The 115,343-nt window shown below is 71.3% G+C and carries 101 protein-coding genes, 2 tRNA genes and 2 pseudogenes (1 of these 105 cut by a window edge); 30 read left to right on the top strand and 75 right to left on the bottom strand.

Annotation, left to right across the window (positions count from 1 at the left end; translation table 11 throughout):
* A protein-coding gene (locus tag ACIBO8_RS04490) for an adenosine deaminase (protein ID WP_396113650.1) crosses the window boundary here: on the bottom strand, positions 1–442 show its 5' portion. Its footprint begins 626 nt before the window's first position; 442 of the gene's 1,068 nt are visible here — the first part of the coding sequence; the start codon lies at positions 440–442; its stop codon lies beyond the left edge, outside the window.
* 26 nt (positions 443–468) lie between these two features.
* On the opposite strand from ACIBO8_RS04490, the gene ACIBO8_RS04485 reads away from it, so the two are divergent.
* Positions 469–1,272: a putative RNA methyltransferase gene (locus ACIBO8_RS04485; protein WP_396113649.1), complete on the top strand. Its 804-nt coding sequence runs from the start codon at positions 469–471 to the stop codon at positions 1,270–1,272.
* Here ACIBO8_RS04485 and ACIBO8_RS04480 read toward each other — a convergent pair.
* The 10 genes from ACIBO8_RS04480 to ACIBO8_RS04435 all read right to left on the bottom strand — a co-directional run bounded on the left by ACIBO8_RS04480 (position 1,269) and on the right by ACIBO8_RS04435 (position 11,218).
* Positions 1,269–1,946, bottom strand: a complete 678-nt coding sequence (locus ACIBO8_RS04480; protein WP_396113648.1) for a DUF4272 domain-containing protein — start codon at positions 1,944–1,946, stop codon at positions 1,269–1,271. The two genes, ACIBO8_RS04485 and ACIBO8_RS04480, sit on opposite strands and share 4 nt — an antisense overlap.
* 6 nt (positions 1,947–1,952) lie before the next feature.
* Positions 1,953–3,230: a thymidine phosphorylase gene (locus tag ACIBO8_RS04475; protein WP_396113647.1), complete on the bottom strand. Its 1,278-nt coding sequence runs from the start codon at positions 3,228–3,230 to the stop codon at positions 1,953–1,955.
* Positions 3,227–3,940: a cytidine deaminase gene (locus ACIBO8_RS04470; protein WP_396113646.1), complete on the bottom strand. Its 714-nt coding sequence runs from the start codon at positions 3,938–3,940 to the stop codon at positions 3,227–3,229. The genes ACIBO8_RS04475 and ACIBO8_RS04470 overlap by 4 nt, the downstream gene beginning before the upstream one ends.
* A 19-nt stretch (positions 3,941–3,959) precedes the next feature.
* On the bottom strand, positions 3,960–5,228 hold the full coding sequence (locus ACIBO8_RS04465) for an ABC transporter permease (RefSeq protein WP_396113893.1): 1,269 nt from the start codon (positions 5,226–5,228) through the stop codon (positions 3,960–3,962).
* A 5-nt stretch (positions 5,229–5,233) separates the two neighbouring features.
* On the bottom strand, positions 5,234–6,550 hold the full coding sequence (locus tag ACIBO8_RS04460) for an ABC transporter permease (RefSeq protein ID WP_396113645.1): 1,317 nt from the start codon (positions 6,548–6,550) through the stop codon (positions 5,234–5,236).
* Positions 6,547–8,022 (bottom strand): ABC transporter ATP-binding protein, encoded by a 1,476-nt coding sequence (locus ACIBO8_RS04455; RefSeq protein ID WP_396113644.1) that lies wholly within the window; start codon positions 8,020–8,022, stop codon positions 6,547–6,549. The genes ACIBO8_RS04460 and ACIBO8_RS04455 overlap by 4 nt, the downstream gene beginning before the upstream one ends.
* Positions 8,023–8,204: 182 nt before the next feature.
* Positions 8,205–9,299 carry a BMP family protein gene (locus ACIBO8_RS04450; RefSeq protein ID WP_396113643.1) on the bottom strand — a complete coding sequence of 365 codons (1,095 nt, stop codon included), beginning with the start codon at positions 9,297–9,299 and terminating at the stop codon, positions 8,205–8,207.
* A gap of 184 nt (positions 9,300–9,483) precedes the next feature.
* Positions 9,484–9,771, bottom strand: a complete 288-nt coding sequence (locus tag ACIBO8_RS04445; protein ID WP_396113892.1) for an SCO4848 family membrane protein — start codon at positions 9,769–9,771, stop codon at positions 9,484–9,486.
* A gap of 40 nt (positions 9,772–9,811) precedes the next feature.
* Positions 9,812–10,213 (bottom strand): hypothetical protein, encoded by a 402-nt coding sequence (locus ACIBO8_RS04440; RefSeq protein WP_396113642.1) that lies wholly within the window; start codon positions 10,211–10,213, stop codon positions 9,812–9,814.
* A gap of 6 nt (positions 10,214–10,219) precedes the next feature.
* The gene (locus ACIBO8_RS04435) at positions 10,220–11,218 is read right to left on the bottom strand and encodes a hypothetical protein (RefSeq protein WP_396113641.1); all 999 of its coding nucleotides are present in this window, start codon (positions 11,216–11,218) and stop codon (positions 10,220–10,222) included.
* A gap of 97 nt (positions 11,219–11,315) precedes the next feature.
* On the opposite strand from ACIBO8_RS04435, the gene ACIBO8_RS04430 reads away from it, so the two are divergent.
* Positions 11,316–11,903 carry a TetR/AcrR family transcriptional regulator gene (locus ACIBO8_RS04430; protein WP_396113640.1) on the top strand — a complete coding sequence of 196 codons (588 nt, stop codon included), beginning with the start codon at positions 11,316–11,318 and terminating at the stop codon, positions 11,901–11,903.
* Here ACIBO8_RS04430 and ACIBO8_RS04425 read toward each other — a convergent pair.
* From ACIBO8_RS04425 to trpS, 4 genes are read right to left on the bottom strand one after another with little or no spacing between them, the layout of a single operon-like run.
* Positions 11,892–12,296: a hypothetical protein gene (locus ACIBO8_RS04425; protein WP_396113639.1), complete on the bottom strand. Its 405-nt coding sequence runs from the start codon at positions 12,294–12,296 to the stop codon at positions 11,892–11,894. The genes ACIBO8_RS04430 and ACIBO8_RS04425 overlap by 12 nt on opposite strands.
* 7 nt (positions 12,297–12,303) lie before the next feature.
* On the bottom strand, positions 12,304–13,224 hold the full coding sequence (locus ACIBO8_RS04420; RefSeq protein ID WP_396113638.1) for a YihY/virulence factor BrkB family protein: 921 nt from the start codon (positions 13,222–13,224) through the stop codon (positions 12,304–12,306).
* Between the two features lie 30 nt (positions 13,225–13,254).
* A complete protein-coding gene (locus ACIBO8_RS04415; protein ID WP_396113891.1) occupies positions 13,255–13,818 on the bottom strand; it encodes a 2'-5' RNA ligase family protein in 564 nt (187 codons plus the stop codon).
* Positions 13,815–14,840: a tryptophan--tRNA ligase gene (gene trpS, locus ACIBO8_RS04410; RefSeq protein ID WP_396113637.1), complete on the bottom strand. Its 1,026-nt coding sequence runs from the start codon at positions 14,838–14,840 to the stop codon at positions 13,815–13,817. The genes ACIBO8_RS04415 and trpS overlap by 4 nt, the downstream gene beginning before the upstream one ends.
* Positions 14,841–14,976: 136 nt before the next feature.
* Here trpS and galE point away from each other — a divergent pair, with 136 nt between their 5' ends.
* The 3 genes from galE to ACIBO8_RS04395 are packed head-to-tail and all read left to right on the top strand — an operon-like array spanning position 14,977 to position 17,340.
* Positions 14,977–15,954, top strand: a complete 978-nt coding sequence (gene galE / locus ACIBO8_RS04405; RefSeq protein WP_396113636.1) for a UDP-glucose 4-epimerase GalE — start codon at positions 14,977–14,979, stop codon at positions 15,952–15,954.
* Positions 15,955–15,967: 13 nt separating this feature from the next.
* Positions 15,968–17,110 (top strand): galactokinase, encoded by a 1,143-nt coding sequence (gene galK / locus ACIBO8_RS04400; RefSeq protein ID WP_396113635.1) that lies wholly within the window; start codon positions 15,968–15,970, stop codon positions 17,108–17,110.
* Positions 17,111–17,148: 38 nt separating this feature from the next.
* Complete coding sequence (locus ACIBO8_RS04395; RefSeq protein ID WP_396113634.1) at positions 17,149–17,340, top strand: hypothetical protein; 192 nt, start codon at positions 17,149–17,151, stop codon at positions 17,338–17,340.
* On the opposite strand, the gene ACIBO8_RS04390 is transcribed toward ACIBO8_RS04395, so the two are convergent.
* From ACIBO8_RS04390 to ACIBO8_RS04365, 6 genes are read right to left on the bottom strand one after another with little or no spacing between them, the layout of a single operon-like run.
* Positions 17,337–18,323, bottom strand: coding sequence for a glycoside hydrolase family 43 protein (locus tag ACIBO8_RS04390; protein WP_396113633.1), 987 nt, complete (start codon positions 18,321–18,323; stop codon positions 17,337–17,339). The genes ACIBO8_RS04395 and ACIBO8_RS04390 overlap by 4 nt on opposite strands.
* Positions 18,317–19,978 (bottom strand): family 43 glycosylhydrolase, encoded by a 1,662-nt coding sequence (locus ACIBO8_RS04385; RefSeq protein WP_396113632.1) that lies wholly within the window; start codon positions 19,976–19,978, stop codon positions 18,317–18,319. The genes ACIBO8_RS04390 and ACIBO8_RS04385 overlap by 7 nt, the downstream gene beginning before the upstream one ends.
* A 3-nt stretch (positions 19,979–19,981) precedes the next feature.
* Positions 19,982–20,809, bottom strand: a complete 828-nt coding sequence (locus tag ACIBO8_RS04380) for a carbohydrate ABC transporter permease (RefSeq protein ID WP_396113631.1) — start codon at positions 20,807–20,809, stop codon at positions 19,982–19,984.
* Positions 20,810–20,812: 3 nt separating this feature from the next.
* A complete protein-coding gene (locus ACIBO8_RS04375) occupies positions 20,813–21,751 on the bottom strand; it encodes a carbohydrate ABC transporter permease (RefSeq protein ID WP_396113630.1) in 939 nt (312 codons plus the stop codon).
* A gap of 5 nt (positions 21,752–21,756) precedes the next feature.
* Positions 21,757–23,088, bottom strand: coding sequence for an ABC transporter substrate-binding protein (locus tag ACIBO8_RS04370; RefSeq protein ID WP_396113629.1), 1,332 nt, complete (start codon positions 23,086–23,088; stop codon positions 21,757–21,759).
* A complete protein-coding gene (locus tag ACIBO8_RS04365; RefSeq protein ID WP_396113628.1) occupies positions 23,085–24,587 on the bottom strand; it encodes an alpha-N-arabinofuranosidase in 1,503 nt (500 codons plus the stop codon). Before ACIBO8_RS04365 ends, ACIBO8_RS04370 begins: the two co-directional genes overlap by 4 nt.
* Before the next feature lie 1,012 nt (positions 24,588–25,599).
* Between ACIBO8_RS04365 and ACIBO8_RS04360 the strand changes: the two genes are divergently transcribed.
* Positions 25,600–25,893 (top strand): hypothetical protein, encoded by a 294-nt coding sequence (locus tag ACIBO8_RS04360; protein ID WP_396113627.1) that lies wholly within the window; start codon positions 25,600–25,602, stop codon positions 25,891–25,893.
* Between the two features lie 11 nt (positions 25,894–25,904).
* Positions 25,905–26,918, top strand: coding sequence for a hypothetical protein (locus ACIBO8_RS04355; RefSeq protein WP_396113626.1), 1,014 nt, complete (start codon positions 25,905–25,907; stop codon positions 26,916–26,918).
* An 81-nt stretch (positions 26,919–26,999) separates the two neighbouring features.
* Here the strand turns inward: ACIBO8_RS04355 and ACIBO8_RS04350 are convergent, their stop codons facing one another.
* The 20 genes from ACIBO8_RS04350 to ACIBO8_RS04255 form a co-directional block, all read right to left on the bottom strand.
* On the bottom strand, positions 27,000–28,067 hold the full coding sequence (locus ACIBO8_RS04350; protein ID WP_396113625.1) for a LacI family DNA-binding transcriptional regulator: 1,068 nt from the start codon (positions 28,065–28,067) through the stop codon (positions 27,000–27,002).
* A 110-nt stretch (positions 28,068–28,177) separates the two neighbouring features.
* Positions 28,178–29,476 (bottom strand): sulfate adenylyltransferase subunit CysN, encoded by a 1,299-nt coding sequence (gene cysN / locus ACIBO8_RS04345; protein WP_396113624.1) that lies wholly within the window; start codon positions 29,474–29,476, stop codon positions 28,178–28,180.
* Positions 29,476–30,387: a sulfate adenylyltransferase subunit CysD gene (gene cysD / locus ACIBO8_RS04340; RefSeq protein ID WP_396113623.1), complete on the bottom strand. Its 912-nt coding sequence runs from the start codon at positions 30,385–30,387 to the stop codon at positions 29,476–29,478. The genes cysN and cysD overlap by 1 nt, the downstream gene beginning before the upstream one ends.
* 38 nt (positions 30,388–30,425) lie before the next feature.
* Positions 30,426–31,316, bottom strand: a complete 891-nt coding sequence (locus ACIBO8_RS04335; protein ID WP_396113622.1) for a 3'(2'),5'-bisphosphate nucleotidase CysQ — start codon at positions 31,314–31,316, stop codon at positions 30,426–30,428.
* 17 nt (positions 31,317–31,333) lie between these two features.
* Positions 31,334–33,130, bottom strand: a complete 1,797-nt coding sequence (locus ACIBO8_RS04330; protein ID WP_396113621.1) for a sugar transferase — start codon at positions 33,128–33,130, stop codon at positions 31,334–31,336.
* A gap of 139 nt (positions 33,131–33,269) precedes the next feature.
* A complete protein-coding gene (gene pth / locus ACIBO8_RS04325; protein WP_396113620.1) occupies positions 33,270–33,857 on the bottom strand; it encodes an aminoacyl-tRNA hydrolase in 588 nt (195 codons plus the stop codon).
* A 68-nt stretch (positions 33,858–33,925) separates the two neighbouring features.
* The gene (locus tag ACIBO8_RS04320; protein ID WP_396113619.1) at positions 33,926–34,558 is read right to left on the bottom strand and encodes a 50S ribosomal protein L25/general stress protein Ctc; all 633 of its coding nucleotides are present in this window, start codon (positions 34,556–34,558) and stop codon (positions 33,926–33,928) included.
* Between the two features lie 988 nt (positions 34,559–35,546).
* Positions 35,547–36,527, bottom strand: a complete 981-nt coding sequence (locus ACIBO8_RS04315; protein WP_396113618.1) for a ribose-phosphate diphosphokinase — start codon at positions 36,525–36,527, stop codon at positions 35,547–35,549.
* Positions 36,528–36,719: 192 nt separating this feature from the next.
* On the bottom strand, positions 36,720–38,153 hold the full coding sequence (glmU, locus tag ACIBO8_RS04310) for a bifunctional UDP-N-acetylglucosamine diphosphorylase/glucosamine-1-phosphate N-acetyltransferase GlmU (protein ID WP_396113617.1): 1,434 nt from the start codon (positions 38,151–38,153) through the stop codon (positions 36,720–36,722).
* Between the two features lie 67 nt (positions 38,154–38,220).
* Positions 38,221–38,291, bottom strand: a tRNA-Gln gene (locus ACIBO8_RS04305).
* Positions 38,292–38,674: 383 nt separating this feature from the next.
* Positions 38,675–38,971: a hypothetical protein gene (locus ACIBO8_RS04300; protein WP_396113616.1), complete on the bottom strand. Its 297-nt coding sequence runs from the start codon at positions 38,969–38,971 to the stop codon at positions 38,675–38,677.
* A 93-nt stretch (positions 38,972–39,064) separates the two neighbouring features.
* Complete coding sequence (locus tag ACIBO8_RS04295; protein ID WP_396113615.1) at positions 39,065–40,072, bottom strand: alpha/beta hydrolase family esterase; 1,008 nt, start codon at positions 40,070–40,072, stop codon at positions 39,065–39,067.
* Positions 40,073–40,166: 94 nt separating this feature from the next.
* Entirely contained in the window at positions 40,167–41,870 is a 1,704-nt protein-coding gene (locus tag ACIBO8_RS04290) for a hypothetical protein (RefSeq protein WP_396113614.1), read from the bottom strand.
* 148 nt (positions 41,871–42,018) lie between these two features.
* Entirely contained in the window at positions 42,019–43,713 is a 1,695-nt protein-coding gene (locus ACIBO8_RS04285; protein ID WP_396113613.1) for a hypothetical protein, read from the bottom strand.
* A gap of 11 nt (positions 43,714–43,724) precedes the next feature.
* Positions 43,725–45,332: a hypothetical protein gene (locus ACIBO8_RS04280; RefSeq protein ID WP_396113612.1), complete on the bottom strand. Its 1,608-nt coding sequence runs from the start codon at positions 45,330–45,332 to the stop codon at positions 43,725–43,727.
* On the bottom strand, positions 45,329–46,270 hold the full coding sequence (locus tag ACIBO8_RS04275) for a hypothetical protein (protein ID WP_396113611.1): 942 nt from the start codon (positions 46,268–46,270) through the stop codon (positions 45,329–45,331). Before ACIBO8_RS04275 ends, ACIBO8_RS04280 begins: the two co-directional genes overlap by 4 nt.
* Positions 46,271–46,278: 8 nt before the next feature.
* Positions 46,279–47,049: an alpha/beta fold hydrolase gene (locus ACIBO8_RS04270; RefSeq protein WP_396113610.1), complete on the bottom strand. Its 771-nt coding sequence runs from the start codon at positions 47,047–47,049 to the stop codon at positions 46,279–46,281.
* Positions 47,046–47,342: an acyl carrier protein gene (locus ACIBO8_RS04265; protein WP_396113609.1), complete on the bottom strand. Its 297-nt coding sequence runs from the start codon at positions 47,340–47,342 to the stop codon at positions 47,046–47,048. Before ACIBO8_RS04265 ends, ACIBO8_RS04270 begins: the two co-directional genes overlap by 4 nt.
* A gap of 11 nt (positions 47,343–47,353) precedes the next feature.
* Entirely contained in the window at positions 47,354–51,961 is a 4,608-nt protein-coding gene (locus ACIBO8_RS04260) for a beta-ketoacyl synthase N-terminal-like domain-containing protein (protein ID WP_396113608.1), read from the bottom strand.
* 5 nt (positions 51,962–51,966) lie between these two features.
* A complete protein-coding gene (locus ACIBO8_RS04255) occupies positions 51,967–59,097 on the bottom strand; it encodes an SDR family NAD(P)-dependent oxidoreductase (protein WP_396113607.1) in 7,131 nt (2,376 codons plus the stop codon).
* Between the two features lie 467 nt (positions 59,098–59,564).
* Between ACIBO8_RS04255 and ACIBO8_RS04250 the strand changes: the two genes are divergently transcribed.
* Positions 59,565–60,167, top strand: a complete 603-nt coding sequence (locus ACIBO8_RS04250) for a TetR/AcrR family transcriptional regulator (RefSeq protein ID WP_396113890.1) — start codon at positions 59,565–59,567, stop codon at positions 60,165–60,167.
* 7 nt (positions 60,168–60,174) lie between these two features.
* Here ACIBO8_RS04250 and ACIBO8_RS04245 read toward each other — a convergent pair whose 3' ends face one another.
* From ACIBO8_RS04245 to rsmA, 5 genes are all read right to left on the bottom strand, one after another.
* Positions 60,175–60,633 carry a DUF4383 domain-containing protein gene (locus ACIBO8_RS04245; protein ID WP_396113606.1) on the bottom strand — a complete coding sequence of 153 codons (459 nt, stop codon included), beginning with the start codon at positions 60,631–60,633 and terminating at the stop codon, positions 60,175–60,177.
* Entirely contained in the window at positions 60,633–61,094 is a 462-nt protein-coding gene (locus ACIBO8_RS04240) for a DUF4383 domain-containing protein (RefSeq protein WP_396113605.1), read from the bottom strand. Before ACIBO8_RS04240 ends, ACIBO8_RS04245 begins: the two co-directional genes overlap by 1 nt.
* Before the next feature lie 78 nt (positions 61,095–61,172).
* On the bottom strand, positions 61,173–62,990 hold the full coding sequence (locus tag ACIBO8_RS04235; RefSeq protein ID WP_396113604.1) for an ABC-F family ATP-binding cassette domain-containing protein: 1,818 nt from the start codon (positions 62,988–62,990) through the stop codon (positions 61,173–61,175).
* Positions 62,991–63,041: 51 nt separating this feature from the next.
* Complete coding sequence (locus tag ACIBO8_RS04230) at positions 63,042–63,989, bottom strand: 4-(cytidine 5'-diphospho)-2-C-methyl-D-erythritol kinase (RefSeq protein WP_396113603.1); 948 nt, start codon at positions 63,987–63,989, stop codon at positions 63,042–63,044.
* A gap of 67 nt (positions 63,990–64,056) precedes the next feature.
* On the bottom strand, positions 64,057–64,956 hold the full coding sequence (gene rsmA, locus ACIBO8_RS04225; RefSeq protein WP_396113602.1) for a 16S rRNA (adenine(1518)-N(6)/adenine(1519)-N(6))-dimethyltransferase RsmA: 900 nt from the start codon (positions 64,954–64,956) through the stop codon (positions 64,057–64,059).
* A gap of 93 nt (positions 64,957–65,049) precedes the next feature.
* On the opposite strand from rsmA, the gene ACIBO8_RS04220 reads away from it, so the two are divergent.
* Complete coding sequence (locus tag ACIBO8_RS04220) at positions 65,050–65,472, top strand: hypothetical protein (RefSeq protein WP_396113601.1); 423 nt, start codon at positions 65,050–65,052, stop codon at positions 65,470–65,472.
* A 10-nt stretch (positions 65,473–65,482) separates the two neighbouring features.
* Here ACIBO8_RS04220 and ACIBO8_RS04215 read toward each other — a convergent pair whose 3' ends face one another.
* The gene (locus tag ACIBO8_RS04215; protein WP_396113600.1) at positions 65,483–66,373 is read right to left on the bottom strand and encodes a TatD family hydrolase; all 891 of its coding nucleotides are present in this window, start codon (positions 66,371–66,373) and stop codon (positions 65,483–65,485) included.
* A gap of 76 nt (positions 66,374–66,449) precedes the next feature.
* On the opposite strand from ACIBO8_RS04215, the gene ACIBO8_RS04210 reads away from it, so the two are divergent.
* Positions 66,450–67,484, top strand: coding sequence for a hypothetical protein (locus tag ACIBO8_RS04210; RefSeq protein ID WP_396113599.1), 1,035 nt, complete (start codon positions 66,450–66,452; stop codon positions 67,482–67,484).
* 57 nt (positions 67,485–67,541) lie between these two features.
* Here ACIBO8_RS04210 and ACIBO8_RS04205 read toward each other — a convergent pair whose 3' ends face one another.
* Entirely contained in the window at positions 67,542–68,879 is a 1,338-nt protein-coding gene (locus ACIBO8_RS04205) for a PKD domain-containing protein (RefSeq protein WP_396113598.1), read from the bottom strand.
* Positions 68,880–69,085: 206 nt separating this feature from the next.
* The gene (gene metG, locus ACIBO8_RS04200) at positions 69,086–70,867 is read right to left on the bottom strand and encodes a methionine--tRNA ligase (RefSeq protein ID WP_396113597.1); all 1,782 of its coding nucleotides are present in this window, start codon (positions 70,865–70,867) and stop codon (positions 69,086–69,088) included.
* Positions 70,868–71,515: 648 nt separating this feature from the next.
* Here metG and ACIBO8_RS04195 point away from each other — a divergent pair.
* On the top strand, positions 71,516–72,520 hold the full coding sequence (locus tag ACIBO8_RS04195; RefSeq protein WP_396113596.1) for a hypothetical protein: 1,005 nt from the start codon (positions 71,516–71,518) through the stop codon (positions 72,518–72,520).
* Here ACIBO8_RS04195 and rsmI read toward each other — a convergent pair.
* Entirely contained in the window at positions 72,514–73,365 is an 852-nt protein-coding gene (gene rsmI, locus ACIBO8_RS04190) for a 16S rRNA (cytidine(1402)-2'-O)-methyltransferase (protein WP_396113595.1), read from the bottom strand. The genes ACIBO8_RS04195 and rsmI overlap by 7 nt on opposite strands.
* A gap of 78 nt (positions 73,366–73,443) precedes the next feature.
* On the opposite strand from rsmI, the gene ACIBO8_RS04185 reads away from it, so the two are divergent.
* The 3 genes from ACIBO8_RS04185 (at position 73,444) to ACIBO8_RS04175 (ending at position 79,644) form a co-directional block, all read left to right on the top strand.
* A complete protein-coding gene (locus tag ACIBO8_RS04185; protein ID WP_396113594.1) occupies positions 73,444–75,033 on the top strand; it encodes a dolichyl-phosphate-mannose--protein mannosyltransferase in 1,590 nt (529 codons plus the stop codon).
* A 1,066-nt stretch (positions 75,034–76,099) separates the two neighbouring features.
* Positions 76,100–77,191, top strand: a complete 1,092-nt coding sequence (locus tag ACIBO8_RS04180) for a hypothetical protein (protein WP_396113593.1) — start codon at positions 76,100–76,102, stop codon at positions 77,189–77,191.
* On the top strand, positions 77,188–79,644 hold the full coding sequence (locus ACIBO8_RS04175) for a bifunctional polysaccharide deacetylase/glycosyltransferase family 2 protein (RefSeq protein WP_396113592.1): 2,457 nt from the start codon (positions 77,188–77,190) through the stop codon (positions 79,642–79,644). Before ACIBO8_RS04180 ends, ACIBO8_RS04175 begins: the two co-directional genes overlap by 4 nt.
* Positions 79,645–79,754: 110 nt before the next feature.
* Here ACIBO8_RS04175 and ACIBO8_RS04170 read toward each other — a convergent pair whose 3' ends face one another.
* The 4 genes from ACIBO8_RS04170 to ACIBO8_RS04155 form a co-directional block, all read right to left on the bottom strand.
* On the bottom strand, positions 79,755–80,984 hold the full coding sequence (locus tag ACIBO8_RS04170) for a GAF domain-containing protein (protein ID WP_396113591.1): 1,230 nt from the start codon (positions 80,982–80,984) through the stop codon (positions 79,755–79,757).
* Positions 80,985–81,105: 121 nt separating this feature from the next.
* On the bottom strand, positions 81,106–81,471 hold the full coding sequence (locus tag ACIBO8_RS04165; RefSeq protein WP_366155764.1) for a VOC family protein: 366 nt from the start codon (positions 81,469–81,471) through the stop codon (positions 81,106–81,108).
* Between the two features lie 78 nt (positions 81,472–81,549).
* Entirely contained in the window at positions 81,550–82,311 is a 762-nt protein-coding gene (locus tag ACIBO8_RS04160; RefSeq protein WP_396113590.1) for a phosphodiesterase, read from the bottom strand.
* A gap of 66 nt (positions 82,312–82,377) precedes the next feature.
* A complete protein-coding gene (locus tag ACIBO8_RS04155; RefSeq protein ID WP_396113589.1) occupies positions 82,378–82,770 on the bottom strand; it encodes a VOC family protein in 393 nt (130 codons plus the stop codon).
* Between the two features lie 143 nt (positions 82,771–82,913).
* Here ACIBO8_RS04155 and ACIBO8_RS04150 point away from each other — a divergent pair, with 143 nt between their 5' ends.
* Positions 82,914–83,306: a response regulator transcription factor gene (locus tag ACIBO8_RS04150; RefSeq protein ID WP_396113588.1), complete on the top strand. Its 393-nt coding sequence runs from the start codon at positions 82,914–82,916 to the stop codon at positions 83,304–83,306.
* Positions 83,307–83,354: 48 nt separating this feature from the next.
* Here the strand turns inward: ACIBO8_RS04150 and ACIBO8_RS04145 are convergent.
* The 6 genes and pseudogenes from ACIBO8_RS04145 to ACIBO8_RS04120 form a co-directional block, all read right to left on the bottom strand.
* Positions 83,355–83,428: transfer RNA gene (locus ACIBO8_RS04145), tRNA-Ala, on the bottom strand.
* Between the two features lie 75 nt (positions 83,429–83,503).
* Positions 83,504–84,331, bottom strand: coding sequence for a hypothetical protein (locus ACIBO8_RS04140; protein WP_396113587.1), 828 nt, complete (start codon positions 84,329–84,331; stop codon positions 83,504–83,506).
* A 135-nt stretch (positions 84,332–84,466) separates the two neighbouring features.
* Positions 84,467–85,111 (bottom strand): GNAT family N-acetyltransferase, encoded by a 645-nt coding sequence (locus ACIBO8_RS04135; protein ID WP_396113586.1) that lies wholly within the window; start codon positions 85,109–85,111, stop codon positions 84,467–84,469.
* The gene (glp, locus tag ACIBO8_RS04130; protein ID WP_396113585.1) at positions 85,108–86,418 is read right to left on the bottom strand and encodes a gephyrin-like molybdotransferase Glp; all 1,311 of its coding nucleotides are present in this window, start codon (positions 86,416–86,418) and stop codon (positions 85,108–85,110) included. Before glp ends, ACIBO8_RS04135 begins: the two co-directional genes overlap by 4 nt.
* Positions 86,415–87,341, bottom strand: coding sequence for a UTP--glucose-1-phosphate uridylyltransferase (locus ACIBO8_RS04125; protein WP_396113584.1), 927 nt, complete (start codon positions 87,339–87,341; stop codon positions 86,415–86,417). The genes glp and ACIBO8_RS04125 overlap by 4 nt, the downstream gene beginning before the upstream one ends.
* Positions 87,342–87,833: 492 nt before the next feature.
* Positions 87,834–90,041 (bottom strand): annotated as a pseudogene (locus tag ACIBO8_RS04120) (diguanylate cyclase); the annotation flags it as partial.
* 81 nt (positions 90,042–90,122) lie between these two features.
* On the opposite strand from ACIBO8_RS04120, the gene ACIBO8_RS04115 reads away from it, so the two are divergent.
* Positions 90,123–90,749, top strand: a complete 627-nt coding sequence (locus ACIBO8_RS04115; RefSeq protein ID WP_396113583.1) for a 5-formyltetrahydrofolate cyclo-ligase — start codon at positions 90,123–90,125, stop codon at positions 90,747–90,749.
* Between the two features lie 37 nt (positions 90,750–90,786).
* A pseudogene (locus ACIBO8_RS04110) lies at positions 90,787–90,912 on the top strand (FmdB family zinc ribbon protein); the annotation flags it as partial.
* Positions 90,913–90,974: 62 nt separating this feature from the next.
* Here ACIBO8_RS04110 and ACIBO8_RS04105 read toward each other — a convergent pair.
* From ACIBO8_RS04105 to ACIBO8_RS04095, 3 genes are all read right to left on the bottom strand, one after another.
* Positions 90,975–91,109: a hypothetical protein gene (locus ACIBO8_RS04105; RefSeq protein ID WP_396113905.1), complete on the bottom strand. Its 135-nt coding sequence runs from the start codon at positions 91,107–91,109 to the stop codon at positions 90,975–90,977.
* Positions 91,110–92,388: 1,279 nt separating this feature from the next.
* Entirely contained in the window at positions 92,389–93,636 is a 1,248-nt protein-coding gene (locus ACIBO8_RS04100; protein WP_396113582.1) for an LPXTG cell wall anchor domain-containing protein, read from the bottom strand.
* A 630-nt stretch (positions 93,637–94,266) separates the two neighbouring features.
* A complete protein-coding gene (locus tag ACIBO8_RS04095; RefSeq protein WP_396113581.1) occupies positions 94,267–94,452 on the bottom strand; it encodes a hypothetical protein in 186 nt (61 codons plus the stop codon).
* A gap of 56 nt (positions 94,453–94,508) precedes the next feature.
* On the opposite strand from ACIBO8_RS04095, the gene ACIBO8_RS04090 reads away from it, so the two are divergent.
* Positions 94,509–94,835, top strand: coding sequence for a translation initiation factor 2 (locus ACIBO8_RS04090; RefSeq protein ID WP_396113580.1), 327 nt, complete (start codon positions 94,509–94,511; stop codon positions 94,833–94,835).
* 160 nt (positions 94,836–94,995) lie between these two features.
* Here the strand turns inward: ACIBO8_RS04090 and ACIBO8_RS04085 are convergent, their stop codons facing one another.
* Positions 94,996–95,475: a DUF2231 domain-containing protein gene (locus ACIBO8_RS04085; RefSeq protein WP_396113579.1), complete on the bottom strand. Its 480-nt coding sequence runs from the start codon at positions 95,473–95,475 to the stop codon at positions 94,996–94,998.
* A 203-nt stretch (positions 95,476–95,678) separates the two neighbouring features.
* Here ACIBO8_RS04085 and ACIBO8_RS04080 point away from each other — a divergent pair, with 203 nt between their 5' ends.
* The gene (locus tag ACIBO8_RS04080; protein ID WP_396113578.1) at positions 95,679–96,113 is read left to right on the top strand and encodes a Fur family transcriptional regulator; all 435 of its coding nucleotides are present in this window, start codon (positions 95,679–95,681) and stop codon (positions 96,111–96,113) included.
* A gap of 76 nt (positions 96,114–96,189) precedes the next feature.
* Positions 96,190–97,050 (top strand): oxygenase MpaB family protein, encoded by an 861-nt coding sequence (locus ACIBO8_RS04075; protein WP_396113577.1) that lies wholly within the window; start codon positions 96,190–96,192, stop codon positions 97,048–97,050.
* Between the two features lie 245 nt (positions 97,051–97,295).
* Here ACIBO8_RS04075 and ACIBO8_RS04070 read toward each other — a convergent pair whose 3' ends face one another.
* From ACIBO8_RS04070 to ACIBO8_RS04040, 7 genes are all read right to left on the bottom strand, one after another.
* A complete protein-coding gene (locus ACIBO8_RS04070) occupies positions 97,296–98,111 on the bottom strand; it encodes a RecB family exonuclease (RefSeq protein WP_396113889.1) in 816 nt (271 codons plus the stop codon).
* Positions 98,112–98,211: 100 nt separating this feature from the next.
* Positions 98,212–98,826, bottom strand: coding sequence for a MarC family protein (locus ACIBO8_RS04065; RefSeq protein ID WP_396113576.1), 615 nt, complete (start codon positions 98,824–98,826; stop codon positions 98,212–98,214).
* 51 nt (positions 98,827–98,877) lie between these two features.
* Positions 98,878–99,729, bottom strand: coding sequence for a PHP domain-containing protein (locus tag ACIBO8_RS04060; RefSeq protein ID WP_396113575.1), 852 nt, complete (start codon positions 99,727–99,729; stop codon positions 98,878–98,880).
* A gap of 43 nt (positions 99,730–99,772) precedes the next feature.
* Positions 99,773–100,669 carry a PH domain-containing protein gene (locus ACIBO8_RS04055; protein ID WP_396113574.1) on the bottom strand — a complete coding sequence of 299 codons (897 nt, stop codon included), beginning with the start codon at positions 100,667–100,669 and terminating at the stop codon, positions 99,773–99,775.
* Between the two features lie 9 nt (positions 100,670–100,678).
* Entirely contained in the window at positions 100,679–100,837 is a 159-nt protein-coding gene (locus tag ACIBO8_RS04050; RefSeq protein ID WP_023562582.1) for a hypothetical protein, read from the bottom strand.
* Positions 100,838–100,965: 128 nt separating this feature from the next.
* The gene (locus ACIBO8_RS04045; protein ID WP_396113573.1) at positions 100,966–101,628 is read right to left on the bottom strand and encodes a DUF6758 family protein; all 663 of its coding nucleotides are present in this window, start codon (positions 101,626–101,628) and stop codon (positions 100,966–100,968) included.
* A 111-nt stretch (positions 101,629–101,739) separates the two neighbouring features.
* Complete coding sequence (locus ACIBO8_RS04040) at positions 101,740–102,375, bottom strand: TrmH family RNA methyltransferase (RefSeq protein ID WP_396113572.1); 636 nt, start codon at positions 102,373–102,375, stop codon at positions 101,740–101,742.
* Between the two features lie 483 nt (positions 102,376–102,858).
* On the opposite strand from ACIBO8_RS04040, the gene trxA reads away from it, so the two are divergent.
* The 4 genes from trxA (at position 102,859) to ACIBO8_RS04020 (ending at position 106,344) form a co-directional block, all read left to right on the top strand.
* Positions 102,859–103,221: a thioredoxin gene (gene trxA / locus ACIBO8_RS04035; protein WP_396113571.1), complete on the top strand. Its 363-nt coding sequence runs from the start codon at positions 102,859–102,861 to the stop codon at positions 103,219–103,221.
* A 104-nt stretch (positions 103,222–103,325) separates the two neighbouring features.
* Positions 103,326–105,245, top strand: coding sequence for an intein-containing Rv2578c family radical SAM protein (locus ACIBO8_RS04030; protein WP_396113570.1), 1,920 nt, complete (start codon positions 103,326–103,328; stop codon positions 105,243–105,245).
* A 49-nt stretch (positions 105,246–105,294) separates the two neighbouring features.
* Positions 105,295–105,702 carry a CoA-binding protein gene (locus ACIBO8_RS04025; protein ID WP_396113569.1) on the top strand — a complete coding sequence of 136 codons (408 nt, stop codon included), beginning with the start codon at positions 105,295–105,297 and terminating at the stop codon, positions 105,700–105,702.
* Positions 105,703–105,840: 138 nt separating this feature from the next.
* On the top strand, positions 105,841–106,344 hold the full coding sequence (locus ACIBO8_RS04020; protein WP_396113568.1) for a DUF4190 domain-containing protein: 504 nt from the start codon (positions 105,841–105,843) through the stop codon (positions 106,342–106,344).
* A gap of 72 nt (positions 106,345–106,416) precedes the next feature.
* On the opposite strand, the gene ACIBO8_RS04015 is transcribed toward ACIBO8_RS04020, so the two are convergent.
* Entirely contained in the window at positions 106,417–107,352 is a 936-nt protein-coding gene (locus ACIBO8_RS04015; RefSeq protein ID WP_396113567.1) for an SDR family NAD(P)-dependent oxidoreductase, read from the bottom strand.
* Positions 107,353–107,508: 156 nt separating this feature from the next.
* On the opposite strand from ACIBO8_RS04015, the gene ACIBO8_RS04010 reads away from it, so the two are divergent.
* Entirely contained in the window at positions 107,509–107,985 is a 477-nt protein-coding gene (locus ACIBO8_RS04010; RefSeq protein ID WP_396113566.1) for a DUF4190 domain-containing protein, read from the top strand.
* 22 nt (positions 107,986–108,007) lie between these two features.
* Here the strand turns inward: ACIBO8_RS04010 and ACIBO8_RS04005 are convergent, their stop codons facing one another.
* Entirely contained in the window at positions 108,008–108,643 is a 636-nt protein-coding gene (locus tag ACIBO8_RS04005; RefSeq protein WP_396113565.1) for a hypothetical protein, read from the bottom strand.
* A gap of 118 nt (positions 108,644–108,761) precedes the next feature.
* Entirely contained in the window at positions 108,762–109,688 is a 927-nt protein-coding gene (locus ACIBO8_RS04000; protein WP_396113564.1) for a DMT family transporter, read from the bottom strand.
* A gap of 126 nt (positions 109,689–109,814) precedes the next feature.
* Between ACIBO8_RS04000 and ACIBO8_RS03995 the strand changes: the two genes are divergently transcribed.
* Both ACIBO8_RS03995 and ACIBO8_RS03990 read left to right on the top strand, forming a co-directional pair.
* The gene (locus tag ACIBO8_RS03995; protein ID WP_396113563.1) at positions 109,815–110,513 is read left to right on the top strand and encodes an HAD family hydrolase; all 699 of its coding nucleotides are present in this window, start codon (positions 109,815–109,817) and stop codon (positions 110,511–110,513) included.
* Between the two features lie 30 nt (positions 110,514–110,543).
* Positions 110,544–111,041 (top strand): hypothetical protein, encoded by a 498-nt coding sequence (locus ACIBO8_RS03990; protein ID WP_396113562.1) that lies wholly within the window; start codon positions 110,544–110,546, stop codon positions 111,039–111,041.
* Here ACIBO8_RS03990 and ACIBO8_RS03985 read toward each other — a convergent pair.
* Positions 111,038–111,916 carry a PhzF family phenazine biosynthesis protein gene (locus ACIBO8_RS03985; protein ID WP_396113561.1) on the bottom strand — a complete coding sequence of 293 codons (879 nt, stop codon included), beginning with the start codon at positions 111,914–111,916 and terminating at the stop codon, positions 111,038–111,040. The two genes, ACIBO8_RS03990 and ACIBO8_RS03985, sit on opposite strands and share 4 nt — an antisense overlap.
* Positions 111,917–111,984: 68 nt before the next feature.
* On the opposite strand from ACIBO8_RS03985, the gene ACIBO8_RS03980 reads away from it, so the two are divergent.
* From ACIBO8_RS03980 to ACIBO8_RS03970, 3 genes are read left to right on the top strand one after another with little or no spacing between them, the layout of a single operon-like run.
* Positions 111,985–113,268 carry a magnesium transporter MgtE N-terminal domain-containing protein gene (locus ACIBO8_RS03980; protein ID WP_396113560.1) on the top strand — a complete coding sequence of 428 codons (1,284 nt, stop codon included), beginning with the start codon at positions 111,985–111,987 and terminating at the stop codon, positions 113,266–113,268.
* Positions 113,265–113,798 (top strand): DUF1003 domain-containing protein, encoded by a 534-nt coding sequence (locus tag ACIBO8_RS03975; RefSeq protein ID WP_396113559.1) that lies wholly within the window; start codon positions 113,265–113,267, stop codon positions 113,796–113,798. Before ACIBO8_RS03980 ends, ACIBO8_RS03975 begins: the two co-directional genes overlap by 4 nt.
* Positions 113,799–113,829: 31 nt before the next feature.
* Positions 113,830–114,978, top strand: coding sequence for an Mrp/NBP35 family ATP-binding protein (locus tag ACIBO8_RS03970; protein ID WP_396113558.1), 1,149 nt, complete (start codon positions 113,830–113,832; stop codon positions 114,976–114,978).
* The last annotated feature ends 365 nt before the right edge of the window (positions 114,979–115,343 follow it).

Raw genomic sequence — 115,343 nt, 5'->3', positions numbered from 1 at the left:
GCAGGGTGCCGATCCGGATGCGGGTGCCCCGGGCCGCCGCCTCGGCGCAGCCGTCCTCGAAGCCGGCGTGCACGGCGTCGACCACCTGGTCGAGGGTCAGCCCGCGCTCGAGGTGCTGCTCGGGCGCGTAGCGGATCTCGGCGTAGACGACGCCGTCGGCGGCCAGGTCCAGCGCGCACTCCTTGGCGACCCGGTGCAGGCCCTCCTCGGTCTGCATCACCGCCACCGTGTGCGCGAACGTCTCCAGGTAGCGTTCCAGCGACCCGGAGTCCGCCGCCTCGACGAACCACTCGCCCAGCCGCGCCGGATCGGTCTCCGGCAGCTCGTGCCCCACGGCAGCGGCCAGCTCGACGATCGTCGCGGGGCGCAGCCCGCCGTCGAGGTGATCGTGGAGAAGGGCTTTCGGGGCGGTCACGATGTCGGCGTGGGTGATGGCAACCATCAGCAGATGCTAGAGGGAAGCAGCGGATGATCGACGGAGCATTGCCGTACCTGCGGTGCCCGGTGTGTGGCGGAACACTCGCCGGGGCCGATGAACGGACAATTCGCTGCTCCCGCGGGCACTCCTTCGACGTCGCACGGCAGGGGTACGTGAACCTGACGGCGGGCCGTTCGCCCCATTCGGGCGACACCGCCGAGATGGTCGCCGACCGCGAAGCCTTCCTGGCCGAGGGCCACTACGACTTCATCGCGGAAACTCTGGCCGCGGCGGCCGGCGCGGGTGACGGCCTCGTCCTGGACGCCGGTACGGGCACCGGCCGCTACCTGGCGCGGGTGCTCGACGCGCACCCGGCCGCCGTGGGGCTCGGCATCGACGTCTCCAAGCCGGCGCTGCGCCGGGCGGCCCGCGCCCACCCGCGCGCCGGCGCGGCCCTCGCCGACCTGTGGCGCCCCTTGCCGGTGGCCGACGGGTCGGCCCGGGTGATCCTCGACGTGTTCGCCCCTCGCAACGGCCCGGAGTTCCGTCGCGTCCTGCGACCCGACGGCGTCCTGCTCGTCGTCACCCCGGCGGCGGATCACCTGGCGGAACTGATCGACGCCTTCGGGCTGCTGAAGGTCGACCCGGACAAGGCGGACCGGGTCGCCGACGCCCTGGGTACGGACTTCGACCAGGTGACCGCCACGACCGTCCGCCGCACCCTGCGCCTCACCGCCGCGGAGACCCGCACGCTGATCGGCATGACGCCGAGCGCCCATCACGTGGTGCCGCGGGCCGACGCCGGGCACGAGGTCACCGCCGCGGTCGAGGTGGCGGTCTACCGGCCGGCCTAGACCGACAGGTCGACCTCTTCCCATTCGGGCGGGGCGTCGTGGTACGGCCCCGAGAACAGCACCGCCCACTCCAGCGCCCACCGCCGCTGCCCGATCGCGTTGCTGTCGACCTCGCCGGGCGGCCGTACGCCGTTGCTCTCCGCCTCCTGGAACGCCCAGTCCAGGCAGTAGTACAGGTCGAGCAGCACGGCCGCCTCGGTCGCGTCCCGCGGGGCGACGAGCGAGCGCGACCGCCACTCGTTGAAGAGCTCGCCGCCGGGCAGGTCGGGCATCTGCCGCATGAGCCGCTCCTCCGGCGGGGCGGTGGGGTCGAGGTGCCGGCTGAGCCCCAGCAGCCACGCGAGGGCGAACACCGCGTCGTGGTGCAGCACGAACGACCGGTGATCGCCCTTCGCCCCGGCCACGAACTGCCACTCCGGGGGTGTGACGAAGTCCACGAGCCGGGAGTTGAGCAGCCAGCTCATGGCCGCCTCCGTGGGCATGCCGAAGCAGCGCGCCACGACGACGTGCAGGACCGCGGCGCGGGCCTCCAGCTCACCCGTCGGGCGCAGCTCCACGGCGTCCCCCGGCTCCCACACCAGCGGGAACGAGGCGGGCGGCAGCGGCAGGGCGAGCCGCGTCAGCTCGTCCAGGCTGGCCTCGCGTACCGCTCGGGGATCGGGGGCGGCCTTCATGACCGCTCAGGCTATGCGGTCGATCAGCAGTCGCCCAGGGTCGGGCGCCTGCTGCCCGAGGGTGATCGCTCCGGCCGCGTCGGTCCGGGCCGCGGCGATCCGCTCCGGTTCATCGGTACGCAGCTCCAGCAGCACGTCGCCGGCACTCACCCGGTCGCCGGGGCGCACCTTGAGGACGACGCCGGCGCCGAAGCTCACCGGGTCCTCCTTGCGGGCGCGGCCGGCGCCCAGCCGCCACGCGGCCAGGCCGATGCCGAGGGCGTCGATCGAGGTGATCACGCCGTCCTCGGTGGCGCGCAGCACCTCCGTCTCGCGGGCGACCGGCAGCGGCGCGTCCGGGTCGCCGCCCTGAGCGCGGATCATCGCCCGCCACGAGTCCATGGCGGCGCCGGACTCGAGCGCCTTGGCGGGGTCGGCGTCGATGCCGGCCGCCGCGAGCATCTCCCGGGCCAGGGCGACGGTCAGCTCGACCACGTCGGCCGGCCCGCCGCCGGCGAGCACGTCCAGCGACTCCTGCACCTCGACGGCGTTGCCGACGGTCAGGCCCAGCGGCGTATTCATGTCGGTGAGCAGCGCGACCGTCTTCACGCCGTGCGCCTTGCCCAGCTCGACCATCGTGCGCGCCAGCTCGCGGGCGGTGTCGAGGTCCTTCATGAAGGCGCCGGTGCCGACCTTCACGTCCAGCACCAGCGCGCCGGTGCCCTCGGCGATCTTCTTGCTCATGATCGAGCTGGCGATGAGCGGGATCGCCTCGACCGTGCCGGTGACGTCGCGCAGGGCGTACAGCTTGCGGTCGGCCGGGGCGAGGCCGTCGCCGGCGGCGCAGATGACCGCGCCGACGTCCTGCAGCTGACGGACGAACTCCTCGTTGCTCAGCCGGGCGCGCCAGCCGCGCACCGACTCCAGCTTGTCGAGGGTGCCGCCGGTGTGGCCGAGGCCGCGGCCGGAGAGCTGCGGCACCGCCGCGCCGCAGGCCGCGACGAGCGGGGTGAGCGGCAGCGTGATCTTGTCACCCACGCCGCCGGTGGAGTGCTTGTCGACGGTCGGCCGGGTCACGGCCGACAGGTCCAGCCGCTCGCCGCTGGCGATCATCGCGGCGGTCCAGCGGGCGATCTCGCCGGGCGTCATACCCCGGAGCAGGATCGCCATCGCCAGCGCGGACATCTGCTCGTCCGCGACGACGCCCTTCGTGTACGCGTCGAGGACCCAGTCGATCTGCGCGTCGGACAGCGCCTGCCCGTCCCGCTTGGCCCGGATGACGTCGACGGCCGCGAACTCGCTCATGCCTGCTCCCACTTCGTGCCGATGCCTTCCGGCGCTTCTCCCTCGCCGGCCCACGAGAGCCCGCCGGCGGCGTCCACCACGACGACCCTCGACGTACGGGTGCGCCCCCACGTCACCGCCGCGGCCGCCGTCGCGAAGATCGGCCCCTCCTCGAGGATGCCCTTGTCAGCGTCGCTCTCCTCGGGACTGCCCCCGGAACGTTCCCAGTAACCCGTCCAGACCTGCTCGCCACCGGAGAGGTCCGGGTGCACGAAGACCGTGCCGCGTCCCCGCCAGCGGGCGAGCTGGGCCGGGACGTCCGGCACGGCGGCCGGACCGGTGACCTTGTCGAGATCGTCCGGCCCGAACGCGTACGGCAGCAGCTCGGCCAACCGCAGCGGCCGGGGCAGCGCCTCGAACAGGCACTCCGGCCCGCCGTGCTCGTAGAGCAGCTGACGGCAGCGCCCGCACGGCATGAGCGGCTGCCCGTTGGCGTCGACGCACGAGACCGCGACGAGGCGGCCGCCGCCCGTGGCGTGCAGCGAGGACACCAGCCCGCACTCGGCGCAGAGCCCGACGCCGTACGACGCGTTCTCGACGTTGCACCCCACGACCACGCGGCCGTCGTCCACCAGCGCGGCCACCCCGACGGGAAAGTCGGAGTAGGGCGCGTACGCATGCCGCATGGCCTCGATCGCCGCAGCCCGCAGCGACCCCCAGTCGATCTCCATGGCGCCGATTCTCCCCCGGTCAGCTCTTGATGTACGGCTGGCCGTCGGCCGCCGGCGCCCGCACCCGGCCCACCAGGCCGGCCACCGCCACGATGGTCGCCAGGTACGGCAGCATGTTGAGGAACTGGCTCGGCACCGGGCTACCCACCGCGCTGAGGTACGTGGCGAGCTTCTGGGCGAAGCCGAAGAACAGCGCCGCCCCCAGCGCGCCGAACGGCGTCCACCGGCCGAAGATCAGGGCCGCCAGCGCGATGAAGCCCGCGCCGGAGGTCATGTTCTTGTTGAAGCTGCCGGTCGCCACCAGCGTGAAGTACGCCCCACCGGCGCCCGCGATCACGCCGGCGACCAGGACGTTGAGGTAGCGCAGGCCGCGCACCCGGATGCCGACGGTGTCCGCGGCGGTCGGGTGCTCGCCGACCGCCCGGGTACGCAGCCCCCAGCGCGTCCGGGCAAGCCCGAAGTGGACCACGAACACGAGGATCAGCGCGAGCCAGACGAGCCCGTTGGTGTGGAACAGCACCGGCCCCACCACCGGGATGTCGGCCAGCCCGGGGATGCGCCACTCCGGCATCTTCGGCGGCTGGTTGTACGCCTGCGCGTCGGGCTGCATGAGCCGCTCGTACAGGAAGCCGGTGATACCCAGCGCGAGCAGGTTGAGCACGATGCCGACGACGACCTGGTCGACCAGGTAGCGGATCGCCAGCACGGCCAGGATGGCCGCGATGATCAGGCCGCCCACCGCCGCGCTGAGGACGCCGGCCCACACGCTGGTCGCCATCGTGCCGACCAGGGCGGCGCCGAACGCGCCCATCAGGAACTGGCCCTCGATGGCCACGTTGACCACGCCGGAGCGCTCGCCGAGCACGCCGGCCAGGGCGCCGAGGATCAGCGGTACGGCCAGCTGCAGGGTGCCGCTGGCGGTGTCCACGAGCGGCAGGAACTTGCCCGCGACCTGCCAGCACAGGAACGACAGGACGAACGCCAGGATGCCGATGCTCAGCACCCAGGTCTGGTACTTGCGCAGCAGGCCGGCGAGCAGCACCGCCCCGGCCGCGAGCGCCACGACGCCGAAGAGGATCGCGCCGAGCTGCCCGTTGACGGACAGCGCGGCACCCGCGGCGTCCTCGCTGAGGGTGAAGCGGGCCGTCTTGGAGGGCGCCAGGGCGCCGAAGAGGATCGTCGCCACCAGGCCGACGAAGGCCACGCCCACGCCCAGGCGCCGCTGGCGGTCCCAGAACCGCGCGGGCGCCGCCGCCGTGGTGGTCTCTTCCACCGTCGCCGTCGACACGCCGGTCACCAGCCCTTCGTCATCGAGGCGCCGAGCCGCGCGGTGCGGGCGGCGCGCAGGTGGAAGATCGCCTTCACGAGAGCCGGGGCGGCGATGAAGATGACGATCAGTGCCTGGAGCACCGTGACGAGTTCCAGGGAGATGCTCGAGAACGACTGCATGCGGTTGCCGCCGGCGCGCAGGGCGCCGAACAGGATCGCCGCGAGCAGCGTGCCCCACGGCCGGTTGCGGCCGAGCAGGGCGACCAGCAGGCCGTCGAAGCCGATGTTGCCGGCCACCTGCGTGGTCAGGGCGTGCGCCGTGCCCAGGACCTGGGTCGCGCCGCCGAGGCCGGCGAGGCCGCCGGCGGTGACCATGAGCAGCGTGTACGTCTTGGCGACGCTGATGCCGGCGGTCCGGGCGGCGGGCGGGTTATGGCCGACCGCCCGCAGCTCGAAGCCGAACGCGGAGCGGTTGAGCAGCCAGGCGACCCCGGCGGTGGCCAGCACCGCGAGCACGATGCCGAAGTTGACCCGCAGTTCGCCGCCGAACGAGGGCAGCTCCGCCGAGCCGTCGACGGTCTTGCTGATCGCATCGCTGCGGCCCGGCTGCTGCACGCCCTTCTGCAGGATCAGCCAGCCCAGGAAGAGGTTCGCCGTGTAGTTCATCATGATCGTCACGATGACCTCATGGGCGCCGGTGCGGGCCTTGAGGATGCCCGGCACGAAGCCCCAGAGCGCGCCGCCCAGCAGGCCGGCCAGCAGCGCCGCGAGCAGGTGGATCACCGGCGGCAGCGGCAGCAGGAAGCCGGCCAGCGCGGCGGCGATGGTGCCCATGACCGCCTGGCCCTGGCCGCCGATGTTGAACAGGCCGCCGCGGAACGCCACCGCCACGGACAGGCCGGTGAAGACCAGCGGTGCCGCGTACGTGAGGGTCTCGGAGATGGGGAAGAAGACCTGCCGCCACGTGCCGGTGCCGTTGGCCCACGCGGTGATGGTGGCGGGGTCGACGATCGCGCCCTTGAACAGGTCGGCGTACGCGCCGCTGATGACCGTCCAGCTGGAGGTCAGCGCGTCGCCGGGGCGTGCGGTGAAGTAGCTGAACGTCTTCAGCACGGCGGGGTCGGAGACGACGATGAGGATCGCGCCGATGAGCATCGCCAGCAGGATCGACAGCACCGTCACCGTGACCGTGTTGGCGGCCCAGAGGTTGTGCACGAAGGCGCTGAGGAACGATTCCTCCTCGGCAGGCTTCTCCTGCTTCGCGGCGGCGGCGGCCGGAGCGGTCTCCGCGGCCGTCTCGTCGGCGTCCTTGTCCACGCCGACCGGTCCGTCGGTTGTCACTTCGTCCCCTCCTCTGCGGTCCCGGCGGTGATGCCGGCCATCAGCAGGCCCAGCTCCTCGCGCGGGGTGTCCGGCGAGACGATCGCCAGGATCCGGCCCCGGTACATCACCGCGATCCGGTCGGCGAGCCCCACGACCTCGTCGAGCTCGCTCGAGACCACCAACACGGCCGTGCCGACGTCGCGCTCGTGCACGATCCGGCTGTGGATGAACTCGATCGACCCGACGTCGACGCCGCGGGTCGGCTGGGCCGCGATGAACAGCCGCAGCGGCCGGGACAGCTCCCGGGCCACGACGACCTTCTGCTGATTACCGCCGGACAGGGTGCCCACCGCGGCGTCCGGCGACGACGTACGGATGTCGAACTGCTCGACCCGCTCGCGCGCCGACGAGGCGACGGCCGCGGGGTTGAGCTGGAACGCGTTGCCGTACGGCGCCCGGTCGTACTGGTCGAGCACCAGGTTCTCGGCGACCGAGAACTCCTTGACCACGCCGTCGAGGCTGCGGTCCTCGGGCACGTACCCGACGCCGGAGCGCAGGATCTGCTTGGTGCTCATACCGACCAGGCTCTCGTTGTCGATCATGATGGACCCGGCGCGCGGCGTCCGCAGGCCCATGATCGCCTCGATGAGCTCGGTCTGCCCGTTGCCCTGCACGCCCGCGATGCCGAGCACCTCGCCCGCGCTCACCGTCAGGTCGACGTTGTCGACGGCGCGTACGCCACGGTCGTCGTCCACGATCAGGCCGGAGATGTGCAGGACCTCGCGGCCGGGCTCGGCGGGTGCCTTGTCCACCTCGAGGCTCACCGCGCGGCCGACCATGAGCGCCGCCAGCTCGTCCTCGGCGGCGTCGGGGTTCGCGGTGCCGACCGTGCGCCCGCGCCGGATCACGGTGATCCGGTCGGCGATGGCCTTGACCTCTTTGAGCTTGTGGGTGATGAAGACGATGGACTTGCCGGCGTCGGAGAGCCCGCGCATGACCGTGAGCAGCTCCTCGGTCTCCTGCGGGGTCAGCACGGCGGTCGGCTCGTCGAGGATGAGCAGGTCCACGTCGCGGGTGAGGGCCTTGATGATCTCCACGCGCTGCTGAGCGCCGACCGGCAGGTTCTCCACCAGCGCGTCCGGGTCGACCGGCAGGCCGTACCGTTCGGAGACCTCGATGACCTCGCGCCGGGCCCGGCGCCGGTCGAGGAAGCCCGCCCGGGTCTTCTCGGCGCCGAGGGCGATGTTCTCGGCCACGGTGAAGACGGGTACGAGCATGAAGTGCTGGTGGACCATGCCGATGCCGGCGGCGATGGCGTCGCGGGGGCTGCGGAACGTCCGCGCCTCGCCGTCGACGAGGATCTCGCCCTCGTCCGGCTGCAGAAGGCCGTAGAGCTGGTTCATGAGGGTGGACTTGCCCGCGCCGTTCTCGCCGAGGAGGGCGTGCACCTCTCCGGGCTCGACGGTCAGGTCGATGTGGTCGTTGGCCACCAGGTCGCCGAAGCGCTTGGTGATGCCGCGCAGCTCGAGTCTCAGCGGAATCTCCTGCAGACGAGGGGCCGGGTGTCCGGCGCGAGGGGTGCCGGGACAGCCCGAGCAGAGCCGCCGCGCAGGCCGCGGGGCTTTTCGTCCCCGCGACCGCGCGGCGGCCGGATTGCTAGTTCAACAACAGGTCACTTCGGCGCGTTGGCCGATTCGACCTTCACGGTGCCCGCGATGATGTCCTTCTTGAGCTTGTCGACCTCGGACTTGAGCCCGGCGTCGACCTTGCTGTCGAACTTGTTGAACGGCGCGAGCGAGACACCGTCGTTCTCCAGCGTGCCCTTGTAGCCCGGGGTGGCGGCGAGCGGCTTGCCCTGCGCACCCTCGGCCACGGCCTGCTCCACGGCGTCCTTGATGTTCTTGACGACGGTGGTCAGGAAGACGTCGCAGTACTGCTCGGCGCTCTTGCAGCCGTCCTGGTCGACCCAGACGACCGCAACCTTGCCGCCGGACGCCTTGGCGACGTCCGCCGTGCCCAGACCCGTGCCGCCGGCCACCGGCATGATCACGTCCGCGCCCTGGGCGACGAACGTGTTGGTGATCGACTTGCCCTTGTTCTGGTCGCCGAAGTTCTCGGCGAAGGTGCCGTTCTGCTTGGCCTTGTCCCAGCCGAGCACGGCGACGTTCTTGCCCTTGGTCTTGTTGTAGTGGGCCACGCCGTCGGCGAAGCCGTCCATGAAGACCGTGACCGGCGGGATCTTCAGGCCGCCGTAGGTGGCCACCTTGCCGGACTTGGAGTAACCCGCGGCGAGGTAGCCCGCGAGGAAGGCAGCCTGCTCGGTCGCGAACTGCATCGGGAACACGTTCTTCGCGTCCGGGATGCTGCTGTCCACGATGCCGAACTGCTGGTTGGCGTTCTCGCCCGCGACCTTCTTGGTGGCGTCGCCCATGAGGCCGCCGACCGCGAGGATGAAGTTGCACTTCTGCGACACGAACTGGCGCAGGTTGGGCTCGTAGTCCTCCGGAGCGGTCGAGGCCACGTACTTGGGCTCGACGTTGCTCTGGGCCTCCTTGGCGGCCTGCATGCCGGCCCACGCCGAGGCGTTGAAGGACCGGTCGTCGATACCACCGGTGTCGGTGACCATGCATGCCTTATATGCGGCGGCCTTGCTCGCGCCGGAGCCGCTCGGGGTCTCGTCAGGGGCGTCGCCACAGGCCGCGGCGGCGAGCGTCAGCCCACCCGCCGCGAGAATCGCAACGATTCGCTTCCCACGTACTGGGCGCAACACGCCCTCCTTCCACAGCGCACCGACACTGCGCGGTGCGTCTCAGGTCGGGAGCGTAGCCGCAGGCCAGGGTGACGGCAGGAAATCAACCCGGACTGTTGGCTCACCGTTACCTGCCCGCAACAACGGACTGCCGTATTCGTTGTCTCACCCAACAAAACGAAGAATTCGTCCGCTCAAACCGCTACGAACCATCAATTTTTCGGCGCCCTCCGGCCGCAGCCACGGAATCATCGGACGTCGATATAGCCCCCCGAGCGGCCCGCCAGCCGCGGACGCCGAGCAGGCCCACCGTCGTACCGATGACGAGCGAAGCGGCGATCAACAACGCGTGCACCCATAGGAATGAGGTGGGGCTGCCGTCGGCGAAGGAGCGGTCGTCCTTCCAGATCGCGACGCCGAACCGGGGCCAGATGAGCCAGCTCCAAACCCCGACCGCGATCAGGAACGCCGACCATCTCCGAGTGAGCATCACGCACCCAGTATGCCGTGACGTCCGGTTCAGCCCGCCCTCAGCTCCAGAACATCAATTCGCGCGCCTGCCGGGAACAGGCGGTCAGCTCCGCGATGTCGCGGTCGGGAACGACATAGTCGCGTTCCCGGATGAGGGCAAGGAAGCCCTCGGGCAGGGCGACGCGGTGCCGGCGTACGAAATGAGCGAGGTCCTTGCGCCACAGCCAGTCGCCGTCGGTGAGGACGGTGGACCCGTTCATGATCTGCCGGGTCGGCTCGAACGGGTCGTCCGCGACGTCCATGACGTCGATCAGGACATGTCCGGCATTCAGGTAGTCGAGCACCTGCCCGAGGTCAGGTAGCTGCTCGTCGGCGACGTGGTCGAAGATGCTTTCCTGCGGCTCGGCCGAACGGACGGGACCGAACTCGGCGAACATCCCCGCCGTCTTCAGTTCGACCATGTGCGATCAGCTCGCCAGCGCCGGCTCCCGCCGGGTCTCTTCCCCGGCGGCCGCGGCCTGCGCCATGGCACGGACCGTTCCGCGCCTCCCGGCGACGACCAGGATCAGGCCGCCGATCGCGTACGCCCCCAGCACCATGACCGCGACACCTCCGCCGTTCCCGCCGAAGTAAGCAACCGAGCGCAGCAGCGTGGCGCCGGCCCCTATCGGCAGGCACTGACCGACGGCTCCCCAGGGCTGCGGCAGGAGCTGGGGCGCCGCGCTGACGGCCGACAGCGCATTGCCGACGAGGAAGATCGTGGCGGCACCCAGCGCGATCCCGGCGCGGTCGAACAGCGCCCCGAGGCCGGCCACCGCGGCGGATACGGCGAGAGAGAACAGCGCCAGCACGCCTGCGACGGCCCAGTAGTCCCCCGGCACGACGTCCAGCCAGTACTGCTGCACTGCGGCACCGGCGAGCCCGGCGGCAACCGCGAACGTTGTGAGCGCCAGCACTCGGGCGGAACGCCGCTTGATCAGCAGGAAGGTGAGTATGCCGGCGAGCAGGGCGGTCATGGCCATGGGCAGGAAAGCAGCCCCCAGCCCGGCGCCGCGCGGGTCGCCCGCGTCGGTGGGTACGACGTCCACCACGGGTACGGGCGCACCCTGGCCGAGTTCCGCCGTGGCCTGGGTGAGCAGGGTCGCCACGGTGGGGCTCGCGGCCGACGCCACGTGCAGCGACGCCCCGCCGGCCCCGATCACCACCGCGCCGTAGACCTCCCGGTTGCGGATGGCCGCGTCGGCGTTGCTGACCACCCGTACGTCGAAGGCGCCGGGCCGGGACGCGGTGAGCCGGGCGGCGAACTGGTCGGCAGCGGGCTGCGGCCCGGCCACGGCGAGGGGAAGGTCGCGCGGGGCGAGATGGGCTGCCGGCCCGGCGAAGAGCGGCACGAGCAGGGCCTGGAGAGCGACGACGGCGAAGGCGAGGACCACGGCGAGGGTGGCCGGCCGGGTTGTCCGGGACATGGCGACTCCTAAAACGAACACTCGTTCTTTATTGCCTCAGGGTGCGCCCAGTGACCGGCCGGCGTCAAGAACGAGCGTTCGTTTTATGCTGAGAGGCGTGCCACGTGTCTCCGAGGACCACCTGACAGCCCGCCGCGAGCAGATCCTCGCCGCCGCGCGCACCTGCTTTCTGCGCAACGGCCTGCACAACACCTCGATGCAGGATCTGATCCGGGAAGCCGGTCTCTCGGTGGGCGCGGTCTACCGCTACTTCAAGTCGAAGAACGACATCATCAGCGCCATCTCCGAGACGGTGGCCGGCGGCCTGGCCGCGCAGCTGGACGAGATCGCGGCGGACCCGGACCTGAGCCTGACGGCGGCCCTGGACCGGGTCATGGATGTCATCGACGAACAGGTACGACCCGACGGCAACTTCCCGCTGGCGCTGCAGGTCTGGTCCGAGGCGACCCTGGACCCGGCCATCGGCGAGATCGTCCGGGAGCGCTACGTCGGGATGCGGGCCCCGTTCGTCACGATCGCCGAGCGCGCGATCGCCCGCGGGGAGCTACGGGCGGGCGGAGACGCGCAGGCCGTCTCCGCCGTGCTGTTCGGCATGATCCCGGGCTATGCCCTGCAACGCCAGCTCGTGGGTTTCCCGGACCGCACCACCTATCTGGCCGGCCTGCGGGCGCTGCTAGACGGCTGAGGTCAGCTTCGCCGCGATCCGGAAGAAGGCGGCCCGCACCTCGTCGCGGGTCGGCGGGCGGCCCGGTGTGGTGCGGCGGGGACCGTCGTCGTCGAAGGTCTCGGCCGTGAGGTCGTCCGTGCTGGCGTCGTGGTCCGCGCCCGACTTCGCCAGCTCGACCTCGGCGCGGATGGCGTCGGCGTCGCCGAGCGGCAGCAACGGCTCGACCACGGCCATCAGGTCCTCGTCGGCGACGACGGCCTGGGCCAGGGCGAGGGCGTGCGGCCGCTCATAGGGACCGCAGACCAGCGGCTCCCAGTCCTCGTCGTCGTCGAGGGGGCCGATGGTGATGATCCACGGCAGGTCGGCCACGGGTGAGCCCGGCGGCAGGTGCAACGTCACGAGAGTGCCCACGGGATCATCATTCCGGCCGCTGGTGCCGAATCCAGGTATTTTGCCCCACCGGGGCAGTTTTATCGTCCGCGGAGAGGTCGACGACGCGCCCGTGGGGGCTGGTCGCCGCCCAGGCCGCGCCGAAGAGCAGCAGCTGGTTGAAGACGTACAGGTAGACCAGGAGGCCGACCGCGCTGGCGACCAGGCCGTACGCGGGGTTGCGCTGGATCAGTCCGACGAACGACTTGCCGACGGTGTTGAGCAGGTAGATGCCGATGCCGACCTGCAGGACGGGCGGGGCGATGCGCCGCGCCGTCATCCGCAGCCGGGGCACCGCCGCCAGCAGCGCGGCCGCCAGCAGCATGTTGATGGCCATGGTGAGCACCGCGCTGACGATCGACAGCAGCACGCCGACCCGGCCGTCGGCGAGCCACTCGAGCAGGGACTCGAGCCCGTAGACGGCACCGACCGAGACGATCAGCAGCATCAGGATGCCGGCGAGCACCAGCAGGTCGACCACCTGCCGGAGCCCCACGTAGCCGGGCTGCTCGTTGAGCCGCCAGATCAGCCGCTGGGACGAGCGGATCGCCTCGACCCAGCCGATGCCGGTGAAGACCAGGCCCAGGATGCCGACGATGCCGACCGTCCTGCCGCTGTCGAGGATCGCCTGTACGTCGAGGAACGGCAGGTTCTGCTCCAGGAACTCCTGGACGATCTCGAAGAGCCGCACGTTGGAGTCGATGAGGACGCCGAAGATGGAGTAGCCGATCAGGGCGAGGGCGAACACCGCGAAGAAGCCGTAGTACGCGATCGCCGCCGCGAGCCGGCCGCCCGAGACGTCGTCGTAGCGCAGGGCGGCGCGGCACAGGTGATCGAAGTAGCGGGAGCGGTGTCGCAGCGCCATGATCCGTGCCTCGACCACCGCGTACGCCCGGTCGATGGCGTTCACGGCCAGACCGTACCCAATGGATCGGGGGTTCTAGCGCAGGTCGCCCAGCACGTAGTCGCGGCGCCGCCGCCAGGGCCCGTCGCCGCCGTCGGAGAGGTCGTGCGAGAAGAGCGTGAACGCCGGCACCTCGAAGCGGGCCTCGAACTCGGCGAGGTCGTCGAACACCGCGTCGAGCGCCGGGCCGGGCACGTCCTGGGCGACGGTGACGTGCGGGTGGTACGGGAACCGCGAGTCGCGGTCGATCCCCTCGGCGGCGGCGATGGCGGCGGCGAGCAGCTCGCACTCGCTGATCCCGGCCGCCAGGGTCACGAACACGACCTCGGTGATCGGACGGAAGGTGCCGGTGCCCCGCAGGTGCACGGTGAACGGCTCCTGCGCGGAGGCGACGGCGTCCAGGTGCTTCTCGATCGCCGGCAACGCCTCGGTGGCGACCTCGGTCGGGCCGAGGAGGGTGACGTGGGCCGGCGTGTAGGCGGCCTGCGGATCGCCGGCCTCGGCCCGGCGCCGGGTGAGCTGCGCTCCCCACGGCTCGGGGATGTCGATCGCGACGCCGATCCGGGTCGTCGGCGTGTCGGTCTGCGCCACCGGCGTCAGGCTCCGCGCGACGGGCTGAGGAAGCCGATGTTCTGGTAGGCCTGCGCGAGCGTCACCGCCGACACGGCCCGCGCCTTGTCGGCGCCGACCGCGAGCACCTTGTCGAGGTAGCCGGGGTCCTCGAGGAACGTACGGGTGCGCTCCTGGACCGGCTTGACGAACTCCACGACGATCTCGGCGAGGTCCTTCTTGAGGTCGCCGTAGCCGCGACCGTCGTACTGCTCGAGCAGCTCGTCTATGGTCCGCCCGGTGAGCGCCGCGTAGATGGTCAGCAGGTTGCTGATGCCGGGCTTGTTCTCCTCGTCGTAGAGGATCTCGCGCCCGGTGTCGGTGACCGCCGACTTGATCTTCTTGGCCGACCGGGCCGGCTCCTCGAGCAGCTCGATGATCCCGTTGGGCGAGGACGCCGACTTCGACATCTTCGCGGTCGGGTCCTGCAGGTCGGTGATCTTGGCGGTGTCGCGCACGATGTACGCCGAGGGCACGGTGAACGTCTTGCCGAAGCGCGTGTTGAAACGCTGCGCCAGGTCCCGGGTCAGCTCGAGGTGCTGCCGCTGGTCCTCGCCGACCGGCACGGCGTCGGCCTGGTAGAGCAGGATGTCCGCCGCCTGCAGGATCGGGTACGTGAACAGGCCGACGCTGGTGGTGTCCGAGCCCTGCTTGGCCGACTTGTCCTTGAACTGGACCATGCGCCCTGCCTCGCCGAAGCCGGTGATGCAGCTCAGCACCCAGCCCAGCTGGGCATGCTCGGGCACGTGCGACTGCACGAAGAGGGTGCAGCGCTCGGGGTCGAGGCCGAGGGCGAGCAGCTGGGCGACCGAGAGCCGGGTCCTGTTCCGCAGCGCGACCGGGTCGTGCCCCATGGTGATCGCGTGCAGATCCACGACGCAGTAGAACGCGTCCGCCGTTTCCTGCATGGCAACCCAGTTGCGGACCGCTCCGAGATAATTGCCGAGATGGAACGAGTCGGCGGTCGGCTGGATGCCGGAGAGCACCCGGGGGCGGCGGTCGGCGTCGGACATGAGCGCCATTGTGTCAGTCTCTCCAGGCTTTCCGTCAAACGCCCGCCGCTGTCCGAGACGATGTTCGATCGTGTTGACTTATGAGCGGTCTTGAGTAACCCTGGACGCTGAAGCGTCCGCTACGAAAGGTCATGTGGTGAAACTTCTCGTCACCGGAGGCGCAGGTTACATCGGCAGCGTCACCAGCCGCCTGCTGCTCGACGCCGGCCACGAGGTCGTCGTGCTGGACAACCTCGAGAGCGGGTTCCGGGAGGCGGTCGCGCCCGACGCCACCTTCGTGCAGGCGGACATCGCCGACGCCGCCTCGGTGCTCACGCCCGACGCCGGCTTCGACGCGGTGCTGCACTTCGCGGGCCTCATCCAGGCCGGCGAGTCGATGACCAAGCCGGAGATCTACTGGGACCACAACGTCAAGCGCTCGCTCGCGCTGCTCGAGGCGGTCCGCGCCGCCGGGGTCCCCCGCTTCGTCTTCTCCTCCACCGCGGCCGTCTACGGCAACCCCACCGAGCTGCCCATCACCGAGTCCGCCACCAAGGCACCGACCAACACGTACGGCGCCACCAAGCTGACCTTCGACTTCGCCCTCACCTCCGAGGCCTTCGCGCACGGGCTGGCCCCCGTGTCGCTGCGCTACTTCAACGTCGCCGGCGCCCTGATCCGCGAGGACGGCACGGCCCTGGGTGAGCGGCACGACCCGGAGACCCACCTGATCCCCATCGCGCTGCAGGTGGCCGCCGGCAAGCGGGACAAGCTCCAGCTCTTCGGCGACGACTACCCGACGGCCGACGGCACCTGCGTACGCGACTACATCCACGTGCAGGACCTGGCCCGCGCCCACCTGCTGGCCCTCGAGGCGGCGACCGGCGGCGAGCACAAGATATACAACCTGGGCAACGGCAACGGCTTCTCCAACCGGCAGGTGGTCGAGGCGGCCCGCGAGGTCACCGGCGCCGCGCTGCCGGTCGAGGTGGCCCCGCGCCGCGAGGGCGACCCGGCCACGCTGGTCGCGTCGTCGCAGCGGGCCCGCGACGAGCTCGGCTGGGTGCCGGAGAAGAACACGTTGCCGGACATGATCGGCGACGCCTGGGAGTTCTACCGCACCCACGTCGCGTGATCTGATCATCGCCATGAATGTCGCGTCCTCGGCCGCAGCGGCTTTCCGGTCCACGTTCGGCAGCGAACCCGCGGGGCTGTGGGCGGCTCCGGGCCGGGTCAACCTGATCGGCGAGCACACCGACTACAACGACGGCTTCGTGCTGCCCTTCGCCCTGCCGCAGCAGGTGGTGGCGGCCGCGGCCGGCCGCGACGAGCCCGGCTGGGCGGTCTGCTCCGACTTCGCCGACGAGCCGGTGACGTTCACGTCGTCGGCGCCCGGCGAGGTCGGGGGCTGGGCCGCGTACGCCGCCGGCGTGGTGTGGGCGCTGGAGGACGCGGGCTTCACCGTGCCGCCCGCCCGGATCGCGCTGGCCTCGGACGTACCCGTGGGGGCCGGGGTGTCGTCGTCGGCGGCGCTGGAGTCCGCGGTGCTGACCGCCCTGGCGGACCTCGGCGGCCTGGACCTGCCGGTCGCGAAGCGGCCCGCGCTCGCCCAGCGCGCGGAGAACGTCTACGTGGGCGCACCGACCGGGATCATGGACCAGTCGGCGTCGATCCGCTGCGAGGCGGGGAAGGCGCTGTTCCTCGACTGCCGATCGCTGGAGGTCGAGCAGATTCCGTTCGACCTGGCCGCCGAGGGCCTCGCCATCCTGATCATCAACAGCAACACCCCCCACCAGCACGTCGACGGCGAGTACGGCGCCCGCCGCAAGTCCTGCGAGGAGGCGGCCCGCGCCCTGGGCGTGCCGGCGCTGCGCGACGTCGCGGCCGACGATCTCGACGCGGCGCTGGCGAGGCTCGGCGACGACGTGACGCGCCGCCGGGTGCGCCACATCGTCACCGAGAACCAGCGGGTCCTCGACACGGTGGCGCTGCTGCGCTCCGGCCGCATCCGCGAGATCGGCCCGCTGATGACCGCCTCGCACGCCTCGATGCGCGACGATTTCGAGATCACCGTCGACCGGGTCGACGTGGCCGTCGAGGCGGCGCTGGCGGCCGGTGCGTACGGCGCCCGGATGACCGGCGGCGGCTTCGGCGGGTGCGTGCTGGCACTCATCGACGCCGAGCGGGCCGAGGCGACCACGGCCGCGGTCGAACAGGCGTACGCGCAACGGTCCTTCACCGCGCCGACCACCTGGTCGGCGACCCCGGGGCCGGGCGCCCGCCGCCTCTGACCGGCATATCCGCCCGTCCCGGCGGGTAAGCGCAGGGCATGACAGACGCATCCGAAGAGCACCGGCCGAACGAGTACGGCTTCTCCGGCGGCGCGACGGCGCCCGAGCCCACCCCCGAGAAGCCGGGCGAGGTCGACGGCGAAGCCATCGCGGTGCCCGCCGGCGACATCACCGGCGCGGTCAGCCACGCGATCGAGGAAGCAACCACCCGCGACGACGACGAGCGCTAGCGCGGTACGGGTTGCGGATCCGCGGTCGGCCCGTGCACCACGGGCCGGCCGTCGGGCCAATCGACCCTGTCCAGCCACAGCTGCCGCCCCGGCGTCACGCTGCCGATCGCGTCCGGCGGCCACGCGTGGTAGAGCAGCCACGTCTCGCCTCCCGGGGTGGTGACCAGGAAGCTGTGTCCCGGACCCGCCGCGGCCGGCGAGGACTTCAGGATCGGGTTCTCGGCCGCCTTGCGGCACGGGCCCAGCGGGCCGTCGCACTCCGCGTAGCCCATGGCGTAGACGTCCTGGTCGTAGGCGTTCGCCGAGTAGAACAGGAACAGCTTGCCGTCGTGGCGGACCATCTGCGGCGCCTCGATGACGTGGTTCTCCCAGGGCGCGTCGTTGGTGAGCAGCTCGACCGTCTTGCCCGTCAACGAGCGGCCGTCCGCGGCGAGCCGGCTGCCGTAGAGGTGGGTGGGGCGGCCGATCGCGTTGCCGTCGTTCTTCCAGTAGAGCCACAGGCCGCCCTCGGGGTCCCGGTACGGGCTCGCGTCGATCGAACCGCCGTCGTCCGCCTGGCAGATCAGCGGCTCGGCGCTGTCGTCGACGAAGGGGCCGGCGGGGCTCTTCGCGTACGCGACCCCGATGCACTGCCGCCCTGCCGCCGTCGACCGCGCGGTGTAGTAGAGCAGGTAGCCGCCGTCGCCCGCGATGACCTCGGGCGCCCAGGTGTTGCCGCGTTCCGCCCACTTGCCGACCTCGGGCAGCGCGTCGCCGGCCGGCGTCCACGTGACCAGGTCGGGCGACGTCAGGATCGGCACGTTCTCCGTCGCGTTGTTGGTGCCGTAGGCGTACCAGGTGCCGTCGGCGAGCACGGCCCCCGGGTCGGGGAAGTTCTCGCGGAAGACGGGATTGGTGAACGACTTGGGAGCCGACTGATGATCAGACACGGTGCACCCGGCCAGGGTGAGCAGGGACAACAGGACGACGCCGATTCTTACCACCGGCTGAACCTCAGGTAGTCGAAGGACGCGGTGACCGCCGGCGTGGCGCCGCCGTGGGCGACCAGCCCGATGCGCGGCGTGGTGGTCGCGGGCAGCGTCCAGACCCCGCCCCACGTCCACGTCCGCCCGTCGCGGCTCACCCCGGCCCGGTACTCGTGCTCGCCGTTGCGCGGGTCGACGTGGTACGCGAGCCGCAGCCAGGTGGTCGTACGGCCGGGCGTACCCGCGATGTTCCCGCCGTACGAGGTGGCGCCGGCGTACGGGATCTCGTGGCCGAACTCGACCTGGCGGGTGTTCCAGATGGCCACCGCCGACAGCCGGGCGAACTCGTCGTCGCCGACGTACGCGATCAGGCCCGCCTGCTGGTAGTTGCGCACGGTGTCCTCGCCCAGGTCGAGCGTCAGCTTCGTCTCGGCGATCCAGCTGCCGGGCGGCGCGGCGCGCAGCAGCACCCCGGCGTTGTTCGACGTGCCGGTCAGGTCGGCGTTCTGCACCGGCCACCGCAGGGCGCCGCCGGAGACGGAAGCCGCCGGATCGGGCCGGACGAAGGTCCACGCCCTGGCGAGGGCGCGGCCGCCGAACTCGTCGGAGTAGGCGGGGAGCGCGCGGCCCGGTCGGGGTTCCCGGCCCGATCCGGCGCGGACGGTGGGCCAGCCGCCGATCCAGTCCAGCCGGTTGATCAGCATGGGGCGCTCGTTGATGCCGAACGGCTCGTCGAGGTACGGATCCCTGCGGTCGATCGCGTGATAGACCAGCCAGTCCTGTCCGTGGTCGTCGGTGACCAGCCCGTTGTGCCCGGTGCCGACCCAGCGGTCGCCGTTGGGCGCGATCACGGGGGTGCCGCCGGCCCGGGAGACGTTCAGGGACAGGCCGGCCTTGTCGACGAACGGCCCGCGCGGATCGCGGGAGCGGCCCGCCGAGACCGAGTAGCCCGTGGTCGGGCCGGCGCAACAGTTCGCCGACGACGCGAACAGGTAGTACCAGCCGTTGCGGCGCACGACGTACGCGCCCTCGAACTTGTTGTCGACCGCCACCCGCGTCGCGGTGCCGACGGTCCGCAGGCCGTCCGCGCTCAGCTCGCTGACCCAGATGCCGCCGAAGTAGCTGCCGTAATAGAGGTACTCGTGGCCGTCCGGGGTGGTGAGCCGGGCCGGATCGAACGTCCAGAGCCAGCCGCCGTCGCCGCTGGGCCGGGGCGCGACGACGGGCGTGTCCACGAAGGTCCAGGGGCCGGCCGGCGTCGGCGCGGTCGCCGCCCCGATGGCCGAGGCGCCCGGCGCTACCGTCGTCTCGGTCACGGTCACGTACATGACCCAGTGGTCGCCGGTCTTCCGCACGTCGGGCGCCCAGAAGGTGGTGTTCTCGGCGGCGAAGGCGGGCCGCTGCCCCGCACCGAAGGCGTCACCCACGTAATCCCAGTTCGCCAGGTCCCTCGAGCGCGCCGTCGGGATGTGGTGCACCACCTTCTCGCCCTCGCGCAGCGGGTCGCTGGTGGCGTACGCGTACCAGAATCCGTCGTCGCCGCGAACGACCATCGGATCGGCGAACGTGTCCGCGAAGCTCGCGGACACCGGGTTGTGCCGCGGGCGAGCCTGCGCGGCAGCGGGAGTGAGCAGGACGAGCGCCGCGGCGAACGCGGCCGTCAACCGTCGCATGGGTCAGCCCTTCAGTCCCGACCGGGAGACGCCCTCGATGATGTAGCGCTGGCTGACCACGAAGAGGATCAGCACCGGGACGCTGGCCAGCGTCGCGCCGGCCATGATCACGGGATAGTTGATGTTGTACGCGCCCTGCAGCGTGCCCAGCCCGGGCGGCAGCGTGAAGTTCTCCGGGCTGAACAGCACGTAGACCGGCCAGATGAAGTCGTTCCAGTTGGTCAGGAAGCTGATCACGGCGAGCGTGGCGAGGGCCGGCTTGGACAGCGGCAGGATGACCTTGGTGAAGATCTGCCAGGAATTGGCGCCCTCCAGAACCGCGGCCTCCTCCAGCTCCCGGGGCAGCCCGAGGAAGAACTGGCGCAGGAAGAAGACGCCGAACGCGCTCGCGGCGCCGGGCACGATCAGCGCCCACAGGGTGTCGAGCCAGCCGAGCCGGTCGATGATGAGGAAGTTCGGGATGATCAACGTGAAGATCGGTACGAACAGCGTCGCGATGATCAGCGCGAAGACGATCCGCTTGCCCCGGAAGTCCATCCTGGCCAACGCGTACGCGGCCATCGAGGCGACCGCCAGCACGAGCAGCGCCTGCCCGCTCGCCGCCAGCAGGCTGTTGAGGAACCAGCGCAGCACCGGCGTCTGCGAGTTACCGGCGAACAGCGCGTCGTAGGCGCTGGTGGTGGGTTCCTGCGGGACGAGGGTGGGCGGCACCCGGGTGGCCTCGTCCGCGGTCTTGAAGGACGTGATGAGCATCCACACGACCGGGGCGATGAACAGCAGGCTCAGCCCGCCGAGCATGGTGTACCAGGCGATTCCTCTGACGCGGCCCATGGCTCAGTCCTTCGTCCGGAAGAGGCGGAACGTGATCATGCTGATCAGCAGCAGGGCGAGGGTGAGCAGGTAGCTCATCGCCGCGGCGCTGCCCATCCGGTAGCTGCGCAGGCCCTCCTCGGCGATGTACATGATCGCCGTACGGGTCTCCACGCCCGGCGCGCCCTGGGTGATCAGGTACGCCTGGCCGAACATGTTGCTCGACGCCAGGATCGTGTTGATCACGACGAACAGCAGCACCGGCCGTAGCCCCGGCAATGTGACGTTGCGGAACTCGGCCCACCGGCTGGCGCCGTCCACCTTCGCGGCGTCGTACAGCTCCCGCGGGATGTCCTGGAGGCCGGCGAGATAGATGACGGCGTTGAAACCGAGCGTCCACCACACCGTCACCCCGACCAGCGACACCCAAGCCCACGGCAGGCCGGTCGTCCACGCCGTGTCGTCCGGCAGGCCGACCGCGCCGAGCAACGCGTTGACCGCGCCGAGGTTCGGGTCCAGCAGGAAGCGCCAGAGCACGCCGATGACCGCGACGCCCAGCACGTACGGGGCGAAGTACACCGCCCGAAAGAAGGTACGCCCGCGGAACGAACGGTTCAGGATCAGCGCGATGCCGAGCGGTACGGCCACCAGCAGGGGCACGCTGCACACCGTGAAGATCGCGGTGGCCTCCATGCTCTGCCAGAAGAAGTCGAACACCGGCGAGCTGCTGCTGAACAGGGCCTTGTAGTTGTCCAGCCCCACGAACGGCTTGCCGGGCAGCAGGTAGTCCCAGTCGTGCAGGCTGATCCAGAGCCCGTAGGCGGCCGGCACCAGCGTGAACGTCACGAACAGCAGCGCGTACGGCAACAGGAACAGATACGGGGTGAGGCCCGCCCCCCGCCGCGACGCCGCCTTCACGGGCGTCGCGGTCGAGGAGGCGGTCTCCTGCAGGACGTCGACCACGCCGATCAGCCGCCGTACTTCTTGCGGTTCTGCTCCAGGATCTGCGCCGCCTTGGCGGCCGCGTCGGCGAGGGCCTTGCCGGGCTCCTTGCGCAGCAGGATCGCCTCGTTGATCGCCGTGTCGATGGTGGCCATCGCGTCGGGGATTCCCGGCACGGACGGCGGGAAGTGCAGGTTGTCGATCTGCGTACCGATCGCGGCCTGCTCCTTGAGCCCCTTGAACTCCGCGCCCTCGCGGATCTCCTTGCGGGCCGGCACCTGGCCGCCCTTGGCCCACTCGATGGAGTTCTTGCTGACGAAGTTGATGAACACCTTGCCGGCCTGCAGCTTGTTCTGGTCGGGGGTGCGCTGCTTGAACTGCACGAAGTTGTGCGAGCCGGCCCAGGCGGCCGGCTGCGAGCCGATCGTCGGCAGCGGGCTCACGCCCCAGTTCAGGCCCTTGACCGCCTTGAGCGTGTTGATCGTCCAGATGCCGTTCCAGTTGAAGGCGGCCTTGCCGTTCTGCAACGCGATCAGGTCGGCGTCCTGGGCCACGTTCTTCGGGCTGTAGCCGTTCTTCACCAGGTCGACGAGCCAGGTCAGCGCCTGCACGCCGGGCTGCTCGGCGTACAGCGGCTTGGTGGCCTGCTCGTCGAACAGCTGGCCGCCGTACTGCCAGGTCAGGGACTCGAACTGCATGGTCCCGGTGAAGGGGAACGGGGTCGCCCAGTGCCCCTGGACGCCCTTGCTCTTCAACGCGTCCAGGGCCTTCATGTATTCATCGTTGTTCTTCGGCGGGTTCTGCGGGTCGAGACCCGCCTTCTCCATGACGTCCTTGTTGTAGAACATGCCCAGCGGGTGCACGTCCAGCGGGATCGCGTACCGCTTGTTGTGGTAGACCCCGGCCCGCCACACCGGCGGGGAGAAGTCCTCCTCCTTGAGCTGCAGCGACGCGGCCAGGTCGTCCAGCGGCAGGACGACACCGCGCGCGGCGTTGGTGGCGACCTGCTCGACGTGCATGATGCCCAGGTCGGGGCCGTTGCCCGTGGAGACCGCGGCGGGGACCTTCTGGTAGTAGTCGGCCCACTCGTACACGTTCATCGTGACCTTGATGTTGGGGTTCTCGCTGTTGAACCGGTCCACCAGGGACTTCATCACCGGGCCGTCGCCGCCGGTGAAGCCGTTCCAGAAGGTCAGCGCGACGTTCGGTCCGGTGTAGGCGGTCGAGGCGGGCTGGGCGTTCTTCCCGCCCCCGACGACCGGGTTGGGGCCGTCGTCGCCGCAGGCGCCGAGCAGCACGGCGCCGCCGGCGCCTACGCCGAGCCCGAGCAGGCCGCGGCGGGAAAGGTGTGGTTTCACGGTTTCTCCTCGGGGGTGAAGCGGAGGGCGTGCCAGGAGACGGCGGGAAGGAGGACGGTCGCTCGCCCGCCGTCGAGGGCGGGCATTTTTTCGGTACGGGGACAGACCCGATCAGGCGCAGCGGCGGAATTGACGATTCCCGGGTCGGCGCCGGCGAGCTCGATCCGCTCCCCGCCACGCAACCCGGGAAAGGCCCGCAGGTCGAGTTCCACCGCAAGCTCCTCGGTGCCGCGGTTGACCGCGAAGATCGTCAGCTCGCCGGCGTCGCAGGTCGCGACCGCATCGAGCACGGGCACGTCGCCGAAGGCACCGGTGGCCATCGTGGGTGCGGTGACGGCCGCCCGCAGCACGGTCCCCCGGGCCAGGCGGGCGGTGTGCGCGAACGGGTGGAAGATCGTCTGCCGCCAGGCCGCACCGCCGGGCTCGGTCCGGATCGGCGCGATGACGTTGACGAGCTGGGCCTGGCAGCCCACGGTCAGCCGGTCCGCGTGACGCAGCATGCTGATCAGCAGATTCCCGACCACCATCGCATCCGTGACCGTGTAGTCGTCCTCGATGAGCGGCGGCAGCTCCTCGATCCCCCGGTCCTCCGGCTCGGTGAAGCGCGACTGGTACCAGACGTTCCACTCGTCCAGCGCCAGGTTGATCCGCTTACGCCGGCGCAGCTTGGCCCGTACGTGGTCGGCGGTGGCGAGCACATCGTCCACGAACCCGTCGAGCCGTACGGCCGACGCGCGGAAACTCGCCTCGTCCTGCGTACCGGGGTCGAAGTAGTGATGCAGGGACAGGTAGTCGACCTGGTCGTACGCCTCCTCCAGCACCGTCGCCTCCCACGCCGCGAAGGTCGGCATGTCGGCGTTGGAGCTGCCGCAGGCGACCAGCTCGATCGAGGGGTCGACGCGCCGCATCGCGTGCCCGGCCCGCGCGGCCAGCCGGCCGTACTCGCGCGCGGTGAGCGAGCCGATCTGCCAGGGCCCGTCCATCTCGTTGCCCAGGCACCAGAGCCGGATGTCGTGCGGCTGCCCGACACCGTGCTTGCGCCGCAGATCGGCCGCCGCAGTGCCCTCCGGCACGTTGCAGTACTCGACCAGCTCGGCGGCCTCGGCGATGCCCCGCGTCCCGAGGTTGACCGCCATCATCGGGGCGACCCCGGCCTGCTCGGCCCACCGCATGAACTCGTTGAGCCCGAACGCGTTGCTCTCCAGCGCCCGCCAGGCCAGGTCGAGCCGGCGCGGCCGGTCGCCGACCGGGCCGACGCCGTCCTCCCACCGGTAGTTGGAGACGAAGTTCCCGCCGGGATAGCGCACCAGGGTGACCCCCAGCTCCCGGACGAGCTCCAGCACGTCGGTCCGCAGGCCGTCCGCGTCGGCGCGGGGGTGGCCGGGCTCGTAGATGCCGGTGTAGACGCAGCGGCCCATGTGCTCCACGAAGGAACCGAAGAGCCGCGGGTCGACGTCGCCGATGGCGAAGGCCGGATCAAGGGTCAGTCGGGCGGTCACGTATCACTCCCGTCACGCCGGTGTGTGTCGTCTCACAGGTTTACAACGTTGGAACCATCGTTGTAAAGCGCTGGACACACGGTTGTCACGGTGATGACCATGGATCGGGATGGTTTCTGCGCGGCTGCCCGGGTTGACCCTTTACCACCTGGGCGAACGGGCCCTTCCTCGCTCACCGGCGGCAGGTCGCAGACCGGGGCCGCGTCACGCTTTCGTAGTGCGCGGCCATACCGCCCTCTTCACGACCGCGCCGAGCGCAACACCAGCGCAGCAGTTCCGCGCAGCGACACCACGCGCCGCGCCACAACACCACTGCGGCCGCTTCCGCGCAGCGAACACCACGCCCCGCGCCACAACACCACTGCGGCCGCTTCCGCGCAGCGAACACCACGCCCCGCGCCGCAACACCACTGCGGCACTTCCGCGCAGCTACACCATGCCCCCGCGCCGCAACACCACTGCGGCGCTTCCGCGTAGCGAACACCACGCTCCGAGCCGCGCCGCCGTGATGCTTCGGGGCGGCGATACCGCCATGATGCTTTCGGGCGCGACATGACCGTGACGCTCTCGGGCCGCGACGTCACTCAGAGCGACGGGAAATGCGGCGCCTGCGGGACCCCTGTAGCAGGAGGGGTCCCGCGTCCCGGGTGGAGTCGAGCCCGTGAGACCGATGCCGGGACTTCGCCGAACACCACCCACTGTGGCGACCGCACCCCGATCACGCAACCCCTGACCTGCCGTTATTCGGCACACAGTAGATCTTGATGAACAAGGACGGCTGATCGGAACGCTGGCCTGCGCGATGTTCATCAAGATCGATTGACAGGTCGTGAACATCGAGATGCCCGCGCACGCCCTCACGGGGCGTACGAAGACGCTAAGAAGTTCTGTAGCGCATGGACGGCATCGTGGGGTAGCAGCCGCGGCGTCGTGACTTCCCCTGCGCAGAGCCCGAGCCGCGCCCGCCGGTCTCCTCCGGCGGGCGTGGCTTCCTCTCAGGAAGGTGAGACCGATGACGAGTCCGATGTGCCTGCCCGAGCGCGACCCGCGCCCACGCCGTACGACATGCGGGCCCGTGCGCACCCGCGTCAGATCCGGTGCGGGACCGCGCGCAGCCCTCATCGTCGTGATCATTTTCGTGACGGCGGCGTTGCCCCTGGCCTTCATCGCCTCCGGCATGTCGCCCACCGCGGCCGTGTCCACGGCCGGCGCGATCGTGGCTTTCGCGATCGGGGCCACGCACCAGATCCTCGGCCTGATCCCGGCGCCCGGGCGCCGCGCCGTGACCCGGCCGGTGACTGCCTGAGCGCTCCCACGATGACGAGCAGGAGTACAACGCCGCGGTCGCGGCCGAAGCCGGCGTGGGAGAAGCTGGCGCCCAAGAAGTTTCAGCCCATTCCCGACGACGCGCCCGCCCGGGAGCTCGGCGAGTACATGCGGGCCATGGTCCGCGACGCCGGCATCAGCTTGGACCGCTTCGCCGCCGCGGGTGGCATGGCCAAGAACACGTTCACCACCACGATGGACGGTCGCTCCAAGGGATGGGAATCGGTCGAGAACTGGATCAAGGCGTACACCAACGCCTACCGGGCGCCGTACACCCGGCAGATGGAGGACCTCCGCCGCTACTTCGACATCGGTCGCGAGCGTCATCTGGCCGCCCTGCGACAGGCTCGGGCGGCGAAGGCCGACAGGGCCACCGCACCGCCCGCTCCCTCGCCTGCACCGCCGGGCCCCGTCGACGCCGCAGCAACCCTCCCACCCCTGTACGCCCAGCGCCTGGTCGCCATCTCGATCAAACTGCCCAAGCGCACGCCCGGCGCCGGCATAGACCCGGTCGGGGAGCGGTTCCTGGAAGGCGACGAGATCCTGGAGCGCGTCCGCTACCTCAAGCAGATCCGACGAGCCCGCGAGCTCGGTGCGGCGAGTCGCCTACGCGCACCTGCCCGGCCGGTGCGGAAAGGTCGGCCGGCCACGGGCCACGAGCCGGTGTGGTTCGACCTGACCAGCGCCGTCGCCGCGGCCGGCGTCGGCACCCGACCGAAAGACGCGCCACCCCACGGCGAAGAGCTTCCGACAGTGCCATCGCCTGCCGCTGCGGCGGCCCTCCACGAGAGATCACCTCGCCGGCACGCGGGCCTGCGACGCCGGGGGCACCTACCCGAACCGCTCCACGGCTGGTTGCTGGCCGCGTACCCCCTGCTTCTGATCGTCGCGGGCATCGCGATCATCGCGACTTCCGCCTCGCTGTTCCTGGCCGGCGCGGCCGCCGTCACCGTCGGCGTCCTCGTTCTCCTGATGCGACTCGGCCTGCGAGACGGTTACTGGTAACCGGCCACCGGCCCCGGCTCGTGGCGTCACCCGCCTCGGCTGCGAGGAAGCCCGGAGATCCCGGCACGCAGCCGGACGGGGTCACCGCCGCGGACCGCCCGGAGCACAATCGCGCTCTCCGGTCGACCGGCCCAGCGTGCTCTCGCGCGGGACGAGCCGGTAGTCCACCTTCAGCTCCCGCGGCGGCCCGGCCGGTTCGGCGTCCGGACGGGTCTCCCCCAGGCGTTCCGCCAGCAGGTCCACGGCCAGGCGGGCGATGCCCGCGGTGTCCGGGGCGATCGTGCTCAGCGTCGGCGTGCTGAACCGGCCGTCCTCGATGTCGTCGAAGCCGATGACAGCGATGTCGCCGGGGACCGACAGGCCGCGGTCCAGCAGCGTGCGGATCGCCCCGAGGGCCAGTACGTCGTTGAAGCAGAACACCGCGTCCGGGGCACCGGCGGGGCCGTCGAGCAGCCGGGCCATGGCCGCCGCCCCGTCGGCCCGGTGGAAGCTGTTCACCTCCGCGATCAGGGCCGGGTCCTCAGGCAGCCCTGCCCCTTCCAGCGCCGCGCGGTAGCCCGCCAGGCGCTGGTGGGCGGTCACAGCCGAGGCCGGGCTCTGGGCGCCGATCGCGGCGATCCGTCGCCGGCCGAGTGCGGCGAGATGGGTGGTGGCGTCGGCGGCCGCGGCGGTGTTGTCGATCGCCACGTGGTCGGCGGGGCCGTGCCACACCCGCTCGCCCAGCAGCACCATCGGGGTGTCGCCGGTGCTGGTCAGCTCCTCGCCGGCCAGCGCCAGCGGGCTGAAGATGAGGCCGTCGATGGCGTGCCGCCGCAGGCCCGCGACGAGGTTGCGCTCGCGGTCCTCGTGGCCGTCGGTCTGGTCGATGAGCACGGTCCAGGACCGGCGCTCCGCGGCCTGGACGATGAGCCCGGCCAGCTCCGCGAAGTACGGCGTCTGCAGCTCGGGCACGGCCAGCGCGATCACCCCGGACCGGCCGCTGCGCAACTGCCGTGCGGCGACGTTGGGGACGTAGCCGAGGTCGTCGATCGCCTGCTGCACCCGGGCCCGGGTCTCGGGGGAGACGTGCACGTAGCCGTTCACCACGTTCGAGACCGTCTTGATGGACACGCCCGCGCGTGCGGCCACGTCCTTCAAGCCCGGTGGCACGGACCCCGCCCTCTCGTCCCTCTCACCCGGCCGCCCGCGCCGTCAGGCTCGCGGCGGCTCTTGCCGGTCGCCCGCCCGGCTCGCGCCGGACGGGCTGGGCCGGTGTGCGTTCAGGCAGCCTCGATGATCATGCCGGCGCCGACCGTACGGTTGGTCGTCTCGTCGATCAGGATGAAGCCGCCGGTGGTGCGGTTGCGCCGGTACTCGTCCGCGAGCAGCGGCACCGTGGTGCGCAGCTTGACCCGGCCGATCTCGTTGAGCGCCAGCCCCGAGGCGTCCTCGTCGCGGTGCAGCGTGTTCACGTCGAGCCGGTACTGCAGGCCGCGCACGACCGTACGGGCCGTACGCGTGGTGTGCTTGATCGTGTACTTGGCGCCCACCCGCAGCGGCGCGGTCTCGTCCATCCAGCAGATCATCGCCTCGACGTCCTGGGCGACCGCCGGGGCGTTGTGCGGACGGCAGATCATGTCGCCGCGCGAGATGTCGATCTCGTCGGTCAGCCGCACCGTCACCGACATCGGCGGGAACGCCTCGTCGACCGGGCCGTCGGCGGTGTCGATGGCCGAGATCGTGCTCGTCATGCCGGACGGCAGCACCATCACCTCGTCGCCGGGCTTGAGCACGCCCGACGCGACCTGGCCCGCGTAACCGCGATAGTCGGTGACCGTGGTCGACTGCGGGCGGATCACGTACTGCACCGGAAAGCGGACGTCGACCAGGTTGCGGTCCGACGCGATGTGCACGTGCTCGAGGTGGTGCAGCAGCGACGGGCCCTCGTACCAGGGGCTCTTCTCCGAGCGGGAGGCGATGTTGTCGCCCTCCAGCGCGGAGATCGGGATGATCGTCAGGTCCGTGATGTCCAGCTTCGCGGCGAACGAGGTGAACTCGTCGGCGATCCGGTCGTAGACCTCTTTGTCCCAGCCCACCAGGTCCATCTTGTTGATGCACAGGACCAGGTGCGGCACCCGCAGCAGCGAGGTGAGGAAGGCGTGCCGGCGGGACTGCTCGACCAGGCCCTTGCGGGCGTCGACGAGGATCAGCGCGAGGTCGGCCGTCGAGGCGCCGGTGACCATGTTGCGGGTGTACTGGATGTGCCCCGGGGTGTCCGCGATGATGAACTTGCGCCGCGGCGTGGCGAAGTAGCGGTACGCCACGTCGATCGTGATGCCCTGCTCACGCTCGGCGCGCAGGCCGTCGGTGAGCAGCGCCAGGTTGGTGTACTCGTCGCCGCGCGCGGCGCTGACCGCCTCGACCGCCTCGAGCTGGTCCGAGAAGAGCGACTTGGTGTCGTACAGCAGCCGACCGATCAGGGTCGACTTGCCGTCGTCGACGCTGCCCGCGGTGGCGAACCGCAGCAGGTCCATGTTGCGGGCGGCGGCCGCCTCGGTCTCCAGAACTGCCTGACTCATCAGAAGTAGCCTTCCCGCTTGCGGTCTTCCATCGCCGCCTCGCTGACCTTGTCGTCGCCCCGGGTGGCGCCGCGCTCGGTGATCCGGGTCGCCGCCACCTCGTCGATGACCTTCTCGACGGTGTCGGCGTCGGAGAGCACGGCGGCGGTCTGCGACGCGTCGCCGACCGTGCGGTAGCGCACCCGGCGGGTCTCGACCGTCTCGCCGTCCCTCGGGACGATGAACTCGTTGACCGCGTAGAACATCCCGTCGCGCTCGACGACCTCACGATCGTGGGCGTAGTAGATGCTCGGCAGCGCGATGCGCTCCTTGGCGATGTAGTGCCACACGTCCAGCTCGGTCCAGTTGGAGAGCGGGAAGACCCGGATCGACTCGCCCGGGTGGTGCCGGCCGTTGTAGAGCGACCACAGCTCCGGGCGCTGGTTCTTCGGGTCCCACTGGCCGAACTCGTCCCGGAAGCTGAACATCCGCTCCTTGGCGCGCGCCTTCTCCTCGTCGCGGCGCGCGCCGCCGAAGAGGGCGTCGAAGCGATACTTCTCCACCGCGTTGAGCAGCACCGGGGTCTGGATCCGGTTACGGGTGCCGTCGGGAAGCTCACGCACGAGGCCGGAGTCGATCGCCTCCTGCACGCTGGCGACGACCAGGTTCAGACCGAGCTCGGAGACGCGGTTGTCGCGATACTCGAGCACCTCGGGGAAGTTGTGGCCGGTGTCGACGTGCATGACCGGGAACGGGATGCGCGCGGGCGCAAAGGCCTTCTCGGCCAGCCGCAGCATCACGATCGAGTCCTTGCCGCCGGAGAAGAGCAGCACGGGCCGCTCGAACTCGGCCATGACCTCGCGCATGACGAAGATGCTCTCGGCTTCGAGGGCATCGAGATGCGATACGCGGTAGGGCTTCGCCTGACTCACAGGGTCCCAGCCTTTCGATTCCGTGCGTGTGCAGAGGGTCAGGTTAGCGGGAGATGACGCTGCAGCGCTGCAAGCAACCGAGGGGCGAGATCCTTGCGGCAGACGACCAGGTCCGGCAGTTTCGGATCGGCCTGGTTGTATTTCAACTCACTTCCGTCGATTCGGGAAGCGTGCAGTCCCGTGGCCGACGCCACAGCGACGGGCGCGGCGCTGTCCCACTCGTACTGGCCGCCCGCGTGCACGTAGGCGTCCGCCTCGCCGCTGATCACCGCGGCGATCTTCACGCCGGCCGAACCCATCGGCACCAGCTCCGCGCCGATGTCCTCGGCGAGGGCGGTGACGAAGGCCGGCGGGCGGGTGCGGCTCGCGGCGATGCGGATCGGGCCACCGGTGGTGGCGGCCAGGGGCAGCGGCGGATACGCCGGGGGGTGGTCGGTGGCGAGCGTACGGTGCTGCGCGGGCATCGCCACGGCACCGGCGGAGAGGCAGCTCGGGCTGGAGCAGTCGGCGGTCCAGAGCGCGACGTGCACGGCCCAGTCGGTGCGCCCCTCCTCGGAGAACTCGCGGGTGCCGTCGAGCGGGTCGACGATCCACACCCGGGAGGCGTCGAGCCGGTCGGGTCGCACGATGCTGTGCTCGCCGTCCTGCCACGCGACGCGCGAGTGGTCGTCCTCCTCCGACAGCACGGCGTCGGCGGGGCGCCAGCGGGCGAGCTCCGTACGCAGAAGATCGTGGGCGGCCTTGTCCCCCGCGGCCTTGAGCGCCTTGCCGTCGGCGTGACCCATGTCCGCTCGGACCTGGAGCAGCACCTGGCCGGCGCGGTCGGCCAGCCAGCGGGCGAAGGCCGAGTCGTTGACCGGCGGCGTGCCCGCGGACTCCGGCTCACGCTGACCCGCTATGCGCGCCGACGTCCCTGTCTGCTCGCTCATCGCTCTCCTCATCAAACTCAGTACGCTCCCGACGACCGCACCACCGCGGTCATGGTCCGCAAAAGGATCACCAAGTCCAAACTCAGGGACCAGTTCTCCACATAGCGCAGGTCCAGCCTGACCGCCTCCTCCCACGGCAGGTCCGAACGTCCGGATACCTGCCAGAGGCCCGTCATGCCGGGTTTGACCGCCAGGCGCCGGCGCACGTCGTCAGCGTAGGCGGCCACCTCCGACGGCAGCGGCGGCCGTGGCCCGACGAGCGACATCTGGCCCAGGAGGACGTTGAGAAGCTGAGGGAGCTCGTCCAGCGAGAGCCTGCGCAGCCACCGTCCGACCGGGGTGACGCGGGGGTCGTCGCGGATTTTGAAGAGCACACCGTCGTGCTCGTTGAGGTGCCGGAGCTCGGCGAGCCGGGCCTCGGCGTCGACGTACATGCTGCGGAACTTGAAGATCCGGAATTCGGACCCGTCGCGCCCGACCCGTACCTGACGAAAGAGTACCGGTCCGCGCGAAGTGAGCCGGACGCAAAGTGCGACGGTTAACAGCAGCGGACCGAAGATGACCAGGAGAAAAAGGGCGCCGAACCGGTCGAACAGATCTTTGACGACGCGCGCGCCGCCGTGCAACCGCGGGTGCTCGACGTGCAGCATCGGCAGGCCGTCGAACGGGCGGATCGTCGTACGCGCCCCGGCCACGTCGATCAGCGCGCTCGCCACGATCAGGTCCACGTCGTCGCGCTCCAGCCGCCAGGCGAGCCGGCGCAGCGCGACACCGTCCAGCTCCGGACAGCTCAGCACCACCACGGTGTCCGCATCCGCGGCATCGACAGCCGTCGTCACGTCGTCGAAGGTGCCATACACCGGCAAATCCACTACGCCGTCATGATCGGGCGGTAAGCACGCGCCGACGACCTCGAGGCCGTGGTAGCGCTCGCGGCGCAACTGCCGGGTGATGCCGATGACGGAAAGCTCGTGCCCCACCACCAGGACGCGGCGCAGGCTCTCCCCCCGCGCCCGTTTCACGTGCAGCCGCTTGCGCAGGGCGAAGCGCAGCACCACGGCCGAGACGATCGCCGTCGGCAGGGCGGCCAGGACGTACGACCGGGCCAGGTCCAGCTCCAGGGCGTACGACACGACGGCCGAGGTCGCGATCAGGCCGACGCCGCCGCGGAACACCCGCAGGTACTCGTCCGTGCCGACGAACAGGAACCGCCGCTCGTACGCCCGGCTCACCACCAGCACGGCCAGCAGGGCCACCGGCAGCAGCGCCGACAGCAGCAGGTACCACCGGTTGTACAGGGTCACGTCGTCGCCGAAGCGCAGGGCGAACGTCACCGCGCCCGCGGCCACACCGGCGATCAGGTCGCAGAGGACGAGCGCGCGCACGTACCGGCGTTCCCAGCGCTGGCGTCGCGACATTGCCGCGTGCTTGCCGCGTACCCGAACGAAGGGCCGGGCGGCCGGACGGGCCGCAGCCGACCGATTCGGCCGCGCCGACCAGTGGCGGTCGGCCGCCTGGTTCTTCGCCCGCTCCTCGGCCAGCCGGCCACCGGCACCCGCCTGCGGCGGACCGTTGTCCTCGTCACCGGCAGGCCGGGCGGGCGCCGGAATCTTGCTGTTGCGGCCCCGCTCCCGGTGCGGCAGGGGCCGATGAGGGCGAGGTCCGTGATTACCCGGCGGGTGATTGGCCGGCCCGAAGTTCTCCGGTACGTCCGTACGGGCGGCATCCGATCCGTTCCGCCGCTGAATCGTCGGCAGGACCACCGTCGGTTCGTCCAGTGTCGCCTTCTGGCTTCCGGACAGGTCCTGTGTCACCCGAACCTCCCCCGCGCCGTCGATTCATCCGCACCATTTCGGTGCGCTATGTGCCCAACGCGTTAAAGGCAGGCGGCGTCACGGGACCGATAGACGGACAAAACGGTCCAAACGATCTATCTCATCCGGCCACGCCGATTCAACTTCCGTGGTATTTGTTCTGGGCCCATTCGACGCCCTCGAGCACCACGGCCTCGGTCACGTCCGCCGCCCGGTCGACCAGGAACTCCAGCTCCTTGCGCTCCACCGAGGAGAAGTCGGAGAGCACATAGTCCGCCGGATCCTGCCGTCCGGGCGGCCGCCCGATGCCGAAACGGACCCGGGCGTACTCCTTGCTGCTCAGCGACTTCGACATCGAGCGCAGGCCGTTGTGACCACCCTCACCGCCGCCGCGCTTCACGCGGATCTGCCCGTACGGCACGTCCAGCTCGTCGTGAACGGTGATGACGTGCTCCACCGGCACCTTGTAGAACTGCGCCAGCGCGACCACGGGAGCACCGGACAGATTCATGTACGTCAGCGGCTTGGCCAGCACCAGCTTCGGACCACCGAACCCGAGCCGCCCCTCGGCGACCTCGGCGACCGCGCGCTTGTGCCGCCCGAACTTCCCGCCGACCCGGGAGGCCAGCAGGTCCGCCACCATGAAACCGACGTTGTGCCGGTTGCCCGCGTACTCCCGGCCGGGGTTGCCCAGGCCGACCACCAGCCAGGGTGCGTCCTCGGTCATGCAGGATCTCCTCCACGAAAAACAGGGAAAGTGCCGAGCGGCACTTTCCCTGTTCGGCGCTTGCTAGGTCAGCTGGCGGCTTCCTCGGAAGCGTCGCCATCGGCGGCCTCGGCGGCGGCGCCCTCACCGGTGTCGCCCTCCATCTGCTCGGCGGTCTGCGCCTGCGAGACGATGGCGATCACGTGCTCCGGCTCCACGGCCAGCTCGGTGCCGGCCGGCAGCGTCACGTCACCGGCGGTGACCTGCGAACCGGCCTCCAGACCCTCGATCGAGACCTCCAGGGCGGCCGGCACGTGCAGGGCCTCGGCGGTCACCGAGAGGGTCATGCTCTCGGACACCACGAGCGTGTTCTTGGCGGCCTCGCCCACCAGCGTCACCGGGACGTCGACCTGGACCTTCTCGCCACGCTTCACGATGATCAGGTCCACGTGCTCGTACGTGTCCTTGATCGGGTCGCGCTGGATCGCCTTCGGCAGGGCCAGGGTGGCCCCGGTGCCGCCGGCGACGTCGATCGCGAAGACCTGGTTGAGACCGCCGTGCCGGATGGCGGCGGCGAACTCACGCGCGGGCAGCGCGATGTGGACGGGGGCTTCGCCGTGGCCGTACAGCACGGCAGGCACCAGGCCGGCCCGGCGCGTGCGGCGGGCACCACCCTTGCCGAACTCGGTACGGGGCTCGGCGCTGATCTTTACCTCGGACACGGGGAAACTCCTGAAATTCTGGATCGGGCTGCGTCAAAGTCGGCGGGCTTCGGGCGGTGTTCGGCGGGGGCCGAGCTCGGTTGGTGCTCAGTGCTCGGTAAGGGGCGCACGGGGCACAGGCCCGGAGCACCGCGTCGATCACGGTGCCTCAAGCGAACTCCGCAAACCTGCAGCAGACCGCGTGGCACCCTCGCCGTGGCAACCGCACCAGCTTACCTGCCGCGCACACGTGCTGACCGGCGGGTCCCGTCACCTGACTCTTCTTGCCAAAAGTTCACCCGACCGATGCAACTTGCAGCCCCCGCCCAAGCCGCCGTCAGGACACGGCCCGGTGGCCCATCCCCGTCCCCGGCGGGGGTCCCGGCACCGCCCGAATCGCCCGAATCTCGTCAGACAGCACCGCCGGCAAGCTTCGTCCGCCAGCTCGACCGGCAACAGCAGATCGCCCGCCCGGGACGAGGCAGTTTGGCCCGGCCGAGACGACCCCGAGGAACTCGCGGGCCCGACGTCGAGGCAACCGCACGGCGTCGTCCGGGCCGTCGGCACCGCCAGCGTGGCCCGGCCGAGACGACCCCAAGGAACTCGCGGGCCCGACGTCGAGGCAATCGGCCCGCCCGGGACGACCCCGAGGATTCCCGCGGCCGGGCAGACGTCGAGGCAGCCCGGCCGGGACGACCCCGAGGAAATTCCCGCGGCCGGGCAGACGTCGAGGCAGCCCGGCCGGGACGACCCCGAGGAAACTCGCCCGGCCGGGAAGACGCCGACGAAGCCGGACCGCGGACTGAGCGAAGGCCGCCGTTACGGCAGGCGGCGCCGTCCTCACCAGGGTGGGCCGCCCCTCAATGCGCGGCAGCCGCTATCCCCGAAGCCCGACCACAACGGCTTCGGGGGATGGGATGGCCCACCCAGGGATCAAGCCTGACCGCCCGGAGTGGGTCATCCCACCCCCCGAAGCCCCAGCGTCAGCGCCCCGAAAGGGAGCGAAGCGTCAGCTCAAACCACCGAACAACGTCGTCACAGACCCGTCGTCGAAGACCTCACGGATAGCCCGAGCCAGCAACGGCGCGATCGACAGCACCGTGATCTTGTCCAGCCGCTTCTCCGGCGGGAGCGGCAGCGTATTGGTCACCACCAGCTCGGAGATCCGGCTGTTCTTCAACCGCTCCGTCGCCGGATCCGACAGCAGCGCGTGCGTCGACGCCACGATCACGTCGGCCGCACCGGAGTCGAAGAGGATGTCGGCGGCCTTCGCAATGGTGCCGCCGGTGTCGATCATGTCGTCGACGATCAGGCAGACCCGGCCCTCGACCTCGCCGACCACCCGGTTGGCCACCACCTGGTTGGGCTTCAGCGGGTCACGGGTCTTGTGGATGAACGCCAGCGGGCAGCCGCCCAGCCGGTCGGTCCAGCGCTCCGCCACCCGCACCCGGCCGGAGTCCGGCGCGACCACGGTCATCGGCCGGCCCGCGAACTTCTTCTGCACGTGCTCGGCGAGGATGTCCATCGCGAACAGGTGGTCCACCGGGCCGTCGAAGAAGCCCTGGATCTGCGCGGTGTGCAGGTCCACGGTCAGGATCCGGTTCGCGCCCGCGGTCTTCAGCAGGTCGGCGACCAGGCGGGCCGAGATCGGCTCCCGGCCGCGGTGCTTCTTGTCCTGCCGGGAGTACGGATAGAAGGGCAGCACGACCGTGATCCGCTTGGCCGACCCCCGCTTGAGGGCGTCGATCATGATCAGCGTCTCCATGACCCAGCGGTTCACGCCCTCGGTCACCGACTGCACCACGAAGGCGTCGGAGCCGCGCACCGACTCCTTGAACCGGACGAAGATCTCACCGTTGGCGAACTCGTACGAGTCCGACGGCGTCGGCGCGACGCCCAGCACCTGGCCGATCTCCTCGGCCAGCTCCGGGAAGCCTTGCCCGGAGAAAAGCATCAAACTCTTACGGTTCTCCGCGACGATGCTGCCCATGGGCTCGTCCGCTCCCGAGACTCGAGGGGTTGGTCACCTGAAGTATGACCCGCGGCCGTCCGTACGCCACGTGCCGGATCCGCGTCGTGGGATGCCTCACCCCAGCTTGCGCCGAGGCCGGCTTGCTGTCCTCTTTCCCGGCGGCCGGCGGCGGGACCGAAGAGGCTCCGCCGGCCGGCCCGGGACGCCGCGCTACTCGCCGGATCCCGCCGCCTTCTCCGCGGCCTCGGCGGAAACCGTGCCCGGACGCTTCCGCGCCGTCCACCCCTCGATGTTGCGCTGCTGGGCCCGCGTCACCCCGAGGTTCCCCGCCGGCACCTCCTTGCCGATCGCGCTGCCCGCCGCCACGTACGCACCCGGCCCGATCTCCACCGGGGCGATCAGCACCGTGTCGCTGCCGACGAACGCCGCCTCACCCACGGTGGTGTGGTTCTTGTTGACGCCGTCGTAGTTGGCGAAGATCGTGCCCGCGCCGATGTTCGCCTTCGGACCGATCGTCGCGTCGCCCACGTACGAAAGGTGCGGCACCTTCGCCCCCGCGCCCAGCTCGGCGTTCTTGGTCTCGACGAAGCCGCCGACCTTGGACTTGCGGCCCAGCCGCGTGCCCGGCCGCAGGTACGAATACGGCCCCACGGACGCGTCCGGCCCGATCTCGGCCCCGATCGAGTGCGAACGGAGCACGGTCGCGCACTCCTCCACGACCGTGTCGGCCAGCGTCGTGTCGGGCCCGATCACCGCCCCCGTCGCCACCCGCGTCGCGCCCTGCAGCTGGCAGTTCTGATCGATCACCGCATCCGGCTCGATCGTCACCGTCACGTCGATCCAGGTCGTCGCGGGATCGAGGATCGAGACACCGGAGCGCATCCACGCCGTGTTGACCCGGTCACGCAGCAGCGCCCGCAGCCGCGCCAGCTCGGCACGGTCGTTGCACCCCAGCGTCTCCCGCGCATCCGCGGCGACGTGCACGCCGACCGGGTGCCCGACCGCCGCGAGGATGCCGAAGACGTCGGTCAGGTATTCCTCGCCCTGGTCGTTGTCGGTGGACAGCTTCCCGAGCGCCTCACGCAGCAGCACGGCGTCGAACACGTAGATGCCCGCGTTGATCTCCCGGATCGCCCGGACCTCCGGGGAGGCGTCCCGCTCCTCGACGATCCGCTCGAGGTTGCCGTCGGCGTCACGCACGATCCGGCCGAGCCCGGTCGGATCGGCCACCTCGGCCGCGAGCACGGTCGCGCCCTTGCGGGTCGCCTCGTGCGCGGTGACGAGCGCCTCGACGGTCTCCGGCCGCAGCAGCGGCACGTCGGCGTTGAGCACCACGACGGTGCCGGCGGCTTCGGGAATGGCGTCGAGGGCGATGCGTACGGCGTGACCCGTGCCGTTCTGCTCGGCCTGCAGCACCGGGGTGGCGCCCGGGGCGATCTCCGCCAGGTGCGCACGGACCTGGTCGGCCCGGTGCCCGACGACCACGACGGTGCGGGACGCCGCGGCGGCCGTGGCGGCGTGCAGCACGTGACCGAGCAGCGTCCGCCCCAGCAGCGGATGCAACATCTTCGGCGTGGCGGACTTCATCCGCTTGCCCTCACCGGCGGCGAGGACGACGACGGTACGGCTCGGGGCCTGGCTCACGCGGGACTCCATTGTTCGCAGTGTGGAGGTTGGGGAGGGCGGCGCCAAGTCAGCCGCGGAGAGAAAGCTCCCGGGAGAGGATTCGAACCCCTATAAATGGCACCAAAAGCCACGGTCCTACCATTAGACGACCCGGGAGGGCAAAGCGGACAAAGCGACCGAGGTCGTGTACGCGCGTCACATAGTAGCGTCTCCCCCGCCTCCGGTCGCGGACGTGATCCCTCGCATCATGCCTTCGATCCGCCAGTACGGCTCGGGACCGGGGCACTTCGACAATCAGGCAGCCCCGATAAGGATCCCCGACGTTGTGTCGAACCGTGGACGGATTGTGCGTCTTGAGGGTCGGCCGGCGGAAAATCTCGAACGGCATGCTGACTCGATACGTGAGCGTCGTCCGGTCCTCACCCATCAGTTCCGCGAAGCGGATGAAGAGCAGGATCAACGAGGAATCACTGTTGATGAACAGGACGTGGCAGGCGCACCTCGCGGTCCGAGAGTGCGCCGACCCAATCGGCCTCGACCTAGCTGGTCGCGGCACGGTCGGCAGCACGCTTCTGGCGCAGCGGTTCCCAGCGCGTCTCCGAGATGCGGCGCGAGTGCGCGCTGCGGCGCCCGTGGGCGCGCTGCGAGGTCGCGTCCAAAGGTATGTGCCGCACCCAGAGATAGGCCGTGGATTCGGCTAGGCCGAGCTTCGCGGAGATCTCCGGGACGGTGAGTCCGGCGCCCCGCAGGGCGATGGCTTCGTCCCGGAGATCGTCCTTGGCGTTCGGCCGGCGGGTCCATTCGGGAGTGGGTTCGTTCCAGAGCCAGGCCGCCATCGTGTCGCGGCTGACGCCGAAGTGAGTACGGAGCTGAGCCAGGACATCCGGGTTCCGCGCTCAGCCGGCGAGCCTCCACCGCACGGGATCACGTCAACGCTTCGGGTGGGCGTTCAGGAATTGCCAGATGGTCGACGTCGCGTTCAGGGCGGTCGATGGCGGGTCCAGGTGCAGGATGCGCTGCGCCACGGGGGCCGGCCGCGAGCCCGGCCACTGGTGGCCCGCTCCCGCCACCGTGATGAGCTCTACGGCCCGCCCGTCCGGACATGTCGCCACCGACGTGGTCACCGGTCCCGACTTGGTCTCGGTCGGTGCGGCGCAGCCGTCGGTACGGCGCCAGGTGTCGATCAGTGACGGTACGGAGGGGCCGTCGATCTTGATGGGGAGGCGGCCCTTGCCGTTGTTGCTGCGGCGGCCGGGGCCTCCGGCGTACGGGATGGTGGGGTCGTTCTGACCGTGGATGTGGATGATCGAGATCCGGGCCGGGTCGTCGCACTTGTTGATCATCGTGCCGGCCACCGGGGCGATGGCGGCGAAGATGTCGGTGTCGCAGGCGAGGCGGTAGGTGAGCATGGCGCCGTTGGAGATGCCGGTCGCGTAGACGCGGTGCGGGTCGATGCCGGGGACCGCGGACACGAGCTGGGTGATGAAGCCGACGTCGTTCACGCCGTCGCGGGCGGCGACGCCGCAGCAGTCGGGGCTCACGTTCCAGGTCCGGTTGACGCCGTCGGGGTACGCGACCACGAAGCCGCCCTTGTCGGCCTCGGCGTCCCAGCCGTACGACTGTTCGGCCTGCCGTCCGGTGCCGACCGCGCCGTGCAGGACCACGACGAGGGGCGCTCCGGTCTTCGCGGTGGCGGGCCGGTACAGCAGGTACGTGCGCTTCAGGCCGTCGACGGTCAGCGAGGCGCTCGACTTGCCGACCGGCAGCGTGGAGGTGGGTGGCGTCGAGGAGGAGGCCACGGGGGGCGCCGAGGTGGGAGCGGACGTGGGCGGCTGGGACGAGGCCGGAGGCGGCGGGGAGGGGGTGGGGCGGTTGCGTCCGGTGCAGCCCGCGAGCAGGAGCAGGAGCGCGGTGAGGGGAGCTATCAGGCGCTTCATGACACCACCGTCCATCAGAGATGTTCGGAGAACGTAAGGGGTGCGTCAGGAGAATGGGCGGGTCTCCCCCGGGGAGACCCGCCCCGCGAGCGAACTACCGCCGCTTGTTCATCTCGATCAGTTCCCAGCCGCCCTCGGGCTTGGCGTCGGTCTTGTCGGTACGCAGGTTCATCGGGTTGGCCATGCCGACGTAGAGGCCGCCCTTGCCGTTCGGGATCATGTTGCGGATGCCGTAGTTGAGGTAGTTGCCGAGGCCTCGGGTGTTGACGGCCTGGGCCGGCGAGTTGGAGTCCTTGAACATGTAGAGGTCACCGCCGAACTTGCCGGGGCTGATCAGCGGCATGTGCCAGTTGTCCGGGTCGGCGAGGGCCTTGCGGGCCTTGGCGTTGACCGGCGCCTGCGGGGCGGCGTCGGCGAGCAGGTCCCGGACCAGGTAGCTCCAGTCCATGGTGCCGACGAAGAGCTTGTTGTCCACCACGGTCATGCGCCAGGTGTAGTTGTTGAACAGGTAGCCGAAGCCGGACTTGCCGTACAGGGGCGTGAAGTTCGTGGACTTGTCCGACCACGTAGAGGTCGCCGGGTCCCAGGCGGGAAGGGTCTTCTCGCCGTACACGAGCTCGATCTTCTGGGTCGGCAGACCCAGGTCCTTGCCGCGCCAGATGCTGATGGCCCGCTGGGTCTTGACCGTCTGCTCCTTGGCGGCCTCGTCCGTGGCGGGCGGGTAGACGTTGGCGTGCACCATGCTGGACTTCATCGGGACGTGCATCGTGCCCCAGTAGACGTAGCCGTCGAAGGCCGCGATGCCGCCTCCGCCGTAGGTGGCCGAGACGACGCGGTCGGGCTCGTACTGGCGGGCGTTCCAGACCTGCTTCCAGCCGGCCTTGTCCTCCTCGTTGAGGCCGGGCTGACCGTCGGCGAGCGGCGGGCTGATCCAGAGACCGGCGAGCATGAGCGGGCTGGTGGGCTGCTCGGCGGGCCAGCTGGTGGCGGCGATCCGGCCGTCGTAGACGGTGAGGTCGGCGGCCTGCACGGGCAGGCTGGCGACGGTGGTGAAGTCGAAGGGCCGGGTGATGTCGCCGGTCCAGCGCCAGACGGCGCCGCCGGCCGAGCCGTTGCGGCCGATGCCGACGCCGAGGTAGAGGACGCCGTCGGCGACCAGGAACGTACGGATGTTGCCGTAGTCCGGGAAGTTGACCGAGCCGAGGTACTGCTGGGTGGTGGCGTCGAAGGCGAACATGTTGAGCGTGTTCTCGAGCGCCGGGCCCCCGAGCAGGACGACGTTGCCCATGGTGCCGGCCGCGCGCAGGCCGATGGTGTGGGCGAGGCGCGTCGCGTCCTCCGGGGACTTGGCCCGGATCTCCGCGCTCTTGTTGACCGACTTGCCGGTGGTGATGTCGTACGTCCACACCTCGGGCGCGCGCATGTCGCCGATGTAGTCCGGGATGGCCTCGTCGTTCTTGGCCGCCTGGCTCTCGCCGTACTCGCAGGTCCAGTTGTCGTTCGCGGTGGGCTTGACGTAGTCGAGGGTGGCGCCGCTGACGAGGCAGTGCACGTTGGCGCCGGTGCCGAACCAGATGGTCTTGTCGACCTGGGTGAGGCCCCAGACGTACGCCTGGTTGACCTTGGGCTTGCCGGTGGCGCAGGGCGGGCCCGCGGGGTACGGCTGGCCGACCGCGACGAAGCACTCGTCGGGCTTGGCCTTGGCGAGGAGCTTGAACTTGTACTCGGGGCGGGTGGGTGCCGCCGCCGCGGCGGGCGAGACCGCGACGCCGGCGGCGACGAGGACGGTCGCCCCCACCGCGAGGAGTCTTCTTATATTGATCACCTTGGATTCCTTTCGGAGATGCAGCGTGCGCCCGCCGCGGCGGTTCCGCGGGGGCGCACGAGGGCGGGAGTGAAGTGGGCGAGCGGCGTCGTGGGATGCGCCGCCCGCCCACGCCTGGGGGTTACGTGCAGGGCGCGGTGAGCTTGATGAGCTCCCAGCCGCCTTCGGGAACGTCGTCGGTGAGGTCGGTCCTGAGGTTCATCGGGTCGGCCATGCCCAGGTAGAGGTCGGGACCGTCCGGGATCATGTTGCGGAAGCCGTAGTTCAGGTAGTTGCCGGCGCCGGTGGTGGTGATCGGCTGCGCCTTCTCCGATGTGGAGGGGAACATCCAGAGGTCGCCACCATATACAGAGGGGTCAATGGGTGGGGCGGCGATGGCGGAGGGGCTGATGGTCGGGTTCTCCGCGGTGATGTCCTGGAAGATGTAGCTCCAGTCCATCGTGCCGACGTAGAGCCGGCCGCCGGCCACGGTCATCCGCCAGGTGTAGTTGTTGAACACGTTGTCGAAACCGGACTTGCCGTAGAGCGGGGTCCAGCCGGTGGGCACCGACGACCAGGTCGCGGTCGCCGGGTCGTAGGCGGGCAGCGCCGTGGCGCCGTACAGGAGCTCGATCTGCTGGGTCGGCAGGCCCAGGTCCTTGCCGCGCCAGATGCTGATCGCCCGCTGGGTGTTCTTGACCTGGGCCTGCTTGGCCTCGTCCGTGGTCTGCGGGTAGACCTGCTGGTGGGCCTTGGTGGCCTTGAGCGGCACGTGCATGGTGCCCCAGTAGAGCCAGCCGCCGAAGGACGCGATGCCCCCGCCGCCGTAGGTCGCGGCGACGACCCGGTCGGTCTCGTACTGGCGCACGTGCCACACCTGCGCCCACCCGGCGGCGTCCTCCGGGTTGAGCCCGGGCTCGCCGTCGGCCAGCTTCGGGCTGATCCAGACGCCGGCCAGCTGCGCCGGCGAGGTCGGCTGGTTGGCCGGCCAGCTGGTCGCCGCGATCCGCCCGTCGTGGTACGCCAGGTCCGCGGCCTGCACGGGAAGGTTCGCGACCACCTCGAAGGCGAACGGGTTCCGGACGCTTCCGGTCCACCGCAGCACACCGCCGCCGGCGCTGCCGTTGCTGCCGATGCCCACGCCCAGGTACAGCGCCTTCTCCGCGACCAGGAACGTGCGGATGTTGCCGTACTGGGGCAGGTTGATCGAGCCGAGGAACCGCCTGGTACGCGCGTCGAACGCGAACAGGTTGAGCGAGTCGTTCAGCGCCGGGCCGCCGAACAGCACGACGCCGTCGAGGTTGCCGGCGGCACGCAGCCCGATGGTGGTGCGCAGCCGCTCGGCGTCGTCGGGACTCTTCGCCCTGATCTCCGCGCTCTTGTTCGTCCTGCGCTTGGTGTGCGCGTTGTAGAGCCACACCTCCGGCGGCCGCTGGTCGCCCAGGTACACCGGCCAGTCGGGGTCGTCCCGGACGGTCTGGCTCTCGGCGTACTCGCAGACGTAGTCGTTGTTGACCACCGGGGTGACGTTGTCCAGGGTGGCGCCGCTGACCAGACAGTTGACGTTGGCCCCGGTGCCGAACCAGATGTCGCTGCCCACCTTGGTCAGGCCCCACACGTACGCCTGATTCACCTTGGCCTGGCCCTCTTCACACGGCGGACCTGCCGGGTAGGGCTTGCCGATGCCGTTGAAGCACTCGTCGGGCGCCGCCTTGGCAAGGAGTTTGAAGGAATAGGAGTCACCGCTCGCCGCGGCGGCCGGGGAAGCCGGCGCGGAGGCGAGGCCGAGCAGCAGGACGGCGGCCGCCGTACCCCATCTGCGCAGGGATGCGCTCACAGCATGTCCTCTCAAGACACGGTTCTGTCGAGCCGGATGAGCTCCCAGCCGCCGTCGGGAACGGCGTCGGCCGGGTCGGTGCGGAGATTCATCGGGTTGGCCATGCCGAGGTACAGGTCGTCGCCGTCGGCCACCATGTTGCGGATGCCGTAGTTGAGGTAGTTGCCGGCACCGCGGGTGTCGACGGCCTCGGCGGCCGCGCCGGCGGACGGGAACGTCCACAGGTCGGCGCCCCAGCCGGCGGGGTCGGTCGGCGGCGCCTCGTCGGAGATGTCCTGGACGATGTAGCTCCAGTCCATCGTCGCGACGTAGAGCCGCTCCCCCGCGACCGTCATCCGCCAGACGTAGTTGTTGAAGGGATTGCCGAAGCCGGACTTGCCGTATCGCGGGGTCCAGCCGGTCGGGCGGGACGTCCAGGTCCGGGTGTCCGGCTGGTACACCGGCAGCGCGGACTCGCCGTACAGCAGCTCGATCCGCTGGTCGGGGGTGCCGAGGTCGCGGCCCCGCCAGACCGTCGCCGCTCGCTGGGTCAGGCGGACCTGGGTGCGCTTGGCCTCGTCGGTGTCCTGCGGGTACGTGGCCTGGTGCACCTTGGTGGCCTTCAGGGGCACGTGCATACTGCCCCAGTAGAGCCAGCCGTCGTACGACGCGACGCCGCCGAGGCCGTACGTGGTCCTGGTGAGCGGGTCCTGCTCGTACATGCCCGCGTGCCACACCTGCGTCCACGCGCCGTCGTCGAGCGGCAGCGGCGGGCTCCGCCACACCCCGGCGAGCTTGGCGTCGGTGTCGGGCCGCGCGGCCGACCACGTCGTCGCGTAGAGCCGGCCGTCGTGAAAGGCGAGATCGGCGGCCTGCGCGGGCAGGGTCGCCACCCGGTCGAAGCGGAACGGCGCCAGCCGGTTGCCGCGCCAGCGCAGCACGGCGCCGCCGAGTACGCCGTTCGCACCGACACCCACGCCGAGGTAGAGGTCGCCCTGCGCGGCGAGGAAGGTACGGGCGTTGGCGTACTGGGCGAGGGTGCGCGAGCCGAGGAACCGCTTGGTGACCGCGTCGAACGCGAACACGTTGAGCGTGCTGTTCAGCGTGGGCCCGGCGAACAGCACCACGCCGTCGAGGTTGCCGGCCGCGCGCAGGCCGAGGGTGCTGCGCAGGCGCCGGGCGTCGGCGTCGGAGGCGGCCACGATGTCGGCGGACCGGTCGGTGAGGCCGCCGTCGTACACCCAGACCTGCGGCGGGCGGACGTCGCCGAGAGCCCCGGGCACGGCCGGGTGCTCCCGGGCGACCTGGCTCTCCGCGAACTCGCACACGTAGTCGGCGTTGACCACGGGATCGGTGTCGCCGAGGTTGGCGCCGCTGGTCAGGCAGTGGGTGTTGGCGCCGGTGCCGAACCAGACCTGCCGCCCGACCCGGGTCAGCCCCCAGACGTACGACTGGTTGACCTTTGCCTGACCCTGCGCGCACGGCGGCCCCGCCGGGTACGGCTGCCCGACGCCGGCGAAGCACTCGTCCGGCGCGGCCTTGCCGAGCAGGCGGAAGGTGTAGGTATCGGCGGCCGGTACGGGCGTGACCGCCGTACCCGCCGCCAGCACCACCGCCGCCAACCCGGCCAGGACGTTCATGCCGGAACCGCCACCGGTTCGGGTCTGCGCACCCGGTCCGCGACCGACGCGGCCCAGCCCGCCGGGTCGGCGAAGCCGAGGAACGAGCCGAGCTCGGTCAGCCTGCCCGCCGGGTCGGCGACGACGTCCTCGTAGGCGATCCGGTGCAACTGCGCCGGCGGATGGTCCTCGAGAGCCTGCTCGGCCTGGCTGCTCATGAACGCGCACAGGGCCATGAACCGCTTGAGGTCGTCCCCGCGCTCGCGCAGGGCGTCGGCGGTGAGGTTCCCGGGCAGGTACGCCTGCATGCCCTCGGGCAGGTCGTCGCCCGGCGACGCGATGAACGGGTCGATGCCGAACCGGCCGAGCGCCTCGACGCGCAGCTGCACCAGCTGGAACGACGAGTGCTTACTCATCGACTTCGCGGTGGCACCCCAGTCGCGGGTCAGGTACACGATCTTCGCGCTGGGGTAGTTCGCCAGCAGCGAGGTGGTGACCTGGCTGGACCCGCCGGAGCGCTCCACCCAGCGCTTCTTCCCGGTGAGCTCGGCGAGGACGTCGAGGAACGCCTGGTGGTGCGCGCCGACGCTCTGGGTCGGGAACGCCCGCACGCGCGGGGCGAGGCGGTCGAAGAGCGCGTCGGGGTCGTCGGTCAGCTTGGCGAGCGTGATGGCCAGGATCCGCGGCAGGTTCGGAAGATCGCCGGCGAAGCGGCCCGACGCCGGATAGCGGATCTCCTTCGGCGGCAGGCCCAGCCGGAACAGGATCGACAGCTCCGCCTTGGGGCCGCTCAGCACGTCCCAGTACGCCGGCCCGGTGATGACGTCGGTGCTCCGGTTCCACGGCGCGACCGACATGAAGAACTCCTGCGCCGAGCAGGTCTCCGGCTCCTCGTGGATCAGGTCGGAGAGCAGGGTGGAACCACAACGGCCATTGCTGATGATGATGGCGCGATCCATGGGATCTCCTAGTGCACGCGGGTGGCGAGCCAGGGCAGCACCTCGGCGCGGACCTGGTCGGGGGCCTTGATGAGCAGGGTGTGCTTCTGACTGGGCACGATCACGTGCCGCGACTGCGGCACGAGGCGGGCGGTCTCGTCGACGAGTTCCCTGACCGCCGAGTCGGCGCCGTAGAGGCACAGGACCGGGCAGGTGATCGCGGTGAGGGCCACCGGGTCGGGCAGGTCGCTGGCGGGCAGCTGCTCGCCGATGTCGGTCTCGGCGAGCAGCGCGGACACGTCGCGGACCCGGCGCGCGATCAGCGGACGGCTGTTGGCCACCGCCTCCGCATCGGCGAGCGTCTCCCCGGCACGGTCCAGCCGCCGGGCCATCCGGGCGAACCAGGTCGCGGTCGGCGGCGCGGACTCGATCGTCACGATGCCGGCGACCCGGTCCGGGTGGCGGGCCGCGTACGTGAACGCGACCGTGCCACCGAACGAGTTGCCGAAGACGTAGACCGGCTCGGCCACGGCCCAGTGCGCGAGCAGCGCCTCCAGGTCGTCGACGAAGTCGTCGAGCCGGTAACCCGTCGCCGGCCGGGCGCTGCGGCCGTGTCCGCGCAGGTCGTACAGGAGGACCCGCATCCCGGTCTCGGCGAGCGGGTGGACCAGCGTGAGGAACCAGCTCGCCATGCTGTCCGAGGTCATCCCGTGGACGAGCACGACGGTGCCGCGCTGCACGCCGATCGGCGCGACCTCCTGCACGTGGAGGTCGACGCCGTTCGCCCGGACCATGCTCATGATCCGGCTGGCACCTTCTCGAGCGAGTCGGCGATGTAGTCGACGAGCTGGCCGACCCGCAGCTCCCCCACCGACTCGACGTCGAGGCCGGAGACGAAGAGCGCGAAGTTGACCGAGTTGCCGTAGCGGGCCTGGAGGCGGCCGGCGAGCGACACCACGTCGATGCTCTCCATGCCGAGGTCGTCGCGGAAGGTGGTGTCCATGGTGATCTCGGCGTCGTCGCCGAAGTCGCCCAGCACCGAGCGCAGCATCGAGGCGACGTCGGCGAGGACGGCGTTCTGGTCGGAGGGCATGGCAATACTCCTTAGTGTTCGGCGGGAGATGTCCAGGCGACGACGTAGCGCCGCGGGGGAAGATCCGGCGGGTTCTCGATCTCCTCCCAGGCGACGCGGAGAACCCGGTCGCCGACGGTGACGGTGCCGTCGGCGAGGGAGACCACGAACCGGCGGGGCGCGCCGTCGAGGCCGGTGCCCAGCGCCTTGCCCGCCGCCTCCTTGGCCGCCCAGAGCCGGGCGAAGCTGCGGTCGTCGGTGAGCTGGGCGCGTTCGCTCTCGGTGAGCGCGTACCGGAAGGTGGTCTCCGCCCGCGGGGCGATCTCGACGACGTCGATGCCGACCTCGGCGCCGGCCGGACCGGCGATGGCGACGCCCACCTCGGCGGTGTGCGCGATCGACACCGCGCACTCGACGAGGCCGCGGCCGGGGCGCAGCTCCACGTACGGCTTCCCGCTCGGCTCGTTGCGCACGGTCAGCTCGATCGGGTAGACGTCGGTGTGCCCGGCGTCCCACTGCCGGAACCGGACGGCGTCCTTCGCCGCGATCCGCCCGAGCATCCACGGGTTGCGTTTGGCGGCGGGCATCCGCTCGTACTCGACAGCGGCCTCGCCGCCGAGGATGCCGCGCGCGGCCATCCCGCGCGTGACCAGGTCGGTCCAGGCGTCGAACGCCACCGTCCAGCCGCCGTCGCGGCGCTGCGACATCGGGTACCGCTCCGGGAACCGCTCGCAGGCCCGCGCGGTCGGGTGGCTGTCGAACCGGCGGTCGGTCGCGCCGTCGATCTGGGCCCACACCCGCCCGTTCACCGACAGCTGGGTGTCGGCGACCAGCTCCCCGTCGGTGATCGTGCGGACCCGGGCCACGCAGTCGAACGCGGTGCCGGGGGCGGGGGCCGGGCCGTAGAACTTGACGTGCCGCAGCCCCACCGGCAGCGCCACGGTCCGGAACGGCTGGGTGGTGATGAGCCAGTTCCCGATCAGCTGCAGCGCGTTGTCGAGCAGGGCGCCCGGCGGCTCCGGCGCGGTGACCACGCCGCGGACGTGCATGTCCCCGAGGGCGTGCACCGCGGTCACGCCCTGGAACAGCGGGCCGTGGAACATGAGGCGCTCGACGTACATCTCCTCGGCGCTGGTCGTCGGCGGGAACTCGGTGGCCGGGTCCTGCGTCCAGGGACGTTCCCCCGGCTCGGGATAGGTCGCGGCCAGCTCGACCGTGGACCGCGCGTAGCCGCCGAAGATCACTGTGACCAGGCCCGGGCCCGCGGACTTGACCGTGATCTCCACCTGCTGCGGCGGCGCGGCGATGAGCCACCGGTTGAACTTCGCGTCGCGCACCGCCACGGCCTTGAGCCCCGGCGCGGCCTTCTCCGCCGCGTCCATCATGTGCTGCACCACGGTCGTCGCGGGCACCACCGGCCACCGGTCCTCGACCCGCGGCCAGTCGTCCGGCTGCACGAAGAAACAGTGGTCCCGCAGGTACGGCATCGTCTCCACGGAGACGTCCAGGGTGGATCTGAGGAGGATTTCCCCTTCTTTCTCAGGTACGACTACCGCGTCGCGGGACACCGTTGATCCGTGCCCAGCGGGTAGCCGCGCTGGTGCCGCTGCCGGGTGCGCCGCCGGCTCCGACGCGGGTCGCTGCCGAGGAACAACGGGCCGGGCGGCCGGCTGAGCGGCCGGTCGGGCCGCCGGCCGGGTGGCCGCTCCGGCCGCCGGCTTCGTCGCCGCCGCGTTCATGACGGCGACCGCGTCGCTCGCGGTCTCCTGCAGCAGCGCCGCCAGCTCGGCGGCGGCCTTCGACGTGCCGGCCATCCGGCTCAGCGCCGACAACGCCGCGGTGTGCGCGTCGGCATTCGTCGCCTCCGCGGCGCCTCGCGCGGGCTGAGCCCCCGGCGCGTGGTGGGTGGGCGGCTGCGGCGTCGGCGCTGCCTTCGTCGCTCCGAGCGTCGTCGCTCCGAGGCCCAGGAGCTGGTCGGCGCCCTCGCCGAGCTTGACCAGCGGGCCGCCGAGGTCGAGGCGCACCGCCGGGCCCTTGCGCTCGGACGGCTCGACGACCGTGCGCGCCTTCGGCGCGGCCGCCGGTGCCGGTGCCGGCTCCAGAACGTCCAGGTGCGGGTCGCCGCCGTCCACCCAGAGGGCGGTCGCGACCCGGCGCAGCTGGGCCAGGCCGTCGCGGCGGGAGACGTTCACCGGCATCGCGAGGTGCTCGCGGTCGCGCAGGTTGTCGTCGACGAGCGACGCGAGCTGGCCCGCACCCATCTGCAGGAAGACGCGGATGCCGTCGTCGTACATGGCGTTGACCGTGCGGCGGAACCAGACCGGCTCGATCATGTGCCGGATGAAGAGCTGGTTGACCTCGTCCGGGTCGGACGGGAACGGCGCCGAGATCGTGCCGGACCAGACCGGCACCTCGGTCGGCTGCACCTCCCAGCGGCCGAGCGCCGCCCCGATCGCCTGCAGCCCCTCGGCGAAGACCGGGGTGTGGAACGCCGAGCGGAACGGCAGCAGCTGGCACAGGATCGTACGGGCGCGCAGGTCGTCAACGAGGCGCTGGACCTGCTCGCGCGGGCCGTTGACGACGCACTGGTTCGGGGCGTTGTCGTGGGACAGCACCACGCCCGGGTAGTCGCCGAGCAGCGGGGTGACCGTCTCCATCGCCGCGCTGATGGCAGCGAACGCGTACCCGGAGACCTCCACGCTGTCGGCGTCGAAGAGCCCGAGGAACGCATCGACGCCCCGGGTGCTCATCTGACCGGTGACCGCCGCCGCCGTCCACTCGCCGATGCTGTGGCCGGCGACCGCGTCCGGGCGTACGTTCATCCGGCGCAGCGCCGTGTCCAGCAGCTTGCCGACCTCGACCAGGCCGCTGCCGTGGTGGCCGAGGTCCTCCGCCGTCCATTCCCGGTGCGGGAGCCCGAAGTGGGCGGCGATGTCCGCGGTCCGGGGCGCGAACTCGGCCTCGACGCCCGGGAAGACGAACGCGAGCTTGCCGCCGCCGGGCCCGAGCAGCGGCCGCGGCGTGAACCAGACGTCCCGGCCGCCGCGCCACGGCTCGCCGCGGGCAACCATCTTGCGGGCGATGGCCAGCCGCTGATCCGTGGGGTCGACCAGCCCGAGCCGCACCGGCCCGCCGTGGCGGGCACGCGGCAGGTCGCGGACGTCGTCGCGCTCCATCAGCCGGAGCATCTCGTCGGTGGACGATGCGGCGAGCCAGACGATGCGCTCGGGCTCGGCGATGGCCACGGGTGCGGCGCTCTCGTACTGCTCGACGATGACGTGGGCGTTGACGCCGCCGAAGCCGAAGGCGTTGACCCCGGCACGGCGCGGGCCTGCGCTCTGCCACGGCTGGGCCGACGAGATCGGCTTGAACCGCGTCTTCGCCATCTCCGCGCGCGGCTTGGTCACGTTGAGGGTGGGCGGCAGCACGCCGTGGTACACGGCCAGCGTCGCCTTGATCAGCCCCGCCACGCCCGCGGCGGGCATCGCGTGACCGATCATCGACTTCACCGACCCGATCACCGGCTTCTCGCCGCCGGTGTGCGGGCCGAAGACGTCGGCCACGGTCTCCAGCTCGGCAGCATCGCCGGTCGGGGTGGCCGTACCGTGCGCCTCGAGCAGGCCCAGCGCGTCCGGTGCGGTCGGGTCGAGGCCGGCCATCTCCCACGCGCGCCGGATCGCCAGCGCCTGACCGGAGCTCGCCGGGTTGAACATGCTGGCCGAGCGGCCGTCGCTGGAGGTGCCGCTGCCGCGGATGACCCCGTACACCCGGTCACCGTCGCGCTCGGCGTCCGCCAGGCGCTTGAGGACCACCATGCCGGTGCCCTCGCCGATCAGCACCCCGTCGGCGTCGGCGTCGAACGGCCGGATGTCGCCCTTGCGGCTCAGCGCCTGCAGCTGGCTGAACACCGACCAGAAGCTGATGTCGTGCACGTGGTGGACGCCGCCGGCCAGCACCGCGTCGAGGCGGCCCTGGGCCAGCTCGGTCATGCCCTGGTCGACCGCGATCAGCGAGGACGCGCACGCCGCGTCGATCGTGTACGCCGGCCCGCGCAGGTTCAGCCGGTTCGCCACCCGGGAGGCGGCGAGGTTGGGCACCAGCCCGATGGTGCCCTCGGGCTGGTGCTTGCCGAGCCGCTCGTCGATGCGGTCCCGCAGCATGTCGAGGCGGTCCTCACCCAGGTCCGGCACGAGTTCCCGCAGCAGGCTGATGACCTGGCTGGCCATGCGGACGCGGTTGGCGTAGCGGGACGCGGCCGGGTTGAGCAGCCCGCCGCGGCCCAGGATCACGCCGATCCGGTCCGCGTCGGGCATCCGCGCCGGCCCGCCCGCGTCGGCGATCGCCGCGGCGGCGACCTCCAGCGCGATCAGCTGGTCCGGCTCGATGTCGCCCACGGAGTTCGGCATGATGCCGAACTTGAGCGGCTCGAACACCGCCTGGTCGTCCAGGAAGCCGCCACGGCGGGTGTAGAGCCGGTCCGGCCGGTGCGCGTTGTCCGGGTCGTAGAACAGCGCGTCGAAGCGGTCCTCCGGCACGTCGCTGATCATGTCCTTGCCGTTGACCAGGTTCTGCCAGTACTCGTCCAGGGTGGCGGCGCCCGGGAAGATCGCCGCCATTCCCACGATCGCGATCTGCTCCACGCCGCCTACCAGCCCGAGGCGGTGAGCACGACGGAGGTCTGCGCGGCGTCGCCCCAGGCCAGCTCGCGCAGAAGGCTCAGCGCGCCCTCCTCCGGGTCGATCAGGCCGATGCCGCGGCGGGCGTACTCCGCGGTGAGCTCGGGCGTCACCATGCCGCCGTGCGCCCCGACCGGGGCCCACGGTCCCCAGTGCACCGTCAGGCCCCGGTGCCCGGTGGCCTGCGACCAGCGGGTGGCCATCGCGTCGAGCGCGTCGTTGGCGGCCGCGTAGTCGCTCTGCCCGCGGTTGCCGTACGCCGCCGCGATGCTGCCGAACATCACCACGAACCGCGGCGCGGCCCCGCAGGCGTCCAGGGCGTCGAGCACCGACCGGGCGCCGTCGACCTTGGTGCGGAACACCCGCTCGAAGGAGGCCGGGTCCTTGTCGCCGATGAGCTTGTCCTCGATGATCCCGGCCGCGTAGACCAGGCCGTCGATGCGGCCGTGCTCGTCGTGGACCCGCTTGACGAACCGGCGGGTGGCCTCGTCGTCGCGCACGTCCAGCGAGTGGTAGCGCACCTGCGCACCGAGCTCGGTCAGCTCCGCCACGGTCGCGTTGACCTCGCGGGCGGCCAGGATCGCCGAGGCGGTGCGGTCGATGTCGGCGGGCGAGCGCATGCCCCGCCGCGCGAGCGCCGCCCGCAGCGCCGCCTTGTCACCCGCGGCCGCCAGCTCCGGGTCCTCGTCCGTCTGCGGCAGCGGGGTGCGGCCCACCAGCTCGATCCGGCACCGGGAGGCGGCGGCGACCGTACGCGCGAACCACGGCGTGATCCCCCGTGCGCCGCCGATCAGCACCACTACGGAGTCCTGGTCCAGTCCGATCGCCCGTGCCTCGGCCACGCCGTCGCCGGCCGGCCCGGCACCGCCGTCGGCCAGCATGCCCAGCCCGGCCTCGGTGAGCCTGCCCACCAGCCGCCCGTCCGCGCGGCGGTGCACGACCGGCGCGGTCGTCGTGTCGTGCAGCTCCTCGACCAGGCCGCGCGCGATCTCGTCGGCGGACGCACCGGCGCTCACCTCGACGTAGCGGGCGACCGTCTCCGGATACTCGCGGGCGATCGTGCGGAACAGGCCGGTCAGACCGTCCGTACGCGCGCTGCCCTGCTCCGGGCCGACGGCGACGAGCCAGCGCGGGCCGGCGGCGAGCGCCTTCTTCAGGAAGCCGAACGCGTCCGGCAGCAGCGGTCCGGCGCCCTCGGTCAGTCCGTCGAGGAGCACGACGCCGTCCACCCCGGCCGGATCGTCGTCGGTCGACCCGGTCGTCGCGTGGGCGCCGGACTCGGCCAGCAGCTCGGCCAGGCGGGCGCCGGGTGCGCCGCCGCCGGTGACGAGGAAACGAGCCCCGGCGAGGTCCGGTGCGGCCGCCTCCGCCGGCGCGGCCACCTCCAGGCGTGTCACCAGCCGCTGCGGCGCGATACCGGCCCGGGGCGGCGGCTCGCTCGCCTCGGCCCTGACCGGTGGCTCGGCGACGGCCGGGGCGGCCGACGCGTTGATCTTCGAGTCGAGCCAGCTCACCATCGCCCGTACCGTGCGGGCCTTGACCAGGTCCTCCAGCTCCGACTCGTCACCCTCGACGGCCAGACCGAGCTTGTTGGCCACCTCACCGGCCACCTCGGCCCGCTTGATCGAGTCGACGCTCAGGTCCGCCTCGAGGTCCAGGTCGAGCTCGATCAGCTCCTCCGGATAACCCGTCCGCTCACTGATCACCGCGAGGACCGCGCTCTGCACGTCGATCGCCGGCGCCGCGGCCACCACCGGCGCGGCGGCGGCCGGTGCGGTCGCAGGCGCCGAGGCGTTGATGCGGGTGTCCAGCCAGCTCACCATCGCCCGTACCGTGCGGGCCTTGACCAGGTCCTCCAGCTCCGACTCGTCACCCTCGACGGCCAGACCGAGCTTGTTGGCCACCTCACCGGCCACCTCGGCCCGCTTGATCGAGTCGACGCTCAGGTCTGCCTCCAGGTCCAGGTCGAGCTCGATCAGCTCCTCCGGATAACCCGTCCGCTCACTGATCACCGCGAGAACGGCGCTCTGCACGTCCAGGCCGGGACGCGCGGCCGGCGCGGGGTCGAGCAGCGCCTCCGTCTCGGCGACCGTCGGATAGTGCACCGCGGCGGTGGGCGCGGCCGCGGGCGCCGGCGAGACGGGCGCCGACACGGGTGCCACGGCGGGCACCAGCGCCTGCATCGGGGCCGCCTCGGCGGGCTGCCAGACCAGGCGGCCGCCGCCGGCGCCCTCTCCCAGGTAGGCGAGGAGCACGTCGCGCTGGGTCGCGATCAGATCCCGGCTCGTCCGCAGGAACTCGCTGACGAGCTCGCTGCGGTTGTCACGGGCGCCCTGGGGGCCGGGCTCTGCGGTCATCGTGAACTCCTCGATCTCGATGCGCCGGGCGGGGGTCATCCCGCCGGGCAGGCACTGTCCGTCGCGATCGCGCACGGCCTGGCCGTCGACGGTCCAGGTGGGACGGTGGGACGCAGGGGCGGCCGGGCCGGTGGTGTCCCGCCCGGCGAAGAGCCAGCCGGTCTCCACGGGTACGCCCGCACAGGCCAGCTCGGCGGCGGCGGTGAGCAGGGCACGCAGCCCCTGCCCCGGGCGGCCGTCGACGGTGACGACCAGGTGCGGGCGGTCGCCGAGCACGGCGCCGACCAGGCCGGCGAGCACGTGTCCGGGGCCCGCCTCGACGAAGATCCGGGCGCCGGCGGCGTACATGGCCTCGACCTGCTCGACGAAGCGGACCGGGGAGCCGATCTGGGCGGCCAGTCCGGCGCGCACGGCCTCGGCGTCGCCCGGGTACGGCTCGGCACTCCGGTTCGACCACACCGGCACCTCCGGCGCGCCGATCGCCCGGGTCGCGAGCACGTCGGCGAAGGCCGCGGCCCCGCCCGCCACCACCGGGCTGTGGAACGCGGCCGCGACCGGGATGCCGCGGGCCCGCAGCCCGGCATCCGTGAGCGCGGCCGAGGCCCGCTCGACGGCCTCGGTCGGGCCGGAGATGACGACCTGCTTGGGCGCGTTGTGGTTGGCCAGCACCACCTCGTCGGCGAGCCCGGCCGCGGCGAGCACCGCGCGGACCTCGTCGGCGGTGCCCCGGATGGCGGCCATGGCGCCCGGGTCGTCGCCCACGGCGGCGAGGATGGCGGCGGCCCGCTCGCGGCTCAGGTCGAGCAGCGTGGCAGGGTCGAAGGCGCCCGCGGTGCACAACGCCACGAGCTCGCCGTAGCTGTGGCCGCCGGCCAGGTCCGGGCGTACGCCCAGGCGGCGCAGCACGTGGTCGACGGCGAGCCCGCCGATGCCGAGGACGGGCTGGGCGACCCGGGTGTCGCGTACCCGTTCCTGCTGGGCCTTCTCGGTCTCCTCGTCGAACGCGGTCGGCGGGAACAGCAGGTCCGCCCACTCCCGGCCGAGCTCCAGATACTCCCTCAGCTCGGGGAAGGCGACGAACAGGTCGGCGAGGGCGCCGGGCTTCTGGCTGCCCTGGCCGGGGAAGAGGAACGCGACCTTGCCGGTCTCGGTGGCGGCGGGCGGCTGGACCAGGCCCTTGCGCGGGTCGTGCTCGCCGTCGAGCGCGCGCCGCAGCAGATCGGCCAGGTTGTCCACGTCGGACGCGACCACCGCGATGCGCACCGGACCGGTACGCGGATCCGACTCACGTGCCGACGCGGCGGCCAGCTCGCGCAGGGGCGCAGTGCCGGGCAGCTTGTCGAGCAGCTTGCTGACACCGCGCCGGGCGGCCTCCACGGTGGTGCCGCGGAACAGGAAGAGCTCGGCGGGCCACTCCTGGCGGGTGTGCCGCGGATCGGCGGTGGCCGCGTGCGCGCTGAGCACCACGTGGAAGTTGGTGCCGCCGAAGCCGAACGCGCTGACCCCGGCGATCCGCTCGGACGCGGGCGCGGTCCACGGGCGGGTCTCGGTGTAGAAGGCGAACGGGCTGGCCTCCGGGCTCCACGCCGGGTTCGGCCGGCTCAGCCCGATCGTCGGCGGCTTCACGCCGGTGTGCAGGGCGAGCGCCGCCTTGATGACGCCGGCCATGCCCGCGGCGCACTTCGTGTGGCCGATCTGCGACTTGACCGAGCCGAGCACCGTGCCGCCCGGGCGCGCCCCGGACTCGGTGAACAGCCGGGTCAGCGTCTCCAGCTCGGTACGGTCACCCACCACCGTCCCGGTCCCGTGCGCCTCGACCAGCCCCACCTCGCTCGGCGAGATGCCCGCCCCGCCGTACGCCCGGTCCAGGGCCCGCCGCTGCCCCTCGGCGCGCGGCGCGGTCAGCCCGAGGGCCCGCCCGTCGCTGGCGCCGCCGAGGCCCTTGATCACGGCGTACACGCGGTCGCCGTCGCGCTCGGCGTCGGCGAGCCGCTTGAGGACGACCGCCGCGACGCCCTCGCCGAGCGCGATGCCGTCGCCGGTGCTGTCGAACGTGCGGCACCGGCCGGTCGGCGAGAGTGCGTGCGCCGAGGTGAACATCAGGTAGTCGTTGATGCCGTTGTGCAGGTCGGCGCCGCCGCAGATCATCAGGTCGCTGTCGCCGGCGATCAGCTCCTTGCACGCCGAGTCCATCGCGGCCAGCGAGGAGGCACACGCGGCGTCCACGGTGTAGTTCGGGCCGCCGAGGTCGAGCCGGTTGGCGACCCGGCCGGCGATGACGTTCGCCAGCACGCCCGGGAACGTGTCCTCGGTGACCGTCGGCAGCATGCCCTCGAGCTGCTCGGGCACGTCGCCCAGATAGCCGGGCAGCAGCGTTCGCAGCGTCTGCGTCTGGCTCATGTCGCTGCCGGCTTCGGCGCCGAACACCACACCGGTGCGGCCGTGGTCGTGACCCGAGTCGTACGCGTACCCCGCGTCGACCAGGGCCCGGTGCGAGATCTCCAGCGCGAGCAGCTGCGTCGGGTCGATGCTGGCCAGGGCCGCCGGCGGGATGCCGTACTTGATGGCGTCGAACGGCACCGGGTCGATGAATCCGCCCCACTTCGAGACGGTGATCCGGCCGGTCTGCCCGGGGCCGACCTCGGGCGCGTAGTACGTGTCGACGTCCCACCGGTCGGCGGGCACCTCGCCCACCCGGTTGGCGCCGCTGATCACGGTCTCCCAGAAGCTGGCCAGGTCGGGCGAGCCGGGGAAGACGCAGGCCATGCCAACGATCGCGATGTCCAGCGGGTCGGCGACCTCGGCCTCGAGCACCGGGTCGAGCCCCAGGTCGGCGCGCAGGGCGGTGACCCGGTCGGCATGCGTGGCGGCGGCCGCGGCGGTCACCTGCTCGTGCAGGCCGGCGATCGTGGTGGCGGCGTCGCGCAGCACCGCGACCTGGCCGGCCATGAACAGCCCCTCGGCCGCCTGGGTCGCTTCGTCGACACCGACCAGCTGGTCGCCGTCGCGGGTCACGCCCTTGCTGGCGATCCGCAGCCGGCCGACGTTGAGCATCTCGAGCTGCTCCCAGACGACCCGGTTCTCCACGCCGGCCGCCTCGAGCTGGTCGCGCAGGCCGTGGAAGTCGTCGACGAACGCCGACTGCAGGCACCGGGTCGCGTGGCCGGGGGCGGTCTCCAGCAGTGCCGTACCCGTCGCCTCGATCGCCTGCTGCTGGAACAGCGGCTGGATCGCGCCGTGCGTGACGGCTTCCTCGGTGAACAGGTACGCCGTACCCATCAGCACGCCGACCTGGGCACCGCGGCGGGTGAGCGGACCCGCCATCGCGGCCACCATCGCCGCGGAGCGCTCGTCGTGGATGCCGCCGGCGAAGAAGACTTGCAGCTCGGCGGCCGTGCCCTCGGGCCGCTCGGCGAGGAATTCCTCCAGGACGCCGACCTGCGCCTCCCACAGCGGGAAGCTGGCGCGCGGGCCGACGTGCCCACCGCACTCGGCGCCCTCGAAGATGAACTTGCGCGAGCCCGCCTGCAGGAACTGCCGGAGCAGCCCGGGCGACGGCACATGCAGGAACGAGCTGATGCCGTCGGCCTCCAGCCCCTTCGCCTGGGCGGGACGGCCGCCGGCGATGATCGCCACGGCCGGGCGGATCTCGCGGATGACCTCGATCTGCGCGGCCCGCAGCTGCTCGGGCGCGAAGCCCAGCACGCCGACGCCCCACGGCCGGTCGCCGAGCGCGGCGGCGGCCTCGGTGAGCATCCGCCGGCTCTGCTCGGCGTTCGCCAGGGCCAGGGCGATGAACGGCAGGCCGCCGCCGTCCGCGACGGACTTGGCGAAGCCGGCGACGTCACTCACCCGGGTCATCGGGCCCTGCGCGACGGGCAGGTCGACGCCGAGCGTGCGGGCCAGCGGCGCGCCCGGGCTCAGCGCCTCGCCGGCTTCCGCGTGGGCGAGTGCGTCGAGGATGGCCTCGCGCACCGCTCGTACGGCGGTGGCGGTGTCCGCGTACCGCTTGGCGAAGTCGGCGGCGAGCCACCCGTCCTGGCCGATCGGGAGCAGGGCGCCGGCGACGTCGAGTCCGCGTACGCCGTCCCGCAGCACCGCCTCCGTGCCGTCCATACGACGGATCACCGATCGCGCGTGATCGGACACAGTGGACTCTTCGAGCAAAAGGATCTGACTGTCGAGCAGAACGCCCGCCGCCCCGCCGACGACGCACGCCGCCGCCGTGTGCGGCCCGACACCCCCGGCCGCCCAGACCGGCAGCTCCAACCGGGCCTCGTCGCCGGTCAGCTGCTGCAGCAGCACGAAGGAGCTGAGCTCACCGACCCGGCCGCCGGACTCCATACCGCGGGCGACCAGCCCGTTCGCGCCCGCGGCGGCGGCTGTACGAGCCTCGGCGAGGCTGGTCACCTCGACCACGACGCGGTAGCGCTCGGCCAGCTCGGCGACGTCCCATCCGGCGTCCGCGGTGATGATCACGAGCTCGACCGCGCTGCCGGCGACCCGCTCCAGGTCGGCGGGGGTGGCGGCGCAGGCGGACGTGACCCGTACGCCGAGTCCCTCACCCGTCCGGCGCGCCGCCTGGGCCAGCACGCGCAGGCTCCACGCGTCGCCGGAGCCGAGGTCGAGGACGCCCACGCCGCCGGCCCGGGCGGCCGCGGCGACCTGGTGCGGACTGGCTTCCAGCCCGGCGCCGCCGCTGACGGCCAGCACCAAGGAGCTCGTCTGTCGCGCTGTCTTCATCGGACTCCCGCTTCGTGATTCGGACACGGTGGAACAGGGGCGCACGGGGGATGAGGGGAACGAGAGATCTCAATACATGAATGTCGTTCGCAGCGGACATTATCGATCGGTGATTACAAAACAGTTACACCTTGTCGATGGAAAAAGTGCAGATTTTTTCGTACCGGGTGCATGTTCCCGGAGGTATATCAGCCCAGCTCAGTAGGACTTCTGGGGATGATCGGAGCGCTCGGCGGGCTGGTCCGGACGGCGCTTCCCGCAGCCTTCCTACGGTTACGTAGGTTACGGTGACGTAGCCGTAGGTTCCGCGCGGCGGCCGGCACGTCGGGCCGTGGTACGACCGGTGCTGGCAGGATGGCCGGGTGACCGAGCAGAGCGAGAGCAGGAACCAGCCTCGAGGCCGCCGCGCCCGCACCACCGCGGCGGCGAGCCGGGCCGCGGCCGCCCCCGCCTCGTCCCGCGTCCGCATGTCCGCCGCGCAACGGCGCGAGCAACTCATCGCCATCGGCCGCGAGCTCTTCGCCGAACGCGGCTTCGACGCCACGTCCGTGGAGGAGGTCGCGTCCCGCGCCAAGGTTTCCAAGCCCGTCGTCTACGAGCATTTCGGCGGCAAGGAAGGCCTCTACGCGGTCGTGGTCGACCGGGAGGTGCGGGCCATGCTCGACCGCATCGCGGCGGCGCTCACCGCCGGCCACCCGCGCGAGCTCCTGGAGCAGGCGGCGCTCGCCCTGCTGGACTACATCGAGGACGAGCCGCACGGCTTCCGGGTGCTGGTCCGGGAGGCGCCGGTGCTGCAGCCCGCGGGCAACTTCTCCAGCGTCATGAACGACGTGGCCCACCAGGTCGAGCACATCCTCGGCGCCGAGTTCAAGTCGCGCGGCCTGGACCCCAAGTTCGCCGAGCTCTACTCGCAGGCGCTGGTGGGCATGGTGGCGCTGGTCGGTCAGTGGTGGCCCGAGGCCCGCAAGCCGAAGAAGGAGATGGTGGCCGCCCACCTGGTGAACCTGGCCTGGAACGGCCTCTCCCACCTCGAGGCCAAGCCGTCGCTGCTGACCCGCCGGATGCGCTGAGCCGGGCTCACACCGGGTTGTGGGCCTCGGCGGTCTCCGCGCGGCTCGCCTCCGCGCTGCCGACCTTGCCGTACAGCCCCGCGGTCAGCACCACCAGGCCGATCAGGGTCAGCACGATGACGTTGACCATCGAGGCGTCGAGGATGTTCGCGTCCGTCTGCAGGAACGCGAGCAGCACCATGGCCACCCCGAGCAGCACCCAGCCGAGCGCCACGTTGAGGTGGTGGTGCACGTTGCCGCCGAGCAGGACGGCGGCCAGGATCCCCAGCCCGATCAGGGTGGCCAGCCAGGCGCCGGCCGGGTTGGCGCGCAGCCCGAGCACCCAGTCGTGGCCCCGGTGGAAGAACGGGTCGCCCCACGTGGCGGCGATGCCGAGGACGCCGAAGAGGGCCAGGAAGGCACCGGCGGCACCGGCGAGCGCCCGGTACGCCGGACGGAGGTGGTGGTTGAGGGGGTAGTGAGCCATCAGGCGTTCTGCGCCTCGCGCACCTGCCGCGGCGCGCCGGCCTGCGACGGCGGCGCGATCTTGCTGTACTGGCTCGCCATGATGAGCACCAGGCCGACCAGGTACGTCACCACGACGGTGGCGATGCTGAAGTCGAGGAAGTTGGCGTCCGTGCGGATGGTCGCGAGCTCGTAGCTGCCGACGACCAGCAGGCCCCAGCCGAAGTACTTGTCGACCATGACGTCGGAGTTGCGCCCGATGACGGTGGCGACCAGCACGAGCGCGCCGATCAGCAGCGAGACGATCGACCAGAACAGATTGGCGTGCTGGCCGAGCACCCGGTCGCCACCCTTGCCGAACAGGCCGTCACCCGCGGTGACGATGATCCCCACGATGCCGAAGAGGATCAGGTAGACGCCGGTCAGCGCGCCCAGGGCGCGGTAGAGCGGCCGCAGCGGGTGATTGACCGGAGTGTGCGCCATGGTGTCCGTCTCCAACGTCGGTATGTGTTCATGGAGATTCTCGCGCATCGCGGTAACGCCCGCAGGAGCACCCCCGGATCAGGCGTCGCCCACCCGCTCGGCCAGCTCCAGCCAGGCCTCCTCGACCTGCGCACGCTCGGCCTGGACGGCCTTCAGCTGGGCGTCCAACTCCATGATCTTGTCGTAGTCGCTGCCGTGCTCGGCGAGACCCTCGTTGATCTTGGCGATCCGGTCCTCGAGCTTGCCGAGCTGCCGCTCCAGCCGGCCGAGATCCTTCTTGGCCGTCCGCACCTCGGCGGCCGACATGCCCGCCGGCTCCTCCGGCGCGGCGACGTCGCTCCGGGCCCCGCCGTTCGCCGCCGAGGAGGCGGGGACGGCGGCGGAACCCGCCAGGCGCGCGAGGTATTCGTCGACACCGCCCGGAAGGTGCACCAGCCGGCCGTCGCCGAACATCCCGTATGCCGTGTCGGTCACGCGCTCGACCAGGTAGCGGTCGTGGCTGGCCACCACCATCGTCCCGGGCCAGGAGTCGAGCAGGTCCTCCAGCGAGGCCAGGGTGTCGGTGTCGAGATCGTTGGTCGGCTCGTCGAGCAGCAGCACGTTGGGCTCCGCGGCCAGCAGGCGCAGCAGCTGCAACCGGCGCCGCTCGCCGCCGGAGAGGTCGCTGACCGGGGTCCAGATGCGCTTGTCGGTGAAGCCGAAGACCTCGGCGAGCTGCCCGGCCGACAGCTCCCGGTCGCCCAGCTTGACCCGCTTGGCCACCTCCTCGACCGCCTCGAGCAGGCGCAGGTGCCCCGGCAGCTCCTTGAGCTCCTGGGAGAGGAACGCCGGCCGTACGGTCGAGCCGGTGACCAGGCGCCCGCCGTCCGGCTTCGTGACGCCCGCGAGCAGGCGCAGCAGCGTGGTCTTGCCGGCGCCGTTGGCTCCCAGGATCGCGATCCGGTCGCCGGGCCCCACCTGCCACGTCAGGTCCGAGAAGATCGTCTTCGGGCCGGCCTGCAGGCGCACGTCCTCCAGGTCGTACACCTGCTTGCCCAGCCGGGTGGTGGCCAGCCGCTGAAGACTGACCTTGTCGCGCACCGGCGGGACGTCCGCGATCAGCGCGTTGGCCGCGTCGATGCGGAACTGCGGCTTCGACGTACGGGCCGGCGGGCCGCGCCGCAGCCACGCGATCTCCTTGCGGAGCAGGTTCTGCCGGCGCGCCTCGACGGCGGCGGCCACCCGCTGGCGTTCCGCGCGGGCCAGGGTCCAGGCCGCGTATCCGCCCTCGTACGTGTGCACCTGCTCGTCCACGACCTCCCACGTCGCGGTGCACACGGCGTCGAGGAACCAGCGGTCGTGGGTGACGACCACCAGCGCGCCCCGGCGGCCGAGCAGGTAACGCGCGAGCCAGTCGACGCCCGCGACGTCGAGGTGGTTCGTCGGTTCGTCGAGGATCAGCAGGTCGGACTCGCGCACCAGCAGCGCGGCGAGGGCCACCCGGCGGCGCTCCCCACCGGACATGGGGCCGACCGGGGTGTCGAGCCCCAGATATCCCATGCCGAGGCCGTCGAGGATCGCGCGGACCCCGGCGTCGCCGGCCCACTCGTGCTCGGCGCCCATGTCCTCGGCGAGCCAGGCGGTGCCCAGCACGACGTCGCGCACGGTGGCGTCGGCGGCCAGGGAGAGGGTCTGCGGAAGGGCGGCGACGCGCACGTCGCGCCGGTGGGTGACCCGGCCGGAGTCGGGCTCCTCCACCTTGGCGAGCATCCGCAGCAGGGTGGACTTCCCGGCGCCGTTGAGACCGACGATGCCGACCCGGGCGTCGTCGTCCAGCCCGAGAGAGACGTCGGTGAGCAGCTGACCGGCGGCGCCGTAACCCTTGTTGACCCGGTCCAGATTGACGATGTTGGTCACGATGCCGTCAAGCCTACCTTGTCTCGCGACAAGTCCCGGATGAAGGGTTGCTCACACCGCCCGCGCCCCCGGCATCGGTCCGCGGGCCGCCACCGCCGTACGGCACACGCCCGCCCCCGACAGCCGCGACGCCACATCCTCGGCATGCTGGCCGTCGGTGGCGAGGAACACGCACGTCGGACCGGAACCGGAGACGATCCCCGCCACCGCGCCCGCGTCGTACCCCGCCTTGAGCACGTCCGCCAGCGCCGGTCGCAGCGACAGGGCCGCCGGCTGCAGATCGTTGGCGAGGGCCGCCCCCAGCACCTCCGGCTTGCGCTGGCGCAGCGCGGCCATCAGCTCGTCGGGGCTCTCCAGCGGGGTGGGCGGCCACGGGCTGTCGCGCAGCCGGTCGAGCTCGCGGTAGACCGCCGGGGTCGACAGGCCGCCGTCGGCGATCGCCACCACCCAGTGCCAGGTGGTCGGCCGGGCCAGGATCGGGCTGACCGCCTCGCCGTGGCCGGTGCCCAGCGCGGTGCCGCCGTGCAGCAGGAACGGCACGTCCGAGCCGAGCTCCGCGCCGATCTCGGCCAGCTCGTCCTTGCTGAACCCGGTGCCCCAGAGCAGGTCGCAGGCGAGCAGGGTGGCCGCCGCGTCGGCGCTGCCCCCGGCGAGGCCGCCGGCCAGCGGGATGGTCTTGCGCAGGTGCAGGCGGGCGTGGGCGGGCACCCGGGCCTTGTGGGCCAGCGCGCGGGCCGCCCGGATGATCAGGTTGCTCTCGTCCAGCTCCAGCTCGCCGGCGCCCTCGCCCTCCATGGTCAGCGCGAGGGTGTCGCCACGGCGCGCGGTCAGCTCGTCGAACAGGCTGATCGCGTGGTAGACGGTGCTCAGCTCATGGAAGCCGTCGGCACGCAGCGGCCCCACGCCCAGGTGCAGATTGATCTTGGCGGGCACCCGCACCCGGACCGGCCCGGCGAACCTGCGCGGCTTGTCGTCGTCCGGTCCCCACGCCTCCGTCACGGAGCGATGCCCCGGGTCGCCCACTGCGACGTCCGCGGCCGCACGAGACATCGCGAACACGACGCCGTCATGAGTCCACCTCCTCGTGCCGCCTGCTGGACGCGCTGAGCTTACCGCCGTACCCGAGGGAGATCGCGGCAGCCGCGACCGCGGCGAACTCGGCGACCGTGAGCGCCTCACCCCGGGCCTGGGGGTTGATCCCGGCCGCCACCAGGACCTGTTCGGCGCGATCGGCGCCACCGGCCCACCCGGCCAGCGCCGCCCGCAACGTCTTGCGCCGCTGCGCGAACGCCGCGTCGACCACCTCGAAGACCGCAGCGCGAGGCACGTCGAAACCCCGCTCGCGGCGGGAGAAGGCCACGAGACCGGAATCGACGTTGGGCACGGGCCAGAAGACCGCCGGGGGTACGCGACCAGCAGCGCGCGCGTCCGCATACCAGGCGAGCTTGACCGACGGCACGCCGTACACCTTCGAGCCGGGGCCGGCGATCAGGCGGTCCGCCACCTCCTTCTGGACCATGACGAGCCCGCCCCGCAGCGTCGGCAGGACGGCGAGCAGGTGCAGCACGACGGGGACCGCGACGTTGTACGGCAGGTTGGCGACGAGCATGGTCGGCGCCGGCGAGAACGCGTCCGCGGTCACCTTGAGCGCGTCGGCGGGGTGCACCGTCAGGTCCGCGGCACCGGCCCGCTCGGCGACGGTCGACGGCAGGGCGGCGGCGAGCACCGGGTCGATCTCCACCGCGTGCACGTGGGCCGCCGCGCCGAGCAGGCCAAGGGTCAGCGACCCGAGCCCGGGGCCGACTTCGAGGACGACGTCGTCGCCGGCGAGCCCGGCCGCGGCGACGATGCGGCGCACGGTGTTGGGATCGTGCACGAAGTTCTGGCCGAGCTTCTTCGTCGGCGCGACCCCGAGCCGCGCGGCGAGCTCCCGGATCTCCGCCGGGCCGAGCAGTGCATCAGCCATGGGGTCACAGCCTACGGCGCGGCAAGGCGCCGTTCGCGTGACCCTGCGTCACGGGGCAGCGGCGACGTGCGCGGAGGGGGTACAACGAGGGGCATGACGGAGCTGCTCGAGCTACGCGGCGTGGTCGAAGCGACACCGGACGAGGTCGCGGCGGTGCTGCTCGACGCCCGGCCGGGCGGGCGGTCGCCGATCGCGGCCACCGGCTCCGCCAGGCCGGCCAAGGGCGACGAGTTCACCGTCACCACGGACGGCAGCATGATCACCGTGACCATCGACCGGGCCGCGCGCTCGGTCGTCCAGCAGGGCGAGTGGTGGTATCGCGGGGTCACCAGCGTCGAGCCGGACGAGCGCGGATCGCTCGTCGTGCACCGCATCTTCAACGTGGCCCCCGGGCACCGCTGGGCGGTTCGCTTCGTCTCCCGCGGGCCGCTGCACGCCGCGCCCACGGCCTTCGCCAAGCTTCTCGGCGGTCTCGGCGAACGCCTCGACTGCGCCGCCTACCCCCTGCCCGCCTGACCTGCCGCCGTCAGCGCCACGAACCGAAGACCCGCTCGCCGTTCGCGGAGATCGCCGCGCACAGCGCGTCCAGGTCCCGGCCGGTCACCTCGGCCAGCGCCCGCACCGTCAGCGGAATCAGGTACGACGCGTTGGGACGCCCCCGGTACGGCACCGGGGTGAGGTACGGCGCATCGGTCTCGACCAGCATCTGCTCGGGCGGCGTCACAACAGCGGCCGCGCGCAGATCGCCGGCGTTCGCGAACGTCACCGTGCCCGCGAAGCTGAGCAGGTAGCCCCGGCGTACGCACTCGGCGGCGAAGTCCGCGTCGCCCGAGAAGCAGTGCAGGACCACGGTGTCCGGCGCGCCCTCCTCGTCGAGGATCCGCAGCACGTCCTGGTGGGCGTCGCGGTCGTGGATCACCAGCGCCTTGGCGTACCGCTTGGCGATCGCGATGTGGGCGCGGAAGCTGCGCTCCTGGGCGGGGCGGCCGGCTTCGCCCGTACGGAAGGTGTCCAGGCCCGTCTCACCCAGCCCGCGCACCCGCGACTCGGCCGCCAGCGTCTCGATCTCGCGCAGCGCCTCGTCGAGATCGTCCAGGGTCGGCGCCTCGTTGGGGTGCAGCGCCACGGTCGCGAGCACCGAAGGGTGGCGTGCGGCCAGCTCGGCGCCCCAGCGCGACGAAGCCACGTCGACGCCGACCTGGACCAGGCGGTCCACTCCGGACTTCGCCGCCGCGGTGATCAGAGCCTCGACCGGGTCGGCCGCCCTGCCGCCGGGCATCCCCGCCTCGTGCACGGTGATGTCCAGGTGCGTGTGGCTGTCGAAGACCGGTACGGCCAGGGGCTCGGGCGGCGGCGGGAACTCCCCGGCGCGGCGCGCGGAGCGCTTCTTGCGGGACTCGGACGGTTGCGTGTTCATCGCGGTCCAGCATCACACAGGTCCGGGTAACCCCGCGTTCACCCAGTAGCAACGACCTTCCTCTATGTTGCGACGGGTGACCCTGACCGGTGAGGACTCCGCCGTCGGCACCGACCCCCTCGAGCCGCCGCTGATGGCGCCGCTGCGCCGCGACCTCACCTGGGCGCAGGTGCAGGCCATGAGCCAGTCGGTGGGACACCGGCAGGACCCGGTGCTGCAACGGATCCGGGCCACCGCCGCGGTCCGCCGCGGCACCCGCATGATCAAGGTGCTCTCGGCCGCGCAGCTGGCCGGCCATCTGGCCGGCTGGCTGCCGTACGGCTTCTGCTACCGCGCCTGCGACATCGCCCACCTGCGCACCCCGGCCGAGCTCTCGCTGCTGCGCACCGACGGCGCGGGCGACGACGCGGTGGCGTACGCGCTGCGCTGGCGCGCCACCGACCCGATCGACTTCGAGATCCCGATGGGCGCGGTGCAGTCCGGGCTGCCCGCCCTGCCGGCGCACTCCCGGGTCGGCGCGATGGTGCTCGGCACCGGCTTCACGCCCAGCACCGACGACCTCATCCCCGAGTTCGTCACCGCGGGCTTCGCCGACCTGCCGATGCCGGCCAACGCCCAGCTGCTGGCCTACCCGGGCACCGGCGACGAGGTCGTGCTCTACACCTACCAGCCGGAGCAGCACGGCTGGCTGCGGCTGGCCGGTCCGCGCTGGCGGCACCTGCTCGAGGGGGTGCCCGGCGTCAGCCCGGACCGCGAGTACGTGCCCTGCACCGACGCCGGCTCGGCCACCCTGGTCGGCCGGATCAACGACAACGAGTACCAGGCCGTCGCCGACCCGCCGGACGACTTCCGGGTCCGCGCCCTGACCCGCGCGGCCCGCTATTCCGTGCAGACGCTGGCCCGCCGCGCCGAGCAGGCGCTGTGGCGCAACGTCCCGGCCTGGGTGCTGCAGCGCGACGAGAGCTGGGCGCGCCTCCGCCTGGTGCGCCCGGACGCCGACTCGGTGGCGGCCGTCGGCGCGCGCTGCTACGAGCGAGGGGTGTACGAGGTGTGGGCGCCCGTACGCGAGCTGACCGACCACCACATCGCCGAGCTGCCGTACCAGCTCTGACCCGACGACGCGGGGCCCGGCGATGCGCCGGGCCCCGCGTTTCCGCTCAGCCGTGGTCTAGCTGCGGGTGATCTCCGCCTTGACGGCGGACGGCTTGCTCTCGTTGTCGGCCCAGTCCCACGCCTTCGCCTCGACGCGCAGGGTGCCCTTCTTCAGGTTGCTCAGCTTCAGCGACCACTTGCCCTCGGACGCCTTCACCACCACCGGGACGCAGTCGCCCAGCTCCTGGATGGAGTGCAGGCGCTTCCACTTGTGCTGCGGGGTGTAGCAGTACACGCTGGTGCCGCTGAAGCGGGCCGCCAAGACGTAGACGTACGGCACGCCGGCGCCCTTGTCCTCGACGGTGCCGCGGGCGTACTTCCAGGAGCTGAGCCGGTCGGCGCTCTCCGGCTTCTTCACCTTGACGACCGGCTTCCAGGTGTCCTTCTTGACGGTCACCTTGCCGACGGCGAGCGCCGACGACGGGCCGTTGTCGTTGGTGAAGGTGGCCCGCAGGGTGACCTGACCGTGGACGAGTCCGCCGTTGTCACGGTGGTAGTAGATGCCGGTGACCGACTGGTTCCGGCCGCTGAGCTCGGTCGCGGAGCCGTCACCCCAGTCGAGCCGGATGCCGGTGGTGCCGGCCGGGACGGCGCCGATGGTGACCTTGAGCTCCTGGCCGGGCCAGAGCTCGCGCTTGTCCAGCGTGAACGTGCCCGGTGTGGTCACCTTCACCGTGTCGGCCGACGCCGTCGCCGTGCTGCTGTTGCCGGCGGCGTCCGTGAGGGTGAGCGTGACCGTGTAGGTGCCGTTCTTCGTGTACTGCTTCTCGACCGGCGCCTGACCCGCGACGATCGTGCTGGACGTGCCGTCGCCCCAGTCCACCACGCGGCTGATCGCTTCCGCGGGGCTGCCGTCGTCGTGGATCGGGCCCTGGATCAGGGCGACCCGCTGGCCCACCCACAGCGAGGTCGTGCTCAGCGCGAACACGCCCGTGGGAGCGGTGGTGTCCGAGGCCGGGTCGGTCGGGCCGGACGGATCCGGCGTCGGGTCCGACGGATCCGAGCCGGGGTCCGACGGCCCCGGCCCCGGGTCCGACGGGTCCGGGGCGGGGTCCGACGGGCCGGGCGTCGGGCTCGTGGCCGGGTCGGACGGGTCCGGCGCCGGGTCGGAGGGGTCCGGCCACGACGGGCCCGGGTTCCCCGGGTCGTCGGACGGCCACACCGACGTGGACGGAGACGGCGGCGGAGGCGCAGACACCGGCGGCGGGGTCCGCGACGGGTTGGTGGTGAGCGCCGCGCCGGCCACGGACGATGTGCCGGAGGCGAAGGCGGGCGAGACGCCGACAGCGCCGGTCGCGAGCAGCGCACCGCCGGCGACAGCCGCGAGAAGCGGGCGTGAAAGACGAATGTTCAAGGGAGCTCCTTCGAGGGGTGACCTGGCGAAGGAGACATGACGACATGGCACGGCCGCGTTCGCAGCCGTACTGATGAGACGTAACCGTTCCCCCGTGGTCGCGCTGAACGTACCCGACGATCACAACGTTGATCAATCCGCTTCCGGGCCGGCATGACGAAGCCCACCGATGCCCGGGGCTTCGGTGGGCTTCTGGGGCCGTACGGTCAGGAGCCGAGCCGCTCCAGCTCCTCGTCCACGACGGACGGATCGAGCTTGCGGAAGACGGGCTTGGGCGCGGCCAGCGGCGTGCCCGCCACCAGCGGCACCGACTCCCACCGCGCGCCGCCGGAGTAGTCACCCGTGAGCACCGGGTACGACGGGCCACCGTCCAGGTCCTCGACCTCCACGATGGACGGCATGGGCGCGTGCACGCCCCTGCCGCCGAGAAGCTCGTGCACCTTCTGCGCGGAGTGCGGCAGGAACGGGGTCAGCAGCGTGTTCGCGTCGCTGACCACCTGGAGGGCGACGTGCAGGATCGTGCCCATCCGCGGCTTGGACGCCTCGTCCTTGAGCTTCCACGGCGCCTGGTCGGAGAGGTAGCGGTTCGCCTCGGCGACCACCCGCATGGCCTCACCGATCGCCGCCTTCTGGCGGTGCTTGCCGATGAGGTCGCCGACGGTGGTGAAGCCGGCACGGGCCACCTCGAGCAGCGCGCGGTCGTCGTCGGTCAGCTCCCCCGCCTCCGGGATCGCGCCGAAGTTCTTCGCCGCCATCGAGATGGACCGGTTGACCAGGTTGCCCCAGCCGGCGACGAGCTCGTCGTTGTTGCGGCGGACGAACTCGGCCCAGGTGAAGTCGGTGTCGTTGGACTCGGGGCCGGCCGCGGCGATGAAGTAGCGCAGGGCGTCGGCGTCGTAGCGCTCGAGGAAGTCGCGGACGTAGATGACGACCTTGCGCGACGACGAGAACTTGCGGCCCTCCATCGTCAGATACTCGCTGGAGACCACCTCGGTGGGCAGGTTGAGCGCGCCCAGCGAGCCGGGGTTGCCGCCCTTGTCGCCCTCGCCGGAGTAGCCGAGCAGCAGCGACGGCCAGATCACCGAGTGGAAGACGATGTTGTCCTTGCCCATGAAGTAGTAGCCGAGCGACTCCTCCTGCCACCACCGGCGCCAGGCGTCAGGGTCACCCGAGCGCCGCGCCCACTCGATGGACGCCGACAGGTAACCGATCACCGCGTCGAACCAGACGTAGATGCGCTTGTCGCTGCGGTCCCGCCAGCCGTCCAGCGGAATCGGTACGCCCCACTCCAGGTCCCGCGTGATGGCCCGGGGCTGCAGGTCGTCGAGCAGATTCCGGGAGAACTTGAGCACGTTGGGGCGCCAGCCCTCGCGGGTGTCGAGCCACTTGCCCAGCGCCTCGGCGAACGCCGGCAGGTCGAGGAAGAAGTGCTCGGTCTCGACGAACTCCGGGGTCTCCCCGTTGATCCGCGAGCGCGGGTTGACCAGCTGCTCGGGGTCGAGCTGGTTGCCGCAGTTGTCGCACTGGTCGCCGCGGGCGCTCTCGTATCCGCAGATCGGGCACGTGCCCTCGATGTAGCGGTCGGGCAGGGTGCGCCCGGTGGACGGCGAGATGGCGCCCAGCGTGGTCTTGGCGACGATGTAGCCGTTCTCGTGCAGGCCCGTGAACAACTCCTGCACGACGGCGTAGTGGTTTCGCGTGGTCGTACGGGTGAAGAGGTCGTACGACAGGCCGAGCCCGTGCAGGTCCTCGACGATCACCCGGTTGTAGCGGTCGGCGAGCTCGCGCGGGGTGACCCCGTCGGCGTCGGCCTGCACCTGGATCGGGGTGCCGTGCTCGTCGGTGCCCGAGACCATGAGCACGTCGTGGCCGGACATCCGCATGTACCGGCTGAACACGTCGGAGGGCACTCCGAAGCCGGAGACATGACCGATGTGGCGCGGGCCGTTGGCATAGGGCCAGGCGACCGCGGCGAGAACGTGGCTCATGGCCACCAAGCGTAGTGACTCCGGGGGTCGCGCCGCGAACGGATAGGCATCAGCCCTTTTTGCCCCGACACGCCCGTCATGTGACGGAATCGCGGCGGACCCCGTAGTCCAATGGGAACCATGACCGGAGACGCGCCGCAGCCTGGGGAAACGCCGCGCACCGAGAGCAGCCCGTGGAGTTGGTCCGATCCGGGCACCGGCGCCTGGTGGCGCGGGGAAGGCGAACCACCCTCCCCGGCACCCCGGCGCGCCGAACCGGCCACGCCCACGATCGCGCTGCCCGCCGTCACCCAGCACACCGGCGAGGCGGCCGAGGCCCACCAGGCCGGCGCCGGCGACGCGACCGCAGCCCTGAGCCCGTCGCCAGCCGCACCCGGCGTCCCATCACCAGCCGCGCCCGGCGGCACGTCGCCAGCCGCGCCCGGCGGCACGTCGCCAGCCGCACCCGGCGCTCTGTCGCCAGCCGCATCGGCGGCCCCACCGGCAGCCCCGTCGCCGGCTCCGGCTGCGGCTCCGTCACCGGTCCCGCCGCCGACCCCGTCACCGGTTCCATCGGCGGCCCCGTCCCCGGCTCCATCTGCGGCCCCATCACCAGTCCCGCCGCCAACCCCATCGGCGTCCCCGCACGCTTCGGACGCCACGGCGGCCTTGCAGGCCACGGAGGCCGAGGCGCCGAAGGCCGCCGACAAACCCGTCGAGAGCCGCCACGACGAGGTCGATGCCGAGCGCTTCAACACCGAGGGCACGATCACGGCCTACGCCCCGAACACGGAAGACCCGGACACGGAGGAGACGCCCGCGCCCGAGGAGTCCGCGCCGCCCCCGCGCACCGGCTCCGCCGACGAGATCCAGGCGGCGGCTGCGGCCGTACCCGATGTCATGGTCCTGCCCGAGCCCGAGAGCAACCGGCCGACGGTGGTCCTGGACCGCGGGGCCGTGCCGGGTCAAGGCACCGCGAGCCGGCCGCGGCTCGCTCCCTCCCGCGCGGATCACGCCCGCGTCGACCGGGCCATCCAGGATCGGGTACGCGCAGAGCGCACGTCCGCGCTCCTGGAGACCTCCCCGTTCTGGCTGGACGACGACCAGCGTCCCGCGGCCGAGGAGGTTCCGGACCGGCCCCAGCGCACCGTCCGCCCGCCGAGGCACCGGGGCCGTGAGCCGCGCCGCCCGGTCAGCGGCCTGCTGGCGCTGCTCGTCCTCGCCCTGGTGGCCACCTTCTTCTCCTGGGTGAGCGCCGAACCGTTCTGGCTGGCGGTCGGGCACGGCCGGCCCGGCACGGCCACCGTGGCCGGATGCACCGGCTCCGGGGTGGCCCAGCGCTGCACCGGCGAGTTCACCACGGCCGACGGCGCCTACACCGTGCGCCCGATCGCCCTGCTCGGGGTCGAGCCGTCCCAGCGCGCCGCCGGATCCACCATCCCGGCCCGGATGGTCAGTACGGACAGCCGCCAGGCGTACGTCGGCGCCACCGGCGTCCTGGTTCACCTGCGCTGGTCGCTGGGCTTCGTGCTGGTGCTGCTCTGCGGCCTCGGCATCGCCGGCCTCACCGGGGTACGGCGGCTGGAGACCGCCCGAGCCCGGCGTGCCGCACTGCTGATCAGCCTCGCCGCGCCGCTGACCCTGCTGGCCGGGTTCCTCGTCACCGCCTACTGAGCGTTGTGCACCAACGCGTAGACCTCACGTTTGCGCAGCCCGTACGCATCGGCGACGGCCTGGATGGCGTCCCGCCGTGACACGCCGCCGGCCTCCCGTTCGGCGACCGCCGCGCGCAGGTCCTCGTCGGCCGGGCGTTCGGCCGGGCCGGCGGGGGCGCCGGCCACCACCACGGTGATCTCCCCGCGCGGCTCGGCCTCGGCGGCCCAGGTGGCCAGCTCACCGAGCGGACCGCGGCGGATCTCCTCGTACGTCTTAGTCAGCTCCCGGCAGACCGCGCCGGCCCGCTCGGCGCCGAAGACGCCGGCCAGGTCCTCGAGCATCCCGGTGATCCGGTGCGGCGCCTCGAAGAAAACCAGCGTGCGGGGCTCGGCGGCGAGCTCGCGCAGCCGCGACCGCCGGCCCGAGCCGGAGCGGGGCAGGAACCCCTCGAAGCAGAACCGGTCGCTGGGCAGCCCGGACAGCGCCAGCGCGGTCGTGACGGCGCTCGGGCCGGGCGCGGCGGTCACCGGGAAACCGGCGTCCAGGGCGGCCCGGACCAGGCGGTATCCCGGGTCGGAGACGCTGGGCATGCCGCCGTCGGTCACCACCGCGACGACCGCGCCGCCGCGCAGGGCCTCGACCAGATCCGGCGTACGCCGTTCCTCGTTGCCCTCGAAATACGACACGATCCGCCCGCCGACCGTGACGCCGAGGTCCCGGGCCAGCCGGGTGAGCCGGCGGGTGTCCTCGGCGGCGACCACGTCCGCGCTGGACAGCACGTCTCGCAGCCGCGCGGAGGCGTCACCGATGTTGCCGAGCGGCGCACCGACCAGCACGACCCGACCGGAACCGTTCTCGTCCACGACCCGAGTCCATCACACTTGCGGCCCGCCGCTGCCTCCAGGCACCGGGGTACTGGACGGGCGGCCTACGATCGCGGGGTGACTTCGGCGACAGCGGAGACAGACACCCCGAGCCCCCCGCCCGCGGACGACGTCCCGGCGGAGGGCGCCACCACGGGCGCCGGCGGCGTGCCCGACGCCGTCCGGCGGCGGCTGGCCACGCTCGACAACTGGCTCAACCCGTACTCGTGGCTGGTCACGGCGCTGGTCGTGGGCATCGCGGCGGTCCTGCGGCTGGTCGGTCTCGATCGCCCGAAGGGGTACATCTTCGACGAGGTCTACTACCCGACCGACGCCTGGGACATGCTCCAGCACGGCGTGGAGTGGGACGAGAAGACCAACGGTCCCGCGTACGTGGTGCACCCGCCGCTGGGCAAATGGCTGATCGCGCTCGGCGAGAAGGCGTTCGGCAACACCGAGCTGGGCTGGCGTTTCCCGGCCGCGATCGCCGGCACGCTGATGATCCTCGTGCTGATCCGGGTCGCGTACAGGCTGTTCCACTCGATCGTGCTGGCCGGCACCGCGGGCCTGCTGATGAGCCTCGACGGTTTCCAGCTCGTCCTGTCCCGCACCTCGCTGCTGGACATCTTCCTCGGCCTGTTCATCCTCATCACGTTCGCGACGATGGTGCTGGACCGCGACCATTACCGCCGCCGCTGGCTGCGCGCCCTGGAGTCCGGCTACGACCCCGCCGCCCGGCACGGCAGGCCGCGCATCATCCCCTGGTGGCTCCTCGTCGGCGGTGTCACGTTCGGCCTGGCCTGCGGCGTCAAGTGGAGCGCGCTGTTCTTCGCGCCGTTCTTCGCGCTGCTGGTGGTCGTCTGGCGGGTGCAGGCCCGGCGCTCCGCCGGCGTCCGCAGCCCGATCATCTCCGGCTTCCCGGGCGACCTCGGCTACCTGGTCCTCAGCTTCATCCTCACGGTGATCTTCTACCTGGCCACCTGGACGGGCTGGTTCGTCACCAACACCGGCTACTTCCGGCACTACCGCCAGGCCAACGGGCTCAGCGAACCCCCGATCCTCGGCGCGCTGCTCAACCTCATGCACTACCACTACGAGGCGTACACGTTCCACAGCGGCCTGACCGACCGCCACGTCTACCAGTCCTGGCCCTGGCAGTGGCTGCTCCTGGGCCGACCGGTCGCCTTCTACTGGAACGGCAACGGCAACTGCGGGGCGCCCAGCTGCGCCGCGGAGATCCTGCTCCTCGGCACGCCGATCCTCTGGTGGTCGTTCCTGCCGGCGCTGGGCGCGCTGGTCTGGTTCGGCATCGCCCGCCGGGACTGGCGGGCCTTCGCCATCGGCACGGGCGTGGTCGCCGGCCTGCTGCCGTGGTTCTACTTCGCGCTGGCGGACGGCCGCACGATGTTCTCGTTCTACGTGCTGCCGGCGCTGCCGTTTCTGATCCTGGCGGTCGTCTACACCCTCGGCGCCATCATGACTCCGCCGTCCGGATTGGCCACCGGCGCCGGACGCACCGACAGACAGCTGATCGGCACCATCGTGGCCGGCGTATACGTCCTCCTGGTGGCGCTCTGCTTCGCCTACTTCCACCCCATCTTCGTCGGCCAACTGATCCCGTACGACGACTGGTCGGCGCGCATGTGGCTCGGCGGACGCTGGATCTAGGGGTTCGGCCGCAGAGGTGCGGACATGGCAACGCCCCGATCGCCTGCCACGGGGGAAGCGGGCGATAGGGGCGTGCAAGAGGAAGCTTAACGAGGGTCGCTGACCGGCACAACGGGTGGAGTCCGCCGGTTGTGCGAAAACTTGGCGAACAAACGCCGCGCGACCTCCTGTTCCACCGACGGCTGGCACCCGCCTTCGCCCGCTGCCTGGCCCGCCCGCCGCCGGTCGCGCCCGGCTTGCTCTCCGCGCGGCCCATTTGCCAGTTGCTGAGCCCAGCTTGCTGGTTACTGAGCCAGGTTTTCGCACCCTGTCCGCCGGCCGGACAATTTCCACCGCGCCGTCCAGTGGCAGACCTTCCTCACCCCACCGCCCAGCCGCAGACCTTCCCTCACCCCACCGCCCAGCCGCAGACCTTCCCTCACCCCACCGCCCAGCCGCAGACCTTCCCTCACCCCACCGCCCAGCCGCAGACCTACCTCACCCCACCGCCCAGCCGCAGACCTACCTCACCCCACCGCCCAGCCGCAGACCTACCTCACCCCACCGCCCGGCCACAGACCTACCTCACCCCACCGCGCAGCCGCAGACCTACCTCACCCCACCGCCCGGCCACAGACCTACCTCACCCCACCGCGCAGCCACAGACTTACCTGACGCCACCGTCCAGCCGCAGACCTTCCCTCACCCCACGGATCGGCGCGAGACGTCCCCTGAGCCACCGTCCGGCGGCAAACCTTCCCGCCCCTCTCACTTCCGCGTTGCGACAAAAAGGGCATAAGGCTATATTGGTTTTTAAGCCACTTATCCATTGGCGAATGACACTCGGATAACGGCGTGGCGATCAGTCGTGAATACGACAGCAAATCCTTCGCGATAATCGCGTAACCTTCTGCACCGGAAGCATTTCGCGCAGGTCACAACCGGGTCGCACAGCGGTGGTGCACACCGCGTCCACCAGGTCAAACGTGAGCCCTCACCGTTTCGGATGATTTCCCTCCCGCATTCGGTCGTCATGCGTGAGGGTGAAGCAGATCATGATCTTCGTAGATGTTCCTAAGCTCGCCGCGTGACATTGCAGGAGCCGAAGAACCAGCTTTCCGCCGACATCGAGATCCTCGACACCGAGGTGATCGTCGTCGCGCAACCCTCGCCGGTGTTCGTCGACTCGACCGGCCGCCGTCGTCGGCTGCTGCGCCGAGTCGCGTACGGATTCGGCGCCCTCTGCATGGTCTACGGCGGACTGATCAGCGTCAGCCTCGCGGGGGGGCCCGTCAGCAGCAACGCGGTGCTGCCGCTGCCGGACCTCGCGCGCGGCGATGACGACGTCGCGGCCGGCCGGCCCAGTCCGACGCCGGAGCCGGCCACTACCGCGCCGAGCACCCGCCCGGTGATGGAGGTGCTGCCCCGCCGCAACGCCCTGCTCAACCGGAACAACACGCTGGAGTCGCGGCAGCTGCCCCGGTCGTCCACGCCGGCCGCCGCGCGGCCCGCGCGTACGCCGACGCCCCGGCCCACGACCCAGGGGCCGACCACCCCGCCCGCCACGACCAAGCCGGCCGAGTCGGTGACGACGAAGCCGGTCACCCCGGTGTCGACGCCACCGACCACCGACACCACGACCACCCCGGACGAGCCGGCGCCCCCGGCCCCGCCCGGCACCGGTGGCACGGGCGGCGGATCCGGCGACGGCCTCTCCGGCGGGGACACTCCCGGCGGCTCGACGGGCGGCGGCACGCCGACCGGCGGCACCGGCGGCTCGCTCTCGGGCGGCACGGGCGGCACGGGCGGCACCGGCGGCGGCAGCGGCTCCCCGAGCAGCGGAAGCGGCGGTGGCGGATCTTCGACCGGCGGCAGCGGTGGCGGATCCCCGACCGGCGGCTCCACCAAGAGCGGCGGCTCGACCAGCGGCAGCGGTGGCGGCTCCACCAGCGGCAGCGGTGGCGGCTCCACCAGCGGGACCGGCGGCGGCTCCACCAGCGGCACCGGCGGCGGCACCTCGACCGGCGGCACCGGCGGCGGCACCTCGACCGGCGGCACCGGCGGCGGCTCCACCAGCGGCTCCACCAAGAGCGACGACGGCGGCGCCCCGCCCGCCCCGGACGCCGCCGGCCACGACCCCGCGGACGAACCCGAACCCGAGACCGAGGTCTCCCCGTGACGACCCGTCGCAACCGCAACCGCAGCCGCTCCCGGCGCCGCATCTTGCCGCGTCCCCGGGTCATGCTGGGGACCCTGCTCATCAGCCTCTTCGTCGGCGTCCTGATCGTGCAGGCGTACATCAACTCCGAGTTCACCGGCGACCACGTCGAGACCGAGGTCGGCGACCAGGCCGGCGTGCCGATCACGATCCGCGGCGGCGGTCCCGTCATCAACACCACCGGCGGCCAGGAGAGCTCCAGCCGGATGCCGGCCCGTACGATCGCCCTGACCTTCGACGACGGCCCCGATCCCACGTGGACGCCGAAGATCCTCGACGTGCTCGAGCAGAACGACGCGCACGGCACCTTCTTCGTCGTCGGCTCCGAGGTCGCGCGGCATCCGGACCTCACCAAGCGGATCACCGACCGCGGCAACGAACTGGGCCTGCACACGTTCACCCACCCGAACCTGCAGCGCCTCGCACCGTGGCGGCGCAGCCTGGAGCTGTCCCAGACCCAGGTCGCCATCGCCCGGGCCGCGAACGTCCGCACCAATCTGGCCCGGTTCCCGTACTCGTCGAAGCCTCAGGCCATCGACGACGTGAACTGGAAGATCGTCAAGCAGGCCGGTGCCGAGGGCTACCTCGTCGTGGTCAACGACATGGACAGCGAGGACTGGCAGCGCCCCGGGGTCGGGCAGATCGTCCGCAACGCCACCCCGCCCGAGGACACCGGGGCGGTCATCCTCTTCCACGACGCCGGTGGTGACCGCTCGCAGACCGTGGCGGCGCTGAAGGTCTTCATCCCGATGATGAGGGCGCGCGGCTACACCTTCACCACCGTCACCGAGGGTATGAACCGCGCCATCGCGCAGCAGGGCAAGGAGTCGGCTCAGGCGCTGCCGCTGCTTCCGGTCAATCCTCCGGCGGAGAGCACCGACCGCTGGCGTGGTTCGGCGCTGCTGTGGACCGTACGGTTCGCCGACGGTCTGGTCTGGGTGATCGCCGGGCTGTTCCTGATCGTCGGGCTGCTCACCGTGGTGCGTACGGTCCTGCTCCTGCTGCTCGCGACCCGGCATGCCCGGCAGCGGCGCAAGAAGACCTTCACCTGGGGCCCGCCGGTGACCGAACCGGTCTCCGTGATCGTGCCCGCCTACAACGAGAAGGAGGGCATCGAGGCGGCGGTCCGTTCCCTGGCCGGCGGCGACTACCCCGCCATCGAGGTGGTGGTGGTCGACGACGGCTCGACCGACGGCACCGCCGTGCTCGTCGAACGCCTGGGCCTGCCGAACGTACGCGTGATCCGGGTGCCGAACGGCGGCAAGGCCAACGCGCTCAACACCGGCATCGCGCTGGCCCGCCACGACCTCATCGTGACGGTCGACGGCGACACCATCTTCGAGCCGGACTCGATCCGGATGCTGGTCCAGCCGTTCGCCAGCCCGGCCGTCGGCGCGGTGGCGGGCAACGTCAAGGTCGGCAACCGCGAGAAGCTCGTCTCGGCCTGGCAGCACATCGAGTACGTGATCGGCTTCAACCTGGACCGCCGCCTCTACGAGGTGCTGAACTGCATGCCGACCGTGCCGGGGGCGATCGGTGCGTTCCGGCGTACGGCCCTCGCCGAGGTCGGCGGCATCAGCGACGAGACGCTCGCCGAGGACACCGACGTGACGATGGCGCTGTGCCGGGCCGGCTGGCGGGTGGTCTACGAGGAGCGGGCCAAGGCGTGGACCGAGGCGCCGACCACGCTCGAGCAGCTCTACCGCCAGCGTTACCGGTGGAGCTACGGCACCATGCAGGCGATGTGGAAGCACCGCAAGGCGCTCACCGACTCCGGCGACTCGGGTCGTTTCGGCCGGGTCGGGCTACCGTTCCTCGCGCTCTTCGGGGTGGCGCTACCGCTGCTCGCCCCGGTGGTCGACATCATGCTCCTGTACGGCTTGGTCTTCTGGGAACTCCAGGCCACGGTGACGGCCTGGCTGGCCATGCTCGCCCTGCAGCTGTTCACGGCGGCGGTGGCGTTCCGGTTCGACCGCGAGTCACTGCGCCCGCTGTGGCGGCTGCCGCTGCAGCAGTTCGCGTACCGGCAGCTCATGTATCTGGTTTTGATCCAGTCCGCGATGACCGCGATGACGGGGGCCCGGCTGCGCTGGCACAAGCTGCACCGCGCGGGGCTGACCAGGTCGGTGCCCGACTCGGAGCGGCCGGTGATCCTCCCCCAGCAGAGCATCGCGCCGGCGGTCGACACCTGGCCGCCGAGCCGGGACCAGGCGCGGACGGTGACCCATCCGGCGTCGGGCCGCGCGACGGCACGCCCGCCGGTGCCGGCGCAGGGTTCGCCCGCGCAGGACAGGGACCTGCCGCAAGACCGGATTCTGGATCCTGAGGAACTTCCGTCGGCCGGCTCGCCCCCGGGCGGCGGCTCCGGTCCCGTCTACACGAACGGGGCTCAGGAGGTGTCGCGCGGATCGTGAGGGCCGCTGCCGGGCCCCGATCCGTGGGACAGCCCCTGACCGGGCCCGCTCCCGCCCGAACTGCAGCCGGGCGGGAGCGGGTTCCGGGTCGTGGATCGGTCTTGCGGCGCTCAGACGCCGGCGAGGACCGGTTCCCGCTCCGCGAAGGGGAAGACGACGTGCAGCGACGTCCCGTCTCCTGGCCGGTCGGAGAGCGCCACCGTGGCGTGGTGTGCATCCAGGACGCGCTTGGCCACGGCCAGCCCCTGGTCCGGACCGGGCACCGCGCTGGGATGCGTGATCGTCCCGTAGTACAGGTGCGGGAACAGATCGGAACGCAGACCGTCCGGCATGTCCATGTCGTCGAGCCGCACGGCCGGCCCCGATTCGACCTCGGTGCCGACGCGCACGCGCCCACCGGCCGGCGTGTACTTCACCGCGGCGAAGAGCAACTGCATGAGGACCTGCTCCAGGCGTACGGGATCAGCGATGATCGGCAGCGACGGCCCGCCGGCGTGGTTGAGCATCCAGATGTTCTTCGTGGCCGCGATGGGGCGCACCGCCTCGACCGCCCGCTGGGTCAGCCGCGTCAGGTCGATCTGGCGCATGTGCAGGCTGTCGGCGCCGTTGGCGGCGTCCGCCATCGAGGTCAGGTGGTCGAGCAGGTCGGTCATGCCCCGCACGTGCGCCGCGGTGGCCCGGCCGACGAGGTGCGCGAGCTCGGGATCGGGGTAGCCGTTGGCGCCGAGGTCGGCCAGGTACGACCGCATCAGCCGCAGGGGCGCCCGGAGCTTCCCGCTGACCAGACCGGCGAGATCGTCCTTGCGCCGCTCGAGCTCCTGGAGCCGCGCGTTCGTGTTGGCGAGGGCGACGGCGTACCGCCGCAGTTCGAGCTGCGACGTGACCTGACGGGCCAGCGCCCGCATCGCCTGGATCTGCTCGGCGTCGAGCTGACGCGGGCGCGAGTCCATGACGCAGAGAGCGCCCAGGGCGAACCCGTCACTGGTGATCAGCGGCGCGCCGGCGTAGAACCGCACGCCCTTGCCACCGGCGACCATCGGGTGACCGGTGAACCGAGGGTCCTCGCTGACGTCGGGAACGACCATCAGGTCCTTGCCGAGGATGGTGTGGGAGCAGAACGACAGGTCCCGCGGCATCTCGGTCAGGTCGGTCCCGACCCGCGCCTTGAACCACTGCCGATCCACATCGATGAGCGTGATCAGGGCCACGGGCACATCACAGACCGACGAGGCCAGGGCGACGATGTCGTCGAAGTCCTTCTCCGGTGCGGAATCCAGGATGTCGAGTTCGTAGAGCGCAGCGAGCCGATCGGCTTCGTTCGTGGGCAGGGGCGCTTGCATGGCGGTCACCTCCGAGACTGACTACAGAGATACCACCCATAAGTAGCGAGGTTCACATATCGGCCATCTTGCTCCCCAGCATTCTCCCTTCTCCCGTCGGCGCCCCCGTGGTCGGCACTCCTCACGCCGGCCGGTGGCACACCGCCTCGATGTTGTTGCCGTCGGCATCAAACGCATAGGCCGCGTAATAGTTCTCGTGATACTGCGCCCGCACCCCCGGCTCCCCGTTGTCCACCCCGCCCGCATGCAGAGCCGCAGCGTGGAACGCATCCACCGCTGCCCGGTCCCCGGCCGTGAACGCCACATGCACGCGGTGTGTGGGCTCCCGCAGCCCCAGCCAGAAGAACGGTCGCCCGCTGTCGTCGCCGAACCCGATCAAGTCGGGCCGCTGGGCCACGACCTTGAGGCCCAGCGGACGGAGGGCGTGCTCGTAGAAGTGCCGGCTCTCGTCGAGGTGGTGCACCCCGAGAACGACGTGGTCGATCATCGGTCTCCCCTTCCCGCGTGGATATCGACCGTATAGCGGGGGTACGACACTTCGATGATCTGCTGCGCCGAGCGGTAATCAATATGCGCCGAGCAGGGCCGCGGCGTGGCTGACCTGCACGGTGTGGGTGACGCAATCGGCGCCTTCGAGCATGTGCAGCAGGAAGCCGGTGGGCTCCGCCACGTACCCGGGCGGGGCGTCCGAGCTGAGCAGCAGGCCGGCCTGGCGCCACGTGCTCGGCCCCACCGTCAGCACCGTCCCGGCGAACGCCGCGGTGACCGGCCGATGCACGTGCCCCGCCATGATCCGCGCGACGTTGTCGTGCCCGGCCACCACCTCGCGCAGCTCCTCGCCGTCGAGCAGCCGCATCCCGTCCAGGAAGGGGATCCCGATCGGCATGGGCGGGTGATGAAGGCCGATCATCATGGGTACGCCCGGACGCGACGCCAGCACCGTGTCGAGCCAGGCGAGCTGCTCGGTCCCGAGCCGGCCCGCCGGTGAGCCGGGGATCAGCGAGTCGAGGGCGACCACCGTGAAGCCGGGATAGTCGACGGCGTAGTACGGCTCCCCGCCGAACGCCTTGACCATGGCGTCCCGGTCGTCGTGGTTGCCGGTGGTCAGGTGCAGCGGCAGGGGGAAGTCGCCGATGACCTCCAGGAGGGCGGCGTACTCCTCCTCGCGGCCGTTGTCGGTGAGGTCGCCGGTGACCACGACGCAATCGGGCCGGGGGTCGAGGGCCATGACGCGGGCGAGGGCGAGCTGGAGTCCGGCCGCCGGCCCGCCGCCCAACGGCCCGGTGGTGAGGTGGGAGTCGCTGAGCTGTGCGATGAAGGAGGTCATACGGGTGATGATCCGGTGCAGCCCCGCCGGGTCAACAGAACGGTCGTAACCCCAACAACGACGTTGTCAGGACACGCTGGTGTCCACGTACAGGCAGAAGGGGTGCCCGTCCGGGTCGAGCATGACCCGTACGGTGTCCTGCGGCTGGTGATCCGCCTCGGTGGCACCGGCGTCCCGGGCGCTCCGTACCGCCGACTCCAGATCCGGCACCTCGATGTCGAGGTGCATCATCATCTGCTGCTTGTGCGCCTTGTTCGGCCAGGCCGGCTGCTCGTAGTCGGGTGAACGCTGGAAGGCCAGGTACTCCACGTGGTCGCCCAGCGGCGCGACGGCCACGAAGTCGGGCTCCTCCTTGACGATCTTCCAGTCCATCAGCGTCGCGTAGAACTCCGCCAGGGCCAGCGGATCCCTGGTGTCGAGCACCACGCCCCAGAAATGCGATGAGTTTCGTCCCAGCATGCGTGCAGTGTGCTCTTCCGGAACGCGCATTGCAGCGGGGCACGCGGCAGTTGGCGCGATCGATGTATCGCGATGTCCGGTCGCTCCCGGCATGCAACCGGAGTCTTGCTCCCGGATCCGGCGGGCCCGCCGATCCTGCGACCATGAACGAGAACTTGATCCTGGTGGCCGAGGACGACGCGGACCTCCGCGACATGCTGACGTTCGCCCTGGAGCGGGCGGGCTACACGGCCGTCGGCGCCAAGGACGGCAACACCGCGGCCCGCATCATCCGGGTGGCGCGCCCGGTCGGCATCGTGACCGACGTACGGATGCCCGCGCTCAACGGCATGGAGCTGTGCCAGCTCGTCCGCAGCAACCCGCACGTCAGCAACGCGGCCGTGCTGATGGTGTCGGCCAACTTCCACCGGCACGACGTGAACGCGGGGATGGGCTCGGGTGCGGACGGCTACCTGCCCAAGCCGCTGTCGCCGCGGCGCCTGGTGACCGAGCTTCAGCAGGTCATCGAGCGCCGCAAGCTGACCCCCGGCGCCTGAGAAAAGGCGAAAGGCCGTCTCAGGTGAGAGACGGCCTTTGCTGTGGGGTGGAGCTGTGGGGATTTGAACCCCAGACCCCCTCGATGCGAACGAGGTGCGCTACCGGACTGCGCCACAGCCCCCCGGCCCCGTAGGACCGCAGCAAGGCTAACAGGTCACCCGCCCGCCCCGCGAACCACCCCCTCCGCGTGGCGTCATCACGCCGGGTAGGAGCTGCCGCGTCCGCCCGCTTCGTAGGCGCGGCCCCGGAGTCCACCGGTACGCCGGTACGACACGGAAGCGCCGTTGACGGCGGCCGGCAGGTCGGAAGGGTCCCGGTCCAGGCCCAGTGCGGTACGGCGGACCGCCTCGCGCTGGGCCGCCAGCCGGCGCTGGGCCTCCCGGCGGGCCGCAGCACGCCGCGCCTGCTCCCGGCGTACCTCCGCTTGCCGGGCCGCCAGCCAGGCCGCTTCCCGCGCCTCGATGCGGCGCCGGCGGCGGTCCGCGATCGCCCGGTTGCGCAGGTGCACCAGGTACACCCCGAGCAGGGTGCCGGTGACCGCGAAGCTGATCCAGAAGCCCGGGCTGACGGCGAGCACGCCCACCAGCTCGATCATGTTGAGCAGCAGCAGCGCGGCGAAGACCCGCCGGCGGCGGACGACAGCCGGGGTCTGCCGGCGTACGGGCGGACGACGGCGCACCGGACGCCGCGACGAGACCACCCGCAGGCGTCGCACCGGCGGACCGGACACCGGTACGCCGGACACCGGCACCGCCGAGACCGGAGCCGCGGAGACGGGGGCGGCGGACACCGGCACAGGATCACCCGTTAGGGTCCGCGACGTAACCAGGACCGAACGGCCGGGGTTGACCGGTCGGCGTCCGGGCACGGTGCGGAGCCGACGGCGGCGCTGCAGCACCCGAGCCGTCGACGACGCCCGCTCCGCGGCCAGGCGCTCGGTGGCGTCGTACCGGCGGACGAGGGCCGGTGCGAGGGCGAGCAACCCGGCCGCGGCGAGGACGGCGAGGAGCACCGAGGTCGGCACCCTCACCCCTCCCGTCAGCCTCAAGATGTGCCGGGCGGTCTCGTCCCGGTCACGAAAAAGTCGCAATCTCCCCGAGATTACGGGCGAGAGCTGCGGAAATCGCCGCGGCGCGCCGGGCCGGCCAGCAACTGATGATCAATTTGCTGTGGTACGCAACCGCCGCCACCGCGCCACCAGGCCGCCCTCGCCCGCGACTTCCTCACTGGTCATCGCGTAGCCGAGGTGATCGCGCCAGGCGCCGTCGATGTGCATGTACCGGGGGTGGTACGCCTCCTCGCGGAAGCCGAGCTTCTCGACGACCCGGCGGCTGGGCCCGTTCTCCGGCCGGATGTTGATCTCCACCCGGTGCAGCCCGCCCGCCCCGAACGCGTGGTCCACGGCGAGCGCCAGCGCGGTCGGTATCACGCCTTGACCGGCCACGCGGGAATCGACCCAGTAACCCACGTACGCGGAACTGAACGCCCGCCGGACGATGCTGCCGAGGTTGATGTGACCGACCAGGCGGCCTTCGCCGCCGTCCTGCCGCAGGCAGACGGCGAACGGCATGCTGTCGCCGCGCCGAGCGGCCCGCTTCATGTCCCGATAGACGTAGAGGTACGCCCGCGGCGAGTTCATCTCGGCCCACGGCCCGGGCGGCGCCGACTCCCAGGGGCTGAGCCACGCCTGGTTGGCGATGCGAACCTCGGACCACGCGCGCGCGTCACCGCGCCGGTAGGGGCGCAGCAGCACGGGCCCGTCCGCCAGGACGGCAGGCCATCCGGGCGTGGACCCCAGCATCATCGCCTCCGGTCGAGCAACAGCACGTCGACGGTCGACCCGGCCGCGGCCGCGGTGACCCGCTCGCCCAGCACCAGCAGTCCGTTGGCTTCGGCGAGGCCGGAAAGAGTGTACGGCCCCCCGGCGAGCGGCTGCACCGTGTAGCCGCCGCCGCGCCGTTCGGCGACATGCGCGGGCCGGAACTCCCGCAGCCCGCCCGGAGAGGAGACGGTCTCGAGCAGATGCGCCTTCACGCTGGGCCGGAACACAGGCTCGGAACCGGCCAGCAGCTGAATAACGGGCCGGGCCAGCACCTCGAAGCCGATCAGAGCGGCGCCCGGCTCCCCGGGAAGGCACACGACCGGCACCTCCTCGCCGCCGACAGTCCCGAACCCCAGCGCCGTACCGGGGCACAGGGCCACGTCGGTGAACTCGACGACCCCCCGCCCGGGATCACGCCGGGACAGCACACGGCGCAGCATGTCGCCGGGCCCCGTACCCGTGCCCCCGGTGGTGATGATCAGATCCGCCCGCAGCGTCTGATCCTCGAGCAACCCCCGGAGACCTTCCGGGTCGTCGTCGCAGATCCCGATCCGGTACGCGAGAGCGCCGGCCTCGACGGCGGCGGCGGTGAGCGCGTGCGAATTGGCGTCCACCACCTGCCCCGGCTGGCTGGGCCGGCCCACGTCGACCAGCTCGTCCCCGGTGGCCACCACGACGACCCGCGGGCTCGGCCGGACGACGACGTGCCCGATGCCCGACGCGGCGAACACGGCGACCATGGCGGGAGTCACGTAGGACCCGGCGGTCGCGAGCACCCGCCCGACGGGCAGCTCGTCACCCGCCCGCCGCACCCCGGAACCCCGCTTCGGCGCATGCAGGATCTCCACGGCGGCCATGCCCTGATCGGTCCAGTGCACCGGCACGACGACATCGGCACCGATGGGAAGCGGCGCCCCGGCCGCCACGGAGAAGCAGGTGCCCGGGGTGAGGCGGACCGGCCGCCAGCTCGCCGCGCCGAGATCACCGACGACGTTGAGCCGCACCGGCCGCGGCCCGCCCTCGAACGGGCCGAAGGACGGGTGCGAGCCGATCCGCCCGGCGGCGGCAAGGTCCTCCCAGCGGGCCGCGTACCCGTCGATCGCGGCCTGGTCGAAGGCCGGATACGGGTGCGGAGCCAGCACGTCGTTGGCGAGAACATTGCCGTGCGCCTGGGTGAGGTCGAGGTCGAGCGGAGGCAGCGCCCGTAACCTGCGCAGCACGCTGCCCAGGTACTCGGCGAGAGGCATCAGCTCGTTGGCGGCCGCCTCGGCATCGGCCGTGGCCGTCATCCCTTGGCACCGCCGGTTTCCGTGGCCACGAACTCGGTCAGCCACTGCCGGAACTCGGCACCCAGATCGGGCCGCTTGACCGCCAGCTGGACGACGGCCTGCAGGTAGCCCAGGGGCATCCCGGTGTCGTACCGGTGGCCGCGGTAGATGATGCCGTGCACCGGCACCCCCTCGGCCAGCAGCTGCGCCATGGCATCGGTCAGCTGGATCTCACCGCCACTGCCCGGCTTGGTGTTCTGGATCGCGTCGAAGATGGACCCGGGAAGCACGTACCGGCCGACGACGGCCAGGTTGCTCGGCGCCTCCGCGGGCTTCGGCTTCTCGACCAGACCGGTGACCTTGACGATGTCGTCGCCGCGCCCGGCTTCGGCCTCGACCGAGGCGATGCCGTACCGGCTGGTCTCCTCGGGCGAAACCTCGATGAAAGCCAGCACGATGCCGCCGGTCTCGGCTTGAAGGTCGAGCATCGCGGGCAGCAACGGCTGACTCTCGTCGACGAACTCGTCCCCCAGCAGAACAGCGAAGGCGTTGTCCCCGACGTGCGAAGCGGCCACACCGACGGCGTGCCCCAGCCCGAGCGGCTCCCCCTGCCGGCAGGTGTAGATGTCCGCGAGCTCACTGGTACGGCGAACAGCGGCGAGCCGCTCCTTGTCGCCCTTCTCCTCGAGCCGCGCCTCCACATCGGGCCGGCGGTCGAAATGATCGACCATGGACGTCTTGCCACGCCCCGTGACGAGCAGCACATCGGTGATCCCGGCCGCAGCCGCCTCCTCCACGATGTACTGCAGTACCGGACGGTCGACGACGGGCAACAGCTCCTTGGGCACGGCCTTGGTGGCCGGCAGGAATCGGGTAGCGAGTCCAGCAGCCGGAATGACAGCCTTCACGGCCCGACGGCCGCTGGCATCTGCCTGCGTGGTCATCTGAGGGGTCACCGCACCTTCGCTCAGTTCGTGCCCGGACATGTCGCGAGACTATCGGCCACGGCCTTGCCGCGGCGGGTGTGGCCCACCGGACGCGCCCGTCACGGATCCCGGATGATCGAATTGCCCATCGGGAACCCTGGCCGAAACCGATTTGTCGATCACATCACCGGCAGCCGCGGAGCCGCCGGTGTTTCGCACAGCGCCCGTCCTGGGAGCAGCGACATCCCTGCCCGCACCCGGTCCGGCGTTGCCGCGCGTCGCGGCCGCGTCGGGCCGCTCGGTTCTTGCTGCGTCTGGCCGCTCGGCTCGTCCCCCGTCCGGCCGGTCTTCCCTTCCCTCGGCCGGCCTTGCCTCCGACTCCATCGGCCTTGCCTTCGTCTCCACCGGCCTTGCATCTCGCTCAGCCGGCCCTGCCTCCTTCTCCACCGGCCTTGCATCTCGCTCAGCCGGCCCTGCCTCCTTCTCCACCGGCCTTGCATCTCGCTCAGCCGGCCCGGCGTCTCGCCCGGCGGCCCCTGCCTCTCGTTCTCCCGGCCTTGGCTGCCTCTTGAGCGGCCTTGCATCTCTCGCGGCCGGCCTTAGATCTCTATCGGCCGGCCTCGTGTCTCTGTCCGCCGGCTTTGCGTCGTGGGCCGGGCCGAAATGGTCAGCCAGCCGGTAGGTGTCACGGCCGGCGTTCTTGGCCGCGTACAGCGCATGGTCCGCCGCCGCGAGAACCTGTTGAGCGGTGCCGCCGTGCTCGGGATAGACGGCGATCCCGATCGATACGGTGATCGGCACCCGCTCGACACCCGGCTCGTCCTCACCCGGCTGGCGCCGCCCATCGACGGGCACCGGAATCTCCCGGACGGCCGCACCGAGCCGCTCCGCCACCACGATCCCGCCGTACGCGTCGGTCTCGGGCAGCAGCACCACGAACTCCTCACCGCCCTGCCGGAACGCCAGGTCGACCTCCCGCAGCCCCACCCGCACCCGCCGGGCGAACTCACCGAGAACGGTGTCCCCGGCGGCATGCCCGTACGTGTCGTTCACGTCCTTGAAGTGATCGAGGTCCAGCACGAGCACGGTGAGCGTACGGCCGAACCGGCTGGCCCGTTCGACCTCGCGACGCAACGACTCCCGCAGGTAACGGTAGTTCCACAATCCGGTGAGAGGGTCGGTCAGCGACAGCCGCTGCGCCTCCTCGTGCACCCGAACGTTGTGCACGGCGACCCCGGCCTGACCGGCGAAGGTACGAAGCATGAGCAGATCCGCGTCGTCGAACTCGTCGGCCCCGAGCCGGTCGTAGAGCGCGAGCACGCCGAGCGTGGCTGGCTGCCCGGCCGGGTCGCGCTCATCGACCAGGAACGGATCACCCACCGTGGCAGGCGCACAGATCGGCACGGCCACGTACGTCCGGCAGGCCGGCTCATCCAGCCCGCCACCGAGCCCGCAGAACCCCCGCCGCGGCTCACCCGCTGCGGCGACAGCACCGAGAATCCCGTGCCCGACCGGAATCCGAAGCGAGGAGAGATCGGACTCGGACACGTCCCACGGCCCGGTCAGACCCTCGGCACACTGCCCGACCAGCTGCCCGTCGGCGGAGTCGAGAAGCAGCACGATCCCGGCGCGCGCCCCGCTGGCGGAGAGAGCGGTCTGAAGGATGACCTGGAGTATGCGGTGCAGGTCGTGGGTGCTGGAGAGCGTGTCGCCGAGGATGGCGAGGTGCCCGCGAAGCTGGTCACGGCTGGCGGTCAACGCCTGCACGTACGCCTGCAGCTCCCGAGTCATCCGGTTGAAGGTCCCCGCGAGCCGCCCGATCTCGTCGTCCCGCCCGACAGGCACCCGTACGCCCAGCTCCCCGTCGGCGACCTTGCCAGCGGCCCACGCGAGTTCCTCGAGGGGACGAGTGGTGGACCGCGCCAGCCACCGAGCGGCGAAGATCGCGATCGCGGCGACGACCAGCACGGCGGCCGCCAGGAGAACGTAGAGCGGCAACGGCTCCCGACCCGGCACCGTCACGGCGAGCGGCAGCGGTTGGCCGGGCCCGACGGGGATCGCCTTCGCGTACGGACCGGAGACGCGGCTGCGCAGGGACACGTCGGCGCCACTGGTGCCGGCGAGACGCTGGATCAGCCCGTCGTCGACGCGTGCGACCGCGACGACGACGGCGCCGTCCTGCCGGGCGCTGGCCGTTACGGCGCTGATGGCCGTACCCATGTCGGACCCGAGGCTCTGCCCCTGCCCGTGCAAGACCTGCCCTTGTTCCCCTTCGCCCCGACCTGCCGGCCGGCCAGAGGTCTCCCCGGCGCGATCTGTGGTCCCCTGCGCGGTTCCAGCCGCCTGAACTGCGCAATCCCGCTCGCCGTTCGCGCCGTGACCCTCGCTAGACGGCTTCGCCGCATCGTCCTCCGCGTCGCCGCCCGGGTCGTCGCCCGTGATGCGAACCTCGACGGCGAGCCCGCGGGTCACCATCTGGTCTGCGGCGGCCCCGCGATCGTCGGCCGGCAGCACCGCTACCGCGTCGGCGACCGCCTGCAGCTGTCCGCACAGGGCACCCATCGCGGCCCGTACCGTCGTTGCGGCATGATCGAGCCGCTCGGCCGTGCGGTCCCGGCTCACGGTGGCCACGGTCATCCCGACGAAGAAGGATCCGAGCAGAACCGGGCCGAGCACGACCGCCAGAAAGGCAGTGGTGAGTCGGCCACGCAGAGTCACACGTCCTCCTGGAAGTGGCCTTCTTTGGAGCGATGCTGACATAGTGCGCACCGTTTGCCGGTTTTACAAAGGGGGTGTTGCATGCCGGATTTCGCCCGTGACGCCGAAAGACCGGGCGCCACGAAAGTTGCATTGCGCAATCGCCTGCTCGCGTTGCGTAGATCAAAAACGCCCGAAGACCTCACCCTCGCCGCCTCCCTCGTGCAATCCGCCCTCGCAGCCCACGTACGCCGAAGCTCACCATCAGTGATCGCCGCCTATGTCCCCATGGGCAGTGAACCCGGCGGCCCGGAGCTCCCCGAGGTCATCCGCCTGGCCGCCCGCACGACCGCACTGCTGCTCTTGCCCGTCCTGCTCCCCGACCGCGACCTCGACTGGGCCGGCTACGAGGGCCCCTCGTCGCTGCGTCCGGGAGCCCGGGGCCTGATGGAGCCGGCTGGACCCCGCCTCGGCACGGCCGCCATCGCCCGAGCGGACCTCGTCGTCGTCCCGGCACTCGCCGTCGACCGGTACGGCGTACGCATGGGTCGCGGCGGCGGCTCCTACGACCGAGCCCTGGCCCGCGTACCCGTGACGGCGTTCACCGTCGCCCTGCTGCACGACGGTGAACTGCTCGATGCGGTACCGGCCGAACCCCACGACAGACGCGTACGGGCGGCGATCACACCCGCCCAGGGCCTCAACGACGCGCTCGACTGGACGAAATAACATCCGATGACGGAGCATTGGCACTCGTAGACGGCGAGTGCCAAGCCATCGAGATCGACGCGGAGGACCAGTGCCCACGTACCAGTACGCATGCACCGAGTGCGGGGAGCAGCTCGAGAGGGTGCAGTCTTTTTCTGACCCGGCGCTGACGGAGTGCCCCACCTGCAGCGGCAAGCTCCGCAAGGTCTTCAACTCGGTAGGGATCGTCTTCAAGGGCTCCGGCTTCTACCGCACGGACTCGCGCTCCGGCAACGGAAGCTCGGACAAGCCGTCGACGACCTCCACGACGTCGTCCTCGTCGTCCGACAGCAAGCCGGACTCCTCCTCGACGTCGTCCACCACGTCGGCACCGGCAACCACCTCCTCTTCGAGCTCGACGACGGCGCCCGCCGCCGCCTCGACGTCTTCCTGATCACCGGTTCCTGACCCCGGCGAGGCCCGTCCTTTCTATCGGGCGGGCCTTCGCCTTCCGGGGTTATCCACAACGCGGCGTTATCCACAGCCACGCCGACGCCCGGCTCACGAGGTGCCTAGCTTCAGGGCGTGCGACGGAAGCAAACGGAACCCGAACCGACCCTCGACCCGGTACGCCGACGCAGGCCGAGCGGCACGGCCCTCGTACGTCTGGTGACGGTGGCGGTGCTGCTCGCGACCGCCGCGACTCTGATCTGGTCCAGCCCGGCGACCTGCACACCGCCACGGGAGCCGCTCCTCACCGCGCGACCCGCGACCGAGGCGACTGCGACGAGTCCCGGCCGATCCAAAGCCGCCACGCGCGACCAGCGACCGGCGGGGACGACATCACGCGACCGCCCGGTAGAGGTGGCGCCGGACGGTCCTTCAAGAGCGCCAAGCGGCTCCGGGGTGTCTGCCGCACCGGACGGCGCCCCGTCCTACTCGGCGAGGGGCGGCCTAGACGCCTCACCAGGCGGCGACTCCCCATCACCCGTCGCGCCTTCGCGGGCGGCCGCGCCGCCCGGCACGGTGGCCGTTCCCGTTCGCCTGACGGAGCCCGCAGCGCTGGGGCTGGTACGCGCCGGTGACCGGGTGGATCTCTATCGCGCCGGAGAGGACACCGGGCCGACCGCCACTGCCGCGCTGGTTCTCCAAGTAACGGGCGCGGACGACCCGCTCACCGGTGGCTTGCTGGTCGCGGTGACGCCGTCCGCGGCGAAGGAGACCGTCCGGCATACAGCAGCAGGCTACGTAGTCGTCATTCGGCCCGACGGGTGACGACTAAGGGTCGCGCCAGCGCCGGCACGGGCGTCGGCCGGCAGCCCCAGCCTCGCCCAGATGTGAGTGGGCGTCCGCGAACGAGCGCAACAGTTTCAGCCGGCCCGCGCCCGCGGCCTCGGGTCGACTACGCCCGACGCCCTCGGACGGGGTCGCGCCCACCGCCCTCGGACCAGCCTGCGTCCGGCTGCCTCGGACCAGCCGGCAGCCTCGGACCAGCCTGCGCCCGGCAGCCTAGGGAGCGTCTCTCGGATCAGGTGTTCGTTGATGGGACGTGACGGTTCGTCGATGGATCTCTGATGAGATGTGGGCGTAGCTGGAGCCCTATCTGCCGGACCGGTCGCCGCAGCGTGGGGGCCGGTGACAGCCACTGAGCTCACAGCTCGACACGGGAACGCGGAACTCGTCAGGACGCGGTGAAGTTCGTCCGGCGGCGCCGTGCCGCGACGAAGGCGACCGTACCGCCGATCAGCAGCACGCCACCCAGCCCCGCGACGACCGCGACGTTCGTGCCGGTCAGCGGAAGGTCACTGCCACCACCCGCACCGCCACCGTCGCCTCCGCCGGCCACATCGGTCGCCGTCGGGGTGGCGACCGATGTGGCCGGGACGGTCGTCGGCGTCGCGGTCGGGCCGGTGGTGGGTCCGCCGGCCGGGGTGGTCGGCGTGGCGGGGGCGCCCTGCACCAGCACGTACGGCCGAAGCTTGTTGTTGTCGCGGTGCGTGTCGGTCACCTGCGCCGCGCGGAGCCCGGTCGTGGCCGGCACCTCCTCGAGACGAAGCAGGTCGCCGGTGCCCGGCTTCATGTCCGGCATCGAGTAGTCACGCCAGTCGACCTGGTCCCAGTCGTCCGCGGTGAACCAGGTGCTGGTGAAGGATGGGCGGCTGCCCGGCTCGGCGTCCGGCTGGACCTTGATCACCGGCTGGGCGACCCGGTAGGTGGCACCGGCCTCGAGTTCCTGGTCGAAGCGGCAGAACGCCCGGTCGCCGTTGGGGCGGTACCAGCAGTTGCGGTACGACGCGGCGTAGGCCAGGCCTGTCGACGGCGACAGCCGCAGCACCGCGCCCTCGGCCGGCTTCGGGCCGCGGTTGGTGACCTCGACGGCCGGCTTCACCACGGCGCCCTGAGCGGCCGACCAGCTCGCGCCGCGCGGCCCGGCCACCAGGTCGATGCTGTCCACCACCGTGATGGTCGCCGTGTCGGTCATCGTCGCCACGCCGTACGCCGAGAAGGTGACCTTGATCTTGCCGGTGCTGCCGACCGCTGCGCCGTCCTTCACCTGGATGTAGGCCTTGTGCTCGGCCCAGATCGAGGACCACTGAATGTTCGGGTCCTGGTCGCACGTGATGGTCGTGCCGGCCTCGACGCAGCCCTCGTCGGGACCGACGCCGCCGTCCGGCAGCCAGGTCGGGATGAAGATGCGGAACAGTCCGCCGGCCTCGCTCAGGTCGAACACGTACTTCATGTTCTTCAGGTCGTTCTCGAGAGGACCACGGATGTTGAGCGACGTGTACCGGCCTTCGACCGAGACACCCTGGTCGGGAAACTCCATCGTGTACGTGTCCGCAGCAGCGTGCGCCGGTCCGGGCAGCACCGCCAGAACGGCCGTCGCGGCCGCTGCCGCGACGCCGAGCATCCTGCGAAGAGCGAACATCCGGGTAACCCCCATGATCGAAGTGACGACGAAGGGTACCGGCAATCGGCGTGCTCGGCTGCCCCGCCTGGGCGGTGCGCACGAAAGGCCGTCATCGACGATGACCGTGGGATGAGATCACCGATGCTTACCGGGTGCCGCTCGCCCGACGGGGCGTCCGGCACACCGGCGCCCGAGCCGTCGTGGGTCGTGATCTCGCGCGTGGATGAACCCTGCACGACTGGCCTGGCCATGGAGCCGGGATCAGCGACCTCGCCGTGGACTCTGCGACGCGGCGTAAGAGGCCGATCTGCAGCTGGACGCCGCCGGCATCCCTCTTACCGAACGTCATGCTCCGAGGTGTCCGCGCGACGCTTCCGCAGCCGTGCGACCAGCAGGCGCACCGGCGGCGCCGGGGCAGCCGACCACCGGCGTTCGACAAACCGGCCTACCGGCAGCGCAACGCCGCCGAACGCTGCATCAACCGGCTCAACAAGGGCGCGGCCCGGCCGTGCGCACCGACAAACTCGCCGTGCACTACCACGCCGCGCTCACCCTGGCCGGGATCCCGCTCTGGACCAAGCCATGATCTCAGAGACGGCTCCTAGGGCCGGCCGCGGCCAAGCGGCCGCGGCCAGCAGCAATGATCGGCTAACCCCAATGCGGCGGCCGGTCCTCCAACAGGCGGTCGTCGTTCGAGTCCTCGATGCCGCTGTAGCCCCAGCCGCGCTCCGTGTCGTCGCGGGTTTGTTCCGGGAGGATCGGCGTCTCCTCGGACTCGAAGTCGACGGTGCGCTCGGCGTCAGCGTCGCGGTCGGGTTCGTCAAGGATGTCCACGGTATGAGGGTAGGCCGCGTCGCGCGCGCTGTCGGCACCCGAGGGATGTAGCGTCGATGAACGTGAGCGCCCCGACCGGATCCGACGACGACGCGTACTGGCAGCGCCCCGAATCCGGTGCGGAGCCGTTCGGTGCCGACAGTCCCGCGCCCGCGCCGAAGCCGGCGTACGAGGGACCGCCGCATCCGCCGCCACCCTCGCCGCAGTGGCGTCCTCCGATCGTGTCGGAGCCACCACCGCCGCGGACCATGCCGCCGCAGGACATGGACGCGCTGGACGAGTCGGAGGGCGCGGCGCGCACGATGACCTACGGCGTCGGCCTGGTCGCGGGCGCCATCGCCCTGATCGTGATGTGCCTGCTCTGCGCCCGCGCGATCTTCTGACGTCGGCACAGGAGCGCCCGAGCCGACCGTGAGGAAACGCGGCAAGGGCGGAGCAGCCACCAGGCAAGCTCCTCAGGATCACAACCGGTCAAGAACCCGGTCCCATCCGACGGATCACCGTCCCGGCCGCCACCCCACATGGCGGCCGGGGCGGCTGCCGTCAGGACGTAGTTCCCCAGACCGCCTGCGCGCCCGAGTCACCCGTCCTGAAGACGTAATAGCCGGAAACCACGGCCAACGCCAGCACGACCACGGCCAGCAACACATCCGCTGCACGCGGTAGACGCTTGTCGGTCGTACGCAACGTCAGAAAGACCATCACAAGGGTCGCGACAGCCAGCGCGAACGTGAAGTAGAACGTCGTCGTCCCGAAGCCGGAGTGCGTGTCGATCTTCTCGAGCGCCGGCCCGGTCATGCCGCTCGCCTTCAGCCGGTCGTACAGCTTCTCGCCCGACTCCTTGGCCACGAACGTCGTGACCGGCGCGGCGATGGCCAGGAGGACGGCCGCCCAGCCGATCTTGGAGCGCCATCGGGGCATGACCGCGTAGACAGCGGCCACGAGGGCCAGGAGCGGCACGAACACGACCGCGGCGTGGAGCACGAGGGCGTGTACGGGCAGGCCGTTGATCTGGTCGAACACGGTCAGCCTCCTTCAAGGTTAAAGAATCTTGGGCGTCAGCCTAGGGGCAACCGGCGCCATGGACATCCCCCTGCTCGCGCTTACGCTTGTCCGGCCGATCCGGTTCATCGGTACGGCCGCACGACCGGCAGACCTGCCCCGCCGCCTTCCCGACCAGCGATCACGTGGTTGAGCGGTGCCGCCGGCCGTGCTGTCATGGTGAGGTGCCGACCGCCGAGGAGCTGCTGCGTGGCCAGGGCCTGCGCGTCACGCGGCCGCGGGTCGCGGTGCTGGACGTGCTGACCGAGGGCGGCCACCTCGAGGTCGAGGAGATCACGCGCCAGGTTCGGACGAAGCTCGACTCGGTGTCGACCCAGGCCGTGTACGACGTGCTCGGCGCCCTGTCCCGAGCCGGCCTGGCCCGGCGCATCGAACCCGCCGGCAGCCCGGCCCGGTACGAGGCGCGGGTCGGCGACAACCATCACCACATCGTCTGCCGCAGCTGCGGCACGATCGAGGACATCGACTGCGTGGTCGGCGAGCGGCCCTGCCTCGACCCCGGCGTGGGCCACGGCTTCGAGGTGGACGAGGCAGAGGTCACCTTCTGGGGACTGTGCCCCTCCTGCCGGAGAACCCGCAGCGCCGACCGCGCGGCCTGACTCCGGGGTGGCCGCACCACTCAAAGACCCGAACTGAACCTGTTCAACTTCGCCTTCCGCGTGGCACGCTGGATCCATGACCACTGCCGGCGACCTCGGACTGTTCGGCCCCGACTCGGTCACCTGGAAGGTGCACGAGGAGCTCATCGTCACCCTCGGCGGCCTGCGCTCGCTCTATCTCCAGGCTCTCCACCCCCGTGCCGTGGCGGCGATCGCCCAGAATTCCGGGTACCGGTCCGACCCGTGGGGACGCCTCGAGCGCACCTCCGACTATGTCGGCACCGTGCTCTACGGCTCCACCGACGAGGTCGAGCGGGCGGCGAGCCGCATCCGGCGGCTGCACGCCCGCATGACGGCGACCGATCCGCGTACGGGTGAGACCTTCCGTGTCGACGAGCCGGAGCTGCTCCTGTGGGTGCACGTGGCCGAGGTGGAGTCGTTCCTGACCACGGCCCGCCGTGCGGGGCTGGAGCTGACCGACGACGAGGTCGACCGCTACTACGCCGAACAGGTGCGCGCCGCCGAGCTCGTCGGGCTCGATCCATCGATGGTGCCCGCGACGGCCGCCGAGGTGGCCGGCTACTACGAGGCGATGCGGCCGCAGCTCGGCTTGACGAAGGACAGCGCGGAGACGGCTCTGTTCCTGACCGTGCCGCCGGTGCCGCAGTCCTGGGGCAGCCGCTCGCTGCGGCTCGGCCTCACGCTCGGGCCCACCCGCTGGGCATACCTCGGCATCGCCTCCACGGCGTTCGGCCTGCTGCCGCCCTGGGCCCGCAAGATGTACGGCGGCCCCGGATGGCAGACCACCGACATGACGGCCGACCTGTCGGTTCGAGGCCTCCGCCTGCTGATGAAGGGGGCGCTGGCCGCGATGCCCCAGCGCTACCGCGTCGCCCCCATGCGCCGCCAAGCCCTGGAAAGGGCCGGCCTGAGCTGACGACGAAGGGCAAGCCGACGAGCCAGGCCGGACCAATGAGCTACGGCCGGCAGACGCCCGCCGACGAGGCCCAGGCAAGCCCATCGAAGGGCAAGGCAATCCCTGACGAAGGCCAAGGTGAACTCTGACGCAGGCCCACGGTGAGCGCCACCGAAGGCCAAGGCGAGCGCCGGCGGAGGGCAAGGCGAGCGCCAACGAAGGAAGACGAAAGCCAAGGCGAGCCCCGACCAAGGGAAGGGCGAAAGCTAAGCCCGCTCCAGATGCTCGACCGCCGACCAAGGCTCTTTCCCCTGCACCGCACTCCCCGCCGGACACGTACGCCGAAAGTCGCACCACCCGCACAACGACCCGGGATTCACCGGAAACTCCCCATCAGGATCCGCCCCGGCCGCCACCGCCTTCTCCGCCGCCATGATGTCCCGCGCTGTGTCCTCCGCGCGTGTGACCTGGCGGGCGAGCGACTCCTCCGTGTGCTCGTGGGCCGCGACCGTGCCGCTCGGCAGGTGGTGCAGCTCGACCCGGTGGCAGGGCCGGCGGAACACCCGCTGTGCCGCGTACGCATACAGCGCCAGGGCCTGGGAGCCGCGGGCGTCGTCAGCGTCCAGCCCGGACCTTCCCGTCTTGTAGTCGACGATCACCGCCTCGCCGGCGCGCGCGTCGATGCGGTCCGCTCGGCCGTTGAAGGCGAGCACTCCCGTCTTCGTGGCCACTACGCGCTCCACGCCGAGCGGCTCCTCCTGCGGGTCGAGACCGGCCACATACGTGTCCAGCCACTCGAGCGCCTTGCGGTAGGTGACGCGTTCCTGGTCGACGTCGCGGTAGCCCTCTCGCACCCAGGTCGCCTTCAGGAGCGTGGGCAGGGAGGCAGAGCTGCGGCGCTGGGCCGGCAGGGCGTACCAGTTCTTGAGGGCCGTGTGCACGCTCGCGCCGAGTGAATTGTGGGCCCAGGGCGGCCCCTTCTGCGGGCTGGGCCGGTCGACGTAGGTGTAGCGGTAGCGGCGCGGGCAGTCGAGGTAGGTGCCGAGCTTGCTCGGCGTGCAGACGAAGAGGCGCTCCGGCATGCCGGCGAACCCCAACTGCTCGGGTACGGCGGCGGCTCGCGGCGAAGTCCTGGGCACGGTTCAATCCTGCCAGGACCCTCCGACAAAACCGCCCCGAGGCTCACCCGGCGGAGTAGAGCTTGACGAACGCTCCGACCGCATCCGCGATGAGCTGCACCGCGATGGCGGCCAGCAGCAGACCCGCGATCCGGGTCAGCACCTCGATGCCGCCCGGCCGGAGCAGCTTGACGATGCCGCCCGAGAACCGCAGCACCAGCCACACGATGAACATCACCGCGACGATGCCGAGCCCGATCACCGTGTAGTCGCCCACACCGTCGGCGCGCTGCACGAACAGCATCGTCGCGACGATCGCGCCCGGGCCGGCCAGCAGCGGCGTGCCGATCGGCACCAGCGCCACGTTGCTCGTGCCGCCCTGCTCCGAGGGTTCGTCCGTCTTGCCTGTGAGCAGCTCCAACGCCACCAGGATCAGCAGAAGCCCGCCCGCGCCCTGCAGGGCCGGCAGCTGGACGTGCAGGTAGTCGAGCAGCGTCTGGCCCGCCACCGCGAAGACGACGATCACGCCCAGCGCGAGCAGCACCGCCTGGGTGCCGGCGCGGGTCCGTTCCTTGGTCGGCATCGTGCCGGTCAGGGCGAGGAAGACGGGCACCATGCCCGGCGGGTCGACGATCACCAGGAGGGTCACGAAGACCTCGCCGAACAACTTCAGATCCACGCGCTCAACCTAGGCGCCGCGCCGGAATCCCGCTCTGAACTGCGAGAACCGTCACCCCAGGACGGGCACTCCGGTGGCAGCGGTCACGATTTTCGCGTACGCGGAAGGCTCGGTCGTGAAAGCGCCCAGCCGGACGGTCTTGTGGGTGCCGTGGAAGTCGGACGATCCCGTGACGACCAGGCCGAGCTCGCCGGCGAGCGCCCGGACGTGGGCCCGCTGCTCCGGCGTGTGGTCCTCGTGGTCGGCCTCGAGTCCGAAGAGGCCGGCCTCCGCCAGGTCCACGATGAGCTTGTCCGGCACGATCCGCCCGCGCACCGTGGCGTTGGGGTGGGCGAACACGGCGACGCCGCCCGCTTCCCGCACCGCCCGCACGGCTTCGAAGACATCAAGATCTGCTTTGGGTACGAAGTAACGCGCGCCCAGCCAGCGGGAGGCGAACGCCTCGTCGGTCGTCCGCACGAGACCGGCCCGGATCAGTGCCTGGGCGATGTGGGGCCGTCCCACCGAGCCGCCGGCCGCATAGCCGCTGACCTCGGGCCAGCTGATGTCCACCCCGTCCGCCCGCAGCAGCTCGACGATCTTCTCGGCACGCTGCTCCCGGTCGCTGCGCAAGCGCGCGAGGTCGGCGGCGAGGCGGGGCTCCTCCGGATCGAACAGATATGCGAGCAGGTGCAGCGGAATGGTGGGCTCCACGCCGAACCAGCGGCAGGACAGCTCTGCTCCGCGTACCAGAGTCAAGTCTTCGGGCCGCGCGGCCGCGGCCTCCTCCCACCCGCCGGTGGTGTCGTGGTCGGTGATGGCCATCACGTCGAGACCCGCCGCGGCACCCGCGCGGACCAGCTCGGCCGGGGTCAGCGTGCCGTCACTGGCGGTCGAGTGGCAGTGCAGGTCGATTCTGGTCACCCAGCGACGCTACCGGTTGCGAGCCCGGGACCCGCGGCGGACGTCAGGCGTCGTCGCCCGCGTCACCGTCTTTGCCCAGCCGCGCCTCGACGGCCTGCGGCTCGTACATCTCCTCGACGACGCGCAGGTAGAGCTCGTTCGGGTTCGGCAGGTGCTTGACCTCACGCAGCGCCTGGTCCTGGCCCGCCGACTCGAGGACGAACGTGCCGTAGCTCAGCATGCGGCCGAGCGCGGATTGTTCATATTTCATGTCGGTGACCCGGAGCAACGGCATCATGGCGACCCGGCGGGTGATGATCCCGTTGACGACCATGACTCGCTTGTTGGTGAGGATGAAGCGGTCGAAGTACCAGTCGCCGACCTTCCACGCGACCCAGCCCATCACGCCGAGCCAGACGAGGACCGCGGCGGTCACCAGGCCGTCGATGTTCTGCCGGGTGAGGAAGCCCGCGAGGTAGCCGAGCAGCAGGGTGGCGCCGATGCCGATCAGCAGCGGTGTCGAGAGGTGAATCCAGTGCCGCTTCCACTCGCCCCGGTACCGCTCGGTCGGGAAGAGATAGCGGGAGACCAGTGTGGTCGGTTCGTCCTCGAGCGGGAGCACGCGGCGCGGTCCACCCGGGACACCGCTGCCGTCGCCGCCGAGTCCTTGCAGCTCTTCCTCGGTGAAGACGGGCGGCTCGTACTCGCCTGGGTCGCGGTATCGCTCCTGCTCACGGGTCTCGTAGTCGTCCCCGAAGGCCGCGCTCGGCGAGTAGCCGGCGTCGCCCGAGTAGCCCGCGTCGGGTGAGAAGCCGGGCCCGCTGCTCGCTGCGGCTCGGCCCCGGGCGTACTCCGGACCGTCGTCGTGGAACGCGGGATCGTTGTAGCCGAAGGACTCGTCGTCGTCCTGAGGGCGGCGCGCACCCTCACCATCAGGTTGCCGCGGCTCACCAGGACCCATACGCCGATGTTAAGCGACGAGGTTGGTGAAGAAGGTTCCGAAACCGCGGGCGATGTCGCCGATCGTGGAACCGAGCGACTCGAAGACGGCCGCGGCCGAGTTCGGGTTGAACGCAATGAAGAAGATCAAGAATGCGATGCCAAGCCAGGTGAGGACCTTCTTGATCATGGCGGGCCTGCTCCTCCGTTGCGGGTACGGTCGACGCCGCGGCAACACTCACGGTATCAGTTTCGCTGCTGTGTGTGAACAATGTGACCGAAAAGCCGATACCGTTCCCGCAGGTCACCGGGGCGAGATCACACCCGGCCGTGCAGGTAGGGCGACGGCGCTCCGTACACGAGCTCGGGCGGAACCCCGTCGGACAGGTCGTGCAGGACGACGTGCTCGGCGAGGAAGTAGCCCGCGCTTGCCGGCCACGCTACCGCATAGAGCCACATTCCTTTGGCTTCACTCACATAGGCGCTTCGGTCTTCCGGGGACTTGACGCACCACAGTGGAGTGGGGTGTCCACCCGCCTTGATCTTCGCGTGCGGGCCGGGCCGCCCGGCGCCGTCGCCGAGCGCCTCGGCGATCAGGTATCCGGGATCGATGCCGGGGATGCCGGCGAAGCGCGTACCGAGGCCGACGCCGGGTTGCTCGGCGATGAGGACCAGGTCCGCCGGGCCGCCGCCGAGCGGGTCGGGCCCGCTGCAGGACAGTGCGGTCGCGCGTACACCCGAACGGTCGTCACCCGCCCAGCCGACACCCGTCACCATCCAGCCCGCGGGAAGGGGCCACGGGCACCAGAGGGGCATGGGCTCGGCGGTGGGGGCGGGCTGACGCAGGGCGCTCTCGATGATCTCGGGCCCGATGTGTTCCGCGACGTGGAAGGGATGGACGTCGCCGCAATTGTCGCAGCGCCATTCGGTGTGCATCAGGTCCGGCGGCCGAACCTGCGCAGCACAACGGGGGCAACTCACGGTGACACCCACCCTCTTAAGGTGCGGGTCGCGGAGGCCCCCGTCAAGCGGATCGGCAGAACCCGGACCGGTCGACCCATCCTGCAGGCTGCACCCGTGCAGGACCCCTGGTCAGTCCGGGGGTGGACCGGCGTGCGCCCGTACCCATGAGTGCATCGCGATGCCACTGGCCACGCCTGCGTTGATCGAGCGCGTGGACCCGTACTGGGCGATCGAGAAGAGTTCGCTGCACGCAGCGCGAGCGGCATCCGAAAGCCCGGGACCCTCCTGGCCGAAGATCAGGACACATTCCCGCGGAAGCGTGACGGTCTCCATCGGCCGCGACCCCGGCAGGTTGTCGATCCCGATGATCGGCAGGCCGGCGTCCGCCGCCCAGCCGGCGAACAGCTCGATCGTCGGATGATGCCGGACGTGCTGGTACCGGTCGGTGACCATGGCGCCGCGACGGTTCCACCGGCGCAGACCGATGATGTGGACCTCGGCGGCGAGGAAGGCGTTGGCATTGCGGACGACGGTGCCGATGTTGAAGTCGTGCTGCCAGTTCTCGATCGCGACGTGGAACGCATGCCGGCGCCGGTCGAGGTCCGCAACGACCGCTTCCCGGCGCCAGTAACGGTAGCGATCAACGACATTGCGCCGGTCACCTTGCTCGAGCAGCTCGGGGTCGTAGCGCTCATCCTCCGGCCAGGGGCCCGGCCACGGGCCGACGCCGACTGCGAGTTGAGGATCTGCATCATCGGGCGCCATGGTCGTGGACGGTAACGGGCCCGGATCTGCGCGTCTCGGGGGGATTACCGACCGGAGACGCAATGAGCGGCGGGGCCCTCCCCGGCGCCCGCCGCCCACGCTCTGTTGGGAAAGAGTTTGCCTTACGGTCCGTATGCATGTGAAGAGGTTTCAACGTGACCCAACTCACAATTAACTTTGTTACCTATTCCGCGTCGCAGTGACCTTGTCGTTATCAAGCTGCGTTAGGGGTCCCGAGTCCGCCCGGGTCGGCACAAAGTGGACGGCGGAAATCTCGTAACAAGCGAAAGCGCTCTCCCTACGATCGGTTACGATCAGGTGCCGTGCGTTCGCCGGTCCCGCTCGTCAGCTTGAGGCGCCGCGGCGCACCGAGCTCGGAGAAGGTGCGCCAGGCCACGTGTCAGGCGGCCCCGGCGCGGGAATTGCCGAGGTGGACCATCGGTTGGAAAGCCACGTAGCCCAATTCCCGTGGACGGAGAGATCATGGCGACCGTTACGCTGACCGCAGAGAACTTCGACGAGGTGACCAGCAAGGACGGCATCGTGCTGGTCGACTTCTGGGCAAGCTGGTGCGGGCCGTGTGTGCGCTTCGCCCCCACCTACGAGCGCTCCTCGGAGAAGCACACCGACATCGTCTTCGGCAAGGTCGACACCGAGGCCCAGCAGGAGCTGGCGGCGAAGTTCGACATCCGCTCGATCCCGACGATCATGGCCGTCCGCGACGGCGTCATCGTCTTCTCCCAGCCCGGCGCCCTTCCCGAGTCGGCGCTCGAGTCCCTGATCGAGCAGGTCGAGAAGCTCGACATGGAGGACGTCCGGAAGCAGCTGGCCACGCACAACCACTGATCCGGCAACGAACCCCGGCGCCGCGGATCTCTTGATCCGCGGCGCTTTCTCGTTCCGGTGATCCGGGTGGACAGTAGCGTCGTACATGTGTTCGAATCCTCGGCATGCGATGGTCTCACCTGTCGGCACCGACCACGCTCCTGGACGCAGCGCCAGCGGCCTCACCCCTGCCGCTGGCGCTGCCCGGAGCGACCGTCCGCACGTTCGACACCCCGGGCTTCGCCGGCATGACCTTCTACGAGATCCGGGCGAAGTCGATCATCAATCGGGTGCCGGGAGCGTCCCGGGTGCCGTTCGAATGGACCATCAACCCCTACCGCGGCTGCTCGCACGCCTGCTCCTACTGCCTCAGCGGCGACACACCGATTCTGATGGCGGACGGCTCGACGCAGCCGTTGTCGCAGCTCCAGGTGGGTGACGCGGTCCTCGGCACGATGGGCGCCGGCCCGCATCGGCGGTACGTGCCCACGACCGTCCTGGATCACTGGTCGACGTCGAAGCCCGCCTACCGCGTCACGCTCGCGGACGGCACGCGCCTCGTGGCCAGCGGGGACCACCGCTTCCTGACCGACCGCGGCTGGCGGCACGTCAGCCCCGCCGAACCCGGCCTCCCCGCCCTCGCCGTCGGCGACCGCATGTCGGGCATCGGCCACTTCGCCGACCCCCCGAAGGAGTCCCCCGACTACAAGACCGGCTACCTGTGCGGCTTGATCCGCGGCGACGCGGGCGCCGCCCCGTCCCCGGACCCGCGCGAGGGCGACGCCTGGATCCGCGCCGACGCCTACCTCGACGACATTCCGATGCACGAGGCCCTGCGCTGGCCCGAGATGCCCTCCGGCAGCTGGTTCCGGGGCTTCCTCGGCGGCGCGTTCGGCTCGACGGGTTCGGCCGAGCGCCTGTCCGTCGTCTTCACGAGCCGCGACCAGGGCTTCCTCGACCGGGTCACCGACGCCCTCACGCACCTCGGCCTGCCCAGCCGCCGCCCGTCCCAGCCCCAGCTCGGCGGCGTCCACTCCGTCGAGGTGGCCCGCGACCTCTGGGCCGCCCTGCGCTTCCGCCACCTCACCGGCGTCAACGATGCGCCGCTCGACGCCTCCGGAGTGGGCGTACGCAGCGATGCCCAGCTGACCGTCGCCGACATCGAGGAGCTCGGGCTCACCCTGCCGCTGTTCGACATCACCACGGGCACGGGCGACTTCATCGCGGACGGCGTCGTCAGCCACAACTGCTTCGCCCGCAACACCCACACCTATCTCGACCTCGACGCGGGCCACGACTTCGACTCCAAGGTGGTCGTCAAGGTCAACGCCGGCGACCTGGTCCGCCGCGAACTGGCCGCCCCGAGATGGACCGGCGCCCCGATCGCCATGGGCACCAACGTGGACGTCTACCAGCGTGCCGAGGGCCGCTACCGGCTGATGCCGCAGATCCTGGCCGCCCTGCGCGACTTCGCCAACCCGTTCTCGATCCTCACCAAGGGCACCCTGATCCTGCGCGACCTCGAGCTCCTCAAGCAGGCGGCCACCGTGACGCACGTCGGCCTGTCCTTCTCCGTGGGCTTTGTCGACGAGACCGTGTGGCGGGCGGTCGAGTCCGGCACGCCCAGCCCCCGCCGCCGCCTGGACGCGGTCCGCCGGCTGACCGACGCCGGCTTCCGGGTCAACGTCCTGATGGCCCCGATCCTGCCCGGCCTGACGGACACCGACGAGTCCATCGAGGAAACCGTGCAGGCCATCGCGGCCTCCGGCGCGGTCAGCGTGACGCCGCTCGCGCTCCACCTGCGCCCGGGGGCCCGTGAGTGGTACGCGTCCTGGCTCACCCGCGAGCACCCAGCGCTGGCGCCGCGCTATCGGGAGCTGTTCCGCGGCGGGTCGTACCTGCCGCAGGCGTTCCAGAACGAGATCGGAGCCCGGGTACGGCTGGCAGCCCGCCGGCACGGCCTCAACCGCCCTTCGCCGGGCGAGGCGCGGCAGGTTCCCGGCCCGGAGGGTGGTGCTGACGCCGAACAGCTCACGTTGCTCTGAGGAGCCGTAATGCCGTGGCCGTGCGGCCCGGCGTCGATAAGGTCGAGGCATGAGAAGCGCGCAGCAGATCCTGGCGAGCGCCGACGTGATCGCCGTCGTCGGAGCGTCGCGCGATCCGTTCAAGCCGTCGCACTCCGTGCCGCTCGAGATGCTCCGGCACGGCTGGAAGATCATTCCGGTCAACCCGTTCGTCGACGAGGTCTTCGGCGTCAGAACGGTGCCGACCCTGGCCGACCTGCCCGAGCCCGTCGACCTGGTCGACATCTTCCGCCCGGCCGCCGACGCCGTCGAGATCGTCCGCCAGGCCGCCGCCATCAAGGCGCCGGCGGTGTGGCTCCAGACCGGCATCGTCTCCGCCGAGGCCCGCCGCATCGCCGCGGAGGCCGGCATGGAGTACGTCGAGGACCGCTGCCTGGCGGTGGAACGCACGATCGGAAACCTGACGAAACTCCGCTGAGCCGGGATCGACGAACGCCGCCGAAGCCACTCGTTCGTGTCGCATGCTGGGGGTCCTGGTCTACCGGACACGCTGTATCGGGGTGCCCCGATCTTCCCGCCGACTAGTACGGTGCCGGGTGAACTAGGAGGACCTCTGATGACTTACCCACCGCCCGGTGGCACGCCGGACCCATATCAGCCGCAGCAGCCGTACGGGCAGCAGCCGTCCTACGACCCCACCTCGCCGTACGCGCAGGACCCGTACGCGGCTCCGGCCAGCGGCGCGCCGTCGAGCGGGCAGCCGTACGGGCAGCAGTCGCCGTACGGTGTGCCGTCCAGCGGGCAGCCCTACGGCCAGCAGTACGCGCAACCGGGATACGGCCAGCCGTACGCGCAACCGGGCTACGGGCAGATGCCCGCACCGACCAACACGATGGCGATCCTCAGCCTCGTGTTCGCCTTCGTCTTCCCACTGGCCGGGATCATCATGGGCCACGTCGCGAAGAAGCAGATCCGCTCGACCGGTGAGTCCGGCGAGGGCCTCGCCACGGCGGGGCTGTGGCTGAGCTACATCTTCGTGATCATCGGCCTGATCTTCTGCGCGTTCTATGTGGCCGTCGTGATCTTCGCGATCGGCAACAGCAGCACCACCACGTACTGACGCACGGCGCCCGGTGGACGCGGTCCACCGGGCACGGGCCGGCGATCAGCCGCTACGGCACCTGCCCGCCGGTCAGCGGAACTCCGCCTCGCGGACGCTGTTGCCGCCGTCGACCACCAGCATCTGCCCGGTGATGTACGACGCCGCGGGCGAGCACAGGAAGGCGATCGCCGCCGCGACCTCGTCGGGGGTGCCGGGGCGGCCGATCGGCGTACCCAGGCCCTGCTTGATCTCGGTCACGGTCGACGCGGCCGTGTAGATCGTTCCCGGGGCGACGCAGTTGACGTTGATGCCGTCCGCCACCAGCTCCATCGCCAGGGCGCGGGTCAGGCCCACGACGCCTGCCTTGGCTGCGGCGTACGCGGCCTCGGTGGGGAGCGCGTTGATCGGGCCGGCGGTCGCGGCGAGGTTGACGATGCGGCCCCAGCCCTGTTCCGCCATGCCGCCGACGAAGGCCCGGCTGCACAGGAAGGCCGTGCTCAGGTTGCGGTCGATCTCCGCTCGCCATTCGTCGTACGTGAGCTGGGCGACCGGCCGGAGCACCTCCGGGCTGGTGCGGCTCGCGAGGCCCGCGTTGTTGACCAGGACCTCGACGTCGCCCAGCTGGTCCGCAATCGCGTCGGCGAGGGCGCCCACCTCCGCCTCGTCGGTCAGGTCCGCGACGAAGCCGGTCACGCCGAGTTCCGTCGCCCGTTCGTGGATGCGCCGGGTCGTCGAGACGATCGCCACCCGGGCGCCGAGGTCGCGCAGGCGGCGAGCGGTCGCGTACCCGATGCCGTCCGGGCTGCCCGCACCCGTGACCAGGGCCACCTTGCCGTCCAGGCGCAGCGTCACCGGGGCCTCCTCGGCCTCGGCCACGGCATCCTCGGTCCCGGCCGGCGCGGACTCCGCGCTGAGCGACTCGGGCTCGGACGAGAGCGCGGCAGACCGGGGCCGGCGTCCGGCTGCGGGACGTGTGGCGTCCCGCCTCGACCGGCTGCCGCTGACGGAACGAGCGTCGAAGACCATGCGGCGATCCTGCCCGCTCGCGCGCAGAGGGGCAAACATCGACTCAGACGTGGCGCACTTCGGTACCACCCAGGCGTCGTCCACAGCCCGGCAACCGGCCGTGACAGGGGCTCCTATCCTTGGTCCCGGAATGCCCGCGCCGGACGGAGGCAGACGTTGACCTACCCACCGACGCCCGGCCCGGACGGCATCCAGCCGCCGCCGCCCGACCCGCCGGTCCAGGCCTACCAGCCCCCGCAGGCCTACCCCCTGCCCGCGGCGTATGCACCCCCGCCCGCCTATCAGCCGCCCGTGGCCCAGGACCCTTATGCGCCCTACGGGCAGCCCGCGAGCCCGTACGCGTACTCGCCGTACCCTCCGGCCGCCCGGCCCACCGAGGGGATGGCGATCGCCTCGCTCGTGATCTCCTGCGTCGCGATCGCGGGGCTGTGCGTCTGGGGCATCGGATTCGTGCTGGGCGTCCTCGGGGCGATCTTCGGGCATGTCGCACGGGGGAAGATCCGCCGGTCGGGCGCCGGGGGCGACGGGATGGCGCTGGCCGGCATCATCATCGGCTGGGTCGTGACGGCGCTGGGGCTGGCCTTCATCGCCCTGCTCGCCATGGCGATCATCTCGGATTCGAGCACCGCCTGAGCCGGTCCGCGACCGCCGATGATCAGCCGCCGGGCTGGGGCGCGGTGGGGATGCCGGCGCTCGGCAGGGGCGTGACCGGCCCCTCCTCGATGAAGATCAGCGGAGCGGTCCGTCCGTAATGCCGGGGCATCTGCTCCCGCGCCCGTTCCAGGTCCTGCGTCCCGATCTCGACGCCCACACCGTCGTGGCGGGCCGCGATCGTGGAGATCCGCACCCCGCGGCTGTGCCACGCCTCCAGGTCCGCCGTGATGTGGTCCTGCCAGCGGGCCAGTTCCCGCAGGCTGTGCTCGGCGTCGCGGACGAAGATGCAGGTGTTGTTTGCCGTCTGCCGGATGAAGTCGTCGAACGCCGCGGAGGGGACCCGGTAGACGATGGCGCGTACCCGTTGCTGGTCGACTTCCAGGCCCGCGTAGCTGTCGGCGTGGTGGGCGCGGCCGCCGGCGTCGATGCGGGCCATGGCCGCCGCCAGCGCGTCGGGTGTGACGGGGACGGTGTGGCCGGCGACGGTCGTCGTCTCGGGGGCACGGGAGAACTCGCACCCCGCCGTCGTCCAGCCGCCGACCAGGCCGGCCTCCGCGGCCTCGGGCTCGTCGCACGCGCCGGTCATGAACACCGCCCCGAGCAGCAGCCCACCGAGCACACATCGAAAGCGGCGCATCGCATGCCCCCTCTCTACCGCGCCCGGCGGCAGTTCGCCAAGGGGTTCAACGACGCTCGCCCGGCGACAGACGCCAGGACCGGAACGCACAGCGGCAAGGATCAGGGCCGAAACGTGGTCAGAGCGGGGACGGAGCTGCCACCCCCTTCCGGCCCCGCGCTCCCGTCAGGATCACCACCGCAACGCCGACCACCAGCACCGCCAGTCCGGGCAACGCCGCTGCCCGGGGGGTCTGCCCCAGCCACGCCCACGCCAGCAGCGCCGCCCCGGGAACCTCGAGCAGGATCAGCACGCTCACCGTTGTGGCCGACACGTGATGCAGCGCGTAGTTGAACATCGAATGCCCGAGCAACTGCGCCCCTGCCACCAGCGCCAGGATCGCCGCCCACGTGCGGCCGTCGAAGCCGATCATCCGCACTCCCGCCACCTGGCACACAACCAGCAGCAGCACGGCGCACGTGCCGTAGCAGACCCACGTGTACGTCGTCGTGCTGAACCGGGTCCGGGCCCGTTCCCCGAACGCCGTGTACACGGCCGCGGCCATCGCGCCGAGCAGCGCCAGGACGTCCGCCAGCACCGCCTGCGTCGACACTCCCACGTCGACCCCGGTCGCCCAGGCGACGCCTGCCACGGCGAGTGCGATGCCGGCCCAGCCTGCCCGCGACGGACCGCTGCCATGGCGGAAATGGCCGGTCGTCGCGGCGATCAGTCCTTGCCAGACCGGCTGGGTCGCCACCAGCGCCGTGGCCGTGGCCACCGAGCCGAGCTGGACGCTCGGCATCCAGGTGGCGAAGTGGGCCGCCAGCGCGACTCCGGCCAGGACGCAGTACAGGCCCTCCCGGCTGTGGAGCGTGCGGACCTCGGCCCGGCGCGGGCCGGCGCTGATCGGGGTGAGGGCGGCGAAGGCCAGACCGTTGCGCCAGAAGGCCACCGCCAGCGCGGGAGCTGCAGCGAAGGCGATCAATGGGGCTGATGACGAGACGGCCAACACTGCGACGCATAATGCGACGACTGTGAGGTATGCGGGCGTTGAGCGTGTATTCATCCTCGCCCGTCGCTTCTTGCATATGAACACATCACAGTTTGTGGACCTCAGTTGAGCGGAAAGTGAAGCGGTCGTTACGCTCACCGCCGTTGTTCATCGGTCAATGCCCCTGGAGAGTGGTTTTTGATGCCCGCCTACCAAGCGGTGCTGTTCGACTTCTTCGGCACGCTGACGCGCTCCGTCCGACGGGGACCTCAGCATGCCGAGATCGCCCGCGCACTCGGGTGCGATCCCGACGCCGTACTGAGCGTCCTGGACCGGACGTTCCAGGTCCGGGCCCGCGGCCAGCTGGGCTCCGCGGAGGCCACCCTACGGTGGGTCACCGAGCAGGCCGGCGGCAGCCCGCGACCGGCTCAGCTGCAGGCCGCCGTACCGGCCCGGGTGGACGCGCTGAAGGCCGACACGGAGCTTCGTGCCGACGCGGAGAGCGTTCTCACCTCCCTCAAGCGCCGCGGGTTGCGGACCGCCGTGATCAGCGACTGCACCCACGAACTGCCCGCTTTTCTGCCCAGCATGCCGATCGCCTCGCTGCTGGACGTCAGCGTGTTCTCGGTGGAGGTCGGCCGCTGCAAACCCGATCCGCTGATCTACCTGGAGGCCTGTTGGCGGCTGCGGGTCGCCCCGGAGGACTGCCTCTACGTGGGCGACGGCGGCAGCCGCGAACTCACCGGGGCGGCCGCGGTCGGCATGACACCGGTCCGGCTGAGCGCCCCGGATCTCGCCGACCACCTGGTCTTCAACCGCGACGAGGACTTCGCCGGGCTGAGCGTGTCGTCGCTGTCGGCGGTCGTCGACCTGCTGGACCGCGTACCGTCCCTGAATTGAGCGCAAGCGGGGACCTGAGAGGATGGGCCGGTGACGACCGAGCTCGTGGCCGAGGCGATCAAGAAGGCCGGCATCGCCTGGATCAGCGTCGGCGGCCGGCCCGCCGTGGGCCTCTGGGTCATGCCGCTCGACGGGACGCTCGTCGTGCTGAGCGGGCCGGGTGAGCAGCCGGCGCCGGGACTCGCCGAGGCCACCAGCGCGGAGGTGCGGCTCCGCGGCGACAACGGCGGGCTCATCGTCGTCGTCGAGGCCGGCGTCGAGCGGATCGAGCCGGGCACCGCGGCCTGGGACGAGATCGCCCCGCAGCTCGCCGCCAAGCGCCTGAACGCTGCGGGCACCGCCGAGGAGCAGGTGGCCAGGTGGGCCGCGACCGATTGCGCGATCGTGCGGCTCACCCCGGCGGAGACGGCTCCGATCGCCGCCCCGGAGCTGCCCGCGGACTCGGGTGCGGCTCCGCCGCGGGAGACCCCGGCGCGGGTTCCGGTCCGTCGTCCGTTCCGCCTTCATCGGGTACGCCGGAAGCGCTAGCCCACGAACGGCGGCACCGCGATCTCCCCCTTCGCCACCGGCACCACGTGCCCCGCAACGGTCGCAGAGGTGGCCGTACCGTCGGATGCCGTCACCGTGCACTCCAGCAGCGACGGCCGGTGCATCTCGATCCCCTGGTGCACGGTGTACGCGCTCGTTCCGTCCCCGGGCAGCCAGCCGTTGGCGACCAGCCACACGCCGAGACCCAGGGCCGCCGATCCGGTCGCCGGGTCCTCTGGCACCGACACACCGGGGCAGAACACCCTGGCGTACGCGGTCCGCGTGTCGGCGTCCCACGCGAACACGCTGATCTGCGACACCCCCGCCTTCGCCGCCCGCGCGGTGTCCGCCCACGCCCGGGCCAGCGCCCGGCGCTCGACCGGCAGGTAGACGAACTCGAGGCCGCAGCCCGCCGCCGACGGGGTGGCCGAGGCGCCGGCGTAGTCGTCGGCCGCCAGCCCGGTCAGTTCCAGCAGCGCCGCGGAGGGGAACTGGGCACCCAGCGACGGCGTACCGCCGGTGAGGGTGGCGGAGCCGGCGTCGGAGACCACGACCGGCAGCAGGCCGGCGCCGCACTCCTGCACGAGGTGTCCGGCTGCGGCCAGTCCCCGGCGTACCGACGTCACCGCCGCACCGACGCTCGGGTGACCGGCGAACGGCAGCTCCGTCTCGGGGGTGAAGATCCGCGCCCGGTAGGTGGCCTCGATGTCGGTCGGCGGCAGCACGAACACCGTCTCGGAGAGGTTGAACTCGCGGGCCAGTGCCTGCATCTGGTCGCCGCCGAGCGCCTCGGCGCCGTAGACGACGGCGAGGGGGTTGCCCGCGAACGGCCGGTCGGTGAAGACGTCCACGATCTCGTACGCCACGGTAGCCATGGCATGACGCTAACCCAGGGTCCGCAGTGCGAGTCGTGACGGGATACGGCAACCCCTAGGCTGTTTGCGTGACCATGGGGACGAGGGTTTATCTGGCGCGGCTCGCCGCTCTGCCCGTGTTCGACCCCAACGGCGACCGGGTCGGCCGGGTACGCGACGCCGTGGTGCGGCTGCGGACCACCAACCGGCCGCCGCAGGTCGTCGGGCTGGTCGCCGAGATGGCACTGCGGCGGCGCATCTTCCTGCCCATCGGGCGGGTGACCTCGATGGATGCCGAGGCGGTCGTGCTCAGCACCGGCACGCTCAACCTGCGCCGGTTCGAGAAGCGGCCCAACGAGCTGCTGGTTCTCGAGGATCTGCTGGACCGCCGGGTGACCATCGACGCCGAGGACCGCACCGGGCCCCAGCAGACCGGCACGGTCGTCGACCTCGGCATGGACCTCAACCGCAACAACGAATGGCTGATCACGCGGGTCGCCGTCCGCCAGCACACCGGCCGGCTCGCCCGGCGCGGCCACCTGTACCAGGTGGAGTACGACCGGGTCCGCGGGCTGGTCGGCCCGACCGACACCCAGGGCAGCGCGAACCTGGTGGCGCTGCTCGAGCAGATGCGCCCGGCCGACATGGCGAACGCGTTGCAGGACCTGTCCGACAGCCGCCGCAACGAGGTGGCCGCGGCGCTCAGCGACCGTACGCTCGCCGACGTCCTCGAGGAGCTGCCGGAGCACGACCAGGTCGAGATCCTGGTCCGCCTGGACCGGGAGCGGGCCGCGGACGTGCTCGAACGGATGGACCCGGACGACGCCGCCGACCTCCTCGCCGAGCTGCCGAAACCCGAACAGGCGATCCTCCTCGACCTCATGGAGCCCGAGGAGGCGGCGCCGGTCCGGGCGCTGATGAACTACACGCCGGGCACCGCCGGTTCGGTCATGACCTCGGAGCCGGTCATCCTCACCCCGGATGCCACCGTCGCCGAGGCGCTGGCCCGGATCCGCGAACCCGAGCTCTCCCCGGTGGTGGCCGCGCAGGTGTTCGTGGCCCGGGCGCCGTCCGCGACACCGAGCGGCAAGTACCTCGGCATGGTCCACTTCCAGCGGCTGTTGCGGGAGCCGCCGTCCTCCATCCTGGGCGGGCTGATCGAGACGGACATCGATCCGCTGGCGCCGGAGACGAATCTCATGGAGATCACCCGGCGGATGGCCACCTACGACATGGTCGCCATGCCGGTCGTGGACAACGCCTACCGGCTGGTGGGCGCGGTCACCGTCGACGACGTGCTCGACCACTCGCTGCCCCGCGACTGGCGTGACCGTGACACGCAGGACGCGGCGCTGGAGGAAGGCTCCTCATGACGGACACTCGGCGCGAGCGGCTCGATCGCCTGGATCAGCCGGTGGAGCCCGGGCGGGTCCGGCTGCCCCGCTTCGACCCGGAGGCGTTCGGGCAGTGGTCGGAGAACATCGCCCGCTACATGGGTACGGCCAGATTCATCGTCTACATGACCGTGGTCATCGCGGCGTGGTTCGCGTGGAACACCCTCGCGCCTCAGGGACTGCGCTTCGACCCGTACACGTTCACGTTCCTGACTTTGATCCTCTCCCTGCAGGCGTCCTATGCCGCGCCCCTGATCCTGCTCGCGCAGAACCGGCAGGCCGACCGCGACCGCCTCGCGATGGAGGAGGACCGCCGCCGGGCCGCCATGCAGAAGGCGGACACGGAGTATCTGGCCCGCGAGATCGCCTCGCTGCGCATCGCGCTCGGCGAGGTCGCCACCCGCGACTTCCTCCGCTCCGAGCTGGCGCGGATGGCCGATGAACTGGACGAAGCCGCCCACCGGCGGCAGAAGCTGGAACGCAAGGAGTGGGAGGAAGAGCACTCCTGAGCCCGCCAGGGGCTTGCGTAAGCTTGGCGTCATGTCCGCACCCGCCCCCACCCTCGAGGAAGCCGTCCAGGCCGCCCTCGCCACGGTCGACGACCCCGAGATCCGCCGGCCCATCACCGAGCTCGGCATGGTCAAGGGCTTCACCGTCGCCGGCACCAAGATCTCCGTCGAGATCCTTCTGACCGTCGCCGGCTGCCCGCTGCGCGACAAGCTCACCAACGACATCACCGCCGCGGTCACGAAGATCCCCGGTATCGACACGGTGGAGATCGACTTCGGCGTCATGACCGAGGAGCAGCGCAAGGCCCTGCAGGCCACGCTGCGCGGCGGCGGCCAGAGCGCCGAGCCGGTCATCCCCTTCGCCCAGCCCGGCTCCAAGACCCGGGTGTACGCGGTGGCCAGCGGCAAGGGCGGCGTCGGCAAGTCCAGCGTCACCGTGAACCTGGCGGCGGCGCTCGCCAAGCGCGGCCTGTCGGTCGGCGTCATCGACGCGGACATCTACGGCCACTCGGTGCCCCGCATGCTCGGCGTCGACGGCCGCCCCACCCGGGTCGAAGACATGATCATGCCGCCGCAGTCGCACGGCGTGAAGGTCATCTCGATCGGCATGTTCACCGCAGGCAACGCCGCCGTCGTGTGGCGCGGGCCGATGCTGCACCGCGCACTGCAGCAATTCCTCGCCGACGTCTTCTGGGGCGACCTCGACGTGCTGCTCCTCGACCTGCCCCCGGGCACCGGCGACGTGGCGATCTCCCTGGCGCAGCTGCTGCCCAACGCCGAGATCCTGGTCGTCACCACACCGCAGGCCGCGGCGGCTGAGGTCGCCGAGCGGGCGGGTGCCATCGCGCTGCAGACGCATCAGCGGCTGGTCGGCGTGGTCGAGAACATGTCCTGGCTCGAGCTGCCGGACGGCTCCCGCATGGAGGTCTTCGGGGCGGGGGGCGGCTCGACGGTGGCCGCGTCGCTGACCCAGACGGTCGGAGCTTCGGTGCCGTTGCTGGGTCAGGTTCCGCTGGACACGCGGGTTCGCGAGGCCGGGGACGCGGGTACGCCGATCGTGCTCGCCGACCCTTCGGCGCCTGCTGCCAAGGCTCTGGATGCTGTTGCTGAGCGGCTGGCTGTTCGGCGGGAGTCGTTGGTGGGGAAGCCGCTCGGTCTCATGGTGAACGCCCGGCGGTGAGGTTTTGGGCTCTCGGGGTGGGCTTTTGGGGCGGGGATTGCCTCACTCCGGGCGGTCAGGCTTGATCCCTGCGTGAGGCAATCCCCGCCCCAAAAGCCGTTGTGGTTGCGCTGATCGTGCACGCACCGGCCGGGGCCAGCGCCAAGCCGTGGCGGCGAGCGCGGTCGAGGTCGGTCCGGAGTCGGACGGTGCTCAGCCGAAGTGCGGGCGAACCGCGGCCAGGGTTAGGCGGAGACCGGCACTGGACGGCCGCCCGGCCCGTGCCCGGCAGGCCGCGCCCGACCTGAGCGGGGCGCCAGACCATCGCCCAGCCTGAGCCCCGACGCCGGACCGCGCCCGACCCGAGGCCGCCGCTCCGCCCGGTC

Origin of the sequence: Actinoplanes sp. NPDC049681, assembly GCF_044465265.1 — a bacterium.
In the GTDB taxonomy this organism is placed as follows: domain Bacteria; phylum Actinomycetota; class Actinomycetes; order Mycobacteriales; family Micromonosporaceae; genus Actinoplanes.
Note: the sequence above shows the minus strand (reverse complement) of the source record. Positions and strands in the feature narration are given on the sequence as shown.

Coding starts and splice junctions, on each gene's coding strand:
- ACIBO8_RS04250 (WP_396113890.1), top strand. CDS start 59,565: ATGTCCGCCGCGCAACGGCGCGAGCAACTCATCGCCATCGGCCGCGAG.
- ACIBO8_RS03995 (WP_396113563.1), top strand. CDS start 109,815: ATGCCCGCCTACCAAGCGGTGCTGTTCGACTTCTTCGGCACGCTGACG.
- ACIBO8_RS04030 (WP_396113570.1), top strand. CDS start 103,326: ATGCGATGGTCTCACCTGTCGGCACCGACCACGCTCCTGGACGCAGCG.
- ACIBO8_RS04240 (WP_396113605.1), bottom strand. CDS start 61,094: ATGGCGCACACTCCGGTCAATCACCCGCTGCGGCCGCTCTACCGCGCC.
- ACIBO8_RS04075 (WP_396113577.1), top strand. CDS start 96,190: ATGACCACTGCCGGCGACCTCGGACTGTTCGGCCCCGACTCGGTCACC.
- ACIBO8_RS03970 (WP_396113558.1), top strand. CDS start 113,830: ATGTCCGCACCCGCCCCCACCCTCGAGGAAGCCGTCCAGGCCGCCCTC.
- ACIBO8_RS04385 (WP_396113632.1), bottom strand. CDS start 19,978: ATGCGACGGTTGACGGCCGCGTTCGCCGCGGCGCTCGTCCTGCTCACT.
- ACIBO8_RS04380 (WP_396113631.1), bottom strand. CDS start 20,809: ATGGGCCGCGTCAGAGGAATCGCCTGGTACACCATGCTCGGCGGGCTG.
- trxA (WP_396113571.1), top strand. CDS start 102,859: ATGGCGACCGTTACGCTGACCGCAGAGAACTTCGACGAGGTGACCAGC.
- ACIBO8_RS04090 (WP_396113580.1), top strand. CDS start 94,509: ATGAACGTGAGCGCCCCGACCGGATCCGACGACGACGCGTACTGGCAG.
- ACIBO8_RS04070 (WP_396113889.1), bottom strand. CDS start 98,111: ATGCCGGAGCGCCTCTTCGTCTGCACGCCGAGCAAGCTCGGCACCTAC.
- ACIBO8_RS04165 (WP_366155764.1), bottom strand. CDS start 81,471: ATGATCGACCACGTCGTTCTCGGGGTGCACCACCTCGACGAGAGCCGG.
- rsmA (WP_396113602.1), bottom strand. CDS start 64,956: ATGGCTGATGCACTGCTCGGCCCGGCGGAGATCCGGGAGCTCGCCGCG.
- ACIBO8_RS04135 (WP_396113586.1), bottom strand. CDS start 85,111: ATGATGCTGGGGTCCACGCCCGGATGGCCTGCCGTCCTGGCGGACGGG.
- glp (WP_396113585.1), bottom strand. CDS start 86,418: ATGACGGCCACGGCCGATGCCGAGGCGGCCGCCAACGAGCTGATGCCT.
- ACIBO8_RS03975 (WP_396113559.1), top strand. CDS start 113,265: ATGACGGACACTCGGCGCGAGCGGCTCGATCGCCTGGATCAGCCGGTG.
- ACIBO8_RS04485 (WP_396113649.1), top strand. CDS start 469: ATGATCGACGGAGCATTGCCGTACCTGCGGTGCCCGGTGTGTGGCGGA.
- ACIBO8_RS04275 (WP_396113611.1), bottom strand. CDS start 46,270: ATGGATCGCGCCATCATCATCAGCAATGGCCGTTGTGGTTCCACCCTG.
- metG (WP_396113597.1), bottom strand. CDS start 70,867: ATGAGCCACGTTCTCGCCGCGGTCGCCTGGCCCTATGCCAACGGCCCG.
- ACIBO8_RS04040 (WP_396113572.1), bottom strand. CDS start 102,375: ATGGCGCCCGATGATGCAGATCCTCAACTCGCAGTCGGCGTCGGCCCG.
- ACIBO8_RS04445 (WP_396113892.1), bottom strand. CDS start 9,771: ATGCTCACTCGGAGATGGTCGGCGTTCCTGATCGCGGTCGGGGTTTGG.
- cysN (WP_396113624.1), bottom strand. CDS start 29,476: ATGAGTCAGGCAGTTCTGGAGACCGAGGCGGCCGCCGCCCGCAACATG.
- ACIBO8_RS04005 (WP_396113565.1), bottom strand. CDS start 108,643: ATGCGCCGCTTTCGATGTGTGCTCGGTGGGCTGCTGCTCGGGGCGGTG.
- ACIBO8_RS04395 (WP_396113634.1), top strand. CDS start 17,149: ATGACAGACGCATCCGAAGAGCACCGGCCGAACGAGTACGGCTTCTCC.
- ACIBO8_RS04050 (WP_023562582.1), bottom strand. CDS start 100,837: ATGATCAAGAAGGTCCTCACCTGGCTTGGCATCGCATTCTTGATCTTC.
- ACIBO8_RS04295 (WP_396113615.1), bottom strand. CDS start 40,072: ATGAAGCGCCTGATAGCTCCCCTCACCGCGCTCCTGCTCCTGCTCGCG.
- ACIBO8_RS03985 (WP_396113561.1), bottom strand. CDS start 111,916: ATGGCTACCGTGGCGTACGAGATCGTGGACGTCTTCACCGACCGGCCG.
- ACIBO8_RS04255 (WP_396113607.1), bottom strand. CDS start 59,097: ATGAAGACAGCGCGACAGACGAGCTCCTTGGTGCTGGCCGTCAGCGGC.
- ACIBO8_RS04355 (WP_396113626.1), top strand. CDS start 25,905: ATGACGAGCAGGAGTACAACGCCGCGGTCGCGGCCGAAGCCGGCGTGG.
- ACIBO8_RS04265 (WP_396113609.1), bottom strand. CDS start 47,342: ATGCCCTCCGACCAGAACGCCGTCCTCGCCGACGTCGCCTCGATGCTG.
- trpS (WP_396113637.1), bottom strand. CDS start 14,840: ATGTCCGACGCCGACCGCCGCCCCCGGGTGCTCTCCGGCATCCAGCCG.
- ACIBO8_RS04025 (WP_396113569.1), top strand. CDS start 105,295: ATGAGAAGCGCGCAGCAGATCCTGGCGAGCGCCGACGTGATCGCCGTC.
- galK (WP_396113635.1), top strand. CDS start 15,968: ATGAATGTCGCGTCCTCGGCCGCAGCGGCTTTCCGGTCCACGTTCGGC.
- ACIBO8_RS04470 (WP_396113646.1), bottom strand. CDS start 3,940: ATGGAGATCGACTGGGGGTCGCTGCGGGCTGCGGCGATCGAGGCCATG.
- ACIBO8_RS04100 (WP_396113582.1), bottom strand. CDS start 93,636: ATGTTCGCTCTTCGCAGGATGCTCGGCGTCGCGGCAGCGGCCGCGACG.
- ACIBO8_RS04480 (WP_396113648.1), bottom strand. CDS start 1,946: ATGAAGGCCGCCCCCGATCCCCGAGCGGTACGCGAGGCCAGCCTGGAC.
- ACIBO8_RS04170 (WP_396113591.1), bottom strand. CDS start 80,984: ATGCAAGCGCCCCTGCCCACGAACGAAGCCGATCGGCTCGCTGCGCTC.
- ACIBO8_RS04160 (WP_396113590.1), bottom strand. CDS start 82,311: ATGACCTCCTTCATCGCACAGCTCAGCGACTCCCACCTCACCACCGGG.
- ACIBO8_RS04245 (WP_396113606.1), bottom strand. CDS start 60,633: ATGGCTCACTACCCCCTCAACCACCACCTCCGTCCGGCGTACCGGGCG.
- ACIBO8_RS04055 (WP_396113574.1), bottom strand. CDS start 100,669: ATGGGTCCTGGTGAGCCGCGGCAACCTGATGGTGAGGGTGCGCGCCGC.
- ACIBO8_RS04435 (WP_396113641.1), bottom strand. CDS start 11,218: ATGTCCCGGACAACCCGGCCGGCCACCCTCGCCGTGGTCCTCGCCTTC.
- ACIBO8_RS04270 (WP_396113610.1), bottom strand. CDS start 47,049: ATGAGCATGGTCCGGGCGAACGGCGTCGACCTCCACGTGCAGGAGGTC.
- ACIBO8_RS04440 (WP_396113642.1), bottom strand. CDS start 10,213: ATGGTCGAACTGAAGACGGCGGGGATGTTCGCCGAGTTCGGTCCCGTC.
- ACIBO8_RS04215 (WP_396113600.1), bottom strand. CDS start 66,373: ATGAACACGCAACCGTCCGAGTCCCGCAAGAAGCGCTCCGCGCGCCGC.
- ACIBO8_RS04315 (WP_396113618.1), bottom strand. CDS start 36,527: ATGGGCAGCATCGTCGCGGAGAACCGTAAGAGTTTGATGCTTTTCTCC.
- ACIBO8_RS04000 (WP_396113564.1), bottom strand. CDS start 109,688: ATGAATACACGCTCAACGCCCGCATACCTCACAGTCGTCGCATTATGC.
- ACIBO8_RS04220 (WP_396113601.1), top strand. CDS start 65,050: ATGACGGAGCTGCTCGAGCTACGCGGCGTGGTCGAAGCGACACCGGAC.
- ACIBO8_RS04475 (WP_396113647.1), bottom strand. CDS start 3,230: ATGAGCGAGTTCGCGGCCGTCGACGTCATCCGGGCCAAGCGGGACGGG.
- ACIBO8_RS04150 (WP_396113588.1), top strand. CDS start 82,914: ATGAACGAGAACTTGATCCTGGTGGCCGAGGACGACGCGGACCTCCGC.
- ACIBO8_RS04280 (WP_396113612.1), bottom strand. CDS start 45,332: ATGAACGTCCTGGCCGGGTTGGCGGCGGTGGTGCTGGCGGCGGGTACG.
- ACIBO8_RS04155 (WP_396113589.1), bottom strand. CDS start 82,770: ATGCTGGGACGAAACTCATCGCATTTCTGGGGCGTGGTGCTCGACACC.
- ACIBO8_RS04360 (WP_396113627.1), top strand. CDS start 25,600: ATGACGAGTCCGATGTGCCTGCCCGAGCGCGACCCGCGCCCACGCCGT.
- ACIBO8_RS04300 (WP_396113616.1), bottom strand. CDS start 38,971: ATGGCGGCCTGGCTCTGGAACGAACCCACTCCCGAATGGACCCGCCGG.
- pth (WP_396113620.1), bottom strand. CDS start 33,857: ATGACCGAGGACGCACCCTGGCTGGTGGTCGGCCTGGGCAACCCCGGC.
- ACIBO8_RS04125 (WP_396113584.1), bottom strand. CDS start 87,341: ATGACCACGCAGGCAGATGCCAGCGGCCGTCGGGCCGTGAAGGCTGTC.
- ACIBO8_RS04015 (WP_396113567.1), bottom strand. CDS start 107,352: ATGGTCTTCGACGCTCGTTCCGTCAGCGGCAGCCGGTCGAGGCGGGAC.
- ACIBO8_RS04020 (WP_396113568.1), top strand. CDS start 105,841: ATGACTTACCCACCGCCCGGTGGCACGCCGGACCCATATCAGCCGCAG.
- ACIBO8_RS04115 (WP_396113583.1), top strand. CDS start 90,123: ATGCCGGATTTCGCCCGTGACGCCGAAAGACCGGGCGCCACGAAAGTT.
- ACIBO8_RS04335 (WP_396113622.1), bottom strand. CDS start 31,316: ATGAGCGAGCAGACAGGGACGTCGGCGCGCATAGCGGGTCAGCGTGAG.